Source organism: Sphingobium sp. CECT 9361, assembly GCF_918741285.1.
GTDB lineage: Bacteria > Pseudomonadota > Alphaproteobacteria > Sphingomonadales > Sphingomonadaceae > Sphingobium.
In genome coordinates this window covers 1-108,851 of the sequence record NZ_CAKKNC010000008.1, presented here as the reverse complement: position 1 = coordinate 108,851, position 108,851 = coordinate 1, and the positions used below count along the sequence as shown (strand labels likewise).

The window sequence follows — 108,851 nt, the reverse complement described above, 5'->3', positions numbered from 1 at the left end:
GCCAGATTCTTGACGTCGGCCAGATGGCTACCCAGCGGAAAGACCATCCCGACATTCGCGCCGATGCCTTCGATCAGCCGCCGGATTTCGGCGAGATCGGATGGCATGTTGAACGTGCCGTACATCGGGCCGATGATGTTTACGATCGGCTTTTCGCCTTCGCGCAACGGACGCGGCGCAGGTGCTTTTTTCGGCCCGAACTGCGTCCACAGCCATGTCAGCGCACGGTCGCCCGCCTGCCACTGATCCTCGTCGATGGTGCGCGGCAGGAACCGCTGGATATTGGTGCCTTCCGGCGTCACGCCGCCGCCGATCATCTCGGCAATCGAACCGGTAACGACCACAGCGGGCAAATCACGGTCCAGCGTTTCCCACGCCCGCCGCATCGCCCCTTCGGTGCCATCGCGGCCCAATTCCTGCTCGCCAAGGCCAGTGACAACAATGGGCAGTTCATGCGGCGGCAGGCCATCGGTATAATGCAGCACCGATGTCACCGGCAGGTTTTCGCACCCGACCGGCCCGTCGATAATCACCTGCAATCCCTTGATCGCGGTGAACGCATAGACCGCCCCCCAATAGCCGCCCGCCCGGTCGTGATCGAGAACCAGCGTCATAACCCGCCCCCCTCCGCGCCAGCGGCACATCCTCTTTCTTCTCTCCGCGTCTCCGCGTCTCCGCGCGAACAACACAATGGGTTCGCGCGGAGACGCGGAGACGCGGAGAAGGAAGTGGATATGTTTGTCATACCCCGATGGCCTCCTCAGCCTTGGCAGCGGCGATGCGCTTGGCGGCGAACTTAGCTTTGAACTCGGGGCGGTCCTTGGGCGTGTTTTCCCAGACGCCCGCCGTCGGACCGGCACCTACGCCTTCGAAGAACGCCGTCATCTTGTCGAAGCGCCCCTGATTGGCGAGCGCAGCATTGACCACCATCGCCAGACTTCCCGCCCCCGCCGGCCCCATCAAAGGCCGCGCGGAAATCAGATTCGTGAAATAGAGCGCAGGGATCGACCGCTGCTTGGCGTGCTGCACGACCGGAGTAGTGCCAATGGCCAGATCGGGTCCGAACTCGGACACCGCCGCAATATCCTGCTCCAGGCTGGCGCGATACTGAACGCGCACGCCCTTCGCTTCCAGCCATTCACGATCCGGATCGGACCAGCGCGTGCGCGGGCAGGCGGTGCCCACATAAGGCACATCCGCCCCGCTTTCGATCAACAACCGCGCGACCAGCAATTCGGAACCTTCATAGCCCGAAACGGTAATCCGGCCCTTGATCGGCTTGGCAGCGAGCGCGCCTGCAATGGCGGGGAGGAAGCGGTTCTTCGACGCGTCGATCTTGTCCTGCGCAATCCCGCACGCGGCACCGATGGCGTCGAGCCACGCGGCAGTCCCGTCGCGCCCCACAGGCGCAGAACCGACCACCGATCGACCGGCCGCTTCAAACTCGCGGACGCTGGCGGTGTAGAAAGGATGTATCGCCGCCACGACCGCGCAATCGAGCGCCGAATACAGCTCCCGCCATTCGCGGGTCGGCACGACAGGGCCAGCGGAAAGACCCAGCGGTTCGAGCATTAAGCCGATGCCCGGAGGGTCCGCGGGGAACATCTCGCCCAGCAACGTCACCGATGGGCGATCCGAACGCTCCGTTGGTGCAGCGACCGGACCTTGCTCAGCTTCCTTGCGCGCATAATTGAGCATCGCGCCCGCCAGCACATCCTTGGCTTCGGCATGGGTCGGCACGCCGAAACCGGGCACGTCGATGCCGATGATGCGCACGCCGTTTATCTCGTCCGGCAACAATTGCAGCGGCACGCCCGACGCGGTCGGTACGCACAGATTGGTGACGATCACCGTGTCGTACAGCGCCGGATCTGCAATCTGATACACCGCGTCACGAATATCCTCGAACAGCTTGCCGGTGACGAGCGTTTCGGAATTGAACGGCACATAACCCACCGTCCGCCGCGCGCCATAGAAATGCGAGGTGAACGTCAGGCCATAAACGCAACAGGCCGATCCGGAGAGGATCGTCGCCGTGCGCCGCATCCTTAAGCCGACACGCAAAGAGCCGAACGCCGGGCACATCGACTGCGGCTGGTCATGCGGTCCCTTGGGATAATCGGCAGCATAGCGGTCAAGGATTTCAGTCTTGCCCGCCGCGCGCGCCGCCTCGTCCATGGTAGACGTGCTGCTGCATCCCCCTTCCGCGCCCAGATCGAGCCGGTCGGGTGTGCGCGGGGCCAAAGGCGCGACCTCGCTCATACGGTGTCGTACACGACTTCGAGGGAGACTTTGGGCAGATAGGCTGCCCCGCGCATGTCCGCTTGCGATGCAGGACGCAGGGTAACATCGCCACCCGTTTGGTCCGGACTAAACAGCCCCAGCAACCCATCCTGATCCAGCGGCGTCGGGCGAACTGGTGGCGCTTCGGCGACGTTGATGGCCAAATCCTCGAACAAGGAGGCCCACTCGCCCCCCGGCACGCCGATAATCTGATAATTGGCCGACTTGCGCCGAATATCCTCGTTCGCCGGGATCGCGCAAAGCGTCGGGATGCCGACCGCCTTGGCAAAAGCCGATGCCTCCCCGGTGCCATCATCCTTGTTGATGATCATGCCCGCCACGCCGACATTGCCGCCCATCTTGCGGAAATATTCGACTGCCTTGCAGACGTTGTTGGCGACATAAAGCGACTGAAGGTCGTTCGATCCGACGACGATCACCTTCTGGCACATGTCGCGCGCAATCGGCAGGCCGAAGCCGCCGCAGACCACATCGCCCAGGAAGTCGAGCAGGACATAATCGAACCCCCATTCATGGAAGCCCAGCTTTTCGAGCAATTCAAAGCCGTGGATAATCCCGCGCCCGCCGCAGCCGCGCCCGACTTCCGGCCCGCCCAGTTCCATCGCGAACACGCCGTCACGCTGAAAGCAGACATCCTCGATGCTGACTTCTTCGCCTGCCAGTTTCTTCGCCGCGCTGGTCTCGATGATCGTGGGGCAGCTCTTGCCGCCGAACAGCAGGCTGGTGGTGTCCGACTTGGGATCGCAACCGATCAGGAGCACCCGCTTGCCCTGCTGCGCCATCATGTAGCTCAGGTTCGACAGCGCGAAGGATTTGCCCGACCCACCCTTGCCGTAGATCGCAATGATCTGCGTTTCCTTGGTCACCGGGCCGCTGTGAACGGGATCAGGCTCCTCGTTCGCCTCATGGCGCAGGCTGTCGTAATCGAGCATGGTCATTGATGTCTCCAATCGAGTACCATCTTGAGGCAGTCGGGATCGCCAAACGCCGCCGGATAGGCGTCCTCTGCCTCCCCCGCATCGCGTTCATGGCTGATGAGTCCGTCCAGACGCAGCGTCCCGCCAGCGATCAGCGCCATCACGGTGGCGATGTCGTCAGGGGTAAATTCGGCGGAAATGCGAAAGCGCGCTTCCCGCATGAAAGCCGGAGGAAAGGCAAAAGACAGCCGGTCGTAAAACCCGGCCAGCACGACTTCCCCGCCTTTGGTCAGGCGACCCACCGCCGTGTCGAGAATATCGGGTGCGCCGCTCGCATCATAGATGGTGCGATAATCCCGGCGCGTATCGGCTTCGGGGTCGATGGCGTCATAGCCCAAGCCGTCGCGGCGATCGGGGTTCGTTTCCCAAACGGTCGGCGCAGGCGTGCCCGATGCGATGGCGATGCGCGTGATAAGCCGACCCAATATGCCGTGACCGATCACCAGATCGGGCGCAGCACCGCCGACGAATGCATGACAGGCCGTGGCCGCCAGCGCCATCAATATCCCGTCACGTCCCAGTCCTTCATCGACTGGAATGGCACGCGCGGCGGGAAGGTTCACGGTCCGCGCCGTCCCGCCGAACAGCCCACGCGCATCGCGGTAACAATTGGCACCGGGAACGAAGACCCAATCGCCGATCCGCGCCCGTGCATGGATACCGGCGTCAACGACGCGGCCAATCGATTCGTAACCGGGAACCAGCGGATAGCCCATGCCGGGGAAGGACGGCATCCGTCCCGTCCACAGCAGCTTTTCGGTGCCGGTGCTGATCCCGCTCCACTCGATGGCCACTTGCACATCGCTGTCGCCCAGAGGGTTAAGGGCAATGGAGCGCAAGCCGAGTTTCTCAGGCGCCTCCAATATGACCGCGAGCGTATTCATGCGCTCTTCCCTCTTGTGTCAGAGGTGTCGGATGGACCCCTCTCCTTGAAGTGTCATCTTAACTTGACGCTTTTTATTGTCAACTTTGCTTGATAGTTTTGTTCATCTTGTCGCAAGGATAATTCGGGTGGTCAGCGGCATGGCGGTTTTGATGAGCCGGGAGCGGCTAAAACCTGCGGCTTTCAGCATGTGCCTGATCTCGGTTGGGCTGCGCGGTCGTCCCGATCCCATCGCCAGCAGATACAGGCCGAAATAGGCGTCACCCGCCGGTTCCGCGCCCGGCGTCTCAGCCATCGGCTCAGAGATCAGCAGCTTTCCACCCGGAGGCAGCGCCGCATAGATCGCGCGCAGGATCGTCATGGCGGGGGCGTCGTCATGGTCGTGCAGAACCCGGATCAGCGTAATCAGATCATGCCCTTGCGGCAGAGCATCGGCCAGAAAACTCCCGCCAAAGATCGTCGTGCGATTGCCATAGCCCGCCGAGTCGAACCGCGCCCTTGCCCGCTCCCCCACAGCAGCCAGATCGAACAGCGACAGCTCGGCACGCAGCGCACTGCCTGCCACGGCACACAGAAACGCGCCCTCTCCACCGCCAACATCCAGAATTTTCTGATGCTTGTGAAAGGGATAGGCGTCGATAACCTGCTGCGCGATCAGCGGCTGCGATGCCGCCATCAGCGCGGAGTAGGGCGCGACCTGCGCCCCGTCGCCCTGCCCCGAATCCTCGGCATAATGCCAGTAGCGGGCCAGCGCACCGCCGCCACCGCCCCGCCGCAACAAAGCCACCGGATCCGCCAAATCGGCATAGAGCAAGTGATGGTGCGCCACCATTTCAGCGATGCCGCCATTACCGCGCAGCGCCGCGCCATCGGCCCCCAGCGCCCAACGATCCGGCCCCAATCGTTCCACAAGACGCAAGGCCGTCGCCGCGCATAACAGCCGATCCGCACCCTCAACCGGCAGATCCGCCTTCGCCGCAACATCGCGAGTCGCACATGGCCCTGATGCCAGCAACTCCAGCACACCCGTCTGGATGCACGCCGCCAACGTCTGCGAATAAGTGAACCCGGCCACCAGATCGAACAGCCCCCGCGCCCGCCTGCGGGCCACGGGTCGCATCAACGGAAACCGCGCCGCAAAGCGCTGAAACCCCGGATCGCCCAATATCCCGTTCCGCCAACCGATCCATTTTTCGCGCAATGTCATTTTGTCACCCTAATGCGATCATTTGGTGTGTCCAGTTGATTGGACAGGTGATAGTGTAAGGCCATGAAGAACGATCGGGTCATCGTGATAGGCGCAGGCGTGGGCGGTCTGGTGACCGCCGCACTGCTCGCCGCGCGCGGCCAGAACGTCATGGTGCTGGAGGCCGCCGCCGAACCGGGAGGCAAAATGCGCCGCGTGATGGTCGACGGAGACGCCATCGACGGCGGTCCGACCGTCTTCACCATGCGTCACGTTTTCGACGAAATCTTCGCGGCCTGCGGTGGCGCGCTCGACAATGCAGTCACCATGCGCCCCGCACACATCCTCGCCCGACACGCATGGGGCAATGACCGGCTCGACCTCTTCGCTGACCCCACGGAAAGCGAAGCCGCCATCGGCGCATTCGCCGGCGCGCGCGAAGCGCAAGGCTATCGCGCCTTCCGCGCCGAGGCCAAGCGCATCTTCGAAACGCTCGACAAACCCTTCCTCCGCCGCGGACAGACCAACCCGCTGGGCCTCACCTGGCGGATGGGCCTGCGCGGCTTTGCCGATCTGTGCGCGATCCGCCCCTATGAAAGCTTATGGTCGGCGCTCGGCGAGCATTTTCGCGATCCCCGGCTGCGGCAATTGTTCGGGCGCTATGCCACATATTGCGGCTCCTCCCCCTTCCGCTGTCCCGCCACCCTGATGCTGATCGCCCATGTAGAGGCCAGCGGCGTATGGCTGATCGACGGCGGGATGCACGCCCTCGCCCGCGCGCTGGAGGAACTGGCGCAGAACAATGGCGCACGCTTCCGATACAACGCGCCCGTGCGCGAAATCCTGACCGAGCGTGGCCGCGCCTCTGGCGTCATTCTGGCAACGGGCGAACATATCGCCGCGCACGCGGTCATCTGCAACGCCGATCCCGCCGCCCTCGCCGCAGGCCGCTTCGGCCCCACCGCGCGCAAGGCCGTCCCCGCCGTGCCACCCGCCCGCCGCTCGCTCGGCGCACTGGTCTGGACCGCCCGCGCAAGGGCCAAAGGCTTCCCCCTCAGCCGCCACAACGTCTTCTTCTCGAACGACTACCCTGCCGAGTTCGCCGCACTCACATCCGGCACGCTCGCCCAAAGCCCCAGCGTCTATGTCTGCGCGCAGGATCGCGACGACGCAGGCCACATCGCCACCACCGACGGGCGCGAGCGCGTCCAGATCATCGTCAACGCCCCACCCACCGGGGACAGCCAACGCCTTACGCCAGCGGAGATCGACACATGCACACAGCAGATGCAGGCCAGCCTGTCCCGCGCGGGGCTTATTCTGGACTTGCCGCCGGGTTCGACACAGCTCTCCACCCCGGCGGATTTCGAGGCGATGTTTCCCTCGACGGGTGGAGCCCTTTATGGACAGGCCTCGCACGGGTGGGCGGCATCCTTCCGCCGGCCGGGCGCGCGGACGCGGATCCCTGGGCTCTATTGCGCGGGCGGGAGCACCCACCCCGGCGCGGGCGTCCCGATGGCGGCGCGCTCCGCGTTCCAAGCCGTCGAATGCCTGCTCAGGGACCGCGCTTCGATGTCGCCGTCGCGCCAAACGGCTATGCCTGGTGGTATATCGACGCCTTCAGCGAAGACCGCCGCTTCGGCCTGACGATAATAGCCTTCATCGGCAGCGTCTTTTCGCCTTATTACAAGCTGAGCGGGCGCGGACGCCCCGACAATCATTGCGCCATCAATGTCGCGCTGAACGGACCGGGCAGCGGACGCTGGGCCATGACCGAGCGCCCCGCCCATCGTGTGAACCGTGGTGCCGATCATTTCGTAGTCGGGCCGAGTTCCCTGCGCTGGGATGGCGACACGCTGGTCATCGACGTGAACGAGATTTCCGCGCCGCTGCCTTATCCCGTGCGCGGACAAATCCGCGTCTCGCCAGAAATGATCGGCACCACCGCTTTCTCCCTCGATCCGGCAGGGCGGCATCGCTGGCACCCGGTCGCACCGCGCGCACGGGTGGAGGTCGATATGGTGCATCCGGGCGTGCGCTGGTCAGGCGAAGGCTATTTCGATTCCAACTTCGGCGATGAACCGCTGGAGGATGGCTTCGTCGACTGGCACTGGTCGCGCGCGCACATGAAGAAGGACGTCGCCGTGCTCTATGAAGGCACCCGCCGCGATGGAACCCCGTTCGATCTGGCGCTGAAGTTCGACAAGCAAGGCCGCTGGCATGATGTTACCCCCCCGCCGACCGCAGCCCTGCCGCGCACAGGCTGGCTGGTGAAACGCGCCACCCGCGCCGATGCGGGGACCGACCCCCGCGTCGTGAAAACATGGATCGACGCGCCCTTCTACGCACGCTCGGCCCTATCGGCGCGGATGTTCGGGGAAGATGTGCAGGCAGTCCACGAAAGCCTCTCCCTCGACCGCTTCCGCTCGCCGATCATCCGGTCGATGCTGCCCTACCGAATGCCACGGGCGTTCTGGTGAGCGTTCCCCGGCGCAGGCCGGGGTCCAGGGTCACTTCCCCTCATCATCCTTCTTCGCCCGATCCTTGGCGATGTCCCGATTGACCGACCATAATTGCCACAGGCCAAAAGCCAATCCGATCCCCCCGACGAAAGACAGTTCGATCAGACCATAATAATCCGGGTTCATCGCACCTCTCCTTTCAGGCACACAGGCCGTGCGTCCTCGCAAAATCGGCGATCAGTGCCGCCACCATCTCCGGCTGCTCCTCATGCGCCAGATGACCCAGATCGGGCAGCAAGCGCGCCTCCGCATCCGGCATCAGCTTCGCAGCGGCCTCTGCGTCAGACGGCGGGATGGCAGCATCCTTCGCGCCATGCAGCAACAGGACCGGCACAGACACTGTCGGCAACAGCGCCTTGAGCGACGGCAAATCCCATTCCGCCATCATCGTGATCGCGCCCGAACAATGGCCGGACGTGGCAAACAGCCGCGCATAATAGTCCACCCCCGCCGCATCAATCCGCGATCCCGTAGCGCGCGGCAGGAAGCGCCCAACTTCGCCGGGCGTTCGGGCAATGCGCGAGAAGATCGTCGGCGCAAACGGATTGACGAACAGCAACTTCGCCAGCGTCGGAAATATCCGCGCGGCAAGGCCGGGAAAAGGCAGCACGGCAGCATTTAAGCCGATCAGTGCAGAAGGTGTTGCAAGCCCATCGCCGACCATGCGCAAAGCTATCGCAGCCCCCGCCGAATGACCGACGATCAGGCGCGGCGACATATCCAGCGCTGCGATCAACTCCGCCAATGCCAGCGCCATCGACACCATCGAAAGCCCACGGGAAGGCCGCCCGGTGGTAAAGCCATGTCCCGGCAGATCGGGCGCTACGACAGTGAAATGCTGCGCCAGCCGGGGTGCAACATCGCGCCAGCTATGCGTCGCCGCGCCTGTGCCGTGCAGCAGCAACACAACCGGCCCCTCGCCCATCACCTGCACATGCCAGCGGATACGACCGACATCGACAAAGCGGCTATGCGCGCGGTTCGGCCAGTCGCGCCCTTCCACATCCCAGCGGGGCGCGCTCATCCCTTTTGCGCCGCCACGACCGCCGCGTGCATCTTGGCAGCGTCGGCGCGGGGGAGCGGCAAGTAGCGCGCCCCCATCAATGCCGCCAGCTCGGCCCCTTCGGATCGCGGGCGCGGCGAAATATCGACAAAGGCGCTGGCGAAACCCGACTGGCCGATAATCCGCGCGGCGGCTTCGGCATCGTTCTGCGCAACCTCCCGCACCATGCTGCCATCGGCGGCAATATTGGCGCGACCGTCGGTCAGCACGACGATAAACGGCGTGCGCCCGCGCGCCTTTGTCGCCTGTGCCAGATCGTGCGCTGCCGTCAGCCCCGCCGCCAACGGTGTGCCGCCGCCGCCCGGCAAATCTCCCAGCGACCGCCGCGCCCGCGCCAGCGACCGCGTCGGAGCCAGCAATATCTCGGCGCCCGTCCCCCGAAACGCCACCAGCGCAACTTGCGCGCGCTTCACATAGGCTTCGGTCAGCAGCAGTTCGACAGCGCCCTTGGCCTCCGCCAGCCGCGCCACGGCGGACGAACCCGACGCGTCCACCGCAAAGATCGTCGTCGCTTCCGCCCGCGTCTCGAAACGACGGATGCGCAGATCGTCGCGGCGGATGCGGACCTGACCGACGCCCCCGCCGCGCAATTTCTGCCACGGCGCAGCCGCGCGCAAAGTGTCGATCAGGCTCAGCCGCAGCCCGCCGCCCGGTGTCCCGGCTCTTGCTCCCAAAGGCCGCCCCCGTTGCGAGGACCGCCGCCGCTCCCCTGCCCCGCGCGCACGATTGACGGCAGTGCGTCGCCCGCCCCCCGACGCGATCTTCGCCAGCACATCCTTGGGAAGACTCGCCAGCACAGCCTCCAGCACGACATCCTCCATCGGCCCCGGCTCTTTCTGCTCCTCGCCCGCCCCTTCCGTTTCAGGCGGCGGCGGAGGCGGTTCCTCGGCGGGCTGCTCCTCTGGCGCGGCCTGCGGAAAGCGCGTCGCGCGCGGCCCCAGCACCAGCCGCGCGGCAATGATAACGTCGTCCTCGATTATGGTTTCGCGCCCCGCCAGCATCGCCGAAGCCCGCGCCGCCCTCAGCGCGAAGATAGGCGCGCGCGCCGACTCGATCCCCAGTGCTTCCGCCGTGCCGACCAGCGCCGACAACACCGATTCAGAAGGTGGCGCGACCTCTGTTGGAAATGTTGGATCGCCCAGCGGTGTAGGCTCATACGCGCGACCTTCGAGTAGTTTGACATGAAACGCCAACCGCTCCGCGAGTCCCACCGGCGGTCGCTCGTCCGCCTCGATGCCATCATCCAGCAGCACCAAAGCGAACTGCGCCGCCGCCCCCTCGACCGCTCCATTGTCCAGCACCGCAGTGATCCGCGAGGCAATCCCGTCCGCCATCCGCTCCGCCATCGGCACCACGACCAACCCACCATCGGCCTCCACCAGCACCCCAGCGCGCGAGACTGTCCGCCCCGTCGCCAGCGTCGCCGTCAGGTCCAGCCCGCCGAGCAACCGCTCATCGTCGATATGCGTCGGCAACCGCCGCTCCGGCGATCCTTCTGGCATGGAAGCGCGCAGAACATCAAGGACAGCATCCCGCGCTTCTCCCCGTCCGCGAAGAATGATGCCACCCAGCCCCACCGGATCAATGGCCAGCAACCGCACCGCGAGATACGCATCATCGAGCGCACCCGCTTCGCTCATGCCGCCAGCAGCTCCGCCACCGCCCGCTCGATCCGCACCGTCGATCCCGTCTCATCCAGCACGTTGCGGCGCAACCGATGCCGCAACGCCATTGGCGCAACCCGCGCCAGATGCTTCGGGCCAACGACATCGTCACCCTCCAGTGCCGCCAGCGCACGGCTCGACCGCATCAATGTCAGTTCGCCGCGCAAGCCATCGGCCCCCACCGCAATGCACAGTTGCGAGGCCAGCGACAGCACCGCGTCCGGCACAGTCACCGAAGGCAGCGCCTCCCGCCCGCGCGCGATCTTCTTCAGCGTCTTGCGCTCCGCCTTATGCCAGCCATCGACGAAGCGCTCCGGCTCTCGCTCGAACGCATCGCAGCGTTTCAGTATCTCGATCCGCTGCGCCAGATCCTGCGGCGTGCGCACCTCGACCGACAGGCCGAAGCGGTCGAGCAATTGCGGCCGCAATTCGCCTTCCTCCGGATTGCCGCTCCCCACCAGCACGAACCGCGCAGCATGGCGCACGCTCAGCCCCTCGCGCTCCACGACATTCTCCCCCGACGCCGCTACATCTAGGAGCAGATCGACGATATGATCCTCCAGCAAGTTCACTTCGTCGATATACAGAAACCCGCGATTGGCCCGCGCCAGCAATCCCGGTTCGAACGCCTTCTCGCCATGCCCAAGCGCCCGCTCCAGATCGAGCGCGCCAACCACACGATCCTCGGTAGCGCCCAGCGGCAGGTCCACGAACGGCACCGGCATCGTCACCTTGCCGGGGCGATGCGCTTCAGGCGCGGGGCATGTCGCGCTGCCACCGGGCGCACAATTGTACCGGCATCCATCCACAACGGGTATTGGCGGCAACAACCCAGCCAGCGCGCGCACTGCGGTCGACTTACCCGTGCCGCGGTCCCCGAAGACCATCACCCCGCCTATTCGCGCATCAATAGCCGCGATCAGCAACGCGAGTTTCATTTCGTCCTGGCCGACGATAGCGGAAAAGGGGAAAGACAGTTTCATGCGCAAGGTGTAACATGCACTGGACACTCCACAAGCCGGTCAGGACATAAATTGTCAAACTCTCTTGTCGTCTCGTTAGGCGCGGCGATCCTCCTATTAGCGTTCGGCGGTCTCGCGACAACCATAGGCCCGTGGTATCGCAATCTGCGTAAGCCAAAGCTGCAACCGCCTGACTGGCTGTTCGGTCCGGCGTGGACAGTCATCCTGGGCTTGGCAGGGTGGTCGGCGTCCATTGCGTGGGAAGCCACCAACGCGCCCGAAGCGCGCCGGTCGATCATCATCCTCTTTGCAACGAACGCCGTCTTTCACGCACTTTGGAGCCCGCTGTTTTTCAACAAGCGGCGCCCGGACTGGGCATTGGTCGAGGTGGTGTTTTTATGGGTTTCTGTAGCAGCGCTGGTGATTGGACTCTGGCCGATTTCCCATTCGGCAGCGTTGATGAACGTCCCATATCTCTTGTGGGTCAGCTTCGCGAGCTGGCTGAACTGGACCATCGTGAGACTGAACGCGCCCTTCGGGGGCGCAAAGGCGTGATCCGTCCTTATGCCCGGCTCCCAATAGGCGTGCCCGTCGCGAGCATCGGTTTTTATGCTATTTTCATGGCTGGAGGCACAAACCCCAGTCGATAATTCATGTAAGCCGCGCCCATCTTGGGCTCCGACAAAAAGGAGTCTGTGATGACGTTCGACTTTGCCCTTGCCGGTCTGGTAGCGTTGGGCCTGCTGGGATATCTGACCGCCGTGCTGATCAGGCCGGAGCGTTTCTGATGGCGAGCACTTCGCTATTCGAGCGCGCGCTGGTGCTTCCTGCGATGCGCGATGCATTTATCAAGCTCGATCCCCGGACGCTGGTGCGCAATCCAGTGATGTTCACCACGGCGTCTGTAGCGATGGTGGCGACCGTTATTCTGCTGCGGCATATCATCGCAGGTACGGGCGATTGGGCGTTTGAAGCGCAATTGATATTCTGGCTATGGCTTACGGTGCTGTTCGGCAATTTCGCCGAGGCGTTGGCGGAGGGACGCGGCAAGGCACAGGCACAAAGCTTGCGCGCGACCAAAGATCAACTCGTCGCGTTGCGCGTCGGAAAGAATGGCGCAATCGAAGAGGTTCCGGCCGCACAATTACGCCGTGACGATGTGGTGCTGGTGACGCAGGGAAAGCAGATCCCCGCAGACGGCGAAGTCATTGCCGGGGTCGCGTCCGTGAACGAAGCCGCAATCACGGGAGAAAGTGCGCCCGTCATCCGGGAGGCAGGCGGAGATCGCTCCGCCGTCACCGCCGGTACAACGGTCCTGTCGGATGAAATCCGCGTGCGGGTGACGGCTGAACCCGGCAGCGGCTTTCTGGACCGAATGATCGCTCTTGTGGAGGGCGCAAGCCGTCAAAAGACGCCCAACGAGATTGCGTTGACGATCTTGCTCACCGGGCTGACGCTGATCTTTCTCGTGGCGGTGGGGACGCTGCCGGCCTTTGCGCTTTATGCTGGTGGCGTGATCTCTGTGCCTGTGCTGATCGCACTGTTCGTGGCGTTGATCCCCACCACTATATCGGGGCTGCTGTCCGCAATCGGCATAGCGGGCATGGACCGGTTGATCCGTTTCAACGTCCTGGCCAAATCGGGTCGGGCAGTCGAGGCGGCAGGCGATATCGGCACATTGCTCCTCGACAAGACCGGCACGATTACCATCGGCGACCGGCAGGCAAGCGAGTTTGTACCATTGCCCGGCGTAGCCGAGGCAGACCTGATCGCAGCGGCGCGGCTTTCCAGCCTTTCCGACACGACGCCCGAGGGTCGGTCGATCGTGGCGCTGGCAGGTCAGGGCGGCCCCCTTCCGACCGATGCAGTAGCTGTGGCCTTCACCGCGCAGACGCGGGTGAGTGGGATCGACATGCCGGGACGGAGCATTCGGAAGGGCGCAGTGGATGCGGTACTCAAGCTGGGCGATTTTCCCGAGGATGTCGTGCGCGCGCTCAGGAAGATCACCGATCGCATCGCGCAGGCGGGCGGCACGCCGTTGGCGGTCGTGGAGAATCACCGTTTGCTGGGTGCGGTGCATCTAAAGGATGTGATCAAGGCGGGAATCCGCGAACGCTTCGGCGAGCTGCGTCGCATGGGCATCCGCACTGTCATGATCACGGGCGACAATCCACTGACAGCCGCCGCCATCGCAGCGGAAGCAGGGGTCGACGATTTCCTGGCGGAAGCGACGCCGGAGGACAAGCTGGCCTATATCCGCAAGGAGCAGGCGGAAGGCAAGCTGGTCGCCATGTGCGGCGACGGCACCAACGATGCGCCAGCGCTGGCGCAGTCCGATGTGGGTGTCGCCATGAATACCGGTACACAGGCTGCCCGTGAGGCTGGGAATATGGTGGATCTGGACAGCGATCCGACCAAGTTGATCGAAGTCGTGGGCATCGGAAAGCAATTGCTCATGACCCGCGGTGCTCTCACGACCTTTTCAATAGCCAACGATATCGCCAAATATTTCGCGATCCTCCCAGCGATCTTCGTCGTGCTCTACCCCTCGTTGGGTGTGCTCAACCTGATGGGGCTGGCCAGTCCGTCGAGCGCAATCCTGTCGGCGATCATCTTCAATGCGCTGATCATTCCGCTTTTAGTGCCGCTGGCGCTCAAGGGCGTGACGTATCGCCCCATGCCTGCAGCCAGTCAGTTACTGCATAATCTGGGCATCTACGGCGCGGGCGGCGTGATCGCACCTTTTATCGGCATCAAGCTCATCGACCTCGCGGTTGCCGGCCTCGGCCTGGCCTGAGCGGGAAAGGACCATCATGTTCACAGCCATTCTTACCATAGTTTTGATCGTAGGCAGTGCGGCGCTACTGTCCTGGCCCCTCGGTCACTACATGGCCGCTCTCTTTTCGGGCCGGTTCACACGGACCGATAACCTGTTGATCCGCGTTGCAGGACGCACGCCCGATCAGGACTGGAAGCAATATTCTGTTGCGCTTCTGACCTTCAATGCCCTGATGTTTGCGTTTGTCTTCCTGCTGCTGACGGTCCAACATCGGCTACCGCTCAACCCAGATGGCCAGAATGCTGCGTCGCTCGACCTGGTGTTCAATACAGCGGCGTCCTTCACCACCAACACCAATTTGCAGCATTATTCCGGCGAAAGCACCTGGAGCTATCTGGCCCAGCTTGGCGGGCTGATGTGGCTGCAGTTCGTGTCGGCTGCCACAGGCATCGCGGCGCTGGCTGCGGTTGCCCGCGGGATCGGTGGACAGGCCAGCATGGGGAATTTCTTCCTCGACCTTCAACGTGCAACCTTTTGCCTGCTGCTGCCGCTCGCGATCATCGTCGCGCTGGTTCTGGCGATGAGCGGTGTGCCCATGACCTTTGAGGGCGCGGCCCACGCGATTACTCTGGAAGGCGTGGGGCAGACCATTGCGCGCGGGCCTGTCGCAGCCTTCGTCGCGATCAAACAACTGGGCACCAACGGGGGCGGCTTCTTCGGCCCCAATTCAACGCATCCGTTTGAAAACCCAACCTTCTGGTCCAACGGCTTTTCGATGATCGCGATCATCATCGTTCCGATGGCCTGTGTATGGATGTTCGGTCGGATCATTGGGCGGATGAAGCATGCGGGCGTGATCTTCGCTGTAATGCTGGCATTTCTGCTGTTGAAAATCGGTGGAGCAGTGGCCTTTGAGGCCGCACCGACCCACGCCTTCGTCCATCTTCCGGTGATGCAAACCATCGGCAACCTGGAGGGCAAGGAACTGCGCCTCGGTGCCACGACCGGCCCGCTTTGGGCAGTGCTCACCACATCCACCAGCAATGGATCGGTTGCCGCCATGCACGACAGCCTCAACCCCCTGACCGGACTAATGCCGATGGTCGGCATGTGGCTCAACGCCACTTTTGGCGGGGTTGGCGTGGGCATGATCAACATGTTCCTTTATGTCGTCGTGGCCGTCTTCATTGCCGGGATGATGGTCGGCCGAACGCCCGAATATCTGGGCCACAAGGTCGAGGGCGGGGAAATGCGGCTCGCCGTGCTGGCGGTGTTCAGTCACGCCCTGCTCACTCTGGGCGGCACTGCCCTGTTCGCTGCGACCGCCTGGGGGCAGGCGACACTGAACAATGTCGGGGCGCATGGCTTCTCTGAAATCCTCTATGAATTCAGCTCGGCGGCCGCGAACAACGGTTCTGGCTTCGAAGGGTTGGGAGACAATACCGTCCCTTGGAACATTGCCACCGGCTTGGTCATGTTGATCGGACGCTATTTACCGATCGTCCTTCCGCTGGCGATTGTCGGATCGCTGATGGCCAAAACGCGCAGCGCGGAAAGCGCAGGAACTTTAAGCGTGGAAGGGGGAAGCTTTGGCATCATGCTGGTGATCACCATCCTGATCTTCGGTGCGCTGACCTTCTTTCCCGCGGCCGCGCTCGGCCCCATCGCCGAACATGTGACATTGATGCGCTAAGTGACCCATCCGACAAAAGGTTCAAAAACAATGACCTACCTCATCCCCGCAATGCGCTTATGGCTGGTCACGCTGCTTGTCTGCGTGATCGGATATTCCTTGCTTGTCTTCGTGTTCGCGCAGACATTCGTCCCGTTCCGTGCCAATGGATCGCTCATTACGGTCAACGGACGCACGATCGGCAGTGAGCTGATTGCGCAGAATTTTACGTCGGCCCGCTATTTCTGGCCACGCCCTTCCGTCGCCAAATTCGATGGCATGCATGCAGCGGGCAGCAACCTTTCACCAACCAGCGAGAAATTGACCGAGCGTGCAGCCGAAACCGTCGCGCGTTACGGAGCCACACCGGCCAATCCCCTTCCGGCCGATCTGGTCGCCGCTTCTGGCGGCGGGCTGGACCCGCACATCTCAGTTGCAGGGGCGCTCTATCAGGTCCAACGGATAGCGCGCTCCCGCAACATCGCCGCCGCCACGGTTCGGCGGCTCATCGACGACAGGGCAGTCGTGCCGGGCGGCCCCTTTGCGCCCGATCCAATCGTGAACGTGCTGCAACTCAATCTGGCGCTGGATCGTCTGAAGCCATAGAGCAGATAAACAATGACCCTGCCCACTCCCGACAATGATGCCGAACATTATTTACGGCTTGCTCGCCAGGAGCAGAGAGGGCGGTTAACTGTCTATCTGGGTGCTGCGCCGGGCGTCGGCAAAACCTATCGCATGTTGCAGGACGCCGCGCGGCGGCAGGCCGAGGGTGTAGATGTCGTCGTAGGGGTGGCCGAAACGCATGGTCGCAGCGAGACAGCCTTGCTTCTGGAACCGCTGGACGTTCTGCCGCGCCATCGCATGAATCATCAAGGTCACATGCTTGATGAGTTCGACATCGATCGCGCGATAGAGCGCCACCCGGCGCTGATCCTGGTCGATGAACTGGCGCACAGCAACGCACCGGGCAGTCGACATCCCAAGCGTTGGCAAGATGTCGAGGAATTGCTCGCAGCGGGGATCGATGTCGCCACCACGATCAATATCCAGCACATAGAAAGCCTCAACGATGTCGTGGCGGGCTTCACCTATGTCCGCGTGCGGGAGACGGTGCCCGACAATATCCTCGACGATGCCGAGCTGATCGTCGTCGACTTACCACCCGATGCACTGATCGAACGACTGGCGGCAGGCAAGATATACATGCCGGACACCGCCGGGCGGGCCCTGTCCAATTTCTTCACGCCCAATAAACTTGCGGCACTACGCGAACTGGCATTGCGTTTTGCGGCCAGCAGCGTCGACAGGCGCCTATCCGATCAGCTTCGCACGACTGGCAAGGAGAGCGACTTTGTCGCAGGCGAACGTCTGATGGTCGCAGTCAGCCCCGGCAAGGGCGGTGCGCAGGTTATCCGCCATGCCAAACGGATGGCGGACATGTTCAACGCGCCTTGGACCGCCGTGGTAGTAGAAAGCGGCAGGGCACGCGCGATCATCGGTGCGCAGCGTGAACAGCTTGCAGACAATCTGGCACTCGCAGCTTCGCTTGGCGCATCGTTGATGACGGTGGCCGCGGATCGCGTAGGCGAAGCGCTGGTCGATCAGGCAAGGCAGTTGCGGGCAAGCCAGATCGTTATCGGCAAGAGCCGCCGGTCGCGTTGGTTCGAATGGGTGCATGGCTCGGTTGCTCAAGCAGTCATCCGCAAGGCGCAGGGCGTTGCGGTACATGTCGTGCCCCTTACCGATGCCGACGAAAAACCCGACAAACCGCGTGAGGCATTGTTGGCACGCGACGATATGATAGCCCTTGCAATTGTCGCGGCAATGGTCGGCCTGCTGCACCTGGCCCAGCCTTGGCTTCCCTTTGGCGCAATCGACTTGCTGCTGCTCGTCCCCGTCATCTTGTCTGCCACAGTCCTCAGGTTGCGCGCCGGTTTATGGTCTGCGCTGTGGGCCGCGCTCTGCTATAATTTCTTCTTCATTCCGCCCCTCCATACCTTCACCATCGACGATCCCCAGAATGTCATTACGTTCCTGGTACTGGCGCTGGTGGCGACGGTCGTCGGCTGGCTGGCTGGGCGTATCCGTAGGCAAGCCGAAACGAGTGCGGGCGTCGCACGCCTTAATGCTTCGCTGGCGCGCTTTGCCGGCTTGATGGGCGGATTGTCCCAGAAGGAGGAGACAGCGCAGGTCGCCTGTCGCGAAATAGGCAGCTTGCTCGACGTGGAGGCGATCATCGTCACTATTGAAGATGGCGATATTGTCGTTCGCGGCAATGACGCCTATCGGGCGCTTGACATAGTCGGCGAAGCTGCAGTCCGCTGGGCGCTGGATCGGGGTGTGCCCACCGGGCGCGATACCGGCACGTTGAACGCCTCCGACTGGCAATTCCACCCGCTCAAAACTTCGCTCGGTACCATGGGCGCTTTGGGACTCGCGCGCCCCTCGCAGGAGCGCATTATCCGGCCTGACGACGCTATCATGCTTGCATCGCTAGTCGATCAGACTGCGCTTGCACATGAGCGCATCGTGTTGGAAGGTCAGGCGCGACAGGTGGACACGTTGCGCGAGCGCGACCGCCTTCGCGGGGCCTTGCTTAGCAGCATCGCGCATGATTTGCGCACGCCGCTTACGGCAGTGATCGCCGCGGCGGAAGCTATTCCCGTGGAGGGCGCATTTGCCGAAGAGGTCAGCATTGCACGATCCGAATCCCGGCGGCTTCAACGCTTTCTCAACGATCTACTGGAGGCCTCCAGGATCGAACATGGAACTATCGAACCCAGATGGGAAAGCGTTGACCTTACTGACATTATCGCGGACGTGTTGCATGCGCTTCGGCAGGACCATGCCGATGCGCGGGTTACCACCCGCATCGACAGCGATTGTCCGTTCGTCTCCAGCGACGCCTTGCTGCTGCGCCATGTGTTGATCAATCTTATCGACAACGCGCTTAAATTCTCCCCCGCGACGGCGAAGGTCGAAGTCGAATTGCTCTGCCGCGGGCAGGAGGTCGTGTGCCGCGTGTCAGATGAAGGGCCAGGTTTGCCGACCAATACGGACTCGCTGTTCGATCGCTTCCATCGCCTTGAAGGGAGCGATCGGGTCGGTGGCTCCGGCCTGGGATTATGGATCGCCAAGAATTTCACCGAAGCCGTCGGCGGGACGATCACGGCCGGAAACCGGGCTGGCCAAGGCGCGGTTTTCGAGGTCATATTGCCTGTGTTCCGCAAGGACGAAGCGGAAGGAAGGGCTGCGGATGCATAAAGATGTCCTGATCGTCGAAGATGAACCGGCCATCAGGCGATTGCTGGTCGCCGCACTTGCACGAAGCGCAATGACCTATGTCGAAGCGGGCAATGCATCCGACGCACTACGCTTGGCAGCCGTGCAGCCCGCACCGCTGGTGGCCCTTCTGGATCTTGGCTTGCCTGATCGCGATGGGTTAGAAATCATCCCCCAGCTTGTTGGATATGGACTGGCCGTCATCGTGTTGACGGCCCGCGATGCCACCGACGAGAAGGTGACGGCTCTCGACCTGGGCGCGGATGATTTCGTGACCAAACCTTTCGACAGTGCGGAACTATTAGCCCGCGTGCGTTCGGCCCTTCGACGCAAGACAGGCAGCCGCACGCACCCACAGCGGCGTGATTTTGAGGGCGGCTCCATCGACCGCGAAGCGCATAGCACGACCATCGAGGGCGCAACTGTTGCCCTAACACCGCGCGAGTTCGACCTGTTATGGGCGCTGTGCGAAAAGCCCGGACGAGTCCTTACACATACATCGCTGCTGGAAACGGTTTGGGGTCCGGCGCACCGTCAGGACGTAGACTATCTGCGTGTCGCGATACGCGCATTGCGCAAGAAAATTGAAGCCGACCCATCCCGACCGAAACTGATAATGAACGAACCTGGTGTCGGCTACCGCCTCGCTGGATCGGCGCGCATGGCCGAGTGAAATACATCTGCGCAGATAACTGGGCGAAATGTCAGCAGCCCGAGTCTAGTATGGGCAGGTCGACGTAGTGTCGACCGGCAAATGTATGACGAACTTGCCGCTATGTTCCAACTTTGGATAATAGGCGGCCATGGCGGCGGCGACGGGTGGGTTGTAGCGCCGGTCAAACATCGGCGTTCCGGCATTGCCATCCGTCACGAAGAAACCGAAGCAGTGCGCACGGATCAGGCGGACAAAACCAGGCTGGTCGTATAGGCCCGCTGCGCCGAGTTCGGCGGTAATGGCGGATTCGAATTGCACCTTTTTCCCCGCACGGATGATCATCGCCATGTCATCGGAAATGACTGGACGGAGCGAGGCCGCGATCCTTCGTACAAGCGCAGCATGGGTGGCCGCGGCGCGGTGCGCCTGCTCCACTGTGGGCAGGTCCATTTGGGTAGTTGCCAGTTGCATACTAAGGGCACCGAGCATGATTGCGGCGCTGACAGTGCCCAGCGGACCAAGCGGCCTGCCGCTGGCGAGCTGAAACGCAGGACGCAGTCCGATGGCGGCCAGAATGGCAATGCCGGAGAACCATTCGATCATATAATTGAAGCTGGAGCCCGATTTCAGCATACCGAGCAACATCACCGTCTTGAGCCCGACGAAGAAGAGGAGCATTGCCGCCGCCGGTTCGGTGCGCAAGCCCTTGCGACGAATGCTGCGCCAGCTAGTGAATGCTCCTATGGTGGCGATCAGGATCAGCGCGGCGTACTGGCGCAACTGCGGCAACATCACGTCTACTAGGATATCAGGCGCTAGGCGGTTGACATTGTAGAACAGGATATGGGTCAGGAAGCGACCGTCGGTCAGCCAGAGCAGCAGAGCAAGCGCGCCGAACGCCATGGTGAGGCCCGAAGCGATCCCTCGCAGGGCAGTCTTCGGCACGACAAGGAGCAAGATGGCGAAGGTTGCAATCGGGGCAGCGAACGAGATCTGCTTGGTGAATATGGACAGGGTAAATAGCAGCGCTGCCAAATGGATCAACCGTGGGCGGCTGATGGCCTGAAGCGCGACGAGCATCCCGGCAAGGCCGAGTGCACCAGTCAACATATCGACCCGCATCAGTGGGCCCCAGACGATTACCGGATAACAGTTGAGGAAAAGCAGACCCGCCATGATCGCGCCCACAATCCCGATTCGCCGATCGTCTGGAACGATGCGCATCGTCATCAGTCCTGCGAAGATCGCGGTGGCGATGGTGGAGAATAGTGATACGATACGACCAGCCACAAGTTGGTCGAGACCTAGGGCGGCTGACACTGCGGCGCTCGTCAGGTGATAGACCGGTGGGTAATGGTAGACGACCGCGGGATAGACGCGGAGGGGCGCATAAGCGGAGCCGGCGAGCATGTCGCGCATCTGCTGCCACACGATGCCTTCGCCAAAATCGATCTGATAGGGATAGAACAGGACTGCCCGGGCATAGCCGATGAACTCCACGATGTGCCAGAGCAGGACGGCGATGAGTGCTGCGAGCCCCAGACGGAAGAGTATTGAGCGTTTGTCGGTATGAAGCGCACTGTCGGGCATGACGGTCACCGGATTGGTCGAGCAGTGATCAACATCTGTTTGCCCAGGGGTTTCACCGGGGCCTTCAGATAGGCTGCGATCAGAATAGGCCAAGTGGGGAGACGGGACTTGACGCTAAGGGGCAGGAAGCGGGGGCAGACGTCCGTTACTTCCCATCCATGGGCTTGGAGAAAATCTGGAAGGCTCTCGTGCGACCAAGCGGTGACGTGAGTGTAGTCGTCCCAATATTCCCGATAGGCATAGCGGTAATTAGGCTGGAGCAGGGTGAGTTGGCCGCGATCCGAAAGGACGCGATTGAGCGAAACGAGAACCTTTGCGACACTTTCCTGGGTCAGATGTTCGAAAAGATTCGACGAGAACGCATAGTCAACCGTTCCATCAGCTATGCTGTCCAATGCGTCTGCAGAACCGACGAGGGCCTCCACCCCAGGATCGAGATGATGGGTCATGTCAGGCCACAGATCGACGGCGATGCGGCGGGCGGCCGTCACGTTGTTGATAAAATCGCCATAGCCAGCACCCAAGTCCAACACGCAGTCGGATGGTGCGATTCGGTGGCGGAAATGATGCTGCCACAGGGTGCGCCAGACCGTGCTGCGGCGGGCATCTTCGGCAAGGCGAGTAGCATGATAGCCGGCACTCATGCGTAACGCTTCCAGTCGTCCAGCAGGCCAGCGATCATGCGCAGCCCGACCACCAGGCCGCGCCAATTATTGACGTTGCCGCCCTTGCTGACGCCTATGCGCGGATGGAAGGTAATGGGGCATTCCAGCAGGACCAGATCATGGGCCAAGGCGGTGTCGAGAAAATGCGCATTGAATTCGAGGTTTACCGTCGGCTTTAGTTCCTGCAGCAGAGGGACAAGCGCATCGCGGCGGCACAGCTTGTAGGTGGTGCCGACGTCGGTGATGGTGCCGCGGCCCAGATGCTTGGCCTCCAGCAGCTTGCCGACGAAGATGTTACCGTAATACATGAAGGTCGAAAGCTGGGTCAGATATTGGCGCAGCGGTTCGACCGTGCGGGTGCCATTTACGATGTCGGCATGAGGGGCATAAGCCAGCAGCTTTTCGATGTCATAGGCGCGAAAAGTGCTGTCGCCTTCGCACAGGACGACAAACTCGGTGTCGGCGAATTCCACGGCCTCTGACAGACACCGAAAGACGCAACGTCCGTAACCGGGCGCAAGCTCGTTGAAGACAATGGCGCCAGCAGCTTCCGCCCGCTCCATCGTGCGGTCGGCGCTGTTATTTGAGACGACGATGACACGCTCGACCAGCGGGTGGTCGAGGAAATCGCGGACGGCACCACCGATGCTGTCCTCGTCATTATAGGCGGTGAGCGTCACGGTGACACGGCGGCGCTTGACTGGCACGAAACGCACAGGACGGTCCGGCTTCTTGTGGCCGAATAGATAAAGCAGGTCGAACAGGGCCAAAGCGAGCCCGAGCATGATGGGCATGCCGCTATACCAGACGAGCCAGAGCGAAACCGGATCAAGCAGGGCATGGAGGTCGAGCAGATAGCGTGGGATCACCAACAGCACCCCGACGAGGTAGATGGCGATGCCAAGGCAGAACAGCAGTATGCCGTAAAGGAGGAACGGTGTGTGCCTGGTTGTGCCTTCCTTCATCGCGGACCCCCGGCAGCGGCGTGCTGCTCTTCTTTTCGCGTTAAGCGCTTTTGGTTAACGAAGGCTCAAGGCGGGCCGTCGCCGCCGAACACCCAATGGCGGGCGGCGAGGAAGGTCATCACCGGGGTCAGCGCAATCATCGGGAGGATGGGCGTCCACGCCGGAAGATGAACGGCGACCGTAAGGAGCCAAATCCAAAGGGTGTTAAGCAGGAACGCACCTATGGAGAGCGCAGTGTATCGGGCTACGCTGGAGCGAGTCATGGGTGCGTTGGCGAAGCTGAAGAGCCGGTGGACCTGATAGCCCACGGCGAGCTGAGTCACATAGGCGAGCAGATTGGCCGTCAGTGGCGAGAGATCAAGCCATGCGACCCCTGCGCAATATGTCCCGATCGCGACAAGGGCGATGCCGGCTCCATTTGCGGCGAAGCGTACGAAGGCGGCCAGAACAACGGAGAGCACCATAGGTTGCTCGGTAACGGGATGGCGTTAAAATAGTCTGATGGATTACAGTCTCTCGCCTGCCGATTAGACAGTAATCCAAGCCGAAGGAGGCTGTGCCGTTCGTATCGAACATTTTCGCATTACATACTCGACTGGCGAGCTGCCAAAAGTGTCTACTTTTGAAAACAAAGACAAATCTCAGGAATTTGACGAAATGTCGCTTTTAGCGACACTCGATGAAGGGCCGCTGTGGCGCTGGGCCCCATCGGCAGGAAAAGCATGAAAAGCGGACAGACCTAGGACAGGAAACCTTCTATTTCCTCAAGAAATTGATCATGACGATCATGATGAACCCAGTGCCCGGCGTTGTCATAAAGAGATAGCCGGGCATTCTGGAAGTGCTGCGCGCGGCCGTCTTCTACCGGGTTCGAAGCCCAGCTTTGCGCCCCATATACCAGCAAGGTCGGGCAGGTGATGCGCTGCCACAGAGCGTGCTTGTCTGCCTGCGACAGATCAATCGGGGACTGAACGCGCAAATAATTGTCGAACTTCCAGCTATATGTGCCGTCTTCATTCTGGCTCATGCCATGGACCGTAAGATGTCTGGCGCGGGCGGGCGTAAGGTGCGGGTTTTCCTGCATCATGCGATGCAGCGCGTCTTCAATGCTATCATAGCGACGCGATTGACGACTGCTGAGCGCGCGCTGTTCGGCAATCCAGCCACGCAATTGTTCATATATCGGGGTTTTCATCCGCTCGGTATAAACGGTCGGAGCGTCGCCAAGTCCTTCTATCGCCACCAAACGCCGCACATTTTCTGGATACAGGCCAGTGTAGCGCAGGGCGATGTTGCCGCCTAGCGAGTGGGCTACGATATTAAGCGGCGCCAATCCCTGTTGATGAATGAGTTGCGCCAAATCATACACATAGGCATCCATTGTGTAGCGACCATCGGGTGAATGCGCGCTGTCGCCATGGCCGCGCAGGTCAGGCGCAATAATGTGCCATTTCTTGCACATCTCCTGCGCTATCCAATCCCAGTTGCGGCAATGGTCGCGACCGCCATGCAGCAACAAGAGTGGTGGAGCGTCGGGATTGCCCCAATCGACATAGTGGAGACGCAGTCTCTGCGATATATAGGTATGGGAGGCCGGACTGGATAAGAAGTCGCTCATACGTGCTGCTTAGACAAACTGGCCATGGCGCGCCAGACGGTTGTACGACGACCTATTCGGACGCGCGTCTGCGATGTTGTTGAGCCCTTGCAATCCGCTCTTAGGGCAGAAACGGTGGAGTCGGCCGATCTGGGTGAGAACTGAGGACCGGTCCAGGCCGCCAGAATCTGGGTCATTCCTGGTCCATTGCATGCCGTCCGAAAGCGTCCGCCCATTGGCGCGGAGAGCAATAGGTTTTGTTTTTCGGTATGTCCGCGCATAGATGAACTGATGACCGATCAATTTATCGACCGCGTAGCCAGGTTGGGCGACTTGGAAACGTTGCGTCAAGTTATGAACCGATCGATTGCCCAGCTTCAGTCCGAATTCCTTACACCCGAGCAAGTGGCTGCCAGTCACGAGGTGATGGGGCTCGATAGCCAGCTCTTGCGCGATGGCACATATTTCCTGGTAGAATGTGGCGATCGCGTCGCCGGGTGTGGTGGCTGGAGCTTCCGGGAGACTCTCTATGGGGGCGATGAAAGCATCGTTACGCGCGAGCCATCAATCGTCGATCCGGCGATTGGCGCAGCGAAGATACGCGCCATGTACACGGATCCCGACTTCACGCGACGCGGGATCGGCGGACGCATCATCAAACTGTGCGAAGAGGCTGCTCGCACAGCAGGCTACCGTCAGGTCGAGCTGATGGCGACCGCTGCCGGTGTGCCACTATATGAGAGTTGCGGATACACGCCCAAGGCGACCCTGCAATTCGCACAGGTTGATGGCGTGCAAGTGCCCCTGCTGCAGATGGGAAAGGCGCTCTGACGCGCCGATAAGCTGGTCAAATTCGCGAACCGGGCAGCCGTTCACGTCTCTGCATGCGCCATCTAAACCCTTTCATTCGTTCATGCTGTTCGTTATCGCCGCGCGATGAGCATTACCGCGACAATAATGAACACGAAGACCGGTCAACCACTTCAGAAAGTGACGTTCGGACGGATGCCCAAGCCTTGGGCCAGTTTCAATCTGGCCAGCGGCGAACTTGTCACTGCTGAGCGAGTGAACATTGGCAAGCCTGCGCCGGGCAAATTCTCTGCTACGGTAGAAATATGGGTATCGCCCAAGGACTGATGGTCAACGCGGTGCGAGCCTTTTCCTGAAAGCTATCATAGTGACCAACTCCCCCGACCTTGCCATCCGGTTGCGCCGTGCCGCTTTCAACCATGCGCTGGCCAAAGCGGATCTGGGCGCGATAGGGGCCATTCTCGCGCCTACCGCCATTCTCGTTGCGGGGACCGACAGTGCCATCCTGAACGGTCGCAAGGCCCAGATTGTGGCATGGAAAAAGGAATTTACGGCAGCCGAGCGTACTATCTACACACGAACGCCCGACAGTATCCATGCCTCGGCAGTCGCTCCCGTGGCGATTGAACATGGTCATTGGGAGGGTGTTTCCGCAGCGACAGGCCTCCCGTTTGCAAGTGGTATCTACACGGCCAAGTGGCGTCGCTCGGGCGCGGACTGGGTGATCGAGGCCGAGATATTCCTCACTCTTGCCTAACCTGTGGGGGAAATCGTCCGTTCAAGAGAAAGGGTGACGATGAAGTATGCACGGCTGAGCATCTGCACGACAGGCGCCGCTTTGCTAACGAGTATGATGCGCTGATAATTGCGCGCATATCGCTGCGATCGGTGTCATCCTTCAGCGACAGCGCGACTTTGCCGGATTGCGTGCAATCTGCGATCCCGAGGTGGTCCTTGAATTTCCCTTTTATCCGGCTGGTCCCGCTGCCTTTCAGGGGGTCGGTGCCATGCTCAAGAGCTCTATGAACTGAAGCAGTGGTGGGCCCGGCAGGAATCGAACCCGCAACCTAGCCGTTATGAGCGGCCAGCTCTAACCGTTGAGCTACAGGCCCACACTGCGTTTGGCCGATAGCCGAGGGTCAGGCCGCTTGGCAAGCAGATTGCCGCATTTCATGCGTCCGCGGCGGCACAGCGGCCAGAAATTCGTCGATCGACGCCGCCGCGATACCCCGCTTGGCCAGATGGTGGAACACCGCGCCCCACCAGCGGTAGAACATCTCCAGATCATCCGCACTGCGCACATAAGGCGTGTGTCCCGCTTCCAGCGTCGGCGAATGAAAGCTGAAATTGAGTACCCGCGCCCCATCCTCGATCAGCGCGTCGATGGCGGCTATCGTATCGCCAATGCCGATCCCTTCGGGCGTCAGCGGTATGCGCGAAAGCAATCCTGCGCGCGAAAGCCCACCGGCGATCCGGCCCAGCCCTTCCGTCGCGCGAAACAACTGCCCCCCTACCCCGCGCAGCCGCCCGACAAAGGCGGTCGAGAGCGGCAGTTCGACCAGCGCGCGCGTCGGCCCCGCCCAGTAAGGCTCTACCGGCAGTCCATGAAAGTTGGGACCATGCTGCCCCGAATAATCGAAATGGCTGCGCACCGAACTGTCGAGCCGAAACCCTGCCTGCTCCAGCAATCGCGCACTATTGGGGCCGACCCCATAACGCCCCGCCCGATAGACAGTCGGCCGCATCCCGAACGCGCCCTCGAAACGCGCGCACAGCGCCTCCAGCTTGGCCTTCTCCAGCGCTTCGGGCAGGAAGCCGACATAGCTGTTGGCCGCATTCACTTCCTCGACATGCGGCGGATTAACCCACGGATGCAGATGCGCACCGATGTCCGCCGCGCCATCCCCCAGCCATTGCGCCATCATCGCCGCAGCCGCCGGATCATCGATCACCGGATAATCGGTAACGTAGCAAGGCTTCACCCCCGCCTGCGCGAAAAAGGCCTGTCCCCGCGCCATCCCGGCCAGCGCCGTGACGCCATGCCCGGTGCGGCTGAACGGCGCATCCCAGTCAAACTCTTCTTCCGTATCCACAAACAGCATGAACCGCGTGCCGAACGCCGGGTCGAGGGCTATGAAATCCTCGGTCAACGGCGCATGCAGCAGGCCGCCGTCATGGGGAGGATGGAGACTGGAGGGATCGGTCATGTCCCGCATTTTACGGGCAAATGGTTGCCAGAGCGTTGTCAGGTCGCGCCTGTCTCGCGGTCCGCCTTGCCCGCCGCTGGCAAGGTAAGACGAAAGCGCTCCGCTTCGACGTCCAACGCACCACCGCTGCTCATAGCGAGGCTACGGATCAGCCGAAGCGAGAAGCCCAGCCCTAGCAAAGGCGCATCGGGCCAATTCTGATCCTCGGCGGCGAAACCGGGGTCCAGCAACGTGGCTTCGTCCATGCCGGCGAGTGCCGCAGGACGGTCCATCGCCAGCACGATCTGTCCGCCATCCGCCGCGGGCCGGAACCAGCATGCTCCCGTGACTGCTTCGTCCGGGCGCGCCACGGACAGCAGCATCCGCAGCAGGTGCTGGATCATGCGTTCGCCCTGCACTGCATCGACTCGCACAGGCGGCACGCTGCGCGCCACGGCGATATCGATCCGCCGCCCTTCCTCGCCCGCGCCATAGTGCGTTGCGATCTTGGCGATGAGCAGCGCGGTATCCACCGGCTCGGGCGTGCCGCCAATGTCGTCGCGTGCGACTCGCGCCGCCAGATCGAGATCGTCGAACGCGGTCAGCAAATGCCGTGCATCCGCAACGATCTGCCCCGCCATATCGCGATATTCCACCGGCGCGGGGCCGAACAACTGCTGCTCGATAATCTCGGCAAAACCCAAAATCGCATTCAGCGGCGTGCGTAATTCGTGCACGAGCTGCCGCACCGAATCCCCCGAAAGCCCGGCCAGCGGCGACATCGCATCCCCATGCGAAGACAGCGCCGATACTTCGTGCAGATGCGGTCGCCGCGCCTGCCCGCGATAGCCCTGAAACCGCCCCGACTGCGGATCGAAGAACGGAATGGCGGACAATCGCCACTCGCCGTCCATGTCGCCGCCGACGATGGTAAAGCGCCCGTTCTGGAACCCGCCACGCTTGGCGAACGCGCCCCACACATGCGCGTCCGGCCCGCTGCCACCGCTCAGCGCAGGCGCGCCGATGCCCAGCCCGATCAGTGCTGCGCGTGGCCCCTTGTCCACCCAGATGACCGTGCCTTGCGCATCTGTCTCAAACGCGAAGGCGCGCACGGGATCGCTGGCCGACGCGACATCCTCGACGGGCTTGGGCTTGTGGCTGCTCGTGAACTGCTCGATCCGGTCGACCAGGCGGCGAATCTGGCTCTTGTCCTCTGCCGTTTCCGCAAGATCCGGCTCGGTCCGATACAATGCGCTAAGCGACGTTTCGACCGACGCAACGGGTGCTTCCTCCACCATCTCCGGCGTCAGCAGCATCGCGTGATTGTCGTCGCCGATCACCAGATCGCTCTTGCCGAAGCTGTCGAGCGCCCGCCGCGTCACCGGACCGACGTCGCGCCGTCCGCGCAGCACGCCGCGCGCCGTCGGCCCCAGATGCGGCAGTAATTCGGGCCACAGCGCATCGGGCAATCGCGCCCGCGCCATCGCAGCGGCACAGATGGAGGGGCGATCCTGCGCAAAAAACCGGATCAATGTCGGCGAAGACAGTCTGGTCCCCAGCTCGACCACCGAAGCGATTCGCTGGGTCTCGCTCACGGCACTGCGCAACTGCTCCATGCGCGCGACCAAGGTATCGCGTTCCTCGACGTTCAGCCCCTTGCGGTCGGCGCGGTCCCGCTGCGCCAGCAAATCGACGCATTGCCGCCATAGCGTCACGGCTCCGCTGCCTTGCCCGTCGGCGGCCAGCACCGTCTGCATCAGATCGTTGAAACGCACATTGCTCCCCGTCGGCTCAGGCCGCGTCATACTATGAGCGCAAAGGATTAATGCTCCGACACCGAAAGGAAAAGGGGGCGGCGGCCATTCATTTGCTGTCGTCGCATAGTGGGACAATTGCATTGCGCTGAAATATAATTATTATATGACGCACGAACCGGAAAGGAAATTAGCAGCACATGGCTGGCGTGAACATCGACGACATCGACATGCAGATTCTTGCGGAGTTGCAGGATGATGGCCGTATGACCAATGTCGAACTGGCGCGCAAGGTCGGGCTGACCGCCCCGCCATGCCTGCGCCGCGTCCGCGCACTCGAAGATGATGGCGCTATCAAATCCTATCACGCCGTCGTCGATCCTGCGACCCTTGGCTACACCATCACGGTGTTCGCGATGGTCAGCCTGAAGAGTCAGGCCGAAGCGGACCTGAAAGCGTTCGAGGATCACGTCGCCGCGCTCCCCGAAGTGCGCGAATGCCATATGCTGAACGGAGAGATCGACTTCATCCTGAAGGTCGTCTCGCGCGATCTGCAGTCGTTCCAGCAGTTCCTGACGTCGAAGCTGACGCCCGCGCCCAATGTGGTGAGCGTCAAGACCTCGCTCACCATCCGCACGTCGAAGAACGCGCCGGGCGTCCCGCTCCGTTAATCCACTTCCTCCGGCAGCAGCTCGGTGTCGATCTGCGCCTGCATCGCGGGGGCATAGCGCGCGCCTGCCACCGCCCCCGGCGTAAAGATCGCATCGACCGCCGCCAGCGTTTCCGGCGCGAAGGTCATCGTCGCGGTTGCCAGATTCTCGTCCAGATGCGCGATGCTGCGTGTGCCGGGGATAGGCACGATATGCGGCGCGCGGGACAGCACCCATCCCATCGCCAATTGCGCGGGCGTAACCCCGGCCTCTTGCGCCACCGCATTGAACCGCGCCGCCAGCGTCAGATTATGCGCCAGATTGGGCGCGACAAAGCGCGGCATCCCCAACCGTATATCCCCCTCGACATAATCGTCCGACGTAATCGCCGCCGCCAGCATCCCGCGCGCCACCGGAGAGAATGCCACGAAGCCGATGCCCAGTTCCCGGCACGTCTCCAGCACCGCGATTTCGGGATTGCGGACGCAGGGCGAATATTCCGCCTGCACTGCCGCTATCGGATGCACGCCATGCGCCCGCCGGATCGTCGCCGCCGACATTTCGGACAGGCCAATCGCCCCGATCTTCCCCGCTTCCTTCGCTCGCACCAGCGCACCGACCGACTCCTCGACCGGCACGTCCTTATCCAGCCGATGCATGTAATACAGATCGATATGCTCGGTCCCCAGCCGCGCCAGCGCCTGATCCAGCGTCTTCGCAATCGCCTCAGGTCGCCCGTCCAGCCCACGCTTGCCATCGTACAGATCGAGCACGCATTTGCTCGACAGCGTGAACGCCGCGCGGCGATGCATCACTGCCTTGCCCAGCAGTCGCTCATTATTCCCCCCGCCATATAAAGCGGCGGTGTCGAGCAACGTCACGCCCGCGTCCAGCGCATGATTGAGCAGCCGCACACCGTCCTCCTCGGACGGCGGCACGCCATAGGCATGGCTCAAATTCATGCAGCCAAGGCCGACGGCCGAAACGGTGAAGGGTCCAATCGTCCGGGTGGGGAGTGTCATGCCAATCCTTATGTCCGCGTGCTTCCCCGGCCAGATACGCCCTGCCCTGCCGCGTTCAAGCCCTTTTCGCCGATCCGAACCGATATGGCCTTCGCCCGCCGCATCCGCTACTGCCGCGCGCACAACATTGGGAGCAAGGATGAGCATGGCCGGACGCTATTTCGATCAATGGCAGGTGGGCGACACCCTCACCCACGATATCCGCCGCACGGTTACGGAGACGGACAATCTCCTCTTCTCCACCATGACGCACAATCCGCAGCCGCTTCACCTCGATGCAGAGGCCGCCCGCGCGTCGGAATTCGGCCAGATCCTCGTCAACGGCACTTTCACCTTCGCGCTGATGGTGGGCCTGTCGGTGGGCGACACCACGCTTGGCACACTGGTCGCCAATCTGGGCTATGACAAGCTCGTCCACCCAAAGCCCGTCTTCCTCGGCGATACCCTCCGCGCCGAAACCGAAGTGACAGAACTCAAGGAAAGCCGCTCCCGCCCGGATGCAGGCATCGTCACCTTCACCCACCGCCTCCGCAATCAGCGGGACGAGATCGTCTGCCAGTGCCTGCGCATGGCGCTGCTCAAGAAAGCGTCCGCCGCATGAGGCTCCGCGCGCTTCTCTTCGTCCCCGGCGACCGCCCGGAACGCTTCGCCAAGGCAGCGGCCAGCGGCGCCGACGCCCTGATCCTCGATCTGGAGGACTCGGTCTCCGCCGCGAACAAGGCCACCGCCCGCGACGCCATCGCCAGTTGGCTCTCCACCCCGCGCACGATCACCACCTTCGTCCGCATCAACCCCCTCGACACGGACATGGCGCAGGCAGACCTCGACGCCGTCCTAAGCGCCCGCCCGGACGGCATCATGCTGCCCAAGGCGGAGGGCGCAGACAGCGTCCGGCATCTGCTGACCCTGATGGGGGACAAGGCCGTCCCCATCCTCCCCATCGCCACAGAGACTGCCGCCGCCGTCTTCACGCTGGGCACCTATCGCGACGTGTCCGCGCATCTCGCGGGGCTTACATGGGGCGCGGAGGATCTGCCCGCCGCCATCGGTGCCGCCACCTCCCGCGAAGCCGACGGCAGCTACACCGATCCCTATCGCATGGTGCGCAGCCTCACTTTGTTCGGCGCCCATGCCGCCGGGGTCGCCGCCATAGAGACGGTGTTCCCCAACATAAAGGATCTCGACGCCCTCGCCGCCTACGCCGCCCGCGGCCGCCGCGACGGCTTCACCGGCATGATGGCCATCCACCCCGCCCAAGTCCCCATCATCAACACTGCCTTCACCCCCAGCGAAGCCGACCTGGCCCACGCCCGCGCCATAGTCGCCGCGTTCGAAGCCAACCCCGGCGCAGGCGCACTGCAACTGGACGGCAAGATGATCGACGCCCCACATTTGAAGCAGGCGATGGCGGTGTTGGCGGGGGTTTGAGGGGGTGGAGTTTAGCCCCCTTTGCGAATGGCAGTTTTAAGCGGCAGTTTCTGAAGGCTACCGTTCTTGATAGCCACAGGCACATATCGCAGTTCAACCCAGTGCTCTTCCTTCCCGATCAATTTGCTTGGTATCTTCGGAGATTGCTCGTGCCGTGGTGTAACGTGCTGTGGTAAGTTTCAGAAATACTATGCTAGCTACAAATCAACCGATCACAGGGGGATGGTTTGAGACGGCCTAATCTAAATACATGGACGCGCACGACCATGGTCGAGCTTCAGCACCTTGCCAACGGTTTGGGCAACGCGGCTCTGAAGACCATCAAATTTTGGCCGGAGAACGGAGAAGGTCGGAACGTCAAGGCAGGGGCTGAGCGCATGTCTTCCATGCTGGATGCTACTCATGATCGCTCGGGCTTGGAATTTCACATCGACCATCTCGAATTGGTGGTGAGCGAATTGAGAGTGCTGCAATCAAACGCATTTTTTCAAAAACACGTTGCTCCACAGTTCTATGTTGACCGCAAAGGGAGAAAGTCACCGTTTGGCCAAGTGTTGTCCGACAAAGTAGCCGATTTCGACAACTTTGTGTCTATAAATCGTCCGCTATTTAAATCGCCCCGCGAGGCTACCGCATATTCCCTCACACCTCTTCCGGTGCAGAGAGATCCGAACGAGGATTTGCCCAATGCACTTAAGGATCTTACTCCCGGCCAGCAACCCGGTCCCTTGCAGTTCGAATTTCGCGGCGGCCTGCTCAGGCTAAAACAGCAGCTCGCGACACCCTCGGATGCTGATGCAAAAAATGTAGCTAGCGCCAGATCGGCGCTTAATGCTGACGTAGCTACTTTGCTAGCATGCCTTTTCGAAACGAATTGCGATCCAAGGCTCGTTTCGGCCGTTGAGGAAATCCAGTCGGTACTCTCTTCGGATGCAGACATCATTCGGATTGGTTTGATGAGCTTGACGTGTGATCATCTCTTCGTCCGTTTTTCAGAGGAACTGTCGGAAATTGCCGCTGCCCGGTTTGCCGGCTTCAGCATGGGAATCAATTTGTATATTGGCCAGTTTCCAGAATGGCATCAATTCACCGAGAACGCCGCAAGAACGGAATACACGAGCACCGATATCAAACGAACATATGAGATTGGAAAGGAGCTTGTTTCCGAATTGCAGGTGAACAGCCTAGTCGACCCTGAAGTTCCTCGCTCAATCGAACTGATTTTGGAAGCTCTTCATCATCCAATGAAATCGGGCCAGAGAGCATTATTTGGGGTAGTGAGAAGCCTCGAAAACCTATTCGCAAAGATTTTCTCCGAGATAGTCGCCACGTATGTCGCTATGGCAGATGGAGCACGATCCGGCTTGAAAACGGCTGCTAAGGTTTTAGTTTTTACCAGCCTGCTCACATTGGCCGTGAATGGAGCCACCCAACTTTCTCCGACCGCAGAGCGAGTGCTCAAAACATCGTGGCTTAAGACCGCTGCCGACTTAGTGAAAGATGGTCTGAATAAAGTGGAGTGAAATACTCTAGAAGTTCTACGATCGGCAGCGTTAGATTTAACGGTTATCGAAGTGAACGACCAAATTGGCGCAACGTCCCTAGCGTCAGCTTTTGTCCTATGATCTCCCACTTTCCCCTGTCCTACACACCCTGCCCTCCGCTAAACCCCCACCAGTGCTTAGCCCGTTGCCCTGCACGAAGTCCTTATCGCGTATCCCCTCTCCCCCGTGCGCTCATGACGCACAAGGCGAGACAGCCAGGCGGCAATTGGCTTCACTATGTGCACCCGCGACAGTCTTGCGGCACAACAACCGGGACCGCAGCGCCCTGAAGCTGCCACAACATTTACGTCTCTCAGGCGGGGAGCCTGTGGCTGGCCTGAGCTTATACGGCGAGGGAGAAATGCGATGACTGTATGGGCGCGTATCACCGACACGGCATCTTACCTACCCCCACAATCCACCGTGTTCCTGCGAAGGCAGGAACCCAGTAAGAGTGCAACCTCAGCGCATGGAGAGATTACTGGGTTCCTGCCTTCGCAGGAACACGGCAGCGCGCGTGTCGGGCGTCGACACATTCCATCCCCCACCCACCCCGGCACAGCCCAATGCCCGGTAACGTAGTGTCACCTTTGTCACCTTCCGCGCCATTCCCCGCCCAAAACCCGCCTCCGTCAGAGGGAACGCTCGCGGGTCAGGATCGTCTATAGCGATCAGGCAAGGATGGGCGGCGAATGACATGATAAGCGACGCGGACAAAGCGTGGATGCGGCAGGCCATCGATCTGGCGACCAGCAAAGGCAGCGCGCCGGAGGATACGCCGATTGCCGCCATCATCGTGCTGGACGGACGGGTTCTCGCCCGCGCTGTGAACCAGACGGAGGAGCTCTGCGACGCAACCGCCCATGCGGAGATGATGGCCTTCCGCAGCGCGGGCAAAGTGCATGGCGACATGGATCTGCGCGGTGCCACGCTCTATTCCACGCTCCAGCCATGCGGCATGTGCACCATGGCGTCGATCTGGGCCAAGGTCGGCCGCATCGTCTACGGCGCGGGCCGCGACGACGTCCACCGCATGTATTTTGAGGATCACCATCTCGACACGATGGACTTCATCAGAGACGCCTGGCGCGACGATCTGGAACTCGACGGCGGTTGCCTGCGGGAAGACTGCGCCGCGCTGTACTTCGGGCCGGACGATGACGTGCCGATAGAGATGCAGGGCAATGTGTGAGGGGGAATTGCGATGCGTGCGACTCAAAGCAACAGTTTCGACGTTCCCCGGCGAAGGCCGGGGCCCAGTCCCACGCTCCGAACTGGACCCCGGCGTTCGCCGGGGAACAGGTTCCTCTCAATGCGGGAACTGCGCCGCCCCCACGCCCACGAAAAAGGGCGCCGGAGTTGCCCCCGGCGCCCTTCCCTATCGCATAAGGCGAAAGCCTTAGCCGTCGTTGCGAGTGTCGCGACGTTCGGCGATACGTGCGCGCTTGCCGGTGCGGCCGCGCAGGTAATACAGCTTCGCACGACGCACCACGCCCTTGCGGACCACGGTGATCGAATCGATGTTCGGCGAATAGAGCGGGAAGACGCGTTCCACGCCTTCGCCAAAGCTCATCTTGCGCACGGTGAAATTGCTGCCCATGCCCTTATTCGAACGCGCGATGCACACGCCTTCATAGTTCTGGACACGGCTACGTTCGCCTTCGACAACCTTCACGCCAACGCGCAGGGTGTCACCGGGGCGGAAATCCGGAATGTCTTTGCCAAGAGCCGCAATGCTTTCGGCCTCGATCTGCTGCAGGAGGTTCATGCCCTCTTTTCCTTCGTCTGTCGTTGCGCGCCAGAGGGCGACTGGTCCCGAACGTCACTGTGACGTTCCCAAAGGTCCGGCCGCCTTAACCGTGTATGATCCTCGGCCATGGCTTGTCGCCATGCCGCGATCTTCGCATGATCCCCCGATCGCAACACTTGCGGGATCGTGCGCCCTTCCCAATCATTGGGTCGGGTATAGTGCGGATATTCAAGAAGGCCGCTTTCGAAGCTCTCCTCATCCCCACTGGAAGCCGCGCCCATTACACCGGGAAGCAAGCGGATGCAAGCGTCCAGCAGCACGATTGCCGCCGTCTCTCCACCGGACAGAATATAGTCCCCGATCGACACTTCGCGGATGGGTCGCGCCTCGAACAGGCGCTCGTCCATCCCCTCGAACCGGCCGCACAGGATCGTGACGCCGGGACCAGTGGCGATCTCCCGCACCAGCGCCTGCGTCAGCGGCTCTCCGCGCGGCGTCATGGCCAGCACGGGCGCGTCCGGTTGCCGCGTCATCGCATCGTCCACCGCCCGCGCCAGCACGTCCGCGCGCATCACCATGCCCGCCCCGCCACCCGCCGGGGTATCGTCCACGGACTTGTGCTTGTCGGTGGCAAAGTCGCGGATCTGGATCGGGTCGCACGACCACGTGCCTTCGCCCAGCGCCCTGCCCGCCAGCGACGTGCCGAGCGGTCCGGGGAACATCTCCGGATACAGCGTCAATATCTGCGCGGCGAATGTCACGACGATTTACGCGGACGCGCGCGCAGCCATCCGGCCAGCACCCCGCCGCCCATGCACAGCGCACCCGCCACCAGCATCCCGATCCCCATCGCCAGCAGCCACCCGGCAAAGTTCCCCTGCGGGTTGCGCAACGCAGGCAACAGGAACAAGAGCGGCGGCGCAATCACCATCGCCGCACCCGAAGCCGCCTTCAAGCGCCAGTCCCACCGAATGACATACAACCGCCACCCGATAACGACGAATATCGCCATATAGAGATACGGCATTGCCTGACCGAAGCTGCTCATAACGTCCAATTCTCTGTACGAAGGCCGGGGATATCCGCGAAATCGTCTTCGTTGTTAGTGACAAGGGTAAGATCGAGCGACAATGCGTGCGCCGCGATCAGGCGGTCGTAACTGCCGCGCTTGAACGGGAGAGTAGCATAAGTCCGCGCCGCTGCCTCATCGAAGGGCAGCAACACCACTTCTTCCAGAAAGGCGTCCAGCACTGCAAGCGACGGTGTCTTGCCTCGCGCAGTGCCAAGCGCCACCTCCGCAAAGACGATGGCCGACACGCCGAGCGTTCCTTCGTCACACTGCGAAAGACGGTGCAACAGGCGCGGATGGCCGGAGAGCGCGAGGATGACGCTGTTCGCATCGAGCAGAAACTGCATTCAGTTCTGTCCTACTCGTCCGACCTGTGCCAACCCGGCCACGCGGGATCATCCCAGACACGCGGAGACTCATCCAGCACGCGATCTTCGGGCGTCAAAGGTGCAAGTCCGGGTGCCTTGCCGGCGAATTTGCTGATATCGATTTTGCGTTTGGGCGCATCGATCGGTTCGAACGTGAACTTGCCCCGTTCCTCGCGCAAACGCATTTCTGCGCCTTCGGTCAAACCCAGCCCTTTGGGTAGACGCAAAGCCAGGCTGTTGCCCGATTTGAAAACTTTCGCCTTATACTCTTCGCCCATCACGGCCTCCGTATATACACAAAGTATATACTAGACGATGAAAAGCGCGTCAATGACCGCCTTGTCCTCACCAATCTCCACGGCCTTGATCGGCACCATGAAGCGTTTGGCAGGCTTGCTGTCCAGCGGCGGGCGGGGTCGCTCGACTTCGATGATGTCGCCAGCGCCGAAATTCTCGACCGCGACGATCCGCCCCAATTCTTCGCCTTCGGTCGATATGCATGGCAAATCGATCAGGTCGACATGATAATATTCGCCCTCCGGCAACGGCGGCAAGGCGGATCGTGCCACTGTCAGCGCCGTACCGCGCAACGCTTCGGCTGCCGTACGGTCGCCGATTTCGGCAAAACGCGCAACAGCGCCATTGGGACCGGGACGGATCGTCTTCAACGTCAGCACCCGGTCGCCAATCGCAAAACTCTTATATTGCTTGAGGCTATCGACCCCTTGCGCAAACAGCTTCAGGCGCACCTCGCCCGTCACGCCATGCGCACCGATGATGGCAGCAAGGGTGACGGGACGATCGGACAAGGCTTAGCCTTCCGCCGTTTCTTCGGTCGCTTCAGCAGCAGGCGCTTCTTCAGCGGCAGCTTCTTCTACCGGTGCAGGTGCCTTGGCGGCTTCCTCGGCGGCCTTCTTGGCTTCTTCAGCTTCGGCCAACTTGGTGGCGCGTTCTTCGGCGCGTTCCGTGGCCTTCTCGCCCGGCTTCGCCTTGTTGGGGTTGTTGCGTGCAGCGCGTTCCAGGACACCAGCGGCATCGAGGAAACGAGCGACGCGATCGCTGGGCTGCGCACCGACCGAGATCCAGTGCTTCGCACGATCTGCGTCGAGAACAACGCGCTTCTCATCGTCCTTGGAAAGCAGCGGGTTGTAGCTGCCGATACGCTCGATGAACTTGCCATCGCGCGACGAGCGGCTGTCGGTCACGACGATCTTGTAATAGGGACGCTTCTTGGAGCCGCCACGCGACAGACGAATTGCAGTTGCCATAAAATTCTACCTTACCTTTCTTGCATTCAAATCAGTGTATTAAAGTCATTTCTTCATGAACTTGTCGAAACCGGGGGGCAGCTTCGGCATGTCGCCACCCGGCAAACCGGGCATGGCGCCCATTCCGCCGCCTGCTCCGCCCATGCCGCCGGCACCGCCGCCGCCGAGCAAACCGCCCATGCCGCCCCCAGCGAACATCTTGCCCAGCCCCTTCAATCCGCCCATCTTGCGAATCTTCTTCATCGCCGTTTCCATCTCCTGATGCATTTTCAGGACACGGTTGACTTCCTGCACCGTGGTGCCGGACCCCTTGGCAATGCGGATCTTGCGCTTTGCGTTGATCAGCGCGGGGCGCGATCTTTCCTTCGGCGTCATGGACGTCAGAATGGCATCCATGTGCACCAGCGTCTTGTCGCTGGCGCCGCTCTGCGCCATCGCCATCTGCGCTTTCTTAAGGCCTGGGATCATGCCCGCCAGCGCGCCCAGCCCGCCCATGCGCCGCATCTGGCCCAGTTGCGCGCGCAGATCGTCGAGATCGAACTGCCCCTTGGCCATCTTCTTGGCGAGCTTGTCGGCTTCGTCTGCATCGATACTTTCCGCAGCGCGCTCGACCAGACTGACCACATCGCCCATGCCAAGGATACGGCTGGCAACGCGACCGGGGTGAAACACCTCGATTGCATCGAGCTTTTCGCCGACACCGGCAAATTTGATCGGCTGACCTGTGACGGCACGCATCGAGAGCGCCGCACCACCGCGCGCATCGCCGTCCATGCGGGTGAGCACCACGCCGGTCAACGGCACCTGTTCGGTGAAGTTCTTCGCGACGTTGACGGCGTCCTGACCCGTCAGCGAATCCACCACCAGCAAGATTTCATGCGGCGTTGCGATGTCCGCAACCGCCTTCATCTCGTCCATCAGCGCCTGATCGACATGCAGGCGGCCAGCGGTGTCGAGCATGACGACGTCGAAGCCCTGCAGCTTTGCGGACTGGAGCGCGCGGCGAGCGATATCGACCGGCTGTTGCCCTGCAATGATCGGCAACGTCGCCACGCCGCACTGCTCACCCAGCACTGCCAACTGCTCCTGCGCCGCAGGACGCTGAACGTCGAGCGACGCCATCATGACCTTCTTGCGGTCTTTTTCCTTCAACCGCTTGGCAAGCTTGGCCGTTGTCGTGGTCTTGCCCGATCCCTGCAGACCGACCATCATGATGACAGCGGGCGGGGTCACGTCGATCATCAGGTCGACCGTGTCGGACCCGAGCATCGCGGTCAGCGCATCGCTAACAATCTTGACGACCTGCTGCCCCGGCGTAACCGACCGCAGCACATTCTGGCCGACAGCTTCTTCGGTAACCTTATCGACAAAATCGCGAACCACCGGAAGCGCGACGTCCGCCTCCAGCAGCGCGATACGCACTTCGCGCATGGCGCCACGCACATCCGATTCGGTCAGGGCGCCACGGCCCTTCAGCTTGTCGAATACGCCGCCTAAACGATCGCTCAGTGAATCGAACATGCAAACCTCACATTCGGGGGAAAGCCCCGAAAACCGACATTATCCCAAACGACAAATACGCCGGTGGGCGAAACCTCGCCAACCAGCGTTATCCTTCGGGCCGTTCACGCGGAACATCATGGCTCATCGGATTTGTCAGGATATCGACAGGACTAGCCTGCCAATGTTGAGCCGCCTGTACCCCAGCAGGCCCCTAGTTGCAAGCCGATCCCATACGGCCTCCCGCAATTGCGAAAGAGTTTACCCCTTCTCAATGCATTTCGCGCACACTCCGCCGCAAAGGGGATCAGCAGCATTATGGACGCGCCGCAGCCGGGAAATATGACAGGCTCAAAAGACAAGACGCAACAGGATTTGCTCACGGGCGGAATCCTCTTTGCGGCGGCGCTGCTGTTCGTATTCAATGGCAGCGAAGCGATCGGTCAGGTGATCGCGGCCTTTGCCGGCTTGGGCGCCGGCGTAGAAGAAGTGCTGACGATCGCTGTGTTGCTGAACGTCGCGCTGATACTGTTCGGTTATCGCCGGTATCGCGATCTTCAGAAAGAGGTGTCCCATCGCGCAGCCGCCGAGCAACGCGCGAGCACGCTTGCGTCCATCGATCCGCTTACCAATTTCTTCAATCGGCGCTCCTTTCAGGAAAAATGCACGGCGATGATCCGCGATGCCGGTCGCAGCGGTAAGACCGTTGCGATAATGCTGCTTGATCTCGACCACTTCAAAACGATCAATGACATCCATGGACATGAAGCAGGGGATGTCGTGCTGAAGATCGTGGCAGAGCGGATGTCCAAAATCCTCCCGCCCAGTTCCATCGCCGCCAGGCTCGGTGGCGACGAGTTCACCTGCGCATGTACATTCGACGATGGTCAGGGCGAGATGATCGAGAGGATCGCCGAAGACATTGTCGCTGCCATGACACTGCCGATTAGCCATGATAACCGCGAGTTGGCGATCAGCACCTCTCTGGGCATTGCACGGTCCGATACCGATGGCGACACCATCGACGTTTTGATCCGCCGTGCCGATATCGCCATGTACGCCGCCAAGAATGCGGGACGCAACCGCCACAGTTGGTTTGAGCCTGCGATGGAAGAGGTACTGCAACATCGCAACATGATCGAAGGCGGTATGCGCGGCGGCATAGCCGCTGGAGAATTCGTCCCTTATTACGAACCGCAGGTTGAACTGACATCGGGCAAACTGCTCGGTTTCGAGATGCTGGCCCGATGGGAAAGCCCTAGCTTGGGCATTGTTCAACCGGACATGTTCATTCCGATTGCCGAAGAAAGCGGCATGATCGGCGAATTGTCTTTCGCTGTGATGCGGCGCGCCTTTACCGATGCGCGCAACTGGGACCCCTCTCTGACTCTGTCCGTCAACATCTCCCCTTCCCAATTACGCGACCCGTGGTTCAGTCAGAAAATCCTCAAACTCCTTCTGGAGACCGGATATCCCGCCAACCGGCTGGAAGTCGAAATTACCGAAAGCTGCCTGTTCGAGAATCTGGAACTCGCCAAGGCCATCGTCCAAAGCCTCAAAAACCAGGGCATTCGCGTTGCGCTTGACGATTTCGGAACGGGATACAGTTCGCTTGCACATTTGCGCGCCTTGCCGTTCGATCGGATCAAGATCGATCGCAGCTTCGTAACTGCAATGGGCGACAATGGCGAGAATGCGGCTATCGTGACTGCGATAGCCCGGCTGGGCGAAAGTCTGGGCCTGCCTGTTACAGCTGAAGGCGTCGAAACGCTCGCGATTGAAACGCAACTGCGCGGCCTGGGTTTAGCCAAGGGGCAAGGCTGGCATTTTGGAAAGCCGATGACCGTAGAACAGACTCGACGCATGCTGGCTGACCGCAACATGCTTCCTGCCCACGAAGCGCATTTACCCCGGACAGAAATATCTGCCGACGAGCAAAATCGCCTGGCTGGATAACAGACTTCAAACGACGTTCGATGGACAGCCCTGCTCATCATCCCTACATGGCGGGGATGAACGGTCGTTTCTCCAAAATGCATGGTCTGGGCAATGATTTCGTCGTGATCGACGCACGAGATGCGCCTGTTGCCATGCCAGCAAGCCGCGCCCGCGCCATTGCCGATCGCCATGCGGGGATAGGATGCGATCAGCTCATCGTTATCGAACCGTCGGATGCTGCCGATGTGAAGATGCGGATATTCAATGCAGACGGAAGCGAAGTCGAAGCCTGCGGCAATGCGACGCGCTGCGTCCCCCTGTTCTTGGGCAAGGACGTTTCCATCGAAACCAAGGGCGGCTTGCTCGACGCGCGCCTGATCGAAGGCGGCGCTATCGTCGACATGGGCGTCCCGCGCTTCGATTGGGACCAAATTCCACTCGCCTACCCAATGGACACGCGCGACATGCCTGTCGGATGGGAATATCTTGCTGACCCGAGCGCGGCAAATGTGGGTAATCCGCACATTGTCTTTTTCCGGCCCGGCATGGATATGGCCGAAGCGGCGCGGCTCGGCGCTGTGATAGAGACCGACCCACTTTTCCCTGCGCGCATCAACGTCAACTTCGCTGAAGTCGAAAGCCCCGACCGTATCCGCCTGATCGTCTGGGAGCGCGGTGCGGGCATCACGCGCGCGTGCGGCACCGGCGCCTGCGCCACAGCGGTAGCCGCCATACGGCGCGGCCTTGCAAAAGGTCCGGTGACGGTGGCGCTACCTGGCGGTGAACTGACCATCGACTGGCAACCTGGCGGCAGCATATCGATGCGCGGCCCCGCGACGCATGTATTCGACGGAGAAGCCGACTGGAGCCGCTTTTGAGGAGCGCGGGACCGCAGCTCATTACATTGGGTTGTCGCCTCAACATTGCCGAGAGCGAAACGATGCGGCAGCTTGCGGGACCGCAGGACGATCTCGTCATCGTCAATAGTTGCGCCGTAACCGGCGAAGCTGTGCGGCAGACGCGCCAGGCCATACGTCGCGCCCGCCGCGACCGGCCGGATGCGCGGATCGTGGTCACAGGCTGCGCAGCGCAAACCGATCCTGCCATGTTCGCCGCCATGCCGGAAGTCGATCGGGTGATCGGCAACAAGGAGAAGTTTGAAGCAGAGAGCTTCGTTACGTCCGCCACAGATTTTATCGGAGAGGCGGAAGACCCCAAAATCCACGTCTCCGACATCATGGCCCTGCGCGAAACAACACCGCATATGGTGAGCGGCTTTGCCGACCGGGTGCGCGGTTTCATCGAAGTGCAAAATGGCTGCGACCATCGCTGCACCTTCTGCATTATCCCCTACGGACGCGGCAACAGCCGGTCCGTGCCGGCCGGCGCAGTCATCGACAAGATAAAGGCGCTGGTGGATAGCGGTTATCGCGAGATAGTGCTGACCGGCGTGGACGTGACGAGCTATGGTCCGGACCTCCCCGGCAATCCAACGCTAGGCCTGTTGGTTGAGCGCATCCTGAAGCACGTTCCCAATCTGCCCCGCCTTCGCCTTTCGTCGCTGGATAGCGTCGAAATCGACGACTGCCTGTTCGACCTTATCGTCGGTGAACCGCGATTGATGCCGCACCTACATCTTTCGTTGCAGGCCGGTGACGATATGATCCTGAAGCGTATGAAGCGCCGCCATACGCGTGCACAGGCTATCGCACTCGTCGATCGTATAAAAAGTCGACGCCCGGACATTGCTATCGGGGCGGACATCATTGCAGGATTTCCCACCGAAACCGACGCGATGTTCGCCAACAGCCTAGCGCTGGTTGAGAACTGCCAAATCGTCCACGGTCATATCTTCCCTTACTCTCCCCGCAGCGGCACCCCAGCCGCCCGAATGCCCCAGGTCAACGCCACAATCGTCAAGTCCCGCGCTGCCAGGCTGCGCAGCGCTTGCGAGGATCAGCGTCGGTCATGGCTGCGCAGCTTAATAGGCACACGTCAGGACGTGCTGGTCGAACGCAGCGGCATGGCCGGTCATGCAGAAAGCTTCGCGCCTGTTGCGCTGACCCGGCCCGCCACACCGGGTGAAATCCTTCCCGTCTACGTTACAGCGCTTGAGAATGGACGCCTGATCGCGCAAGAGGCTCCCCATGAGTGAAACGAGCTGGCGCGACCGTCTTTTTGGCGGCCTGAAACGCACATCCGATCGCCTTGGCGACAATCTGACCGGGCTGTTCAGCCGCGCCGCCCTCGACGAGCAGACGCTCGACGAGATCGAGGAAGCGCTGATCATGTCCGACCTCGGCCCTGCCATGGCCGGTCGCATCCGGGAGCGTCTTTCCGAAGGACGGTTCAACAAGGAACTGACCGAGGAATATCTGCGCGAGATTATTGCGGAGGAAATCGAAAAGGTGCTGGCCCCCGTCGCCCGCCCGCTGGAGATCGAAGCCTTTCCTCGGCCGCAGGTGATCCTCGTCATCGGCGTCAACGGATCGGGCAAGACCACCACCATTGCCAAGCTGGCCAACCTGTTCATCGAGCAGGATTATGGCGTGATGCTGGCGGCAGGCGACACGTTCCGCGCCGCTGCCATCGGCCAGCTTCGCGTATGGGCCGACCGTCTTGGCATCCCTATCGTATCGGGCAAAGAAGGGGGCGACGCGGCCGGGATCGTGTTCGAGGCGGTGAAGCAGGCCACCGAAACCGGCATCGACGTATTGATCGTCGATACGGCAGGGCGTTTGCAGAACAAGCGCGAGTTGATGGACGAGCTAGCCAAAATCCGCCGCGTCCTGGGCCGTATCAATCCTGCGTCTCCGCACGATGTCGTCCTCGTCCTCGACGCCACCACGGGCCAGAACGCCTTGAGCCAGATCGAAGTGTTTCAGGACGTCGCGGCTGTCACCGGCCTGGTCATGACCAAGCTGGATGGCACCGCCCGCGGCGGTGTGCTTGTTGCCGCTGCAGAGAAATATCGCCTGCCTATTCACGCCATTGGCGTTGGTGAGAAGATCGAAGACCTGCGCCCCTTCGATGCTGCCGACATGGCGCGCGCCATCGCAGGAACCGCTTATGCCCGCTGACAATTCCGCTCCGGCAACCAAGCCAGCGCATAACGGCACGCTTAGCCTACTACTGGATTTTGGGCCGCTCCTCGTTTTTTTTCTGGGCTATCGAATGTTCGGCGTCATTATGGGGACAGCCATATTCATGGCTGCCATTGTCATTGCCGTAATCGTGTCAAAGTGGCAACTAGGCCGAATTTCCCCAATGCTGTGGTTGTCAGCAATTCTTGTTCTTTTTTTTGGTTCGCTGACAATTTATTTTGATGACATGACCTTCATCAAAATAAAACCGACAATTATATATAGTTTTTTTGCTTTGATGTTGTTCGCAGGACTACTGAGGGGCAAACCCCTTCTTAAATATCTGCTTCAAGCCGCTTACGATGGTTTAACTGAAGAGGGCTGGCGCAAGTTATCTCGTAATTGGGCTTTCTTTTTCGTTTTTTTAGCCGTTACCAATGAAACAGCACGGAAACTGTTAAGCGACGAACAATGGCTGCTTTTTAAAGCTCTTGGGGTCACAACAGCCTCTTTCCTCTTCGCGGCGGCCAATATTCCGATGCTCATGCGGCACGGACTGTCCGTCGGTGATAAGGTCGACAGCGACGAAATCGGCGAGACTACTCCGCCCCAAGGATAGCAAGGAATCGTCAGATAGCTGGGCATAGCAAAGGGGGAGCAGCCGAATAAATGTTCCAACCTGGAGGGGCCAGCGGATAAAGCTGCGCGTTTTCCTGCGCCACCCGCCGTTCGAGCGCAGCCAGTATGTCCTGGGTCGTCGTACAGAACTTCGGCCAGTCCTTGCCGATCTGCACATCCGTCCATGCAGCCATATATTGGCTGAATGCAGACGAGAGCTTGCCCATCTCCTTCTGAAACCGGTCCGCTTTTTCCTGAGCCGCGCGGTCGCTATGGCACAGCATGGATGGATAGAAATGGCCGTCCTCTATGGCCAGATGCGCCAGCAAAAGCCGGGCCAAGCGCCAGCGTATGGCTGACACCGGTTTGGGCGTGGAAACATCGCCGACTGCAATGCGAAGCTCATTCGCAACGGCCATGATGCTGTCGTGCTGGTCTCGTAGCTCGGCGATATTCATAAACTATCCAACCCCCCAAGCCTGTTTTTAGAAACAACGGCCTGGACAATTCATCGCATTGAATAGATTACAAAAAAGTAAAGACGCCACCGTAATGAACGGCAGCGTCTTTTTACATCAAACGTAAAATGTAAGGAGCTGGATCAACCTTGCTGATCAGCCCGCGAAGCACCCTCGCCATCAAGGTTCTGAGCAACGAATTCCCAGTTTACTGCATTCTTCAAAATGGCGCCGGCATAGTCCGGACGCGCGTTGCGATAATCGATGTAATAGGCATGTTCCCACACATCCAGAATGAACAACGGCGTATCGCCATGTGCGATCGGACAATCGGCGTCATGGTAGGACGTCACTGCCAGCTTGCCATCCTTGAGGATGAGTGCCGCCCAACCGCTGGCAAAATGCCCCACCGCTTCAGCCTTCAGCTTGTCGAGCAATGCATCGACCGAGCCGAAGCCATCGTTGATGAGCGTAAGCAATTCACCGGTCGGCTCCTGCTTTTCCGGGCTGAGGCCCAGCCAGTAAAAGCTGTGGTTCCAGATTTGACCGACCTGATTGAATAATCCGCCCTTCGACGATTTGATGAGGTCGACCAGCGACTTGCCCTGCAATGCAGGATCGGCTGCTACCAGTTCGTTTGCCTTGGTCACGTAAGCGTTGTGATGCTTGCCGTGATGATAGTCGAAAGTTTCGGCAGAAATCAGATCGCCAAAAGCGTCCTTGGCATAAGGAAGTTCGGGAAGTGCAAAAGCCATAAGAGTCTCCTTGGAATTTCTGAATGTCACCCGACCAACGCTAAAAACGTGATAGGCCCACAGTGGTAATCGGTATGGAGGGAAGGTATTTCAAGCGAAATAAAGTATTGAGAATCGTTCTCAAAAGTTGCCGAAAAGAATATCTGCGGTCAGGCTTCGATATTCGCAAGCGCACCGAGCAATCCGTGCTTTTTCAAACAGTGCCGCAATTGATCGTAACTCAGGCCCAGCCCCTTGGCCGTCGCACGCTGATTGAAACGATAACGCGATAAAGCGCCCTGCAAAATTGCGACTTCATGCGCGTCCATAGCGGCTTTCAGATCGGTCACTTCATAAGCCGCGACCTGCGGCGCGGCTTCTGGAGTCGGGGCATCCTCCGATACCTGCGCGACTTTCTTTACCGACTGGCGCGATATGTTGGGCATCGCCACCGGTCTCCATGGCGATCCGAAGGGATCGAACACGATGCGGTCGATAGAGCGTGTGGGTTCGTCCCATCGATACACAGCGCGCTCCACCACGTTGCGCAGTTCGCGCACGTTACCGGGCCAGCGATAAGCCTCCAGCTCCGCCATCGCGGGCGCCGCGAAGCCGGGCCATTGCGGCCACCCCAATTCTGCCGCCATCTTCCGTCCGAAATGATCGGTCAGCACCCGCACATCCCCCTCCCGGGCGCGCAGCGGCGGCAGCGTGATGACTTCGAACGACAGCCGGTCGAGCAGATCCGCGCGAAAACGTCCCTCCTCCGCGGCGACAGGCAAATCCTCGTTGGTCGCCGCCACGATCCGCACGTCGACCCGGATCGGCCGCGAAGCTCCGATGCGCGTCACCTCACCATATTCGACGACGCGCAAAAGGCGCTCCTGCGCCGCCATGGAAAGCGTTCCCAACTCATCGAGGAACAGCGTGCCGCCATCGGCTTCCTCAAACCGTCCCTGCCGCGTCCGCGTCGCCCCGGTGAACGCGCCTGCCTCATGCCCGAACAGCTCCGCCTCGATCAGCGTTTCGGGAAGCGCCGCGCAGTTCATGACAATCAACGGCTCACCCCAGCGCAAGGACAGGCGATGCAGACGCTCGGCAATCAGTTCCTTGCCGGTGCCTCGCTCCCCAATCACCAACACCGGGCGATTGAGTTCCGCTGCCCGTTCCGCCTGTTCCACGGAATCGAGAAACGCGAAGGACTGGCCGATGAATTGGGTGTTTTGCTCCATGCACTAAACTATGGCGAAAAATCCCAATGTTTCGCAAGTGAAATATGCCAACCGAGTGTGCCAACAGGTGAAATTCCGCAGAAATCCGCCATTTCTGAAAACTGGCACGGCCTCTGCAGTACTATTGGCAACCCGCCAAACAAACGGCGGATCGACATGAAGGCCAAGTTTCAGGGAGAACCCCAATGTTCAATATCAAGCAAATCAGCCAGCACCTTTCCGTTGCCATCTGCGCCGTCCTGTTCGGGTCCACCATGGTCCTGAGCGCCGTCGGCCCCGCCCGCGCCAATGAAACCGGCGCAGCGGTCCACAGCCTGGCTTCGGAACAAACCCCCGGAACCGTCCGCTATCTGGCGTAAGCGGTTCCAACACCCCGCCGGGGTGGGCATCGCCCCCACCCTACCCACCCCGGCACTTTTCGAATAATCATCAGGAGTAGATCACGATGGGCATTTTTTCCCGAACCCGCGACATCATCGCTGCCAACGTCACCGACTTGCTCGACAAGGCAGAAGATCCCGCAAAGATGATCCGCATGATCATCATGGAAATGCAGGAAACGCTCGTCGAAGTCCGCGCCGGCGCAGCCCGCACCATCGCGGACCAGAAGGAAATGCGTCGCCACATCAGCAAGCTGGAAGCGCTGCAGGAAAGCTGGACGGAAAAGGCACAGCTTGCCTTGTCCAAGGATCGCGAAGATCTCGCCAAGGCCGCTCTGGTTGAAAAGCAGAAGGCCGTCGACATGGCCGATCAGCTTAAGTCGGAAATCGTCGTGCTCGACGATGCCCTGCGTGCTTCGGAAGAAGACATCGCCAAACTGCAGGCCAAGTTGCGCGAAGCCCGCGCCCGCCAGAACAGCCTCGCCACCCGCATGGAAAGCGCAGAAACCCGCCTGAAGGTCCGCGAAATGTATGCTGGGGAAAAGGTGCAGGATGCCTTTGCGCGCTTCGACATTCTCGAACAGCGTGTCGATTTCGCCGAAGGTCGCGCCGACGCGATGAACCTGGGCGGCACACCGCCGACGCTGGAAGAAGAAATTGCCGCGCTCAAGTCGAACGACAAGATCGACGCCGAACTGGCTGCCATGAAGGCCGCGCAGCAGAACGCTTCTGGCACCGGGGAAGGCTGATCCAATGGAAGACATACTTGTCCCCATCGTGGTCGTCGGCATCCTCTTCCTGGGCCTGCCGTGGGTGATCTTCCACTACATCACCAAGTGGAAGACCTCCGCAACGCTCACCAACGAAGATGAAGCGATGCTCGACCAGATGCACGAAACCGCCCGTCGCCTCGATGATCGCCTTTCGACTATCGAACGGATCATCGCCGCCGACAATCCCGATTTCCGTCCGGCGCGCCCTGCGGCCGCCGATGACGACTACAGCTTCGACCGGAGGAACTGACATGACCGCTCGCCGCACGAAATTCTACCTCGACAAGCAGAACGCCAAATGGAGCGGCGTCTGCGCCGGGATCGCCGACTATACTGGGATCGACGTCATTTGGGTCCGCATCGGCGCAGTGCTGGTGACCCTGATGGGTGCCTTCCCCTGGACCCTCATCGCTTACGGTATCGCCGTATGGCTGGCCGAGAAGAAGCCGCAAGGCCTCTATCAGGATAAGGAAGACGCCAAGTTCTGGCAGGGGGTCCGCAGCAATCCAGCGCGCAGCACTCGCGACGTGCGGTCCAAGTTCCGCGACATTGACCGTCGCCTCGCCGACATCGAGGTATACTACACCAGTCGCAATCAGCGCCTGTCCGATGAGATCGAAAGCCTGCGCTAAGCCGCGGCGACTAACAGGGGAGTTGAGACGATGAGCTTTGCAGGACCATCCTTCATAATCGCCATCATCGCGATATCGACGCTGGGCTGGATGTTCACCACATGGGTACGTGCCCGCCATGGCTATCCGGTTGAAAATGAATGGGCTGGCACCGTTCATCGAAACGACCCCGACGCCGATCGAAAAATCGCGCTGCTGACCGGAGAAAATGAAAAGCTGCACGGTCGCATCGGCCACCTTGAGGAACGCATCGCCGTGCTGGAACGGATCGCCACTGATCCTGCCACCCGCACCGCCCGCGAAATCGAAGCGCTGCGCTGAAGCGAAGCAAGGGAGACGAAAATGTATGAGGACAAGATAGCTCTTTTGGGAGCGGTGTTTCCGATAATAGCCATCGCTGTGACCGTGGGTGTCGGCGGGTGGGTAATTACCACCTGGATGCGAGTGAAGCACGGCTACCCTCTCGACGGTGCCTGGGGCCAAGCAGTCTACCCCAAGACCAGCGACGAATCGATGGAGCGGATCAAGCTCCTGAGCCAGGAAAACGCTCAACTCCGCGCTGAACTGGGATCGATCAAGGATCGCCTCGCGGTGGTGGAACGGATCGTGACAGATGGATCGCACAGCCTGACTCGTGAGATCGAGCAACTGCGCGGTCCGGCGAACTAACCCAAGCAAGAGGAGGTTATCATGGCCGCAACGTGGATCTGGGTACTCATTCCCTTGGGTGCATTCGCCGTAAAGGGGTTCAAAAGCTGGCTGAGCCTGAAGGAACGGCAACTCGAAATGCAGTCGCATGAAACTGCAGAAAAAACCGCACAATATGCGGCGCAAACCGAACGGCTGGAACAGCGTGTCCGCGTTCTGGAACGGATCGTCACCGACAAGGGCGTCGATCTATCCGACGAAATTGAAAGACTGCGTGACGCGCCGCTGAACTGAGCGCCGCTCACGGGATATCAACGCGCCCATCCGCCCCTGCACATCAGGTGGATGGACCGAGCAAAAGGGAAAAGCACAATGCAGGACCCAGTTTTCTATCTGACCATGGCCATGGCGGCGTTGTCCGCCGTCGCAATCGTCGCCATGACGTTGCTGCGCGGCTGGAATGGCTGGCTCGACCTCAAAAGAGCCGAGTTGCAACACCATCCTATCGAACCCGCGACGCCATCTGTCGGCAATCGCATCGAAGTTGCCGACCTCAAGGAACGCATCCGCAAGCTGGAAGCCATTGCTGCCGGGGTGGATCTATAGCCGACGCAGTGTTTATATAATCGGCTAACGCGCCTTTCCCGCGCGTGATTTTCCCCTATATCGGCGGGCATGACACAGCCCCCCGCCCCGCTTGCCGATCTGCTCGAAGAATATGAATTTCTCGATGCCGACGACCGCTATCGATTGCTCATCGATCTGGGCAAGGGTCTGGAAGACATGCCCGACCCGCTCAAGACCGACGCCACCCTTGTGAGGGGTTGCTCGGCCGCCGTGTGGGTCTATCCCATCGCCCGTGATGACGGAACGCTGCACTTTCTGGCGGACAGCAATGCGGCGATCACCAAGGGCATTATCGCACTGGTCCTTACGACCGTGCAGGACAGGCCGGCAGCGGAAATAGCGGGGACGGACATTGCACAGTCCCTTGCTCCGTTCGACTTGCGTAACCAGCTCAGTTCCAACCGGACACAAGGCATTCCCAACATGATCGCGTTGATCCGCGAAACGGCTATGCGATACGCGCAAGCCTGACGAATCCTCTCCATTTCCGTTAGGGCAGCGGTAAAATGAGCGCTTGCGCCTTTTACGACGCTATGTGATCCTCTCTCGACTAAACGTCTCACAAGAAGGCGCTGGATGAGGATGTGCCGATGCGCTTACCAATGCTTGCCCTGGCCCTGCTCTGCGCTACTCCTGCGATTGCGCAGCAGCCAGCATCTGAAACCTGGACAACGACCTCTGACACCGTGCGCGCGCAAGCTGCCGGGATCGCTTTGCCGCAACAGGCAGGAGCGTTGGCACTGGTGAAGACCGGAGAGATTTCGGACTATGGCTCAGGCATCAACAGTTATGCGCAATATGCCTCGGCGGATAATGTCGTTCAGGCGACCGCGTTCATCTACAAGCCGGGCTTCGCAGACACCGCGTTGGCAGCCGTCGCCACGGAACGCGCCATTTTCGAACGTTTCGGTCCGACGATCCGTCGCGCCTCTCAACAGGTCACGGACGCTGGCGGCCATGCAAATAGCGCACTGCGCACCCTTTATACCGGTGCCGCCGATGGTCAGCTCGTCCTTGCCGCGGCGTTCGTGCATGCCGGTGGCTGGATCGTCAAATTGCGCGTCACTGCAACCAGCGATCGGCAAGCCGACGTGGAGGCCGGCGTCAATGCCATGCTCAAAGGCCTGTCGTTCGACACGCCGTCGGCATTGCAGCGCGCATCGGCTGTTGATCTCAAAGCCTGCACAGCCGACAGCACGGCACTCTGTCGGCTTGGGACAATCAAAGTTGACGACGCGACATTCGATGTTCTGCAAGTTGCGGATGCGAACGCCAATGGATCGGTGGTTATCCCCATCGATGACGCTGGCGCATTACTCCGCTTCGATCGAGTTTCAGGCAGCCAAGGCTATGCTTTGACTCGCTATGGACTGGACAGCAGCACTGCTGTGGGACGTTACCCCGCTTTGCCGGATTCGAGGCAAATGGCGGCAATAATCGACGGTAGCGATCAAAAACTGGCGAAGGGCGACGAACCCTCTACCACCACCGTGCTGCGCGAATCCGTGCGCTAGATCTGCTCGACCTAAATCAGATAGCCTAGCTCAAATATTCCCCACCGACGTCCGTTCACGACCAACGGGACCATAACGCTCCGCAACGCGCGATACTGTCCATCGCCCAGATCCTGCCGGTAGGTGAACAGGAAGAAATCGCCTTCGCTATCGAGAGCCCGACGTGTCTGGTTGTCCATGAAAATCTGCCGATTTCGCGCGTTTTTGAGATTCCACTGACGCTCCCCCGTTTTTTGCGGCAGGCTTCTGCGGCTGATATGCGTGGGCAAATGGCCATTCATGTCCGTCAGGCAGCACCCCACTATCGTGGTATCCTTTGCCGTCCACGCATCCAGGATCGGCCGGATATGCCGATCCGCGAAATCGACGAAGCCGCTATGATATTGAACGGGGTCCGTACCAGCTATCGGCTTATAAGCCGTATCGAACAGGTCGGCAGTACGCAGGCTCCCACTCTCCAAAGCACTGGATATCCGTTGCAACACCTCGGCCGCCGCGTCTTCGGCCATTGCGATGTACGCGCTGTTTCGAGTGGGTGCCTTACCATGGGCGACCTTGTTGAGCATGTCGTTCGCCCTATGCTCCAGATCGTCCAGGCGTAACCGCGCAGTATCCGCGCCCGATGCGTTACTGTGCGCCGACTGCGCAAAATGCGCCAATTCATCCCGCAACATGGCCGCATCCACCCCAGCGGCGTCCGTGCAGTGAACGATGGCATGGGACCGCTCCTGAAACTGTACCACCAGTCCCGAAAAATCCGCCATTACGATGCGCAGATCGTCAATATGATCCCCCGCATCATGTCCGAGGGCGATGTTCGATTCCACGCCCGAGATCAGCATCCGCGCGTCATTGTCCAGTTGGCGCAGCGTTTTCCCGACCGAGTGCGAAGAATCCCCCGCCTTGGTCGCCAACTTGCGTATTTCGTCGGCTACCACTGCGAAGCCCTGCGTCGCGGCTCCACCGCGCGCAGCCTCGATTGCGGCATTGACCCCCAAAAGCCGCGTCTGGCGGGCTATCGCCGACAACTCGTCGGACACGCTGCCGACCATCTCGATGGTGTTCAGGAAGCTGCGGAGTTTCCCTTCCAACCCCGTCACATGCGCGATCAGGGCGGATACTTCATCAAGGGAGCGGGATGCCGCCTTGTGACCATCTGCCACGATCTTTTCCGCACGATGCGCTGTGGTCCGCAATTGCTGCGCCGCCACACCGGATTCCTCATGTGCCGCTGCAAGGGAGGCCATCGTCTTTTCGAGATCGGCGAGGCGACCGATGTCATCCTGAATCGATCGGTTTAGCTGATTGAGAAACCCCGCGGTCTCGCTGCACTGCAGCGCGATATCGCCCGATCGCTCCCCTAAATCGGCCAGCAAAACGTCTTCTTGCAAATCAAAGCCCCCGCTTTGCAGGTCCGACGTTGGAATCGTGGACGAAACTGAATAGTGCGTCATTCATCATGCAATGCAATACTTAATGTTGCGTTTGCGAAATGCACCCGCCTGTTCAATGCATGCGTGGTGTATTAGGGTCACCGATATGTTTTTCTCCTTTCTCGACGAACTGCGCGCCGCGGGCATTCCAGCAGGCGTAAAAGAGCATCTGGTGCTGCTCGATGCTCTGCAACGCGATGTGATCGCGCGGCGGCCCGAAGAGTTCTACTATCTGGCCCGCGCGACCTTCGTGAAGGATGAGGCCCTGTTTGATCGCTTCGATCAGGTCTTCTCCCGCGTCTTCAAGGGGCTGGAGAGCGACTATGGCGTTGCCCAAGCCGACATTCCGGAGGAATGGCTGCGCGCCATTGCGGAGAAGTATCTCAGCCCCGAAGAGATGGAGAAGATCAAGTCGCTGGGCGACTGGGACGAGATCATGGAGACGCTGAAGAAGCGTCTGGAGGAACAGCATGGTCGCCATCAGGGCGGCAGCAAGTGGATCGGCACCGGCGGCACATCGCCCTATGGCAATGGCGGATATAATCCCGAAGGCGTGCGGATCGGCGGCGAAAGCAAGCACAAGCGCGCGCTGAAAGTGTGGGAGCAGCGCGAGTTCCGCAACCTCGACAGCACCAAGGAATTGGGCACCCGCAATATCAAGGTCGCGTTGCGCCGCCTGCGCCGTTTCGCGCGCGAAGGGGCCGCCGACGAGCTGGACATGGACGCCACCATTCGCGGCACCGCACGGCAAGGCTGGCTCGATATCCAGATGCGCGCCGAGCGCCGCAATGCGGTCAAGCTGCTGCTGTTCCTCGACGTCGGCGGATCGATGGACCCGTTCATCACGCTGGTCGAGGAACTGTTTTCTGCCGCCACCGCCGAGTTCAAGAACCTCGAATTCTTCTACTTCCACAACTGCCTGTACGAAGGCGTGTGGAAGGACAACCGCCGCCGCTTTGCCGAGCGCACCCCGACATGGGATATCCTCCACAAATATGGCCATGATTATAAAGTCGTGTTCGTCGGCGACGCGGCCATGAGCCCTTATGAGATCACCCAGCCCGGCGGCAGCGTGGAGCATTTCAACGAAGAACCGGGCGCAACCTGGCTCCAGCGCATGACCAACACATACCCGGCCAGCGTCTGGATCAACCCCACGACGCAGCAGCATTGGGGCTATAGCCAGTCCACGCAAGTCATCCGCCAACTGATGCACGACCGCATGTATCCGCTCACGCTGGCGGGACTGGACGATGCCATGCGCGAGCTGACCCGCAAGCGGTGATGACGCCGCGTTTTTCGCGGAAAGCCTCAAAGGCCTCACTACGTCACCCCCCAGTTGCATCCTTTGGCTCAGTCGATGGACGCTACAACGGGGTGAGGAAAGTGCGCGCAGAGTAACCTGAACATACGGGCCAGCCGGTCCCCCGTGGTCGCGTGCAGCTTTGGGGCGCTGCCATCCCCGCGTTCTCATACCCGCTGCGTAATAACCTCAGCATCAATGCCGCCCTATGCCACCCGGCTGGTCGACCCGAAGGGCCGAGGGGTTTCAAGGCATGGACGGGCCTGCAGGGCGTTGGCCTGGAGTATGGGCCGGGTGTAGCGGAGACGGTTGCGTGTAGGACAGGGGAAATTGGTGGGGATGGTAGCCTCCTTCTCCATCGTCACCCCAGACCTGATCCGGGGTCTCGCTTTACTTGAGATGCTAAGGAAGAAAGCGGGATCCCGGGTCAAGCCCGGGATGACGGGGGTGATGGGTGGTTAGCGACCAGACTTTGTCATTCGGCGGAACGATGACGATGCCTGACAGCGGACATAGTGACCCAACTCTGTTATCATGCCAGAATGACGCCGTTCGACGCTTTGATGCACGAGGTCTGCGTGGAACGCGGCTGGTGTGGTGCGATTGTGAATGACCGCCCGATGCACGTCACGGATTTTTTGCCCGAGAGTGGCACCGTGACAGCCGATCAGTTCGTAGGCTGGCTGTTCGATGCAGATGGAGTCAACCCGGATGTGGATCGAGAAAAGTGGCAGAAGCACATCGACGGGCTTCGCAATGCTTTCATACGCCACATGGGCGGGTGTTCGGTTGATGTTCAGATGCTTGTTTGGTCCGACAGCTAACGGCGAAAATCTGACGGCTATGGTTTGGGTGTGTCTTTCGGTCGCGCTTTTGCAATCTTTGCGCTCTCTGCTTTGAGCGGCCTCGAAACGGGACATACTTCCTGCACATAGGCGTTGAGCGTATTAGCCAAGCTGTCGGGCACAAGCCGATAATATACAAACTGGCCACGCTTCTCACTGGCGATCAGCCCGGCATTCTCCAGCACGGCCAGATGCTGCGAGACAGCAGGTTTCGACATTTCGAACCGCGACGCAATGTCACCCGCGTTTAGTTCGGCATGCGCGAGATAGGCGAGTATCTTGCGGCGCGGCACCGAGGCGAGGGCTTCGAATATCTTCTGCATTATCCTTATTTAAGGAATGAGCTAACGGCTTGACAAGGGGCGTGCAATATTTAAGGAATAAGCTAATTACCTAGGAGGCTGTCATGAGAGTCGCGACCGACCGCTGCAGCGTGAATAGCTTGATTGAAACGCCGGGATGCAGCCCCGTCGAGGGCATAGTGCGATGGGATCCGGTGCACTCCGTCTGGAACGGGGGCATGCTGTTGACCTCGCTGGTTCTGGCACCGTGGCTGTTCAGCCGGAGCGCGCTGCTAATTTTCGTTCTCCTCACCGGCGCTTCGCTACTGCTCGGCCATAGCGTTGGTTTTCATCGCCGCCTGATCCACCGCAGCTTCGATTGCCCGAAATGGGTGGAGCGCGCACTCGTCTGGATCGGCACATGCGTCGGCATGAGCGGACCGCTCTGGATGATCCGTACCCATGACATGCGCGACTGGGCGCAACGTCAGCGCGATTGCCATGATTATCTCGCCCACCGCCAGTCGATGTTGAGGGATGCCTACTGGCAACTCCACTGTCGGCTGGATCTTCAGCGGCCACCAGCCTTTGATTATGGCGATGCCGGCGGGGACCGTTTCTACCGCTTTCTGGAAGCCACATGGATGGCGCAACAAATCCCTATAGCGGTCCTGCTGTTCCTGGGCGGTGGATGGAGCTGGGTAGTCTGGGGCATCTGCGTCCGGGTCAGCATCTCCGTAACAGGGCACTGGTTTGTGGGGCATTTGGCGCATCGCCGGGGACCGCAAAGCTGGCTGGTCAAGGACGCCGGGGTGCAGGCGCATGATGTCCCATGGGCGGCGATCCCGACCATGGGCGAGGCATGGCATAATAACCATCATGCTTTTCCGGGATCGGCGCGGATCGGCCTGCACCCGGGCCAGAGCGACTGGGGTTATGCTTTTATCAAGCTGCTCGAAACACTGGGCTTGGCATGGAATATCGTTCTTCCCCAACATCTGGACCGAGCCGCAGCCGTGATGCAGATTTCGAGAGAAAGCACGCCTGACCCCGCCAGCCCCATATCCCTGACTCAGGTGTAAGCCCATGCGCTACCCCTTATCCTTCCAAGGCGAACTCTCGCCCTTCGCTTATGTTTTGCTGGCTCCAACCCTACTTCTGTCCCAGCATGCCGCAGTAGCGGCGGCTTTCGTCAGGGAAGGGTTCCCGATCCCCCTCAGCCCGAGCTTCTGGCTGCTGCCGCTGCGCAGCCTGACCCTGCTGCCCAATCTGGACATGACGACGGCGGCTGTGTCTTTCGCCATCAGCCTCGTTGTGGCCTGGGGACTGGCGCTGCTGTCATTCCGCCGCGCGTCGTGGTCGGGAGGAGGCTATTTTCTCGCCGCACTGGCGATCGTGCCCATGGTCCAGATCGCCGCTGTCACACTGCTCCTGATCCTTCCACACCTGTCGACTGAGATCGGAGACGAGCCCGAAGCGGGTGTCGATGTCAGGGATATGATGCAGGGGGTTCTCGCAGGCGTTGCGATAATTATTCTGGCCGTGCTGATATCTGCCGTTAGTTTCGGTGCCTATGGCTGGGGCCTGTTCGTGATGACGCCCTTTCTGGTCGGTATGACCACTGGCTTTCTCGCCAATCGGCGGAGGTCCATAAGTTTTGGCCAAACGAGCATGTTGGTCATGGGGGCCGCCGGCATCGGGTCGCTTGCGCTGATCCTGCTGGCACTGGAGGGTATGCTATGCATTCTGATGGCTGCACCGCTTGGCGGAATCGTGGCAATTGTCGGCGGCGGTCTGGGCCGTGCCGCTGCGCGTTTCGGTAGGAAAAAGGACCAGCCGCTAATGAGCCTTGCCTTCTTGCCCGCTCTGTTTGCGCTGGAGGCTGCCATGCCACCCGTCGCGCCGATTGCCACGCATGAAGCCGTCGACATTGCGGCGCCTCCCTCAGCTGTATGGCACGCACTGACGGACAGCAGCCCCATAGCATCCGGACCGGGGATCGTCGGCGTCTCAGGGCTTGCTTATCCAATCCGTGGACGCCTGGTGGGCGCAGGCGTGGGAGCGGTGCGTCTGGGCGAATTCTCGACCGGTGTTGCTCGGGAGAGGGTGACCCAGTGGCAACCCGAACGGCGCCTTGCCTTTACTGTGGTCGAGCAGCCTCCCGCCATGGAGGAGATGAGTCCCTATCGGAAAGTCCATGCACCCCACGTGCGCGGCTATTTCGATACGGGGGAAACCCGCTTCGACCTCGAACCGCTCGCCAATGGTGGCACCCGGCTTACGGCGCGTGCTACCCACATATTGAAGATGGACCCGGTGCTCTATTGGGAACCCGTAGCACGATGGGCGATCCATCTGAATGTGATGCGGGTTTTGCGCGACATTCAGGCAAAGGCCGTTGCGGAAGACAGTGATCACCACCGTTCGGGAGTTTGATGGTCGATGGCACCTGCACGCTCTTTGCTAACCGGCTTTCTACGCCGCGCTCTGGTCGACCGGGTCCGGGCTGTGTTCAATGATCGCGCCAACGGTGAAAAGCCGGTCGTCCGCTCGTCCAATGCGCTTTTCCCTTGCGATTCCGTAATCTGGCGCGTGCATGGCGATGTTACCACGATGATGGTGGGTGGCGTTTCCGCGCTGCTTATGCAGATGCTCCATCCTGCGGCGCTGGCGGGGATCTGGGACCATTCGACGTTCCGGGATGATATGTTGGGCAGGCTGAGGCGAACCGCGCGCTTTATCGCCGTGACCACCTACGCCGACCAGGCCGATGCTCTGGCCGCCGTAAAGCGGGTTAAGGACGTCCATTCGCAGGTCACCGGAACACTGCCGGACGGCACACCCTATTCCGCCAATGAACCGCATCTGCTCGCATGGGTTCATGTCACGGAAGCTCTGTGCTTTCTCGACGCCTGGATCCGCTATGGCGAGCCCGGCATGAGCGAAGCCGACCAGGACAGCTATTTCGCGCAATTCGCCCTGATCGCACAAATGCTCGGCGCAGATCCCGTGCCGCAAACTCGCGCCAAGGCCGAAGCACGGGTAGAGACCATGCGTCCAGCCTTGAGTGCAGACGCAAGGACAAAAGAGATCGCAAGACTGGTCCTGCGTCAGAAGGCGCCTGCACCGGCAGCGGCTCCTGTACAGGCCATGATAATGGATGCAGCAGTCGATCTGCTCCCGCCATGGGCGAGCGGCTTGCACGGAATTGTTGGACCGCGCCTCAGCACACCTGCTGCCCGCTTCTCAACGGCCCTGATCGCACGCACCATCCGATGGGCATTTGCCGGCGAGATCCGCAGAGGTCCCTCGCAAACGTGATCCGCATTCCCACTTCGCGACCACTTCGGGGTCGACCATTTGTTGCCGTCGTCATTCGGCGTTAGGTTATCTAGGGGCGGACATATGGCGCGCCTGTGAATGTCTGATCGTGCCCTTCTGTAATATCCGACCAGAACGGAATGTGTCGCACAGGGCCGATATTATAGGTGCCGCCAAACTCGTTGACGAAATACTGCGATAGGTTCGCACCGTAATATACCGTATCAAAACCGTGCATTGAGAAGACGGGGTTACCACTATCGCAAGGAGTTTCGGGAAGGAACCTGTGGCTCAGTATAGGAATAAGTCGGGGCGCTTGCGCCAGCGCCTCACCTACAATCCCATGCCGGAGCGATAGGTCGTTTGGGCGCTCGCCCCAATCTGGCCACCAAAGGCCGTGATCGACATCGAACAGCAAGGCCTCCAAAGGCCGTGCTAGCATCTTCCGAATACGGCTATCTTCGGCGTTCCAACGGTACCCCCCGCTTGGCTGCTTTTCCAAGAACAGAGCTATCAAATCTGGGGGGAAGTTGATGCCATAGCGTTCTTGCGCTTCATCTAGCTCCGATTGAGTGTAACCCGGCGCCCATCTATCCATGAGATTAATCTGCACGATTCCAAGTCCGCTTTCTACCCTTCTAAATGACAGACCGGACTGTCGCCTATCCACCCATATTCACCAATCCGCGCCCTACCCCACCCGCCGCCCCGTCCACACCACGCGGCCGACAATATCCACCAGCGCGGGGTCGATATCGGTCCAGTCGGGATAATGCGAGTTGTCGCTGAGGACGGAGAAGCGGCCTCGCTTTGGCCCCATTGCCACCCGTTTTACCATCAGCATGTCGTCGAGGCGCAGGACGTAGATGCCGTCGCGCAGGCGGGGGGCGGCGTCGGCGCGGTCGACCATGATGTCGTCGCCATCGTTGAGCGTGGGGGCCATCGATTCGCCATCGACGCGAATGATCGACAGCCCCTCCCCCTTTACGCCCATCGTCCGCAGCCATGCGGCATCGAAGGCGAAGGCGCCCGACGCGCGTTCATCGTCGTCCAGTGACCCTGCGCCCGCCGACGCGCCGAGCGCCAGCCGCGGCACCACGACGACGGCAGGGGTTGCGCGCTTCCGGCTGAGGCTGACGACCGGCGTCTCCTCGGGCCCGCCCAACAGGCGCTCTTCCACGCCGAAATAGCGCGCGAGCACACGGCGGTCGGCTTCATCCAGCTTCCGGGGCGTCCCGCGTTTGATATATTGCTGAATATAGGCAGGGTTGCGACCGATTAGGCGGGACAGCGCCTCGTAGCGTTCATGCCGTTCGGCAATCAGGCGGTCGAGCGCAGCGCGGGCAGCAACATTATCCATATTTTGCATATAGCGGCAGGATTTTTCCTAGACAAGTAGGAATTTGCCAATGAAATAGGAAAAACCCTATCCGGTTTCGACTCGCTCGCGAGTGGGTGCCGGGGCAATGATGGAAGGAGATTGTCGCCATGCACCTGCTACGCCGCGTCGAAAAATTCTTGAGGGAGCATGACATCCCGCCGACCCGCTTCGGGCGCGAAGCCGCGCGCGATCCGCGCCTCGTCCTCGACATGCGCAGAGGACGCGAACCGGGCGCCCGGATGACGAGACGCCTAGAACATTTCATGAACATATATGCAGGAGGGCAACCGCAATGAGCCAGTGCCTTCCCGCTTTTCCGGGGCCACGCGACCCGTCCCGCCGCTTGCTTCGCAGCCTTATCGAAATGGCCGACCCCGACACGACAGGCATTTGCAGCGAAATCATCCCCTGGGCCAGTGCGCTTTATGACGGGACGGTATGTTGTATGACGCTTGAATTTGCAGGCGCGGATGCAACGGCGCGAGCAGACGATATGGCCCGTCGATTACCCGAGGCGGAATTTCACATCAGCGGGTACATCGTCTGCGAAGTAGCGGTCGAAGGCAGCGTGGCTGGGGCTGGGGCTGGGGATGCGCAAACGCATTTCCTCAACCTTGCCGTACTGATTATTACCGACAGCGGCGATTAGCGCCCCGTCATCTGCTGCAGCGTGCCAAGGGCATCGCGCAGCGCCTGATCGACTTCCGCATCGACATCGCCACGCACCGCAACACGCGGAACAGGCGGGATATCGGCAAGGACGCGCGGTTCGTTTGCGACCTGCGTCGTCGATATTCCGGCGGTTTCTGCCCGGATCGTTTCGATCTTTTGCGCGGCGGCGGCAGCCTGCGCCAATGCCCGGCGGCGAGCGATGCCGCGCTCGAAGCGATCGGCGAGTTCCGCAATGCTGAGCGTGTCGAGCGGCACACGAGCGATGATCGGCTGTGCTTCCACTGCTGCGTCCTGCGGCAAGGCGTTGATGGCTTCGGTCAGGATCGCTCGGTCGTCCAGCGGTTCGGGCGCGTTGGGCATCACGAGACCGTCTGGCGCATCGAACTTTGCGGCGGCGGGTTCGGGTTGAGCCACGATGGCTTCGGCCACATCGTCGACGAACATACCGGACGACATATCAAGAGCGTCATGGACATCGGCAACCGCCGCCGTTTCCCTGGCGGGCGAGAGGGCGAAGATGTCCGCGCCTTCGAAATCACGGCTGGCGAAGATCGGGCGACGGGCGGGTGCATCGGGGTGCGAATCCGCGCGGCGCAGGACCGGCAACGGATCCGCCAGATCGGAGCCAGCGCGTTCGCGGTCCACGGCACGGCCACGTCCGCGCGTAAAGCTGGTCAGTTTCGACAATGCAAAGCCCATCTTGCTTTCCTTCGTTTCGGATTCGGTATTCAGCCAGTCGTTGAGGCCCGCTTGCTCGGCCTCTTCTTCATCGTCCTGTGCGGCCACGCGCGGGTTGAGCGCGAGCGACACGCCCATGCCCAGCAATGCCGCAAAGCCCGCCATTGCGACGCGCGCGGTGAAGCCCAGCGGTGGGGCTGCGGCGGGGATCGTTTCGGATAGGCCGGTGGATGCCACGACCAGTTCGATCAGCGGGATCGGCACCGACAGCATGGCGAGCGCAGCCGCGCACCCTGCGAACAGCGTCATCAGGCGACGCTTGCGCGTGGCGCGCACGATGTCCCGGCGGGTGCTCATGCGGCCCGCGCTGCGCGGTTGTCCGACAACAGCCGGTGATAGACAGGCTCGTAGCGCATGACGTTGGATGCCCAGTTGCGTTCGCGCTCGACGAAGCGGCGGGCGACGGCGCGGCGGGCGTCCCAGTTGCCTCGGTCGGCGAACATGCGATCGAGTGCATCGGCGATGCCTTTTGGATCGTCGGGCGGGAACAAGGTGCCGGTGACACCGTCCTCGATCAGTTCGCGGTGACCGCCGACGCAGGACGCGGCGACCAGTCGCCCCTGCGCCATCGCTTCGAGCGGTTTCAAGGGTGTCACCAGTTCGGTGAGGCGCATCGCTTTGCGGGGATAGGCAAGGACATCGACGAGGCTGTAGTAATTTTCGACCTGATCGTGCGGCACCCGGCCGACGAAAACGATGTGATCGGCAACGGGAGATGCCGCCGCCTGCGCGCGCAAGGCTTCTTCGCGCGGTCCGCCGCCGACGAGCAGCAGCTTTGCCGTGGGGCGAAGCGCGAGGAGCATGGGCATCGCGGCGATCAGATCGTCCAGCCCCTCATAATCGTAGAAGCTGCCGATGAAGCCGACGACATCTGCATTGTCGAGGCCAAGGCTATGGCGCAGCGCAGGATCAGGTGGAACGGGCGTGCCAAACATGTCCATGTCGACGCCATTGGGCGATACAGTGATCTTGGCCGGATCGACACCGCGGGAAATGAGGTCGTCCTTCAACCCCTGACAGATGACGATGACAGCGTCGGACGCGCGCACCGCGCGGCTTTCGAGCTGTTTGGTCAGCCAGTATTTCGTGCTGCTTTCGGTGCCAGTGCCGTTGCCCACGGCGGCATCTTCCCAGAAAGCGCGAATTTCATAGACGAACGGCAATCCATGCCGCCGCGCGACGCGCAAGGCTGCGATGGCGTTCAGCACCGGCGAATGGGCGTGGATGAGGTGCGGTTTCCATTCGCGGGTCACGGCATCGGTCGCATCGGCCAGCGCGCCGATTTCGCGCCACTCGCGGATGATCCCCTGCCCCGGCGTAATGTCGCCCGGTGTGCGGTGAAAGGTGAGGCCGTCGATAGTCTCGACATCCGGCCCTTCCGCCAGATGCCGGCGCCCGGTGACGCCGCGCACATTCCACCCCTGCGCCATCTGCGCCCGGAGAATGGCGCGCGTGCGGAAGGTGTAGCCGCTGTGCAACGGCAAGCTGTGATCGAGAACGTGAAGAATCCGTGTCATTGCGCATTGGATTTGCCGTAAAAGGATTAACGTCGCGTCAACCCCGATCGGCTAGTCCGGTTCGCGATATGCAACGGACGATGCACGCGCAGTGATCGACACTTTTTCCCTACTGGTCAGTCATGGGCTGATCCTGCTGGCGTTGTGGCGTCTCCTGTCGCGCAAGGATCTGGATCGCGAATCGCCCCAATCCAGCAGCCCGGAGAAAGGCGCGCCCGATGCGTGACCTGTTCTTCGTCATTTACCTCGCCGGGTTCTTCGCACTGGGGCTGAAGCGACCGTTTCTGCTGGTGCTGGCCTATGCCTATATCGACATCGTTTCGCCGCAGCGTCTGTCCTATTTCCTGCTGAACAGCATCCCCATTTCAGCGATTGCGTTCGGGCTTGCCGTGCTTGGCTGGCTGATCGCGGATGACAAGGCGGAGTTGCGGCCTTCGGTGCGGCAGATACTGATGCTCACCTTGTTGAGCTGGTGCGCCTATACCACCATGAACGCAGACTTTCCGCTGGAGGCGATGACCAAGTGGGACTGGGTGTGGAAAGCGCTGATCTTTGCGATATTCCTGCCGCTGACCTTGCGCACCCGGTTGCGGATGGAGGCGCTGGCGGTCGTGCTGGTGCTGTGCGCGAGTTCGATCATCATCACCGGCGGTATGAAGACATTGTTGTCGGGCGGCGGCTATGGCGTGCTGAACCTGATGGTGGCGGACAATAGCGGCCTGTATGAAGGCAGCACCATTTCCACGGTCGCCATCGCGATCATTCCGCTGATCCTGTGGCTGACGCAATATGGCACGATCTTTCCGCCTGACCGCTTCACCAAGCTTTTCGGCTGGGCGCTGTGCGGGGCGTGCCTGCTGATACCCATCGGCACCGAGACGCGTACCGGACTGCTGTGTATCCTCCTGTTGGGCGGATTGATGCTGATGCGGACGCAGCGACGGTTCCTGTATGGCGGGATGCTGGGAATCGCGGCGGTGGCCGCCGTGCCGTTCCTGCCGTCCACCTTCACGTCGCGCATGGACACCATCGAGAATTATCAGGCCGACGAGAGCGCCTCGACGCGTGTCGCGGTGTGGCAGTGGACCTGGGGTTATGTGAAGGACCATCCGGCAGGCGGCGGGTTTGACGCCTATCTGGGCAACAGCTTCCGCTATGAAAAGACGCAGATGGTGGGGCCACCGGGCGCACAGACGCTGGAACGCAACATAGTCGTCGACAAGGGCCGCGCCTATCATAGTGCCTATTTCGAGATGCTGGGTGAGCAGGGTTTTCCGGGCTTCCTATTGTGGGCGATGATCCATGGCCTGTCGCTGGCGCGGACCGAATGGATAAGGCGGCATTACCGGCGGCGTGACGACCCGACCAAGGCATGGGTCGCACCGCTGGCATTGGCGTTGCAGCAGGGGCATCTGGTCTATCTGCTGGGCGCACTATTCATCGGCATTGCCTATCAGCCGTTCATCTTCATGCTGCTGGCGTTGCAGATCGGGCTTTCGACCTATCTGGCACGTCAGCGCAGGCATGAAGAAGCCGTACCGATCTTTGCGCCCCGCGCCGCAAAAGGCGTGACGGCATGAAAGGCGAGTTGCGCAGCCTGACCGCCGCGAGAGGCATCGCGGCCTGGCTCGTGGTAGTCTACCACATTCGCAGCGGGGCAAGCTGGGCACCTGCGTGGCTGATGGATTTTGCGCACAAAGGCTATCTGGCGGTCGACTTCTTTTTCCTGCTGTCGGGGTTCGTCATCTATCTGTCGGCACATCGTGCGATGCTGCGCGATGGAACGGCGGCAATCGGCCCGTTCCTTTCCCGTCGTTTTGCGCGCATCTATCCGCTTTATGCCTTCATGCTGGCGCTGACCATATTGTTCGTGTTGGCCGTGCAAGAAACGGGCGGCAGTGCGGACGGCTATCCGTGGCGCGAATTGCCTTTGCATATCGCGATGATCCAGAATTGGGGGCTGACCGACACGCTGACGTGGAACCATCCGGCATGGTCGATCAGCGCAGAGACCGCCGCCTATCTTCTGTTCCCCCTGCTCGTGCTGGGGACACCGATTGCAAAAGCGTCTCGCCCGCATCTGCTGACAGGCATGATCCTGTCGCTGGGCCTGCTGGCCCTGATCCTGCATCTGGCGGGTGAGACCACATTGGGACATGACATTCCCCGCTTCGGCCTGATCCGTTGCCTCACCGAATTTGCGTGCGGCGCGATGCTCTGTGCGTTCTGGATGCGCGGGCCGGATGGGGAGCCATATGCGTTCGTCCTGTCGCTGGCGGGGGTAGCGATGTTCTGGGGGCTATGGGCGACAGGCCTGTCGCGTGAGATATGGGCGTTTCCAGCGGGAGCCGCCTGCCTGATCCTCAGCCTTGCGCACGCATCGGCTTTTACGCGCAATCCGCTCCACTGGAAGGGGTTCCAGATCCTCGGCGAGATCAGCTATGCGACCTATCTGTCGCATTTCATGCTGTATATCTGGTTCAAGATTGCCTTTGTCAGCGATCCGCGCGCTGTGCCGCCGATGCTGATGCTGTCTTTCCTTGGCTTTACATTGGCAGCGTCCTTCCTTCTGCATCACTGGATCGAGAAACCGGGGCGGCAATGGTTCGTGATCCGTAACAATCGGCGCCAGCCGCTGGGTACCGTGCGGAACGAAGCCCGCTGAGGGCCGTTCGTCTCGCGGGGACTGGTCGCTGCCGCCAAAGCGCGGTAGGCGATCAGGCATCCGACAGAGACTGAACATGTCGCACAGAGGAACCGCATGACTGCCGCCGCCAAATCCACGCCCAAGGAACCTTTGGTCGAAATCAACGCGCAGCCGCCGGACATCGACCATGTGGTCCGCAGCACGTCGCACTGGTTCGAGCTGCACGGTATGGAGATATTGATTGCGGCCGGCGCGGGCTTTCTAATCTATCTGGCGCTGGGCGGCATCAAGCGGCTGGCGCAGAAGCTGCGCGACCGGGAAGGCGACGCTACCAGCCTGATGAGTGTGATGGGCCGGGCATTCTCCCGCACCACGCATTTCTTCATGATCATGGTCTCCGCGCGGTTGGTGGCGGGATACGCCAATCCGCCCGACATGCTGCTGCGCACGATCCAGTTCCTGTTCACTGTCGCAACGGTGTTTCAGGGCGCGATCTGGCTGCGCGAAATCATCCTTGGCCTGATCGAGCGCAAGACCGGCGACGATAATGGCAGCGATACGCTGAGCAACGCGATGGGCATCATCCGGTTGCTGGTGACCGTGGCGCTGTTTTCCATCGCGATCATCGTGGTGCTGGACAATCTGGGCGTCAACGTGACCGGGCTGGTCGCGGGTCTGGGCGTTGGCGGCATAGCCATCGGTCTGGCGGCACAGGGCATCTTCTCCGATCTGTTCGCGGCGCTGTCGATCATCTTCGACAAGCCGTTTCGCCGGGGTGAGACGATCAATTACGATCAGACGACGGCCACGGTCGAGCGCATTGGCCTGAAAAGCACGCGCCTGCGCGCTGTGACCGGCGAGAAGAAAGTGATTTCCAACGCCAATTTGTTGCAGAAGGAAATCACCAATTATCAGCATCTCGACCATCGGCGGATCAAGTTTGCGCTGGGCCTGATCTACCAGACCGATCCCGATCTGGCGGAGCGCGTGCCGGATATCCTCCGCGAAATTGTGGAGCAACTGGACGGTGTTTTCGTCCGTTGCGGCATGATCGCCTTTGGCGCGAGCAGCATCGACTATGAAGTCGAGTTCGACGTGTATCTGCCGGATTGGGACGCGATCTACAAAGTGCGGCACAAGGTCGCGATCGCGATATTGAAGCGGTTTCAGCAGGAAGGTCTGGAATTTGCCTATCCGACGCAGACCAGCTTTACTGCCGATCCGAACGGGAAATTCGTCATGCCTTATCCCAAGGTCATGCCCGTGAGTGACGTGAACGGATAGAGACTTGGCGGTTTACGCCATGCGTATGCTGAGCAACCACTGGTAGCTGAGCGTACGGATCGCGCCGCGCAGCATCTTGGTTAGCTCCCGCCCTTCAACGCCGGGGCGACGCAAGGCAGCCTGTAACTTGTGCAAGGCAACCAGCAGGGCTTCGGTGCGGAGGATGGCATCCGGTGATGCGCCTTCACGGCGCAGCTTTTCCAGCGTGCGCCAAAGGGATGGGATCGTGCCGGGTGAGACATTACCGGGACCGGTCGCTGCGTTGTCCAATGCTTCGAACACAGGCGCAAGCCAGTGTTCGTCCATCGGCGCAATTATCGCCTCACCATCGGCTTCAAATCTGGAACAGATAAACACGCACTGGTCCTCCCCCACTACGGTCTATGCATTCGTTATGGTAAACAGAGTGTTAAGCTGATTTCTTTCAAAAATCGCTGAACGATACGCCGTTCATCCACGCTTTGGATGTCCGTAGCAGCTCCGCAGCGCGCGCGTTGAGATCGGGGAAAGTGTCGCGCAACGCCTTCGAGCGTTCCTCGATGGCAATCGGCAGATCGGGGGCAAGCAGATCGGCGATGGCGGCGAGCGGCAGCCCGCCCTTCCCCATTGCAACCCGCCCGTCGAGGGCTTCTTCGAGGATCGCGGCGGCATCGGCCGGGTCCGCGCCTGGATCGGGCGCATCGCACAGTTGCGCGTAGCTTATCCATTCGCGGGGGACGGCGGCGATATCCGCCAGCCTGCCGCCGGAGCGCCGCCAGTGCAGGCTGTCGATCAGCAGGCCACCCACCGGCGAACCGATCTGGCGCAGGATGTCGCTCGCCTGATGGATGGTCTTCACTTCGGTGAAAATGCCGAACTCCAGGTTGATGCGGATGTCGCCGCCCCCCGTGGCATGATCCATCAGCACCGCCAGCTTGTCGCGCGTTGCCCCGGCATCGGGGTCGCTGCTGACGCACAGGACGTTGCGTGCGCCGAGGTCCATGCCGATCTCGACGATGCGCAGATGGTTGGGGTCCAGCGGGCCAGGTTGTATCCAGACAACCTCGACATCGAGCAGCTTTAAGCCCGTGTCCGAAAGAGCGGCGCGCACGTCGCGCGTGGTCTGCGGCGTCCATTGGTCCGCTTCGATCCACATGCCACCATAATCGAAGCCCGCCTTTGCGGCGGCCTCGACCAGTTGCAACGGCGTGGCTTCGGGCATAATCCCCGCCGCCATCGAAAGAGGATGGTGGCGGGCCATCGGGATCAGCCTTGCTGGGTCATTGCGGCGGCGACCGATGCTTCGATGGCGTCCTTGGTCGGGTTGCCGCGCAGCGTGAGGCCGCCGTTTACCTGCATCGTCTCGCCGGTCATGAAGCATTCGTCGCTGGCCAGCCAGACGCATCCCGCCGCAATATCCTGAGACGTGCCATAGCGGCCCAGCGGATAGCCCTTGGCAAAGGCATCCATCAGGCCGGGAACGGCGGCAGCCTCCGCCGTCATCGGGGTTTCGGTGACGCCGGGGGAAATGCTGTTCACGCGAATGCCCAGATGCCCGAACTCATTGGCGATGGTGCGCAGCATGTGATCGGTGCCGGCCTTCGTCGCCATATAGGCGCTGTGGTCGTGGAACATGATCGATGCCGTCGCCGACGTCACCTGAATGATCGATCCGCCCTTGTCCTGCATGACCGGGATCAGCGCCTGCGCAAACTGAAACGGGCCACGGAGCTGGAGCGCATACATCCGGTCGAAATCGTCGTCCGTGGTTTCGAGGAAGGGTTTCAGCAGACCCCACCCGGTTGCGTTGACGGCAATATCGATACCGCCCAATGCCTCGCGCGTCGTTTCCACCATCGCGAAGATGCTGACACGGTCGGTAAAATCGCATTCGACCGCGATCCCGCCGATTTCCTCGGCCAGCGTGTCGAGGATCGCGCGGTTGCGGCCCGCGACAACGACCTTTGCGCCCTCCGCGGCAAAGCGTCGGGCGATAACCTGCGCCATATTATCCTTGCCCGCCGCGCCGACAACCAGCGCGGCTTTCCCCGCAAGACGTCCGCTCATACGAATTCATCCGCGCGGGGGGTGCGGCGGAGCGCCTGACCTGCGGTGACGTCGATGCGCTGGCCGGTGACGAAGGCTTCGTCGCTGGCGAGCCAGAGGGCGGTGTTGGCGACGTCCTCGACCGTTGGAAAACGGCCCAAAGGCATTTCTTTGAGGAAGGCGTTTGTGACTGCTTCGATGCCGAAATAATCCTCAGTCATCGCGCTTTTCGTAAAACCGGGGGCGATGCTGTTAACGCGAATGCCCCGTGCCCCAAGCTCATTGGCAGCAACACGTACATAGACATCAGCGCCGCCTTTCGACCCGGCATAGGCACCCAGATCGGGTGCCTGCACTAACACGGTCAGCGACGACGCCGTGATGATCGAGCCGCCGCCGGTCATCGCCTTCGCCATATGCTTGATGAACAAGGCAGTGCCGACGAAATGAATGTCCGACTGGCTGCGCAGGCTTTCGGCGGTGACGTCCAGCACAGATGCCTGTGCGCTTTGCCCGGCGTAATTCACGGCAATATCGAGATGGCCGTAATGCTCCAGCGCCGTCTGTGCGAGCGCGGCGAGCGATGCCTCGTCGGCAATGTCACAGGCAACGCCGATGCCGCCAAGTTCCGCAGCGATCTCTTCCACTGCTTCCTTGCGCCGCGCCGCCAGAACGACTTGCGCGCCTTCCTCGACGAAGCGTCGCGCCGTTGCCGCGCCCATGCTGCGCGCGTCGGACGCGCCAAGAATGACGGCGACCTTTCCTGTCAAACGTCCCATTTAATATCTGCCTTTCTGTCGCGACCCTCTCCGGCCGTCAGCATTCTTCGGTGTCGAGCATGGTGAAGCGGCGATAGGAGAAGGCCCAGACGCCATCGCGCTTGCGATAGCGGTCGTCATATTGCCCCATCACGCGCAACCGCTGTCCGTCAACGGTACGCGCAAGCTCGCTGCTGTAGGACCGCCCCGTGGCGGTATCGCCATCGACCACGACATCGCCCTGCGTGCCATGCATCACAACGAACGGAAAGCCCGCCATCGCGTCCAGCCATGCGGCCACAATGGCATCGCGACCGACGACAGTGTCAGGGCCGAAGAGATACCATTCGGCATCCCTGTCCCACGATGTCGACCACAGATCGGCGTCCCGCTGATTCACGCCATCGATATAGCGGGCAAGCGCGCGGTTGATTCCGACGATATCCTTTGCTTCGCTCATTCCTTGTCATCCAGTTCGCCGTGGATGCCGCAGGCGTCGTTGAGCAATTCGTGGAAACGCTGAATGCGCTTTTCCTGACCCGAAATATATCCGCCGCGATAGCCCATCGAGTGCAGCCCCTGTTGCTGCCCCACGGCGATGGTCATGTCCTGATCGGCGACATAGCCCAAAGTTTCCGCGCCATAGATCACTGTCTCGCGTTCGCAGGACTTGAACGGGCGCATCCCCACCGGCGTTACGACCTCGGTGCGTCCCTTGACCGGCGGCATCATGTACCAATGGTCGAAAATGCACTTTTCCGGATCGGTCGGATGCGGTTCAGAGCGCAGGATCTGGAAGCCGTCCGGGCTCATCGTGATCGTGGTGTTCGGCCACAGCGTATAGTGGTGGTAATCGGTCAGTTCGCTGTCGCTCATCGTTTCGAAATGCACGAAGCCGCGTTCAGGACCGAGGCGACGCTTCGCCTGCTGGATCGCAGCGCGCGCTTCGGTGGCGCGGTCCGTAAAGTCAGCCGGGTCCAGTTCCCATTCGCGCAGGCTGTCCTCGACCAGCGGCTGCATCGCATCGGGATAATCGAGGCGCTTGGACGGATGGCAGCCCTTTTGCACCATGCGGTTATGGCCGCTGGGGTACATTTCAAAACTGGTGTCGGTATATTCGTCGTCGATGAAGCTGGCCAGTTCCGGGTGGAGCGTGGGCAGGTGGTAGCTTTCGTTGAAATTGTCGCGAATGATCTTCCAGTTGCAGGGAATCTCGCACCGTACATCCAGCACGCGCACCATCTTTTCCATCTGATAGCCTGCCAACTGCTCCGGCAGCGGCGCAAGCCAGTCATGCAAAGGCTGCGCATTGCGATCCATGTTGAACCACACGAACGGTCCCCAGGTATCGACGGCTATTTCGGTCAGATGCGCCTTGCCACAGGGATTGCCCGCCGGAAAATCCTCCGCATCCTGCGCGAAGAGCAGCGTGCCATCCTTGCCGAACTGCCAGCCATGATAGGAGCAGGTGATCCGCTCATTGCTGCCCATGTCCGACCAGAGCAGCCGGTTGCCGCGATGGACGCAGGCGTTGAAGAAGGCGCGGATCGACCCGTCGTCCTGCCGCATCATAATGACGCTGTCGCGCATCAGGTTGTGCGTGATCCAGTCGCCCGGCTCCTCCAGATCGGCCAGCAGACCGCCGATATGCCAGACCTTCGCAAAGACATGCTTCCATTCGGCACGCGCCCACGCCTTGCTGTAATAGCGTTCGCCCGTAATGGGATCGCCACGCACCGGCGGGTCATAAGCTTCCAGCGTCCGGCCCAGAAAATGCTCTTTCGTCACGCTTCTCTCCATAAGATCACGACTTTAGAACAGCGTAGCAGGTCAAGTGACAATGCAAACTCGGCTTTATGCTAGGCGGTGAGGGGTGTCAGGCGATGGTGGGCGACCTAGTGGAAACACAAGTCGCCACCTTTGCCCAGCCTATCTACCTTGCGCCCAACGCTAAGCCGACAGGAGAGGCAATTGCAGGATATTGAACGCGAAATACGCGATTTGACCGCGCGTCGGGATATTACGCAGGCGATTCAGAATTATATGCGTGGGCAGGACCGGCTGGACCGCGACCTGCAGCTGCGTTCCTTCCACCCCGATGCCGATGTCGACTGCGGCCTGCTGCGCGGCGGACCGGAAGCCTATACCGATTTTGCACAGGGGTTTCTGGCCGACCTCGTCTCCAGCCAGCATTTGCTGGGCCAGATCGACCTTTCCATCGATCTGGATGCAGGCACCGCGACCGGCGAAGTCTATTTCTTTGCGTGGCACCGCACCAATGAGAATGACGAGCCGAAAGACCTGTTCATGGCGGGGCGCTATATCGACGAATATAGCTGCAAGGATGGCAAATGGGCGATCCAGCGGCGACGTGAACTGATCGACTGGGCCCGGCACGATGCCGCCAGCGACGGCATATTGAACGAGATGCCCGCCATTCACCTGTCCGGCCGCAAGGGCACGGATTTCAGCCAGACGCGCGATTGGGCGTCCGGCACTTCGGGACGATAAGAACCATGACCGACACCAACCGCCGTTTCCTGCTGACTGCCCGTCCCGACGGGATGCCCAAGGACAGCGACTTCGCGCTGGTCGATGCGCCGCTTCCGGAGTTGCAGGCGGGGGAGTTCCTGATCCGCAACCATTATGCCTCGCTCGATCCGGCGATCCGGGGTTGGCTGGACGATGTGCCGAGCTATCTGCCGCCAGTAGCCTTGGGCGATCCGGTGCGCGCCACGACGGTGGGTATCGTTGAAGAGAGCAAGGCCGAGGGCTTCAAGCCCGGCGACTGGGTGATGGGCCTGAACGGCATCGAGCGCTATTCGGTCGGCAAGCTGGGCGGGTTTACGCAGCCCATCGACGTCAGCCTCGTTCCTTCGCCAACCAACTTCCTGTCGGTCATGGGTGCGGTGGGCCTGACGGCCTATTTCGGCGTGACCGAGATATTGCAGCCCAAGAGCGGCCAGACCTTGCTGGTCAGCGGCGCGGCGGGTGCGGTGGGTTCGCTCGTTGGTCAGTTGGGCAAGCGGGCGGGATGCCGGGTGATTGGTATTGCGGGCGGTCCGGCAAAATGCGCACGGCTGATCGACGATTACGGGTTTGACGCTGCCATCGATTATCGGGGCAAGGACGCAGCGGCGCTGAGCGCGGACATCGGCGCGGCGGCACCCGATGGCATCGATCTGGTGTTCGAAAATGTCGGCGGCGTTGGCCTCGACGCGACGCTCGACCATCTGAACCAGTTTGCAAAGGTCGCGCTCTGCGGGCTGATCTCCGAATATAATTCGGAGCATTATGGCACGCGCAACCTATGGCAACTGATCGTCCACAGCGCGACGATCCGGGGGTTCCTGATCAGCGAATTTCTCGACCGGTTCGTGGAAGGCGGCACAGCCATGGCGAAGATGGCCGCCGAAGGCACGCTGCGCTTCGACGAGCATATCGAGGAAGGCATCGACAATGCCCTCCCCGCCTTCCTGCGCCTGTTCGAAGGGTCCAATCAGGGCAAGATGATCCTGAAACTGATCTAAGGGAAGAACGCCATTTTGTTCCCCTGCTTGCCACACTGATCTAGTCACCTGAATCGTAAGTTCGCTACATTGATGTCGTCATCCCAGGCTTGACCCGGGATCCCGCTTTTCTTCAGGCAGTGCGCGAAAGGAAGCGGGACCCCGGGTCAAGCCCGGGGTCCCGCTAATCAAACGAACTTTGATTCCACCACAGCGCCCAGATGTGCCAGCGACTGCCGCGCGGCCTCCGCGGGCGTCATGGCGCGGAAGGCGTGGGACAGGATTTCCACGCCGAAGGGGCCTTCGTAGCTGCATTTATCCAGCGCCTGTAGGAAATCGGCGATGGGAAACGCCCCCGCGCCGGGTGGCAGGCGGTCGTTGATCGTTTCCTCCAGAAAATCGCCTTGCTGCGATAACGGGCCATCGTCCAGTTCGACATGGGTAACGATTCCCGGCGGCAGCGCGGCGACGGCCTCCATCGTGATCCCGCCGCGAACCATGTGCCAGACATCGAGCAGCAGACCGCCATTGCTGCGCCCCGCCCCTTCCACAATGGCGCGCCCGGTTTCCAGCGTTGCGATGCTGGACGGCGGGAACAGTTCGATGGTGACGGCGGTGCCGACCTCCGCTGCTTCATCGCACAGGATGGCGAACGCTTCGATGGTGGCGTCGCGCGAAACATAGGGCAGCGTCAGATCGCCCGCGACCTTGATGTGGCGCGCGCCGATGGCTGCGGCGGCGTGCAACATTTCACGGCGCTGACGGTCGGACGCTGCGCGACGGTCGCCGCTTGCGAACCAGTCCGTCAGCACTTCGACTTCCCGGACGGCCAGTCCGTTGTCGTTCAGGATCGCATTCACCTCCGCCGCGCCAATGGTCGCAAGCAGATGGGCAATATCCTGATGTCCGAAGCCAAAGCCGCCATATCCCGCCTGCGCCGCTGCACAGGCGCGTTCAGCGAGCGAATGCGGGCTGATCGTTATGGCGTCGAACGGACCGATATTGCCCGCCAGCGTGAAATGGTCGGTATGAGAAGCGGTCGCGCCCTCACGCCGCTCGATCTTCCGTGAGTATTTGAGCCGCCCGCCAGCCGAGCGCCATCGCAGGCGCATTGGTGTTCCCCGAAATCGTGCCGGGCATGACGGAGCAATCCGCGACGCGCAGCCCTTCCACCCCGCGCACCTTCAGCCGCGCGTCGAGAACGGCAGTCTCCCCGCCGCCCATGCGGCAGGTGCCGACGCCGTGCAGGCCGCTGGTGGACAAGGCGCGGAAACTGTCGAGCAGCGCTTCATCGCTTTGCACCTGCGCGCCGGGGATGCACTCCTCGCCGACATCTTGCGCCAAGGCAGGCTGCGCGACATAGTCCCGCATCATGCGGATCGATGCGATGGCGGCAGTGCGATCTTCCGGCGTCGAGAGCCAGTTGGGATGGATGGATGCCGCGTTCTCCGGCTCAGGCCCGGTGATCTGGATGCTGCCCTGGCTCGTCATGCGCAGGAGGGTGCCGGACACCGTCATCCCCGGCGTCTTGGCGACCGCGCCCAGAGGCACCGGATGATTGTCGTCCGCCAGCGCGAACATATAGCCGCTCAGATACAGTTGCAGATCGGTGCGCTGGCCGATGCCCATCGTGCTCAGGAACGCGCCGATTTCGAACGGCCCGGTCGCCATCGGCCCGCCGCGCGTCAGATAATAGCGGGCGACCGATGCCAGCAGCCCCTTGCCGTAATAATGCCCGGCGATGCCGCTGTCGCGCTTGAGGCGGAAGGGCATGGTGAAGGACAAATGCTCCAGCATCCGGCGACCCACGTCCGGGCTGTGAAACCGGGTTTCGACGCCCGCCGCCTGCAGCACGGCGCCATCGCCAATGCCCGACCGTTGCAGCAGGCGCGGGCTTTCCAACGTACCCGCGCTCAGGATGATTTCCCCCGCGCAGTTGACCGAAAAGTCGCCCCGTTCGGGATTGCGCAGCGCCAGCCCTACCGCACGCCCGTTTGAGATACGCACATTGCGCGCGAGCGTGTCGGTAACGATGTGCAGGTTGCTGCGCTTTGCCGCCTTGCGCAGGAAGGCAACGGCCCCGCTTTGGCGGCGACCCTTGTGGATATTGTGGCTGTAATAGCCGACACGTCCGCCGCCGCGACTGTTGAGGTCATCGGTGCGCGCAAGGCCCATCGTCTCCCCCGCCGCGATCATCCGTTCGGCCAGCGGATAGCGATAGGTGTCGGGTGTGACATGCACCGGGCCGCCCTGCCCGCGCGTCTCGCTGCCACCCATGCCGTGATCTTCTATGGCGCGATAGGCATCCAGCATCGAACCGGCGTTCCAGCCGGTGCACCCCGCCGCTTCCCAATCGTCATAGTCCGCCGCTTCGCCCCGGCTCCAGATCATGCCGTTGATGGAGGAGGAACCGCCCAGCCCCTTGCCCCTGATCCACACTTCATGCGGGTCGGCATCGGGCGTCCTTGGCTGATCGACCTGATAGGCCCAGATATGCGACGGGCTGGTGACGAGCTTGGCGATCCCCTTGGGCATCGTGATCCAGGGCGAACGGTCCGGCCCGCCCGCCTCCACCAGCAGCACGCGATTGCGCGGATCGGCGGACAGGCGCTCGGCCAGCACACAGCCGGACGAGCCTGCACCGATGATGATGTAATCGTAACTGTCCGCCAGTGCGCCCTGCATATCCGCTCCCTATGTTTGGAGCGAGGATCGACGGGCGAGCGCCCGCCGACTACTGGCGTTTACGTCAGGCGGTCTTGTGGGCGCGCTTGATCTTCTTGGCGAGCGACCATTTGTGCACTTCGGTCGGGCCGTCATAGATGCGGAATGCGCGGATTTCGCGGAACACTTGCTCGACGATGGTATCCTGCGTCACGCCGGTGCCGCCCATCACCTGAACGCAGCGATCGGCGATACGAAACAGCGCTTCGGACACGGCGACTTTCGCCATGGAGCTTTCGGTCGTGCCCAGTTCACCGCTGTCCAGCACCCCGGCGCACCAATCGATGATGAGTTCGCATTGCTTCAGGTCGATCATGTTTTCGGCAAGCGGAAAGCCGACGCCTTCGTGATCGATCAGCGGCTTGCCGAAGGCGTGACGGCGGCAGGCGTAATCGGTCGCGATTTCCTGGGCGCGGGTGCATGCACCCAGCCAGCGCATACAGTGCGTGAGGCGCGCGGGACTGAGGCGGATCTGGGCATAATCGAAGCCTTTGTGGAGTTCGCCCAATATCTGATCGGCAGGAATGCGCAGGTTTTCAATGGCGATGATTGCATGGCCGCCGGGCATCGAATTGTCGATGGTGTCCAGCACCCGCTCGATCCGGATCGCCGGATCGGGCAAGTCGACAAGGAACATGGTGGCAGCGAGCTTATCCTCGGTTCCGCTGTTCGCCATGACGATGCCGACCTTTGCCCCGTCGGCACCCGTGATGAACGCCTTGCGTCCGTTGATGACCCAGTGGTTCCCGTCCAGCACCGCGCGCGTTTTCAGCATCGAAGGGTCCGAACCCGCGCCGCCATCGGCTGCCGGCTCGGTCATGAAGAAAGCGGAACGCGCATCGCCCGCAATCATCGGCGCGAGGAAGCGTTCCTTCTGCTCTGCACTGCCGACCTTTCCAAGCAGATACATATTGCCTTCGTCGGGCGCGGCTGTGTTAAGCGCCAACGGACCGAGCGGCGACAGGCCCGATTTGCGCAGGACCAGCGCGACTTCGCTGTGCATCAGGTGACTGCCGTCGGGCAGGATGTGCGGCGTCATCAACCCGGCATCGCGCGCCTTCTGCTTGAGTTCGGCGGCAAGTTCTTCACTGGGTCCATGCGAGGTGCGGCGCGTATCCTTTTCATAAGGGATGACGACCGTGCGGACGAAATCCTCGACACGGGCAGCAATTTCAAGGGCGCGTTCTGTGTAAGCCATTACGGGCATTCCTTCGTTTGAATATCAGCGATTGGCCATGGCGCGCGCAATGGCGGCAAGTTCGGGCAACACGGTCACCAGACTGGCCGCTTCGGGCGACGAGGCTGTGCCACGCACCATCCGCCCCTTGATCCCGTGGATGATCGCGGCAAAGCGGAACATGTTGAACGCCAGATAGAAATTAAGGTTGTCGATCCCGTCCCGCCCGGTGCGCTGGCAATAAGCCGCGACATAGTCCGCTTCGGTCGGGATGCCCAGTGCACCAAGGTCCGCGCCCTTGAACCCGCCAATGATGTGCGGCGGCAAATGATACATCATGAGATGATAAGTAAAGTCGCCCAGCGGATGCCCCAGCGTGGACAATTCCCAGTCCAGCACCGCAAGGATGCGCGGCTCCGTGGCGTGCCAGATCATGTTGTCGGCCCGGAAATCGCCATGGACGACAGCGCTTTCGTCCCCCGGCGGAATATGCGCAGGCAACCATTCCGCCAGCCAGTCCATATCGTCCAGCCGCCCTGCCTCGACATCCTGCGCGTACTGCCCGGACCAGCGGGTAATCTGCCGGGAGAAATAATTGCCGGGACGGCCATAGTCGGCCAGGTCCGCTGCAACCGGATCGATGGCGTGAAGCTGGGCGATGGTGGCGTTCATCGCATCGAAATGGCGGGCGCGGTCGGCGGGATCGAGACCGGGGAGCGTCGAATCCCAGAAGATGCGCCCTTCCACCATATCCATGACATAGAAGGCCGTGCCGATGACGTCAGCATCCTCGCACAGGGCATAGGCTTTCGCGACCGGGAACCCCGCTGCCCCCAGCGCGCGGATCACGCGATATTCGCGTTCTATGGCATGTGCGCCCTTGAGCAATTGGCCCGGTGGCTTGCGACGCATGACATAGCTGCGCGCGGGGGTGATGAGTTTGTAGGTCGGGTTGGACTGGCCGCCCTTGAACTGCTCAACGGTTAGCGGGCCTGCGAAATCCGCGACATTCTGTTCGAGCCATTCAGTAAGGCGCGCCGCATCGAACCCGTGGCCGTCTCGGATGGCGCCGGACCCGGCAAAACGCTGTTCGCGATCAGTGCTGCTCATATGCTGCCTTCCGGCTCCCGTCCTGCGATCGTTTGTGGTCTGGCGATATTTGTACTGGGCATAGCCTATCGCTGCCACCCGTGCTTTGCGATTCTCGTCGTGCAAAGTCCCCTCTTGTATGTGACAGGTGCACGGTCTCCGCTTTCCGGCACCATGGCATGATGGACATATTGCACAAGGCTCCGCCGCTTCCGCCCTTTCCCCATCGGCTGGAAGGCCGCATCGCGCTGGTGACCGGTGCGGCGTCCGGGCTGGGCGCAGCGATTGCAGCGCGACTGGCAGGCGAAGGCGCGATAGTCTGGGTCGCCGACATCGACGAGCAAGGTGCTCTGGCACATGCGGCAACGCTTGCAGGCGCACAGGCGATGACATTGGACGTCACATCGAAAGAGCAATGGCATAGCGCGATAGCCCGGATCGAAGCGGCGCATGGGCGGCTGGACATACTCGTCAACAATGCCGGGATTACGACCATGGGGTCCATCGAAACGCTGGATGTCGAGGCGCTCCGGCATGAACTGGAGATCGACGTCATCGGCGTGTTCCTGGGATGCCAGAGCGCCCTGCCGCTTATGAAGAAAACCGGCGGATCGATCGTCAACATGGCGTCGGCGGCGGGCCTGAAGGCCGATCCCGGCCTTGTCGGCTATAACGCGGCAAAGGCGGCCGTGACGCTGATGACCAAATCCATCGCGCTCCATTGCGCAAAGGAAAAATACGGCATCCGCTGCAACAGCGTCCATCCCGGCGCGATCCACACGCCCATCATCGACAAGGTGTTGGCGCAAGTGCCCAATCCGGAGGAAACGCTGGCGGGGTTCCTGTCGGTTCACCCCATCGGCCATCTGGGCCATCCCGACGATATCGCATCTATTGTTGCATTTCTCGCGTCGGACGAAGCGCGCTTTGCGATAGGTGCGGCGTTCAGCATCGATGGTGGCATGACGGCGCTATAGCCCGATAGCCAAACGCAACGGCGATGCGGGTGCACAGCCCCTCTTTTAACGACTGCATAATTACGCCATATCCTGTGCATGTCATCGACCCTGGTATCTATCGAACCCGCCACCGGCGCCCATTTATGGGAAAAGCCGATCAGCGATGTCTCCGCCGAAGTCGCGCGCGCCCGCGAAGCCTGGCCCCTCTGGGCGGCCAAGCCACTCGCCATTCGCGTCGAAACGATGCGGCGCTTCGCCAACGCCGTGCGGGCGAAGGAAGAGGCGCTGGCCGACCTGATCTCACGCGAGACCGGCAAGCCGCTTTGGGATGCGCGCACCGAAGTCGCCGCCGTGATCGGCAAGGTGGATATTTCCATCGCCGCCTATTCCGAGCGCACCGGCATGAAACGGCTGGAAGGTGCGATGGGCATGAAGCAGGCTGTCCGGCACAAGCCGCATGGCGTGATGGCGGTGCTGGGGCCGTATAACTTCCCGGCGCATCTGCCCAACGGTCACATCGTTCCGGCGCTGATCGCGGGCAACGCGATTGTGTTCAAGCCATCGGAAAAGACGCCTGCCGTGGGCGAGATGCTCGTCGATCTTTATTATCAAGCTGGGGTTCCCGAAGGACTGGTGCGCCTGATCGTCGGCGGCCCGGACGAAGGCCGCGCGCTGACGGCCAATCCCGACGTCAATGGCATATTGTTCACCGGCTCCGCCAACACCGGCATCGCCATTAACAAGGCGTTTGCCGGTCAGCCGGATAAGATCCTGGCGCTGGAAATGGGCGGCAACAACCCCATCGTCGTGTGGGACACGCCCGACATTGCCAGCGCGGCTTCGCTCGTCGCGCAATCGGCGTTCCTGTCCGCGGGCCAGCGCTGCACGGCGGCCAAGCGCCTGATCGTGCGCGACAGTCTGGCCAGCCTGCTGATCGCCGAAGTGAAGAAGATCGCCGACCGGATGATCGTCGATCATCCCCATGCCAATCCGCAGCCTTATATGGGGCCGGTGATCGACAATCAGGCTGCCGATGGCCTGACCGAAAGTTTCCTGATCCTGATGAGCAATGGCGGGCGGCCGATCAAGCATATGGTGCGGCCGCATAAGGACTTGCCCTTCGTCTCGCCTGCCATGATCGACGTCACCGATATGCCCGAACGCCCCGACATCGAATTGTTCGGGCCGCTGTTGCAGGTGATCCGCGTTCCCGATTTCGATTCCGCCATCGCTGAAGCCAACAACACCCGCTACGGCCTGTCCGCCTCGCTGATCGGCGGCACGCCGGAGCATTACGACCAGTTCTGGTCCAATGTGCGCGCGGGCATCATTAACTGGAACCGCCCGACCAACGGCGCATCATCCGCCGCACCGTTCGGTGGCGTCGGCCTGTCAGGCAATCACCGCGCCAGTGCTTATTATGCTGCCGATTATTGCGCATTCCCGGTGGTATCGTCGGAATCCGACCAGCCCCGCGCCAGCATCGCCGTGGGTCTGAAAGACGTCGACGTTTCTGCCATGGGCGATTGAGGGCCAAACATTTCCTACATGCGTCGCAATCCATTCTCGGTTGCGATGCAGCAGGCGGGTCGCCATTTGCGGATCATGGAAATCAATAGCTCTGGAACAGTCTATCTGGTCGGCGCCGGTCCCGGCGACCCCGATCTGCTGACGCTCCGCGCGGCGCGGCTGATCGCGGCCGCGGAACTGATCGTGCATGACGGGCTGGTCGATGACGCGATACTGGCGATGGCGCGCCCCGATGCGCGCTTGATCAGCGTGGCCAAGAGCCGCAGCCGTCATTCGATGCCGCAGGACCAGATCAACGCGCTGCTGGTGCAGGAAGCGCTGGCCGGACGCGATGTCGTGCGGCTGAAAGGCGGCGATCCATTCATATTCGGACGCGGCGGCGAAGAGGCGGAGGATTGCCGCGCCGCCGGTGTCCGCGTCGAGATCGTGCCGGGTATCAGCGCGGCCATCGGCTGCGCAGCGCAGGCGCAAATCCCGCTGACTCATCGCGATGCGTCCAGTGCGGTCACCTTCGTCGCGGGCCAGTGCAAGGGGCTGACCGATCAGGACTGGTCGGGCCTCGCAGGCGTAGGTCGCACATTGGTGATCTACATGGGCGTGGCCACCGCAAACGACATAGCCGATAAGCTGATCGCCGATGGCGTATCGCCCGGCACGCCTGTCGCGGTGCTGGAGAAAGGCACCCGACATGACGCGCGCGCGATGCGGACATTGCTGGCCGATCTGGGCGGCATGATCGCGCGCGAGCAGGTGCAAAGCCCTGCGCTGATCGTCGTGGGCGATGTAGTATTGCGCGGCAATGCGGAAGACAGGCTGGCGGCGTTCGCTGCGCAAATGGAGAGCTTTTCGTGAAAATTTTGACGGGCAATGACTTGCCGACGGGCGATGTCATCTGGTGGGCGGGCGATGGCTGGTCGCGCCTTGTCGCCGATGCAGTGGACGTTGGCGAAACCGGAGACGACCTTGCCCGGCGCGAGGAAGCCGCGCGGCATGTCGTGGGCGCCTATGTGATCGACGCTACGCCGTCGGACGATGGCCCCCGCCCCGCCCATATCAAGGATCGCATCCGGGCGCTCGGCCCCACGGTGCGCCCCGACCTCACGCTGAAACCGGCGGACCCCAACGCCGGACAGTGGGTAATTTAAGGGCCAATCTGACATGTATCGTTACGACCAATATGACCAGTCGATCGTCGAGGCCCGCGTTGAGGAGTTTCGCGACCAGACCAATCGCCGCCTTGCCGGTGCGCTGACCGAGGACCAGTTCAAGCCGCTGCGGCTGATGAACGGCCTCTATCTGCAACTCCACGCCTATATGCTGCGCGTGGCCATTCCCTATGGCACGCTGTCGGGCAAGCAGATGCGAATGCTGGGCCATATCGCGCGCAAATATGATCGCGATTACGCGCATTTCACGACGCGCCAGAACCTGCAGTATAACTGGATCAAGCTGGAGGATGCGCCGGACATCCTAGCCGAGCTGGCCACGGTCGAGATGCACGCCATCCAGACCAGCGGCAATTGCATCCGCAATATCTCATCGGACCAATATGCCGGTGTCGCAGCGGACGAAATCGTCGATCCGCGCCCCTGGGCCGAGCTGCTGCGTCAATGGTCGAGCTTCCACCCCGAATTCACCTATCTGCCGCGCAAGTTCAAGATCGCCGTGATCGCGTCTCAGGAAGATCGCGCCGCGATGCGCCTCCACGATATCGGTATCGAGCTGGTAAAGCGCGATGGTGTCGTCGGTGCGCGGATTTTCGCGGGTGGCGGCATGGGCCGCACGCCGATGGTCGCGCCTGAAATCAGAGACTTTGTCGGCGAAGACGAGATCATTTCTTATATCGAGGCCTGCCTGCGCGTCTACAATCGCTACGGTCGCCGCGACAACAAGTACAAGGCGCGGATCAAGATCCTCGTCCATGAAATCGGTAGGGACGAATATAAGCGGCAGGTCGAGGAAGAATTTTTCGCGATGAAGCAGCTTGGCCTCAATCCGCCAACTGCAGAGCTGGACCGCATTCGCGGCTACTTCGCCGATCCTGCATACGAGACCGGACTGTCGGACGACATCGATCGCTCCGACCCTGCTTTTGCGCTGTGGATCGACCAGAATGTGAAAGCGCACAAGCAGCCCGGCTATGCCATCGTCAACATCAGCCTGAAGCCAATTGGCGGCATCCCCGGTGACGCTTCGTCGGCGCAGATCGACCTGATGGCGGACCTTGCCGAGCGCTTCTCGCTGGACGAATTGCGCGTCACCCATGCGCAGAACATCGTGCTGCCCTTCGTGAAAAAGGCTGACCTGTATGCGATCTGGCAGGAACTGGATGCAGTAGGACTGGCCGAAGCCAATCTGGACTTGATCAGCGACATCATCGCCTGCCCTGGCCTCGATTATTGCAGTCTGGCCAATGCACGCTCGATCACCGTCGCGCAAAAGATCGCCGAACGCTTCGCCGATCCGGTGCGGCAGCGTGATCTGGGCGAACTGAAACTGAAGATTTCCGGCTGCATCAATGCCTGCGGTCATCATCATGCCGGGCATATCGGCATATTGGGCGTCGACCGGCGCGGCATCGAAAACTATCAGCTCTCACTTGGTGGATCGGGCGCGGAGGACGCGAGCGTCGGCAGCATCACTGGTCCCGGCTTCGATGAGAACGGGATCGTCGATGCCGTTGAAAAAGTCACCGACCTTTACGTCCGCGAACGCACCGAAGGCGAACGCTTCCTCGACACCTATCGCCGTCTGGGCATGAAGCCGTTCAAGGAGGCCCTCTATGGTTGATTTCCTGTCTTTCCGCGATGACGAGCCGGGCCAGGAACCGACCGTGACCGTCGAGGCCTTTGCGGGCCAGACCAACGCCACCGCCGTCCGGATCGAACCGAGCGACGACGCGCGTCAGTTGCTGGGGACGCTGGATCGGATTTCGCTAGTCGAAGTGAACTTCCCGGTCTTCGGCGACGGGCGCGGCTATTCCGCCGCACGTATCCTGCGCGAAGCAGGCTATACGGGCGAACTACGTGCGGTGGGCGATGTGCTGGTCGATCAGTTGATGGCGATGCGCCGTTGCGGCTTCGACAGCTTCCAGCCCGATCATCCGTTCGATCAGGCTGTCGTCGATACCACGCTCGCTCGCTATAAGGACGTATATCAAAAGTCCGTCGATGGCCGCGTGCCCGTTTGGGCCAAGCGCCATCCCGAGGCCGCGAATGGCTGAGGCAGCACGCAAGCTGGACATTATCGATAGCCGTCCTGCCTTTACGCAGGCGGATGCCGATGCGCTCAACGCTCGCTTCGCGGGTGTCGATACGCTACCCATGCTGCGCACCCTGTTCGCCGAAAAGACGCTGGGACGGATCGCCACTGTCTCCTCCTTCGGCACTGAAAGCGCTGTGCTGCTGCATCTGGTGGCGCAGGCGGACCCCGATGTGCCGGTGATTTTCGTCGATACGCTCAAGATGTTTCCTGAGACGCTTGCCTATCGCGATCTGCTCGTCGCGCGCTTCGGCATTCGCGACAGTCAGACGGTCACGCCCAATCTGGAAGTGCTGGCAAAGAAGGATGAGACGGGCCTGCGCTGGTCCTACGATCCCGACGGTTGCTGCGAAATCCGCAAGGTCGAACCTTTGGCACGCGCCAAGGACGGGCTGGATGCGTGGATATCCGGTCGCAAGGCGTTTCAGGCCGCCACCCGCCAGAACATCCCCCGTTTCGAAGTGGCGAACGGCCAGATGAAACTGAACCCGCTGGGGGACTGGACCAAGGACGATCTGGAGGCCTATTTCGAGACGCACGATCTGCCGCGCCATCCGCTGGAAGCGGAAGGCTATCCCTCTATCGGTTGCGAGCCGTGCACATCGAAAGTCCAGCCCGGCGAAGACCCGCGTGCGGGCCGGTGGCGCGGATGGGACAAGGTCGAATGCGGCATCCATTCGCCGGTCTCGCCGCTCGACCCGAACGACCCGGCAAACCTGCCGTCTTTTTGACCTTCATGCCGGCGGAACCCGTAAGCGGCCCAGGCCGATCGAGTCGTGCCTGAGCAGGGCGCGAACATCGGCCGCGTCGTTCACGTCCCAGAGGTTTCTCTCCTCAACGAACCTCATAGCGACACTTCAGCTCGGTCGTGATCGCGCCGATCGCGCCATAGGATCCTGACCAGCTCTCCCAAACCGCCGCGGCCCAGTCGCGCACCGCCCGCACGTAATCCGACGACCCGACCTTCAGCGCGACATCGAAGATCGTGACGCCCGTCCGGCGTTCGGGAGAGGGGAGCTCAGGATAATCCCGCGTGGTATCGACGAGGAACTTGAGCCGATCCCGTGCCTCGAAGCCGGTCATCCCGTCGACGAGCTGAAGATGGAGGGAGACGAGATGCGAGACGAGCGATTTGGCCGGGTGGTTCACCGCATGTTGAACGGCGTAGCAATCGACCGTCAGTTGATGCACGGCCGAGTAGATGACGACGTTCTCGTACTCACTCGCGAGCACCTCGGAGAAAAGAGACCAACATTCAGGCGAGGCAGGGATATAACGGTGCCCGGCCACCGTCGCCTGACGTGGCAGGATCAGACCACAGCCGGGACATTCCACATCATGCTCAACTGTCAAGATACCCCGCTCCACGCGTTACGCGCCACTTGATACTGCTTTTCATGAAGGCAAGAGCCATGGTACGCAAGGCGTTGCGCGACGGGAAGGTGACATGCGCTACTGTTCATCCGGGCGGTGTTGGCTTAAGGGCCACCGCGAATAAACAAAACGGAGCGGTCGCATGCCCGACATATTTCAACTGACCTACACCAGCACTGCGTCTCACCCGCCCGGGGCACAAGACTGCAGCGAAATCCTCGCCAAGTCGCGGCGGAACAACAGTAAGTTCGATGTCACTGGGGTGCTCGTCCACAACACCACCCATTTTTTACAGACAATCGAAGGACCGGAACTGATCGTGCGAATTCTGTACGACAGAATATCGAAAGATCCGCTGCACCATACGCTCAGTATCGTGGATGCGTGCATGCTGGAGCGTCGGCAATTTGGCGGGTGGGCGATGGCCTATGACGATGGCAACAGCGGCCCCGTCCTGCGCGGTAAGATCGAAACATTGCTCGAACGCTGCGGGCCGCCGGTAAAGGCGCAATTTTGGGTGCCATCCACGCATACAGGGCATACAGGTTCGATCGCCCACTAATCTCCCGTTTTGACGGTTGCATCCTGATAATACGGGACCCGCCAATGGGGCGCATCGGGGTTGCGGACAACGGCGTGCTGGGGCGTTGCGATATCCGCCCGCGCCAGCACGACACGGTCGACCTTCAATTTGGGCGGCGGTGCAGTGGGAACGTCGCGCGGTGCCGATGCAATTGCCGCCTTCACCGGGGGAAGAGCCGCTACGCGCACAGGTGGCGGGGGCGCTGCCTGTGTCGCAAGCTGAATGTCTCGCACCCTGCCGTCCCATGCCGGGGCAATGTCCACTGACAAGCTGGCAACGTCCACCTCGATTCGCAAAAACGGCCCGCTTTGGCCATCGGATACGCTGACCACTCCGCCCATATCGGTGGCGGCAAACAGCTTTTTGGCGAACGCGAGCGGTACGCGGATGCAGCCATGCGACGCCGGATAGCCCGGCAGTTGCCCGCCATGAATGGCGATCCCGCCCCATGTCAGCCGCTGCATATAGGGCATCGGCGCATTGCTGTAGATATTCGAACGGTGATGAACGTTCTTTTGCAGGATGCGAAATTCGCCCAGTGGCGTGTCTTTCCCCGGCTTACCGGTGGACACAGTCGACACGCCGATCAGTGCGCCATCGCGATAAACGTAGAGATGCTGCCGGTCGATGCTGACCATGATAGCGACCGGCCCGGTACCGCTATCGGTCTCGTCCCACAAGAACTGACCGGGCAGCAGCGACGAAGAGGCACTTTTGGCCAATGTCGGCGACAAAGCGGCCATTGCGCTGAACGGCAAAGCGAACGCCGCCAGCGCCAGCAGCACCCTATTCGTAGGCAATCGCGCCATAGCTATCCTCGGCAAGGTCGCTGAACTTGGTGATCTTCGCATCGAATTTCATGCGGATGCGCCCCGTGGAACCATGGCGCTGTTTTGCGACGATCAGTTCGGCGAGGCCATAGACCTTCTCCATCTCCTCGGCCCAGACGCGATGCTCTTCGCTTTCCACATCGCGCGGCTGCTTGGCGGAAACGTAATAGTCCTCGCGGAAGACGAACCAGACCATGTCCGCGTCCTGCTCGATCGACCCCGACTCGCGAAGGTCGGACAGTTGAGGGCGCTTGTCTTCGCGCTGTTCGACGGCGCGGCTGAGCTGCGAGAGTGCCAGCACCGGGACATGAAGTTCCTTCGCCAACGTCTTCAAACCACGGGAAATTTCGGAAATTTCCTGCACGCGATTGTCGCCGCCCTTGCCGGTGCCCTGCAACAATTGAAGATAATCGATGACGATGAAGCCAATGTCGTGCCGCCGCTTCAATCGGCGCGCACGGGTGCGCAGCGCAGCGATGGTGAGGCCCGGCGTATCGTCGATGAACAGCGGCAGATCCTGTAGCTCACGGGCAGCGCGCGACAGGTTCTGGAAATCGGCATGGCTGATCTTGCCCATGCGCAATGCTTCGCCGCTGATCCCCGATTGTTCGGCCAGCACGCGCGTAGCCAACTGATCGGCGGACATTTCGAGCGAAAAGAACGCCGTCTTTGCACCCATATTCTTGGCCGCATCGATCCCCTCGGCATCGTCGCGCACCCAGCGCGAGGCGGCGTTATAGGCGATGTTGGTCGCGAGCGATGTCTTACCCATGCCCGGACGTCCCGCCAGGATCATCAAGTCGGAATTGTGCAGGCCGCCGATTTTCTCGTTCAGTGAATTCAGCCCGGTGGTGATCCCCGACAGATGCCCGCCGCTATTGAGCGCACGCTCCGCCTGCTTCACGGCCAGCGTACTGGCGGTCAGGAAGCTCTTGACCGACCCGGTCTCGCCTTCGCCTTCGGACACCTTGTACAGCGCGACTTCCGCCGCTTCGATCTGCGCGCGCGGATCGACATCTTCGCTGGTGTCGAGCGCGTTTTCAACGAGTTCGCGGCCGACCCCGACAAGTTCTCGTAACAAGGCAAGATCGTAAATCTGCGTCGCGAAATCGCGCGCGCCGATCAGCGCCGCGCCATTGCCCGTCAGTTGCGCAAGATAGGCCGCACCGCCCAGCTCCTTGAGCGCGGGATCCTGCTCCACCATCGGCTTCAACGTTACCGGATTGGCGACCATGTTCTTTTCTAACAGCCGCATGATCGCGTCGTAGATGCGCCCGTGCAGCGGCTCAAAGAAATGTTCGGCGCGCAGCTTCATCTGCACGTCTTCGGCAATGCGATTGTCGATCATCAGCGCGCCCAGCAACGCGGCTTCCGCCTCCACATTGCGCGGCAGTTCCTGCGGCGCCGCATCTCCCGCGGGCATCAACTTCATCACTTCGGCCATGGCTCTATCATCGGCCTGTTCGCCGTCAGGAGCAAGTCCGGCGCGACAAGGCGCTGTGGATGACCTGTGGACGAAGCTGTGGATAACTTGATTCCTTCCCGTTCCGGCGAAAGGGAGGTACTTATGGCCTCTTGCATTTCCCGGCTCATCGCCGCACTGACAACACAGCAATATGGCCGATCCCCGCATCATAGATATCGAGCTGGACCAGCGTACGATCATCTGGCGCAATGCCGATGTCGAGCAGGAGCGCCGGATTGCGATCTTCGACCTGCTCGAAGAAAACCATTTCGCGCCGCAGCGGGAGCATCCCGACAAGTACGCCGGCCCCTACAAAGTGCGGCTGGGTGTCGAGGAAGGGCGGCTGGTCATAGAGATTCGGAGGGAGGACGACAGCCCGCTGGAAACGATCATCCTCGGTCTTGCGCGGTTTCGCCGTGCGATCAAAGACTATTTCGCGATTTGCGACAGCTATTATCAAGCGATCCGTGCTGCCACGCCGCAGCAGATCGAGACGATCGACATGGCCCGCCGGGGCATCCACAACGAGGCTGCGGATATCCTGAAGGAACGGCTGGACGGGAAGATCGACGTCGATTTCGACACCGCCCGCCGCCTGTTCACGTTGCTCTGCGTTCTGCATATCAAGGGATAAGCAGTTGCGCGTACAACGAAATGGTGGCCGCAATTATCGCGGCACGCTCGGTCGAATCGGGCTGATCCTTATCGTCATGGCGATTTTGGCGGCGACAGGCTGGGCCTATGCGATCCGCTGGGCACCGCCGCGCGACACCTATCCGATGCAGGGGCTTTCAGTCAGCGAAGCCGACGGCCCAATCGACTGGCGCACTGTCCGCGCCCGCCATGCCGACTTCGCTTATGTGCTGGCCTCTTCTGGCGCGCACCATCGCGATCCGGCTTTCGCCGCCAATTGGGCAGGTGCGCGAGCGGCTGGGCTGCGGTACGGCGCGGCGCATCGGTACAGCCTGTGCGACCGGGCAGTGGATCAGGCGACCTTGTTCATGGCAACTGTGCCGCGCGACAATGCTGCCTTGCCCCCCGTCGTCCGGCTCGATTTCGACCCGCGATGCGCCCGCCGCCCCGGTCGCGATATCGTGCTGTCGGACCTCAACACTTTCCTGAACCTGATTGAAGCGCATTCCGGCAAGCCTGCACTGGTCCGCGTGTCGAAGGCCTTCGATGCACAGTACGACATCGGCGCAGGCATCAACCGCACGCTGTGGCTGGAGGGGAACTTCATCGCCCCCGATTATGCCAGCCGCCCTTGGGTGATGTGGACCGCATCCGACATGCGGCGGCTTGACGGCGTCGACGCCCCGGTGGAATGGGATGTCGTAGCGCAATGACAGACAGCCCCGCCCTTCCCCCCGCAGACATCACCGCGTTGATCGCATCGGCGCGCGGCGCGATGGCTCATGCTCATGCGCCCTACAGCCGCTTTGCCGTTGGCGCAGCCGTACGGCTGACTGACGGAACGGTCGTGACCGGCAGCAATTTCGAAAACGCAAGCTATGGCCTGTCGCTCTGCGCTGAGACGGTGGCGATTGCCACGGTCAGCGCGCAGGGACGTCTCGCCGATATTACCGCCATTGCCGTCAGCGGCGGCCCGATGGACGCCGCCGCCGATCCTGCCGCCGTCATCACCCCCTGCGGTCGCTGCCGTCAGGTGATGAACGAAGCCGAGCAGATGGCAGGCCGCACCCTTGCCATCTATTGCGTCGCGCCGGTGGGCGATGCGATCCACGAACATCGGGTGGCCGATCTGCTGCCCCACGCCTTTGGTCCCGCCAATCTGGGCATCGCACCCCTGAAGGACGCTTGAGACATGAGCATACTTTCCGACAAATGGATCCGCAAACAGGCGCAGGAAAACGGCATGATCGAGCCGTTCGTCGAGAGCCAGCGCCGCGATGGCTGCATCAGCTACGGCCTGTCCTCCTATGGCTATGACGCGCGCGTCGCGGACGAGTTCAAGATCTTCACCAATATCGACAGCGTCATCGTGGACCCGAAGGATTTCGCCGCGAACAGCTTCGTCGATCGGCAGACCGACTGCTGCATCATCCCGCCCAACAGCTTTGCGCTGGCCCGCACGGTCGAATATTTCCGTGTGCCGCGTGACGTGCTGGTGATCTGCCTTGGCAAATCGACTTATGCGCGGTGCGGCATCATCGTGAACGTCACCCCGCTGGAACCGGGTTGGGAGGGCCATGTGACGCTGGAATTTTCCAACACAACGCCGCTTCCCGCCAAGATTTACGCCAATGAAGGCGCGTGCCAGTTCCTGTTCCTGGAAGGCAATGAACCCTGCGAAACGAGCTATGCCGACCGCGCCGGCAAATATATGGGACAAAAGGGCGTGACGCTGCCCCGGCTTTGAGTTAGCCCTTTGTAACAGCGGACTTAGGGCCTGTCCGCCAAGGGTAGCGCCTATGCTGGGTTTCTTTCGCAAGTCCCCCTCCCCAGACCCCGACAGCGTCGATGAAGACGCCATCGAAACGCGCGCAGCCAGCATCGGCGATGACAAGCGCGTCTATGCCATCGGCGATATCCACGGGCGCGCCGACCTGCTGATCGATCTGTTGCGTCGGATCGACGACAACGACGCCGATTGCATCCCCTGTCCCACCGAACTCATCCTGCTGGGCGACCTGATAGACCGGGGGCCGCAATCCTGTCAGGTGGTGGACCATGCGCTCAAGCTGGCGAGAGCAGGGGTGCCGATCCGCTTCATCAAAGGCAATCACGAGGAAATCTTCGTCGAGGCGGCGCGTGGCGATGTGGCATCGGTGCGCTTCTTTTGCCGTATCGGCGGCGAGCAGACGCTGCTCAGCTATGGTCTGAGCGCAGCGGACTATGCCAAGATGAAGGCAGAGGACATAGGCCAGTGGATGCTCGCCAATATCCCCCGCGCTCATGTCGATTTTCTCGATAGCTTTTCCGACATGATCGAAATGGGCGACTATGTCTTCGTCCATGCCGGTGTACGTCCGGGCGTGGCACTGAACGCGCAGAACAGCCAGGATTTACACTGGATACGCGGCGATTTCCTCAAATGCCCCGACCCTTTCGACAAGGTCGTCATTCATGGCCACACCATTACGCAGGACGTGGACGAACATCCCAACCGCATCGGCATCGACACCGGCGCGTATCTTAGCGGACGGCTGACTGCCATCGGCCTTCAGGGCGACGAACACTGGTTTCTTTCCACAGCAGATTGAACGACTTGCGGACAGCGCAGAGGCATTGCACAACAGCGCGCATGAAAACCGCTCCCTTGCTCGCCGCGACTGCGCTCGCCCTCTTCGCCCCCGCCAGCTTTGCCCAGACCAAGGCGCCCGACCCTGCGCGATTGAAGACGACCGTCGAAAAGCTCGTCAGCTTCGGCACGCGCCACACGCTGTCCTCCGCCACCGATCCCAAACGCGGTATCGGCGCAGCGCGCAAATGGGGGGCGGCGGAGTTCGAGAAGATTTCCAAAGGCTGCGGCGGCTGTCTGAAGGTGGAGATGGTCGAGGATCGCTTCACCGGCCCGCGCGCGCCGGACGGCGTGAACGTCGTCGATGTGCTGGCAATCCAGCGCGGCACGGGCGATCCCAATCAGGTCGTGATCGTCGCGGGGCATATCGACAGCCGCGTGAGCGACGTCATGGATATCAACAGCGACGCGCCGGGTGCGAATGATGACGGTTCCGGCACGGCGCTCGTCATCGAGGCCGCACGCGTGCTGGCAGGCGAGAAATTCGATGGCACCATCGTCTATGCGCTGCTCTCCGGCGAGGAACAGGGGCTATGGGGCGGCAAGCTGCTCGCCGCGACGGCCAAGGCACGCGGCTGGCAAGTGCGCGCCATGCTCAACAACGACATCGTCGGCAACACGCTGGGCCAGAATGGCACCATCGTCGATCAGCGCGTGCGGGTATTTTCAGAAGGCGCACGCTCTGCCGAGGACATCAAGGCGGCGATGACCCGGCGCGGTATCGGCGGCGAGGATGACAGCCCCTCGCGCGCCCTCGCCAAGAAGATCGACGGCATTGCGGCGGGCAACCCCGCCATTGGTCTGGACGTATTCGCGGTACGCCGCCCGGACCGCTTCGGGCGCGGCGGCGATCATACTCCGCTGCTGGAGGCTGGCTATCCGGCGGTGCGCTTTTCCGTGGGCGTCGAGAATTACGACCGCCAGCATCAGGATCTGCGCACTGAAAACGGCCGCGAATATGGCGACACCGTCGCAGCGATGGACTTCCCCTATCTCGCCAAGGTCACCGCGCTGAACGTCGCGGCCCTCCGCGATCTGGCCAGCGCCCCTGCGGCCCCGGCGACGGTCAGTCTGGATGGCGCCGTTTCCTCCGACACGAAAGTCATGTGGGACGCCGTGCCCGGTGCCGTCGCCTACCGCGTCCGCTGGCGCAAGGCCGACGCGCAGGACTGGACCGACAGCCGCATCGTTAAAGACGCCACCGAAACGCTGCTGAAGGACGTCATCGTGGATGACACCTTCATCGGCGTCGCGGCAGTCAGCGCGAACGGCGCGGAAAGTATCGTGACGTTCGGCGGGATGGCCCCGCGGAAGTAGAACTACCTCCAAACCGTTCGCCCTGAGCTTGTCGAAGGGCCCTTCCTTTGAAGAAAGGGAAGGCTTCGACAGGCTCAGCCCGAACGGATTTGTTGAAAGCGAAGAATTACCGCGTCAGCTTCTTATACGCCAATCGTGTAGGCCGATCGGCCGCATCGCCCAGACGGCGGCGCTTGTCGGCTTCATAGGCTTCGAAGTTCCCCTCGAACCATTCCACATGGCTGTCGCCCTCAAACGCCAAGATATGCGTGGCGAGGCGATCGAGGAAGAAGCGGTCATGGCTGATGACCACGGCGCATCCGGCGAAATTCTCCAGTGCCTCTTCCAGCGCGCGCAGCGTTTCGACGTCGAGATCGTTGGTCGGTTCGTCGAGCAGGAGGACGTTGCCACCCTCCTTGAGCATCTTGGCCAGATGGACGCGGTTGCGCTCACCACCCGATAGCTGACCGACCTTTTTCTGCTGGTCCGGCCCCTTGAAGTTGAAGGCACCGACATAAGCGCGCGTCTGGATTTCATGCTTGCCGATGGTCATCAGGTCGTGACCGCCGGAGATTTCTTCCCAGACATTGTGGTTCGCATCGAGCGAATCGCGGCTCTGATCGACATAACCAAGCTGGACGGTGTCGCCGACCTGGATTTCGCCTTCGTCGGGCGTCTCCTGCCCGGTGATGAGGCGGAACAGCGTGGATTTACCCGCGCCGTTCGGGCCGATCACGCCAACGATGCCACCGGGCGGCAGCAGGAAATCGAGATTTTCGAACAACAGCTTGTCGCCATAGGATTTGGTCAGGCCGTGCGCTTCGATCACCTTGCCGCCCAGACGCTTGGGCGTCTGGATTACGATCTGCGCCTTGCCGGGTGCGCGGTTTTCCTGCTTTTCGACCAGTTCATCGAACGCCCGGATACGGGCCTTGGACTTGGTCTGGCGAGCCTTGGGGGACTGGCGAATCCATTCCAGCTCTTCCTTGATCGCCTTCTGACGACCGGCGTCTTCGCGCTCTTCCAACTCCATCCGCTTGCCCTTGGCTTCGAGCCATGCGGAATAATTGCCTTCATACGGAATGCCGCGCCCACGATCGAGTTCGAGCACCCAGCCCACGACATTGTCGAGGAAGTAGCGGTCATGGGTGACGAGAATGACGTTGCCGGTGTAGTTGATCAGATGCTGTTCGAGCCACTGAACGCTTTCGGCGTCGAGATGGTTGGTCGGTTCGTCGAGCAGCAGAATGTCAGGCTTTTCAAGCAACAGACGGCACAGCGCGATACGACGCTTTTCACCGCCCGAAAGGCTTTCCACGCCCCAGTCACCCGGAGGGCAACGCAACGCTTCCATCGCGATTTCAAGCTGATTGTCGAGCGTCCAGCCATCGACGGCGTCGATCTTTTCCTGAAGCGTGCCCATTTCTTCCATCAGCGCGTCGAAATCGGCGTCTTCTGGCGGATCGCCCATGATCTCGCTGATCTTGTTGAACCGGTCGAGCATGTCGGCGACGGGGCGCACACCATCCTTGACGTTCTCCATCACCGTCTTGCTGTTGTCGAGCTGCGGCTCCTGCGCCAGATAGCCCACGCGCAAGCCTTCAGCCGACCATGCTTCGCCGGTGAAGTCCTTGTCGTAACCCGCCATGACTTTCATCAGCGTCGATTTACCCGCGCCGTTGACGCCGATGATCGCGATCTTCGTACCCGGCAGGAATTGCAGGTGGATGTTGTTGAACAGCGGCTTGTTCGCGCCGGGGAAGGTCTTGGTCAGGCCCTTCATGACGTAGCTGTATTGGACGGCCATGTAAGAAGTCTCTCCACACTGGAATAGAGATAGAAACGGGATCGGGATATAAATGGGTTGGCGCCCGGTTAGCGGACAGCGCGGATATTGGCAAATGGGCAGATGCCCGCTACCCCTCAAACCATGCATAAAATCGGACTGACCCCGCTCGCCCTCCCCTTCCTCCTGCTTGCCGCGACTGCCAACGCACAATCGCCCGCCGTTGACGTGGCCGCGTTGCGCGATGCTGCGTTGAAAGACGATATCGCCATGGACATCGTGGAAGGCCTGACCACCGAAGTCGGCCCCCGCCCCGCCGCGACCGAGCGGGAAGCCAAGGCCCGCGATTGGGCCGTAGTGAAGCTGAAGGCACTGGGGTTCAGCAATGTGCGCATCGAACCTTATACGATGCCCGCATGGGTGCGCGGCGAGGAAACCGCCACGCTCGTCTCGCCCTTCCCGCAGAGCCTGACGATCACGGCGCTCGGCAACAGCGGCACGACCGGCAAAAAGGGACTGACGGCGGAGGTCGTGTATTTTCCGACACTCGCCGATCTGCAGGCGGCTCCCGATGGTAGGCTGAAAGGCAAGATCGCTTTCGTCAGCCATGCGATGAAGGCGACGCAGGATGGCTCCAGCTATGGCGCATTCGGTGCGGCTCGCTTTGCCGGTCCCGGCATCGCCGCGCAAAAGGGCGCAGCGGCGATCCTCATCAAATCCATCGGCACCGACAATCACCGCGTTCCGCACACCGGCGTCACGCGCTTTCCCGAAGGCGTAACGCCGATTCCCGCCGCAGCCCTTTCCGTACCCGATGCCGATCAGCTTGAGCGCGTGTTCAAGCGCGGCAAGCCCGTAACGCTGTCCCTGCTGCTCACCCCTCGCTTCAACGGCACCCAGCAGTCGGGCAACGTCATCGCCGAAGTGCCGGGCAGCGATCCGGACGCCGGGATCATCATGGTGACGGGGCATCTGGATAGCTGGGATCTGGGCACCGGCGCGATTGACGATGCTTCCGGCGTCGCCATCGTCACGGCGGCGGCCAAGCGGATCATGGACGCAGGCACGCCGCGCCGTACCATACGCATCCTGCTGGCAGGCGCCGAGGAAGTCGGCTCCTATGGTGGCAACGCCTATTACGAGGCCCACAAAAGCGAACCGCACGTCCTGACATCCGAGTCCGATTTCGGCGCCGACCGCATCTGGCGCGTCGATTTCGCCTTCCCCACAGCGGCCAAACCCGTTGCCACGCGGATCGCATCGGCCCTTGCGCCGCTGGGTATCAGCGCCGGTGCACAGCGCGCGGGCGGTGGCGCGGACAATGCCAAATTCGCCGATGCGGGTATCGCGACCATCGATCTGCAACAGGACGGCACCCGTTATTTCGATCTGCACCACACCGCGGATGATACGCTGGACAAGATCGATCCCCAGCAACTGCGGCAGAATGTCGCGGCCTGGACGACTGTTTTGGCCATCGCTGCCAATGCACAAGAAAGTTTGCGATAAAAGTGAACTTATGTAGTAGAGAACACGTCGTCGCGTGATTCCATCGGTTCACCGGCGCAAAAAAACGTTGATTTGTGGACCGCACACACTAAAGCGGGTCGCTCGCGTAAGGCCATATAAAACCTGCCGCGTGCTAATGCTATGGGAGCCATACAAGATGAAGAAGATCGCTGTAGTTTTCGCTTCGGCCAGCCTGATGGCGCTTGCCGCTTGCGGCGAAAAGCCCGCCAACGAAACTGCGAACGCTTCGAACGCAGTTGTCGAAAACGTCGTTGAAAACGCCGCTAACGCGATGGACAACGCTGCCGACAACACGATGAACGCTGCGAACGCTGTGGAAAACGCTGCGGGCAACGCAATGTAATCCACGCTTATTGCGTGAAATTAAAAGAGGCGGGTCGCATCAGCGGGCCGCCTCTTTTTTCGTCTGCCGTCTGGCATCTGGAACTGCGGCTTGCGGTTCAATTCCCCGTCATGCTGAACTTGTTTCAGCATCCATCCCGCCATTTGGAGCGGAGGTGCGGGGTGAGAAATGGACCCTGAAACACGCCTGTCCTGAGCACGTCGAAGGGTTCAGGCTGACGGCTTTTCCATGCTGAAAACTTTGATGTTCGCTTTAGCTTCTGATGCCACCGGCTTGTATCCCTGCCGTGCAAAGTCTTTTCGCCACAGGCCACCGCATCAAAACGGTATCGCCGCCCCATCCCACGCGAACAGGCCGCCGCTATCGGCAGGGGACAAGCGATCCAGCACGCCCAGCAGATATTCTGCGCTTTGGTCGGGCGTAAAAAGATCGTCCGCATCGCGGCCCCGCGTAAACGGCTGCGACAAATCGCTGGTCACAGTGCCGGGATGCAGCGCTACGCACAACGCCTCCGGTCTGTTGCGCCCCAGTTCGATCGCCAGCGTCCGCACCATCTGATTGAGCGCAGCCTTCGACGCGCGATAGCCATACCAGCCGCCCAGCCGATTATCACCGATACTCCCGACGCGCGCCGACAACGCCGCGAACACGGCCCGCCCCTCACGCGGGAGGAGCGGAAGGAAGTGCTTGGCTACCAATGCCGGACCAATCGCATTGACGGCAAAACTATTGGCAAGCCGCTCCGCATCCAGCACGCGCCAGCTTTTCTCCGGCTGCTGCGCGCCATCGTGCAACATGCCGGTGGCGACAAACACCAGCCGCACCGCCCCTAACGCGCCAGCCCGATCCGCCGCCGCAGCGATACTGCCCTCATCGCGCAAGTCGATGGCACCGCAGACAACCCCGTCGACCGTCTCCACCGGACGACGACTGAGCGCCAGAACCGCGCCAAAGCGATCATCCCGCGCAAGACGTCGCACCACCGCATCGCCAATCGCGCCTGACGCGCCGATCACGACTGCGACATCGGGCATCACCGCGCGCCAGCACCTGGCGCGTCCCGCCATTCGCCCGGCGGCACATCGTCCAGCGTCCAGTCCCCGATGCGCCAGCGCACCAGCCGCAGCGTCGGATGCCCGACCGCTGCGGTCATCCGTCGCACCTGCCGGTTGCGCCCTTCCCGGATCGTCACGCGCAGCCAGCAATCCGGCACGCTCTTGCGGAACCGCACCGGCGGGTCGCGGGGCCACAATGCCGGATCGTCGATCCGCTCCACTTCGGCCGGCAATGTCCGCCCGTCTTTCAGATCGACTCCGCGCCGCAGCCGGTCGATCTCCGTATCCTGCGCATCGCCTTCGACCTGCACCAGATAGGTCTTGGGCGTCTTGAACTTTGGGTCGGCGATCCGCGCCTGCAACCGCCCGTCGTCGGTCAGCAGCAACAGCCCTTCGCTATCCAGGTCGAGCCGACCTGCCGGATACACGCCCGGCACCTTGATATGATCGGCCAGCGTCGGGCGCGGCGGCCCGGTGCGTTCGTCGGTGAACTGGCACAGCACGCCATAGGGCTTGTTGAACAGGATCAATCGCGCCATGCCGTCACTCCTCATCGTCGAAAGCGACGCTGCCCTGATCGACGAGCTTGCCGATCAGCGCGAGGATATCCTGAGATACGCCCGGATCGACTGCAAACTGATCCTGTGCACAAAGTTGCTCCACAAAAGCAACGCCGTCCGCGCCAAATTCGAACCCCGTGCCATCGACGAACAGCGACACGCCTACAGCTCGCCGAATGAAGGAAAAGCGGCTGGCCGGGTTGCGGGACAGAGGAACGCCCTCACCAATCAACGCCTCCACCTCGGCCACCGAAACGCTCTCGTCGGGCTGCCACTCGGTATCGGGATATTTACGGCGGCTGTTATACGCGCCGAACCAGCGCGCAAAGGCATCGGCATCGCCCATGACATCGGTGATCATCGCGTGCAGCCGTGCCAGCGCTTCGGGCGATATCTCCCCCGGATGCGCTGTAGGATCGAGATCGCGATCCTCATATCGGTCGTCGTCGGGCAGGGCGTCGACGATATCGTCGCTCCAATCCGTGATCAGCTCGCTGCGCGCCGGTGCCCGAAAACCAACCGAATAGGTCATGCAATCGCCGCCCACCGCAACGCCATTATGCGCCATACGTGGCGGCACATACAGAATATCGCCCGGATCGAGCAGCCATTCGTCGGTGGCCTCGAACTCCGCCAGCAAGCGCACATCCTCATGCGGCAGCAAGGGCGTGTCGGCGTCACACATTCCGCCCACTTGCCACCGGCGCTGCCCCAGCCCCTGTATCAGAAACACGTCATATTGATCGAAATGCGGACCCACCCCGCCCCCGTCGGTGGCATAGCTGACCATAACATCGTCGATCCGCCAGTTGGGGATGAAGCGAAACGGTTCGATCAGCGCAGCAACGTCCGGCACATGATGATCGACTGCCTGCACCAGCAGCGTCCAGGGCGCCGGATCGTCCCGCGCAAAGCGGCTTTCGGCGAAAACCCCATGATCGACCGCCCAGCCTTCACTGCGCCGAGCGATGATCCGCGATTCGATCCCTTCCTCGCAGGCGAGCCCCGCCAGTTCGTCCGGCTCCAGCGGGTTGGTCCAGGCGGCCCATGCGGCCTTGATGAGCAACGGCTTCTTCTGCCAATAATCGCGCAGGAAAATGTCGATATCGAAGTTATTGAGGGGCATGGCTACCGGCCGGGAGGACACTGTCACTCCTGCCGCAACTGCATAGCCAGATGGGCGATTTCCGTCGGTTCCAATATCCAGGTCCGGGTCTTGCGCCCTTCCCGCGCCACCGGTCGCGTGAGCAGGACGCGGGCTTCGGCCTGATGCTGGGGTTTCAACGCAGCAAAGTGTCGCGCGCATTCGCGCAGATTGGCGATCAACGGCGCTTTTCCATCCAGATCGATCAGCGTCGCGGCTTCATCCCAGGCGATATTGGTCACGTCGATATTCCTTGGCAGTGCTGTGATGCCCTGCCTCTAGGATGCTTGCCCCGCCGGGTCAAAAGCCGATATCGCCCGCCAATATTGTCAGCGTCGTTTCGTCGCGCGCCCCGTCGAACCAACGGTCCAACGCTGCCCCGAACAAAGGCCCACCGCCCGCCGCCTCGAACAGCGTTAGTGACGACCGGAACTTGACAGCGTCCACATCGCCCAGCACGGCGGCCGCGCTCTGTCCATGCGGCAAATCCTGCATTGCGCCCACGCTGTCGCGCAGACGCTGTCCCAAAATGGCGTGGGCGAGATAAGCCCGCGCTTCGTCCAAAGACGCAAGGGCATAATGCTGGGCAATCGGGCTGCGACCCAGCCCGCGTACTTGCGGAAAGATGAACCACATCCAGTGGCTGGTCTTCCGGCCGCGACGCAGTTCGGACAGCGCCGTGGCATAGCTGTCTTTCTGAGCAGCCAGAAACCGCTGAAGATCGTAGGGGTCGATCTGGTCCGATCCCTGTGTCGCTATATCCTCTTGGCGCACGCGGTGTTCCTCGCGGTTGGACTATGCGGTTCGCAGACTATTTCCCGTCGAACTCACTGAATACCGATTCGACGGTTTGCGCCATGGACTCATCTTCAAGATCGATGGACACGACGATCCGGCTTTCCATGGCCGCGTCATCGCGTTCGTCTTCGGCTATTGTCGCCCGATCCGCGCCGCCTACATCCTCGCCAGCGCTATTTTCCTGCCCTTCAGGCGCAACGAAGATATCCGTCCGCTCAAAGCCATGTTCCTGCACCAGATGCTCTATAGCCAGTTCGGCCTGCCGTCGCGTGGCAAAGGTTCGTTCAATGGTCGTGCTCATGCGATCGCTCCTCGATTATGGCGATGTTCACGTCGTTTCACCGGGTGGATCGACGCACGATAGCGGCGCGCCGATCCACTTCCGGATGAAGGCGTCAAATCGACGAAGGATAATCCGGGGTACGCTGCACCGATGCTTCGGAGCTTAGCGGACCGCCAGCCAGACGAAGGTCCGGGGCGCTTCGCTCCGGGGTCTTGGCCTTGAGATATTTGTAACCGGCATAACCAACGGCGCCCAGCGCAGCTAATTTCAACAACATGGTCGTCTCCTTATACAGCATAAACTTCACCACCGGGGGGCCGCATCGCGCACGAACTCTACCCGGTAGCTGGGACAGGTAACGCCGCAGCTGCGCGAAAGTCGCATAGGTAAATCGCTAATCTGGATCAGGGCGGCCCTGTCGGCATGTCACGGGAAAGGGATGGGAACATTCAACCGGCCTCTCCATTACCTGCCCGACGTTGCGCCGCGGAATGGCACATGCAATAGGGGCCGCCCCCCGAAACCGGACACTCCAGAAAGACACCAGGCGATGCCCACGACCGCACTTGGCCTCGACTTTGGCACGACCAACAGCGTCGTAGCGCTGGGCGATGGCGAAGGAGATTCGCACCTCGTCACCTTCGTCGGCAAGGAAGCAACCGGCGAAGTGTTTCGTTCGGCGTTGTGCTTCTGGGAAGAAGAGCGCGGCTGGAACGGCGTTGCCTATGACGCTGGCCCATGGGCTATCGCGGAATATCTCCAGTCCCCCCTCGACAGCCGGTTCGTTCAGTCGTTCAAGAGCGTCGCGGCCAGCCCCCTGTTCGAACGCGCCCAGATTTTCGGGCGGAATTTCCGGTTCGAGGATTTCGGCAGACTGTTCCTGCAAAAGCTGGTGGCCCATTCGGGTGGCGCCCTCGCCACCCGCCCCGATCGCGTCATCGTCGGCAGGCCCGTCGAATATGCAGGCGCGCGACCCGACCCGGAACTCGCGCGCAAACGCTACGATCTGATGCTCGAAGGATTCGGGGTCGATCTCCATTATGTCTACGAACCCCTCGGTGCCGCGTTCAGCTATGCCTCGCGCCTTACCGAACCGGCGACGGTGCTGGTCGCCGACTTCGGTGGCGGCACGACCGACTTTTCCGTGGTCCGCGTCGCAGAACCCGGCGCTAAGCGGCGATGCATCCCGCTATCCTCATCGGGCGTTGGCATCGCGGGAGACCGTTTCGACCGGCGCATCATGGACAGGCTGGTGTTGCCCTTGCTGGGCAAAGGGACACCCTACCGATCCTTCGGCAAGGAACTGGAGATACCCGGCGGCTACTTCGTGGATTTCTCCGACTGGTCCCGCCTCGCGCTCATGCGCAACCGGCGCACCCTCGACGAGCTACGCAAGCTGCAACGCCATTCCCTTGATCCAGAACCACTTGGCCGGATGATCGCGCTTATCGAGCATGAGCAGGGCTTTCCGCTCTACGACGCCATCGGCACGCTGAAGCGCAACCTGTCCCAGGCCGAGGAAGCGCAACTCGATTTCACCGGCGGCGGCGTAGACATCTCCGCGCGCGTCCTTCGCACGGATTTCGAACAGTGGATCGCCGAAGACCTGCGCCTGATCGAAACCGCAATGGACAGCGCCCTGACGCGGGCAGGCATAACCGCCGACCAGATCGACCGGGTTTTCCTGACCGGCGGCTCCTCCCTGATTCCCGCCATCCGTTCGCTGTTCTACAGGCGTTTCAGCACCGATCGCATCGCCACCGGCGGCGAACTCACCTCCATCGCCCACGGCCTCGCGCTGATTGGCAACGAACCGAGCTTGACCGAGTGGACGGTGTGACGGCCAGCCCCGTTCTCTTCAGTTTTCGCCGCTGCCCCTATGCCATGCGGGCGCGGCTGGCGTTGGCCATCAGCGAAACGCCGTACGACCTGCGCGAAGTCAAACTATCCGCCAAGCCGCCTGAAATGCTGGCCGCCTCGCCCAAGGGCACCGTCCCGGTGCTTGTCCTGCCCGATGGCCGGGTGATCGACCAAAGCCTCGACATCATGCGCTGGGCGCTCGCCTTCAACGACCCCGAAGGCTGGCTCACGCGGGACGACCCCGCGCTGATTGCTGCCAATGACGGCCCGTTCAAACATAATCTCGACCGCTATAAATATCCCGACCGCCACCAGTCCGACCCCATCGCGCATCGCAACGAAGCCCTGACATTTCTCCGCGAAATCGATTCCCGCCTGTCCGCCGCCGGTCAGCTATGCGGCTCGAGGCGCGGTATCGCCGATGCCGCGATCCTGCCATTCATCAGGCAATTTGCCGCCGTCGACCCGGTCTGGTTCGAAGCGCAGCCCCTCCCCCATCTCAAGGCCTGGCTTGCCAACCATATCGGCTCGGCGCTCTTCGTGAAAATAATGGCCCGTGGGACCATTTCCTGAAAGATCGGGAAATTTGGTGGAGGAGGGACCGGAATAGAATCTATCAAGTATTTGAATTGTTTTCCAAAATCCAGTTCGGACTTCGGGCGACGCCCCCAAAAAGGCCCTAAAAATTCTGGCCTGAAAAGGCACTCGAACCAAGTACGTTCAAGGTCGCTCGATGGTTGGGCCCAGGTGAATTTCTATCCCTTTTTGCAACATATCGCAATCGTCGCCATTGCGCCATTTGTCGCCGACCAACGGCTCACTTCTATTTCCGACAGCGGTCGTTCGTTCAGGTTCAGGCGGTCATCCGCCGATGGAAAAGCAGACGGACGGCCGTCGACCAAAGTTGGTCGTTCCAGATTGGCCCTGCCGATCCTGAAATCGGCCGTTCGTGATGCACAAATCAAAAGTTTTGCATCAAGCTGGAGAGTGCAAGCCACCAATGTGATCTCGCCCGATGGCGCACATTAAACCGGCATGGTATTTCAACGTGATGATTACAGCACTCGACGCCCCCGCTAACGTACTTGATGCAGACGAAAAGTCATTCATCGCCAAGATACGTCAGCACGGATGGTTCGACACCGCTGTGTCAGGGGACGATGAGGGGCCGGGGTTCTCCTACACTAGTGGGCTGTGGGTGAACGCTTGCCAACCCGAAGTTATCATGTTCAGCATGAAGCGCGAGATTGCGCATGATGTGTTCTGGGACCTGTTTCGCGATGCTCAAGCCGGCAAGGGCTTAGAGCAAGGGGTTCAAACGGATCAGGTGTTCGCCAACCTTCCAGCCTATGCCTTTCCCGTCGCTAAGAGATACTACCGGGAATACCTCGGATGGAACCGGTGGCTATATGCAGGAGACAATTTTCCCTGCATTCAGATTGTCTGGTCAGATCGCGAGGGTGTGTTCCCTTGGCAGGAGGGATTCGATCTAACATTTGCAAATGATCAACCCGACCTGACCGAAAGTGGGTGGGCGGCATCGGTCAGCGACTAAGACCGTATCCCCGCCGCTCTTTCCTGTTTTGATGCAAAAATCACGGCTTTTGCATCACTCCGGGAGCGACGTAATTCCTGGCGCTTCCACTATGCAGATATCCGATGCACGCGAACGCTGCTGCGCTCGCGGATAATCGACCACTTATTGCCATTGAGATCACAATGGCGCTGGCCCGGTTGCGGACATTCAACGGGCCGGTTATTCTGCTGATATGGGCAAGCGCAGCGGTGTCATCGATCATGAAGAGGGGTTGGCCAAATTGAGTTTGGCCGAACTCGACAACGAAATCGCAAGATGCAAAACGCGCTTGGGCATTGCCCCCAGCACTCAGCAGAAAAAGCAATTTGAAAGCCGCATACACTGGCTTGAGAGCTTCCGGCAAAGATATCACGCCGATGAGTGATGTGATGCTTTCGACCAGTTGTGGACGTTTAGGCCCGATTTTCCGAAAGCCCACAGCAGAAAGACCGGAATGATGGTCATCTCTCGCCAGCGGAATTCTTGCCCGCGTTGTGCCGTTCCGAATGCGCTGCTATCCTCAATCCAAGGGGGCCGAGAGCATGAACGTCTATCAAATTATCGTCGTAATATGCGGGCTGATCGTATCAGCGATAAGCATATTTGCCGTAATAGTGATCGCGCGATCGCCATATTTCACGCGGAAACCACTTTGGATTATCGGTTCGCTGGTTGGATTTTTAGGCCTTGGTATAAGCTGGACCTCTCCTGATGATTTGGTTTTGCTGTTTGGTATTTCGATCCCGGTCATAAGCGTGTTTAAAGTGCTTCCATCTGGCCCGGTGATAGTGAAAATCTTCTTCCCGTTTGTCGCGATAGTAGCCCTGATAAGGCATATGACCTTTGATGATGAAGCCGCTGGTTAGCTGCATTGTGCCTTTTGGCTGCCCAAAAGCAGCCGTTCCGCCATCCACCCCTCAAGGCCGCCCCAGCCCCGCAAGGTTATCTGCGCCACCGATTCGCAGATGGTCGCGTTCGGGGCGGGGGCAAGCTGCCCAGCGTCATGCGACCATTCCCTGACAGAAACGCGTAATTTCGCCTCTCCACAGCGGACCAGTTCTTGAACCTTGGCCTTGGCGCCACGGACCCGCCCGGCTAAGCAGGTTCGTCAACGGGGTGTATAAAGGGGGAACAAGCTCAATGACAAAGAAAGCGATCCTACTGATATTTCTGCTCGCATTGCCGCAGGCCGGTTGGGCAGGCGGATATCACTATACTTACAAGTCCGGCGTATCGAGGGAGGAGTGGGACGCGGACCAGAAGGTCTGCATCGAAGCTGGCAAGGCCGCTGGCAAAAATCCCAGCGCACCAAGCCCCTATAATCCGATTACGCAAAGCACTGCTGCAGGTGCCGCCGGTGCAGGTTTCGCCGAGGGCTTTATGCGGGGTATGACGCGGCGCAAGGCAATGTATGGCACTTATTACCGATGCCTCAAGGCGCATGGATATGTGGAGCGCGAGCTTCCCAAGGAGGAGGCCAAGGCCGTGCGAGCACTCAAAGGCAAAGCGAATGACGATAAGGTTTACGAGATGGGCACGGCACTCAGCCCGCCGCATCCGATCATGCCGGAAGACCAATACGACTGATTTTAAAGATCTATGGTCCCCTTTTCGTTGCGAAGAATGACTGGAGGCGACCATTTGTAACCTCGAAAGGGAACCAGATGGGGCGTCAGTTGCGGACGATAATTTATCGTGCGATGAGTGCGTCATGTTGTCGATCATCGCCATTCTATTGGCTGGCGCGTCGCCGACGACCTCCCAGCCCACGATAAACTGCAAGACGCTATGCAGCGTCACTCAGGGTAGATTTACTTTCCTGGTCGCCCCACGCTGGTTAGCGCTCGTCCATATTGATGGGATGACTGCTGACAGGTTCACCTTGAGGCTGACAAAATCCCAAAAGGATTTCGACATAGGCAGGGTGTTTTCGGGCGAGTTTAGCAAACCCATCGTTGTTGAGCGCAACCCTAGGAAGTTCAGAAAAATCCGTGGCCGCTTCGCCCTTGAGACACTTATGGCTGATCTTGAAAAGGCACCTGCGATCTACATCGACGATTGCGGTTATCATTTCCAATCGGACCCAAATGCCATCGTGACGAATAGTTTCTGTGCCGAAAATCTACATGGAATCGGCGCTGCCATTGCGTCTGCGCGGAAGCAGATGGTGGCATCCTCACGCGGGCGGCTTGATGCCGTCATCACAACCAAAGCGGACTGACCGCTACCCATCCATGGCGCTTGGAGGGGGCATCGGTCAGCGCAAGTCGCTCATTTAGTTGGCAACCGGCGGCGACGCTACATCTGCCGCCGCAGGCGTTGAAACAGGCACTGTCATAGACGACGACGGCGCCGCTTCGGCAAATTGTAACACCACGTCCTCACCAATGAACCCCTTAACCTGCGCGCCGACAGCAACTCGGGCGCTGGTGCCGGTTGTGAAGAATCCCACAACAGGGATCAGGACGGCAGCAGCAACAACGCCACCCGTGCCCGTGACGCCCTTGTCGTCGAAAGTCCCGGTCAATCGAATTTGTCGACCATTGACGCTGACATAAAGCAGGTTTGCGGTAAGGTGCCCAGACTTACCTCACATGCCCTTATTACGGACTTCGGTGATTTCACCGACGGCAGGGGAAGCGACTGGAATCACGACCTGGCCATTCACCATTACAGGCTCGACAACGGTCAGCTGGAAGTGCTGTCCGACACGCAATTTTTTACCTTCGGTCGTTAACTGCTCCTGGAGCTTGAGCTGTATCTCCGTGCCAGTGCGCAATACATTGGCTGGCGCAGGACCGACCGCTAACACAGGGGTCGTCGGTGCAGCCACTTGAGCACTTACGGATGGCGCAATGGAAGTCGCGCACAGCAGCGCAAGCATAAGAATTTTCATGATGTTTCCCCGTTTAGGTCTGTCCCCAGACCTGCCTTCTAGATGTCGGGTACGAAGTGCCAAGTCAAGTGAACTGTCGGGCCCCAGTTCGGCCTCTTGAAAAAATCGGGTCCATCTAACGGCAATCGACCAGTGCTTGCCATTCCAGATTTGGTGCGGCTTGCCTAAGAACGGTCCTTCATGCATCCTCATTTCATGCGGGATGAGCGACAATGTGTTTTCGAGACAATCGGCGCATTTCTGAGCGGCTCTGGCGGTAAATGGGACTGGGATGATTTTATATCCTGCTCGCTAATGAACCCTGAATTAGATAAGATCCGACGCCAAGCCGCTGCTATTGATTTGCCGCTCGATGCGGAAGGTGCGGACACATTAAAGGCTTTGCTCGTCCAAGTAGAGCAGTTCACCGGCGATGATCCAAAAAAACAGAAACCTTGGCGCGTGGAATTCGGCATGGCCTGCGGCTTGGCCGTGGGCGCAGTTCTATGGTGCGCAAGTTATCTAGATGGCGGCGGCCCATTTCAAAATCTCCAACTGATCCTGTTCCCAGCCGCCATCGGCATTACCGCTGTGGCGTTGCGTAATAAGCGAAAACAACTTGGCATCTACGACCCCGAAATCATCGCGCGGAATAAAGGCGGCAGGGTCTAAGTATGCACAATCGAACAACTAAAGACATTTAGCGCCGATAATGTTGACGTGCTCCCCTGAATTGTGACCATTTTTTGGTAGGGTCCGACGCCAAGGAGTCGGGCGATATGAAGCGAAGCAGGTTCAACGAAGAGCAGATCATAGCGATCTTGCAGGAGCAGGAGGGCGGCATGCCGACGGCGGAGGTTTGTCGCCGCCACGGGATCAGCTCTGCGACGTTCTACAAGTGGAAGTCGAAGTTTGGCGGGCTGGAGGTGTCCGAGGCCCGGCGGTTGCGAACGCTCGAGGAGGAGAACACCCGGCTGAAGAAGCTCTTGGCCGAGGCGATGCTCGACAATGCCGTGCTGAAG

Annotated in this window: 128 protein-coding genes and 1 tRNA gene (1 of these 129 running past the window's edge); 71 read left to right on the top strand and 58 right to left on the bottom strand. The window is 61.0% G+C overall.

Annotated elements, in window-relative coordinates:
- From bchZ to LQ220_RS13120, 5 genes are all read right to left on the bottom strand, one after another.
- On the bottom strand, positions 1-614 hold the beginning of the coding sequence (gene bchZ / locus LQ220_RS13140) for a chlorophyllide a reductase subunit Z (RefSeq protein WP_230188750.1). Its footprint begins 832 nt before the window's first position; only the first 614 of its 1,446 coding nucleotides appear in the window; it begins with the start codon at positions 612-614; its stop codon lies off the left edge, out of view.
- Between the two features lie 127 nt (positions 615-741).
- Entirely contained in the window at positions 742-2,262 is a 1,521-nt protein-coding gene (bchY, locus tag LQ220_RS13135) for a chlorophyllide a reductase subunit Y (protein ID WP_230188749.1), read from the bottom strand.
- Positions 2,259-3,242: a chlorophyllide a reductase iron protein subunit X gene (locus tag LQ220_RS13130; RefSeq protein WP_230188748.1), complete on the bottom strand. Its 984-nt coding sequence runs from the start codon at positions 3,240-3,242 to the stop codon at positions 2,259-2,261. The genes bchY and LQ220_RS13130 overlap by 4 nt, the downstream gene beginning before the upstream one ends.
- On the bottom strand, positions 3,239-4,165 hold the full coding sequence (gene bchC, locus LQ220_RS13125; protein ID WP_230188747.1) for a chlorophyll synthesis pathway protein BchC: 927 nt from the start codon (positions 4,163-4,165) through the stop codon (positions 3,239-3,241). Before bchC ends, LQ220_RS13130 begins: the two co-directional genes overlap by 4 nt.
- Before the next feature lie 102 nt (positions 4,166-4,267).
- Entirely contained in the window at positions 4,268-5,371 is a 1,104-nt protein-coding gene (locus LQ220_RS13120; RefSeq protein WP_230188746.1) for an acetylserotonin O-methyltransferase, read from the bottom strand.
- A 63-nt stretch (positions 5,372-5,434) separates the two neighbouring features.
- Here LQ220_RS13120 and crtD point away from each other — a divergent pair, with 63 nt between their 5' ends.
- Both crtD and LQ220_RS13110 read left to right on the top strand, forming a co-directional pair.
- The gene (gene crtD, locus LQ220_RS13115) at positions 5,435-6,997 is read left to right on the top strand and encodes a 1-hydroxycarotenoid 3,4-desaturase CrtD (protein WP_230188745.1); all 1,563 of its coding nucleotides are present in this window, start codon (positions 5,435-5,437) and stop codon (positions 6,995-6,997) included.
- On the top strand, positions 6,898-7,830 hold the full coding sequence (locus LQ220_RS13110) for a hydratase (RefSeq protein ID WP_230188744.1): 933 nt from the start codon (positions 6,898-6,900) through the stop codon (positions 7,828-7,830). Before crtD ends, LQ220_RS13110 begins: the two co-directional genes overlap by 100 nt.
- Positions 7,831-7,860: 30 nt before the next feature.
- Here LQ220_RS13110 and LQ220_RS13105 read toward each other — a convergent pair whose 3' ends face one another.
- The 4 genes from LQ220_RS13105 to bchI are packed head-to-tail and all read right to left on the bottom strand — an operon-like array spanning position 7,861 to position 11,582.
- The gene (locus tag LQ220_RS13105) at positions 7,861-7,998 is read right to left on the bottom strand and encodes a hypothetical protein (RefSeq protein ID WP_230188743.1); all 138 of its coding nucleotides are present in this window, start codon (positions 7,996-7,998) and stop codon (positions 7,861-7,863) included.
- Positions 7,999-8,011: 13 nt separating this feature from the next.
- Positions 8,012-8,896, bottom strand: coding sequence for an alpha/beta fold hydrolase BchO (gene bchO, locus LQ220_RS13100; RefSeq protein WP_230188742.1), 885 nt, complete (start codon positions 8,894-8,896; stop codon positions 8,012-8,014).
- Positions 8,893-10,575 carry a magnesium chelatase subunit D gene (locus tag LQ220_RS13095; RefSeq protein ID WP_230188741.1) on the bottom strand — a complete coding sequence of 561 codons (1,683 nt, stop codon included), beginning with the start codon at positions 10,573-10,575 and terminating at the stop codon, positions 8,893-8,895. The genes bchO and LQ220_RS13095 overlap by 4 nt, the downstream gene beginning before the upstream one ends.
- Complete coding sequence (gene bchI, locus LQ220_RS13090) at positions 10,572-11,582, bottom strand: magnesium chelatase ATPase subunit I (RefSeq protein WP_230188740.1); 1,011 nt, start codon at positions 11,580-11,582, stop codon at positions 10,572-10,574. Before bchI ends, LQ220_RS13095 begins: the two co-directional genes overlap by 4 nt.
- A 51-nt stretch (positions 11,583-11,633) precedes the next feature.
- Here bchI and LQ220_RS13085 point away from each other — a divergent pair, with 51 nt between their 5' ends.
- From LQ220_RS13085 to LQ220_RS13055, 7 genes are all read left to right on the top strand, one after another.
- Positions 11,634-12,116 (top strand): TspO/MBR family protein, encoded by a 483-nt coding sequence (locus tag LQ220_RS13085; protein ID WP_230188739.1) that lies wholly within the window; start codon positions 11,634-11,636, stop codon positions 12,114-12,116.
- 143 nt (positions 12,117-12,259) lie between these two features.
- The gene (kdpF, locus tag LQ220_RS13080; RefSeq protein ID WP_152542666.1) at positions 12,260-12,349 is read left to right on the top strand and encodes a K(+)-transporting ATPase subunit F; all 90 of its coding nucleotides are present in this window, start codon (positions 12,260-12,262) and stop codon (positions 12,347-12,349) included.
- Positions 12,349-14,358, top strand: coding sequence for a potassium-transporting ATPase subunit KdpB (gene kdpB, locus LQ220_RS13075; RefSeq protein ID WP_230188738.1), 2,010 nt, complete (start codon positions 12,349-12,351; stop codon positions 14,356-14,358). Before kdpF ends, kdpB begins: the two co-directional genes overlap by 1 nt.
- Before the next feature lie 16 nt (positions 14,359-14,374).
- Complete coding sequence (gene kdpA, locus LQ220_RS13070; RefSeq protein ID WP_230188737.1) at positions 14,375-16,033, top strand: potassium-transporting ATPase subunit KdpA; 1,659 nt, start codon at positions 14,375-14,377, stop codon at positions 16,031-16,033.
- 30 nt (positions 16,034-16,063) lie between these two features.
- The gene (kdpC, locus tag LQ220_RS13065; RefSeq protein ID WP_230188736.1) at positions 16,064-16,618 is read left to right on the top strand and encodes a potassium-transporting ATPase subunit KdpC; all 555 of its coding nucleotides are present in this window, start codon (positions 16,064-16,066) and stop codon (positions 16,616-16,618) included.
- Between the two features lie 12 nt (positions 16,619-16,630).
- On the top strand, positions 16,631-19,279 hold the full coding sequence (locus tag LQ220_RS13060; RefSeq protein ID WP_230188735.1) for a sensor histidine kinase KdpD: 2,649 nt from the start codon (positions 16,631-16,633) through the stop codon (positions 19,277-19,279).
- The gene (locus LQ220_RS13055; protein ID WP_230188734.1) at positions 19,272-19,970 is read left to right on the top strand and encodes a response regulator transcription factor; all 699 of its coding nucleotides are present in this window, start codon (positions 19,272-19,274) and stop codon (positions 19,968-19,970) included. Before LQ220_RS13060 ends, LQ220_RS13055 begins: the two co-directional genes overlap by 8 nt.
- A gap of 45 nt (positions 19,971-20,015) precedes the next feature.
- Here LQ220_RS13055 and LQ220_RS13050 read toward each other — a convergent pair whose 3' ends face one another.
- From LQ220_RS13050 to LQ220_RS13030, 5 genes are all read right to left on the bottom strand, one after another.
- Positions 20,016-21,542 (bottom strand): hypothetical protein, encoded by a 1,527-nt coding sequence (locus tag LQ220_RS13050; RefSeq protein WP_230188733.1) that lies wholly within the window; start codon positions 21,540-21,542, stop codon positions 20,016-20,018.
- Between the two features lie 5 nt (positions 21,543-21,547).
- Complete coding sequence (locus LQ220_RS13045; protein ID WP_230188732.1) at positions 21,548-22,186, bottom strand: class I SAM-dependent methyltransferase; 639 nt, start codon at positions 22,184-22,186, stop codon at positions 21,548-21,550.
- Positions 22,183-23,172, bottom strand: coding sequence for a glycosyltransferase (locus LQ220_RS13040; RefSeq protein ID WP_230188731.1), 990 nt, complete (start codon positions 23,170-23,172; stop codon positions 22,183-22,185). The genes LQ220_RS13045 and LQ220_RS13040 overlap by 4 nt, the downstream gene beginning before the upstream one ends.
- A 65-nt stretch (positions 23,173-23,237) precedes the next feature.
- Entirely contained in the window at positions 23,238-23,636 is a 399-nt protein-coding gene (locus LQ220_RS13035; protein WP_230188730.1) for a GtrA family protein, read from the bottom strand.
- A gap of 275 nt (positions 23,637-23,911) precedes the next feature.
- A complete protein-coding gene (locus tag LQ220_RS13030; RefSeq protein WP_230188729.1) occupies positions 23,912-24,790 on the bottom strand; it encodes an alpha/beta hydrolase in 879 nt (292 codons plus the stop codon).
- 270 nt (positions 24,791-25,060) lie between these two features.
- Between LQ220_RS13030 and LQ220_RS13025 the strand changes: the two genes are divergently transcribed.
- The 3 genes from LQ220_RS13025 (at position 25,061) to LQ220_RS13015 (ending at position 26,336) form a co-directional block, all read left to right on the top strand.
- The gene (locus tag LQ220_RS13025; RefSeq protein ID WP_230188728.1) at positions 25,061-25,600 is read left to right on the top strand and encodes a GNAT family N-acetyltransferase; all 540 of its coding nucleotides are present in this window, start codon (positions 25,061-25,063) and stop codon (positions 25,598-25,600) included.
- A 105-nt stretch (positions 25,601-25,705) separates the two neighbouring features.
- A complete protein-coding gene (locus LQ220_RS13020; protein ID WP_230188727.1) occupies positions 25,706-25,906 on the top strand; it encodes a hypothetical protein in 201 nt (66 codons plus the stop codon).
- Between the two features lie 40 nt (positions 25,907-25,946).
- Positions 25,947-26,336: a nuclear transport factor 2 family protein gene (locus LQ220_RS13015; RefSeq protein WP_230188726.1), complete on the top strand. Its 390-nt coding sequence runs from the start codon at positions 25,947-25,949 to the stop codon at positions 26,334-26,336.
- Positions 26,337-26,615: 279 nt separating this feature from the next.
- Here LQ220_RS13015 and LQ220_RS13010 read toward each other — a convergent pair.
- From LQ220_RS13010 to LQ220_RS13000, 3 genes are all read right to left on the bottom strand, one after another.
- Positions 26,616-26,691: transfer RNA gene (locus tag LQ220_RS13010), tRNA-Ile, on the bottom strand.
- A gap of 27 nt (positions 26,692-26,718) precedes the next feature.
- Positions 26,719-27,786, bottom strand: coding sequence for a polysaccharide deacetylase family protein (locus LQ220_RS13005; RefSeq protein ID WP_230188725.1), 1,068 nt, complete (start codon positions 27,784-27,786; stop codon positions 26,719-26,721).
- 38 nt (positions 27,787-27,824) lie between these two features.
- Positions 27,825-29,570 (bottom strand): HAMP domain-containing sensor histidine kinase, encoded by a 1,746-nt coding sequence (locus LQ220_RS13000; RefSeq protein ID WP_230188724.1) that lies wholly within the window; start codon positions 29,568-29,570, stop codon positions 27,825-27,827.
- Between the two features lie 149 nt (positions 29,571-29,719).
- On the opposite strand from LQ220_RS13000, the gene LQ220_RS12995 reads away from it, so the two are divergent.
- The gene (locus LQ220_RS12995; RefSeq protein WP_230188723.1) at positions 29,720-30,190 is read left to right on the top strand and encodes an Lrp/AsnC family transcriptional regulator; all 471 of its coding nucleotides are present in this window, start codon (positions 29,720-29,722) and stop codon (positions 30,188-30,190) included.
- Here the strand turns inward: LQ220_RS12995 and LQ220_RS12990 are convergent.
- The gene (locus tag LQ220_RS12990) at positions 30,187-31,191 is read right to left on the bottom strand and encodes an aldo/keto reductase (protein WP_230188722.1); all 1,005 of its coding nucleotides are present in this window, start codon (positions 31,189-31,191) and stop codon (positions 30,187-30,189) included. The genes LQ220_RS12995 and LQ220_RS12990 overlap by 4 nt on opposite strands.
- 145 nt (positions 31,192-31,336) lie before the next feature.
- Here LQ220_RS12990 and LQ220_RS12985 point away from each other — a divergent pair, with 145 nt between their 5' ends.
- The 4 genes from LQ220_RS12985 (at position 31,337) to LQ220_RS12970 (ending at position 35,355) form a co-directional block, all read left to right on the top strand.
- Complete coding sequence (locus tag LQ220_RS12985; protein ID WP_230188853.1) at positions 31,337-31,792, top strand: MaoC family dehydratase; 456 nt, start codon at positions 31,337-31,339, stop codon at positions 31,790-31,792.
- Positions 31,789-32,619 (top strand): CoA ester lyase, encoded by an 831-nt coding sequence (locus tag LQ220_RS12980; RefSeq protein WP_230188721.1) that lies wholly within the window; start codon positions 31,789-31,791, stop codon positions 32,617-32,619. Before LQ220_RS12985 ends, LQ220_RS12980 begins: the two co-directional genes overlap by 4 nt.
- 266 nt (positions 32,620-32,885) lie before the next feature.
- Positions 32,886-34,142, top strand: a complete 1,257-nt coding sequence (locus LQ220_RS12975) for a hypothetical protein (RefSeq protein WP_230188720.1) — start codon at positions 32,886-32,888, stop codon at positions 34,140-34,142.
- A 718-nt stretch (positions 34,143-34,860) separates the two neighbouring features.
- A complete protein-coding gene (locus LQ220_RS12970; protein ID WP_230188719.1) occupies positions 34,861-35,355 on the top strand; it encodes a nucleoside deaminase in 495 nt (164 codons plus the stop codon).
- 207 nt (positions 35,356-35,562) lie between these two features.
- Here the strand turns inward: LQ220_RS12970 and rplS are convergent, their stop codons facing one another.
- Genes rplS through ffh form a run of 8 tightly spaced genes read right to left on the bottom strand, consistent with a single transcriptional unit; the run spans position 35,563 to position 40,139 of the window.
- Entirely contained in the window at positions 35,563-35,931 is a 369-nt protein-coding gene (gene rplS / locus LQ220_RS12965; protein WP_230188718.1) for a 50S ribosomal protein L19, read from the bottom strand.
- Positions 35,928-36,674 (bottom strand): tRNA (guanosine(37)-N1)-methyltransferase TrmD, encoded by a 747-nt coding sequence (trmD, locus tag LQ220_RS12960; RefSeq protein ID WP_230188717.1) that lies wholly within the window; start codon positions 36,672-36,674, stop codon positions 35,928-35,930. Before trmD ends, rplS begins: the two co-directional genes overlap by 4 nt.
- Positions 36,671-36,961 carry a hypothetical protein gene (locus tag LQ220_RS12955; RefSeq protein WP_230188716.1) on the bottom strand — a complete coding sequence of 97 codons (291 nt, stop codon included), beginning with the start codon at positions 36,959-36,961 and terminating at the stop codon, positions 36,671-36,673. Before LQ220_RS12955 ends, trmD begins: the two co-directional genes overlap by 4 nt.
- Positions 36,958-37,329 carry a type II toxin-antitoxin system VapC family toxin gene (locus LQ220_RS12950; RefSeq protein WP_230188715.1) on the bottom strand — a complete coding sequence of 124 codons (372 nt, stop codon included), beginning with the start codon at positions 37,327-37,329 and terminating at the stop codon, positions 36,958-36,960. The genes LQ220_RS12955 and LQ220_RS12950 overlap by 4 nt, the downstream gene beginning before the upstream one ends.
- Positions 37,330-37,340: 11 nt before the next feature.
- Positions 37,341-37,628: an AbrB/MazE/SpoVT family DNA-binding domain-containing protein gene (locus tag LQ220_RS12945; protein ID WP_230188714.1), complete on the bottom strand. Its 288-nt coding sequence runs from the start codon at positions 37,626-37,628 to the stop codon at positions 37,341-37,343.
- Between the two features lie 30 nt (positions 37,629-37,658).
- Entirely contained in the window at positions 37,659-38,159 is a 501-nt protein-coding gene (gene rimM, locus LQ220_RS12940; protein WP_230188713.1) for a ribosome maturation factor RimM, read from the bottom strand.
- Positions 38,160-38,162: 3 nt separating this feature from the next.
- Positions 38,163-38,618 (bottom strand): 30S ribosomal protein S16, encoded by a 456-nt coding sequence (gene rpsP, locus LQ220_RS12935; RefSeq protein ID WP_230188712.1) that lies wholly within the window; start codon positions 38,616-38,618, stop codon positions 38,163-38,165.
- Between the two features lie 45 nt (positions 38,619-38,663).
- Positions 38,664-40,139, bottom strand: coding sequence for a signal recognition particle protein (gene ffh / locus LQ220_RS12930; protein WP_230188711.1), 1,476 nt, complete (start codon positions 40,137-40,139; stop codon positions 38,664-38,666).
- Positions 40,140-40,436: 297 nt separating this feature from the next.
- On the opposite strand from ffh, the gene LQ220_RS12925 reads away from it, so the two are divergent.
- The 5 genes from LQ220_RS12925 to ispZ are packed head-to-tail and all read left to right on the top strand — an operon-like array spanning position 40,437 to position 45,758.
- The gene (locus LQ220_RS12925; protein ID WP_354957724.1) at positions 40,437-42,074 is read left to right on the top strand and encodes an EAL domain-containing protein; all 1,638 of its coding nucleotides are present in this window, start codon (positions 40,437-40,439) and stop codon (positions 42,072-42,074) included.
- Positions 42,075-42,130: 56 nt separating this feature from the next.
- Positions 42,131-42,934, top strand: coding sequence for a diaminopimelate epimerase (dapF, locus tag LQ220_RS12920; protein WP_230188852.1), 804 nt, complete (start codon positions 42,131-42,133; stop codon positions 42,932-42,934).
- Positions 42,931-44,211, top strand: a complete 1,281-nt coding sequence (mtaB, locus tag LQ220_RS12915; protein ID WP_290369042.1) for a tRNA (N(6)-L-threonylcarbamoyladenosine(37)-C(2))-methylthiotransferase MtaB — start codon at positions 42,931-42,933, stop codon at positions 44,209-44,211. The genes dapF and mtaB overlap by 4 nt, the downstream gene beginning before the upstream one ends.
- Positions 44,204-45,136 (top strand): signal recognition particle-docking protein FtsY, encoded by a 933-nt coding sequence (gene ftsY / locus LQ220_RS12910; protein ID WP_230188709.1) that lies wholly within the window; start codon positions 44,204-44,206, stop codon positions 45,134-45,136. Before mtaB ends, ftsY begins: the two co-directional genes overlap by 8 nt.
- A complete protein-coding gene (ispZ, locus tag LQ220_RS12905) occupies positions 45,126-45,758 on the top strand; it encodes a septation protein IspZ (protein WP_230188708.1) in 633 nt (210 codons plus the stop codon). The genes ftsY and ispZ overlap by 11 nt, the downstream gene beginning before the upstream one ends.
- A 10-nt stretch (positions 45,759-45,768) precedes the next feature.
- Here ispZ and LQ220_RS12900 read toward each other — a convergent pair whose 3' ends face one another.
- The 3 genes from LQ220_RS12900 to pspF form a co-directional block, all read right to left on the bottom strand.
- The gene (locus tag LQ220_RS12900; protein WP_230188707.1) at positions 45,769-46,215 is read right to left on the bottom strand and encodes a hemerythrin domain-containing protein; all 447 of its coding nucleotides are present in this window, start codon (positions 46,213-46,215) and stop codon (positions 45,769-45,771) included.
- A 143-nt stretch (positions 46,216-46,358) separates the two neighbouring features.
- Positions 46,359-46,970, bottom strand: coding sequence for a superoxide dismutase (locus tag LQ220_RS12895; protein ID WP_230188706.1), 612 nt, complete (start codon positions 46,968-46,970; stop codon positions 46,359-46,361).
- A gap of 149 nt (positions 46,971-47,119) precedes the next feature.
- Positions 47,120-48,181, bottom strand: coding sequence for a phage shock protein operon transcriptional activator (pspF, locus tag LQ220_RS12890; RefSeq protein ID WP_230188705.1), 1,062 nt, complete (start codon positions 48,179-48,181; stop codon positions 47,120-47,122).
- 185 nt (positions 48,182-48,366) lie between these two features.
- Here pspF and LQ220_RS12885 point away from each other — a divergent pair, with 185 nt between their 5' ends.
- The 10 genes from LQ220_RS12885 to LQ220_RS12840 all read left to right on the top strand — a co-directional run bounded on the left by LQ220_RS12885 (position 48,367) and on the right by LQ220_RS12840 (position 52,755).
- On the top strand, positions 48,367-48,540 hold the full coding sequence (locus LQ220_RS12885; RefSeq protein ID WP_230188704.1) for a hypothetical protein: 174 nt from the start codon (positions 48,367-48,369) through the stop codon (positions 48,538-48,540).
- Between the two features lie 86 nt (positions 48,541-48,626).
- A complete protein-coding gene (pspA, locus tag LQ220_RS12880) occupies positions 48,627-49,310 on the top strand; it encodes a phage shock protein PspA (RefSeq protein WP_230188703.1) in 684 nt (227 codons plus the stop codon).
- Between the two features lie 4 nt (positions 49,311-49,314).
- A complete protein-coding gene (pspB, locus tag LQ220_RS12875; RefSeq protein ID WP_230188702.1) occupies positions 49,315-49,584 on the top strand; it encodes an envelope stress response membrane protein PspB in 270 nt (89 codons plus the stop codon).
- A 1-nt stretch (position 49,585) separates the two neighbouring features.
- Positions 49,586-49,966: an envelope stress response membrane protein PspC gene (gene pspC, locus LQ220_RS12870; RefSeq protein WP_230188701.1), complete on the top strand. Its 381-nt coding sequence runs from the start codon at positions 49,586-49,588 to the stop codon at positions 49,964-49,966.
- Between the two features lie 30 nt (positions 49,967-49,996).
- Positions 49,997-50,287 (top strand): hypothetical protein, encoded by a 291-nt coding sequence (locus LQ220_RS12865; protein WP_230188700.1) that lies wholly within the window; start codon positions 49,997-49,999, stop codon positions 50,285-50,287.
- 21 nt (positions 50,288-50,308) lie between these two features.
- On the top strand, positions 50,309-50,635 hold the full coding sequence (locus tag LQ220_RS12860; RefSeq protein ID WP_230188699.1) for a hypothetical protein: 327 nt from the start codon (positions 50,309-50,311) through the stop codon (positions 50,633-50,635).
- Between the two features lie 21 nt (positions 50,636-50,656).
- Complete coding sequence (locus LQ220_RS12855) at positions 50,657-50,908, top strand: hypothetical protein (protein WP_230188698.1); 252 nt, start codon at positions 50,657-50,659, stop codon at positions 50,906-50,908.
- Between the two features lie 78 nt (positions 50,909-50,986).
- On the top strand, positions 50,987-51,220 hold the full coding sequence (locus tag LQ220_RS12850) for a hypothetical protein (RefSeq protein ID WP_230188697.1): 234 nt from the start codon (positions 50,987-50,989) through the stop codon (positions 51,218-51,220).
- A gap of 69 nt (positions 51,221-51,289) precedes the next feature.
- Positions 51,290-51,712 carry a SufE family protein gene (locus tag LQ220_RS12845; RefSeq protein ID WP_230188696.1) on the top strand — a complete coding sequence of 141 codons (423 nt, stop codon included), beginning with the start codon at positions 51,290-51,292 and terminating at the stop codon, positions 51,710-51,712.
- 119 nt (positions 51,713-51,831) lie between these two features.
- Positions 51,832-52,755: a hypothetical protein gene (locus tag LQ220_RS12840; RefSeq protein WP_230188695.1), complete on the top strand. Its 924-nt coding sequence runs from the start codon at positions 51,832-51,834 to the stop codon at positions 52,753-52,755.
- A gap of 11 nt (positions 52,756-52,766) precedes the next feature.
- Here the strand turns inward: LQ220_RS12840 and LQ220_RS12835 are convergent, their stop codons facing one another.
- Positions 52,767-54,146 carry a methyl-accepting chemotaxis protein gene (locus LQ220_RS12835; RefSeq protein ID WP_230188694.1) on the bottom strand — a complete coding sequence of 460 codons (1,380 nt, stop codon included), beginning with the start codon at positions 54,144-54,146 and terminating at the stop codon, positions 52,767-52,769.
- A gap of 148 nt (positions 54,147-54,294) precedes the next feature.
- Between LQ220_RS12835 and LQ220_RS12830 the strand changes: the two genes are divergently transcribed.
- Both LQ220_RS12830 and LQ220_RS12825 read left to right on the top strand, forming a co-directional pair.
- Positions 54,295-55,473 carry a VWA domain-containing protein gene (locus LQ220_RS12830; RefSeq protein ID WP_230188693.1) on the top strand — a complete coding sequence of 393 codons (1,179 nt, stop codon included), beginning with the start codon at positions 54,295-54,297 and terminating at the stop codon, positions 55,471-55,473.
- Positions 55,474-56,033: 560 nt separating this feature from the next.
- On the top strand, positions 56,034-56,315 hold the full coding sequence (locus LQ220_RS12825) for a hypothetical protein (RefSeq protein ID WP_230188692.1): 282 nt from the start codon (positions 56,034-56,036) through the stop codon (positions 56,313-56,315).
- Positions 56,316-56,332: 17 nt separating this feature from the next.
- Here LQ220_RS12825 and LQ220_RS12820 read toward each other — a convergent pair whose 3' ends face one another.
- Complete coding sequence (locus tag LQ220_RS12820) at positions 56,333-56,659, bottom strand: metalloregulator ArsR/SmtB family transcription factor (protein WP_230188691.1); 327 nt, start codon at positions 56,657-56,659, stop codon at positions 56,333-56,335.
- Between the two features lie 197 nt (positions 56,660-56,856).
- Here LQ220_RS12820 and LQ220_RS12815 point away from each other — a divergent pair, with 197 nt between their 5' ends.
- Genes LQ220_RS12815 through LQ220_RS12805 form a run of 3 tightly spaced genes read left to right on the top strand, consistent with a single transcriptional unit; the run spans position 56,857 to position 59,938 of the window.
- On the top strand, positions 56,857-57,699 hold the full coding sequence (locus LQ220_RS12815; protein ID WP_230188690.1) for an acyl-CoA desaturase: 843 nt from the start codon (positions 56,857-56,859) through the stop codon (positions 57,697-57,699).
- 4 nt (positions 57,700-57,703) lie between these two features.
- Positions 57,704-59,053, top strand: a complete 1,350-nt coding sequence (locus tag LQ220_RS12810) for an SRPBCC family protein (RefSeq protein WP_230188689.1) — start codon at positions 57,704-57,706, stop codon at positions 59,051-59,053.
- A 6-nt stretch (positions 59,054-59,059) separates the two neighbouring features.
- Positions 59,060-59,938 carry an oxygenase MpaB family protein gene (locus tag LQ220_RS12805; protein WP_230188688.1) on the top strand — a complete coding sequence of 293 codons (879 nt, stop codon included), beginning with the start codon at positions 59,060-59,062 and terminating at the stop codon, positions 59,936-59,938.
- Positions 59,939-60,008: 70 nt separating this feature from the next.
- Here the strand turns inward: LQ220_RS12805 and LQ220_RS12800 are convergent, their stop codons facing one another.
- Positions 60,009-60,551 carry a hypothetical protein gene (locus LQ220_RS12800; protein WP_230188687.1) on the bottom strand — a complete coding sequence of 181 codons (543 nt, stop codon included), beginning with the start codon at positions 60,549-60,551 and terminating at the stop codon, positions 60,009-60,011.
- A 78-nt stretch (positions 60,552-60,629) separates the two neighbouring features.
- Positions 60,630-61,298: a S24/S26 family peptidase gene (locus LQ220_RS12795; protein WP_230188850.1), complete on the bottom strand. Its 669-nt coding sequence runs from the start codon at positions 61,296-61,298 to the stop codon at positions 60,630-60,632.
- Between the two features lie 128 nt (positions 61,299-61,426).
- Between LQ220_RS12795 and LQ220_RS12790 the strand changes: the two genes are divergently transcribed.
- A complete protein-coding gene (locus LQ220_RS12790) occupies positions 61,427-61,615 on the top strand; it encodes a hypothetical protein (protein ID WP_230188686.1) in 189 nt (62 codons plus the stop codon).
- Positions 61,612-61,968 (top strand): hypothetical protein, encoded by a 357-nt coding sequence (locus LQ220_RS12785; protein ID WP_230188685.1) that lies wholly within the window; start codon positions 61,612-61,614, stop codon positions 61,966-61,968. The genes LQ220_RS12790 and LQ220_RS12785 overlap by 4 nt, the downstream gene beginning before the upstream one ends.
- On the opposite strand, the gene LQ220_RS12780 is transcribed toward LQ220_RS12785, so the two are convergent.
- Both LQ220_RS12780 and LQ220_RS12775 read right to left on the bottom strand, forming a co-directional pair.
- Positions 61,965-63,026: a hypothetical protein gene (locus LQ220_RS12780; protein ID WP_230188684.1), complete on the bottom strand. Its 1,062-nt coding sequence runs from the start codon at positions 63,024-63,026 to the stop codon at positions 61,965-61,967. The genes LQ220_RS12785 and LQ220_RS12780 overlap by 4 nt on opposite strands.
- The gene (locus LQ220_RS12775; protein WP_230188683.1) at positions 63,023-64,246 is read right to left on the bottom strand and encodes a TIGR04063 family PEP-CTERM/XrtA system glycosyltransferase; all 1,224 of its coding nucleotides are present in this window, start codon (positions 64,244-64,246) and stop codon (positions 63,023-63,025) included. Before LQ220_RS12775 ends, LQ220_RS12780 begins: the two co-directional genes overlap by 4 nt.
- Before the next feature lie 91 nt (positions 64,247-64,337).
- Here LQ220_RS12775 and LQ220_RS24920 point away from each other — a divergent pair, with 91 nt between their 5' ends.
- The 4 genes from LQ220_RS24920 (at position 64,338) to LQ220_RS12760 (ending at position 68,177) form a co-directional block, all read left to right on the top strand.
- On the top strand, positions 64,338-64,472 hold the full coding sequence (locus LQ220_RS24920; protein ID WP_281821817.1) for a hypothetical protein: 135 nt from the start codon (positions 64,338-64,340) through the stop codon (positions 64,470-64,472).
- Positions 64,465-65,826 carry a putative O-glycosylation ligase, exosortase A system-associated gene (locus LQ220_RS12770; RefSeq protein WP_230188682.1) on the top strand — a complete coding sequence of 454 codons (1,362 nt, stop codon included), beginning with the start codon at positions 64,465-64,467 and terminating at the stop codon, positions 65,824-65,826. The genes LQ220_RS24920 and LQ220_RS12770 overlap by 8 nt, the downstream gene beginning before the upstream one ends.
- On the top strand, positions 65,823-66,911 hold the full coding sequence (locus LQ220_RS12765; protein WP_230188681.1) for an acyltransferase: 1,089 nt from the start codon (positions 65,823-65,825) through the stop codon (positions 66,909-66,911). Before LQ220_RS12770 ends, LQ220_RS12765 begins: the two co-directional genes overlap by 4 nt.
- Before the next feature lie 96 nt (positions 66,912-67,007).
- Positions 67,008-68,177 carry a mechanosensitive ion channel family protein gene (locus tag LQ220_RS12760; protein WP_230188680.1) on the top strand — a complete coding sequence of 390 codons (1,170 nt, stop codon included), beginning with the start codon at positions 67,008-67,010 and terminating at the stop codon, positions 68,175-68,177.
- 12 nt (positions 68,178-68,189) lie between these two features.
- Here the strand turns inward: LQ220_RS12760 and LQ220_RS12755 are convergent, their stop codons facing one another.
- From LQ220_RS12755 to LQ220_RS12730, 6 genes are all read right to left on the bottom strand, one after another.
- Positions 68,190-68,534 (bottom strand): hypothetical protein, encoded by a 345-nt coding sequence (locus LQ220_RS12755; protein WP_230188679.1) that lies wholly within the window; start codon positions 68,532-68,534, stop codon positions 68,190-68,192.
- A gap of 67 nt (positions 68,535-68,601) precedes the next feature.
- Positions 68,602-69,417, bottom strand: a complete 816-nt coding sequence (locus LQ220_RS12750) for a TIM barrel protein (protein ID WP_230188678.1) — start codon at positions 69,415-69,417, stop codon at positions 68,602-68,604.
- Positions 69,418-69,422: 5 nt separating this feature from the next.
- Positions 69,423-70,223 (bottom strand): SDR family oxidoreductase, encoded by an 801-nt coding sequence (locus tag LQ220_RS12745; RefSeq protein ID WP_230188677.1) that lies wholly within the window; start codon positions 70,221-70,223, stop codon positions 69,423-69,425.
- Entirely contained in the window at positions 70,220-70,981 is a 762-nt protein-coding gene (locus LQ220_RS12740; protein WP_230188676.1) for an SDR family oxidoreductase, read from the bottom strand. The genes LQ220_RS12745 and LQ220_RS12740 overlap by 4 nt, the downstream gene beginning before the upstream one ends.
- Before the next feature lie 37 nt (positions 70,982-71,018).
- Complete coding sequence (locus LQ220_RS12735; protein WP_230188675.1) at positions 71,019-71,420, bottom strand: nuclear transport factor 2 family protein; 402 nt, start codon at positions 71,418-71,420, stop codon at positions 71,019-71,021.
- The gene (locus LQ220_RS12730; protein WP_230188674.1) at positions 71,417-72,748 is read right to left on the bottom strand and encodes an aromatic ring-hydroxylating dioxygenase subunit alpha; all 1,332 of its coding nucleotides are present in this window, start codon (positions 72,746-72,748) and stop codon (positions 71,417-71,419) included. The genes LQ220_RS12735 and LQ220_RS12730 overlap by 4 nt, the downstream gene beginning before the upstream one ends.
- 183 nt (positions 72,749-72,931) lie before the next feature.
- On the opposite strand from LQ220_RS12730, the gene LQ220_RS12725 reads away from it, so the two are divergent.
- Both LQ220_RS12725 and LQ220_RS12720 read left to right on the top strand, forming a co-directional pair.
- A complete protein-coding gene (locus tag LQ220_RS12725) occupies positions 72,932-73,471 on the top strand; it encodes a nuclear transport factor 2 family protein (RefSeq protein WP_230188673.1) in 540 nt (179 codons plus the stop codon).
- A gap of 5 nt (positions 73,472-73,476) precedes the next feature.
- A complete protein-coding gene (locus LQ220_RS12720) occupies positions 73,477-74,490 on the top strand; it encodes an NADP-dependent oxidoreductase (protein WP_230188672.1) in 1,014 nt (337 codons plus the stop codon).
- Between the two features lie 167 nt (positions 74,491-74,657).
- On the opposite strand, the gene LQ220_RS12715 is transcribed toward LQ220_RS12720, so the two are convergent.
- From LQ220_RS12715 to LQ220_RS12700, 4 genes are all read right to left on the bottom strand, one after another.
- A complete protein-coding gene (locus LQ220_RS12715) occupies positions 74,658-75,581 on the bottom strand; it encodes a sugar phosphate isomerase/epimerase (protein WP_230188671.1) in 924 nt (307 codons plus the stop codon).
- The gene (locus tag LQ220_RS12710; protein WP_230188670.1) at positions 75,517-77,154 is read right to left on the bottom strand and encodes a GMC family oxidoreductase N-terminal domain-containing protein; all 1,638 of its coding nucleotides are present in this window, start codon (positions 77,152-77,154) and stop codon (positions 75,517-75,519) included. The genes LQ220_RS12715 and LQ220_RS12710 overlap by 65 nt, the downstream gene beginning before the upstream one ends.
- A gap of 64 nt (positions 77,155-77,218) precedes the next feature.
- Complete coding sequence (locus LQ220_RS12705; protein WP_230188669.1) at positions 77,219-78,391, bottom strand: acyl-CoA dehydrogenase family protein; 1,173 nt, start codon at positions 78,389-78,391, stop codon at positions 77,219-77,221.
- Positions 78,392-78,415: 24 nt separating this feature from the next.
- Entirely contained in the window at positions 78,416-79,480 is a 1,065-nt protein-coding gene (locus LQ220_RS12700) for a phosphotransferase (protein ID WP_230188668.1), read from the bottom strand.
- Positions 79,481-79,638: 158 nt separating this feature from the next.
- Between LQ220_RS12700 and LQ220_RS12695 the strand changes: the two genes are divergently transcribed.
- From LQ220_RS12695 to LQ220_RS12665, 7 genes are all read left to right on the top strand, one after another.
- Complete coding sequence (locus LQ220_RS12695; RefSeq protein ID WP_230188667.1) at positions 79,639-80,436, top strand: glucose 1-dehydrogenase; 798 nt, start codon at positions 79,639-79,641, stop codon at positions 80,434-80,436.
- A gap of 78 nt (positions 80,437-80,514) precedes the next feature.
- Complete coding sequence (gene astD / locus LQ220_RS12690; RefSeq protein WP_230188666.1) at positions 80,515-81,948, top strand: succinylglutamate-semialdehyde dehydrogenase; 1,434 nt, start codon at positions 80,515-80,517, stop codon at positions 81,946-81,948.
- A 75-nt stretch (positions 81,949-82,023) separates the two neighbouring features.
- Positions 82,024-82,800 (top strand): uroporphyrinogen-III C-methyltransferase, encoded by a 777-nt coding sequence (gene cobA, locus LQ220_RS12685; protein ID WP_230188849.1) that lies wholly within the window; start codon positions 82,024-82,026, stop codon positions 82,798-82,800.
- Positions 82,797-83,093, top strand: a complete 297-nt coding sequence (locus tag LQ220_RS12680; protein WP_230188665.1) for a DUF2849 domain-containing protein — start codon at positions 82,797-82,799, stop codon at positions 83,091-83,093. Before cobA ends, LQ220_RS12680 begins: the two co-directional genes overlap by 4 nt.
- 13 nt (positions 83,094-83,106) lie before the next feature.
- Entirely contained in the window at positions 83,107-84,738 is a 1,632-nt protein-coding gene (locus tag LQ220_RS12675) for a nitrite/sulfite reductase (RefSeq protein ID WP_230188664.1), read from the top strand.
- Positions 84,731-85,171, top strand: a complete 441-nt coding sequence (locus LQ220_RS12670) for a DUF934 domain-containing protein (protein ID WP_230188663.1) — start codon at positions 84,731-84,733, stop codon at positions 85,169-85,171. Before LQ220_RS12675 ends, LQ220_RS12670 begins: the two co-directional genes overlap by 8 nt.
- A complete protein-coding gene (locus LQ220_RS12665; RefSeq protein WP_230188662.1) occupies positions 85,164-85,940 on the top strand; it encodes a phosphoadenylyl-sulfate reductase in 777 nt (258 codons plus the stop codon). The genes LQ220_RS12670 and LQ220_RS12665 overlap by 8 nt, the downstream gene beginning before the upstream one ends.
- A gap of 103 nt (positions 85,941-86,043) precedes the next feature.
- Here the strand turns inward: LQ220_RS12665 and LQ220_RS12660 are convergent, their stop codons facing one another.
- A complete protein-coding gene (locus LQ220_RS12660; RefSeq protein WP_230188661.1) occupies positions 86,044-86,562 on the bottom strand; it encodes a DUF5946 family protein in 519 nt (172 codons plus the stop codon).
- A gap of 163 nt (positions 86,563-86,725) precedes the next feature.
- Here LQ220_RS12660 and LQ220_RS12655 point away from each other — a divergent pair, with 163 nt between their 5' ends.
- Positions 86,726-87,145, top strand: a complete 420-nt coding sequence (locus tag LQ220_RS12655) for a BLUF domain-containing protein (RefSeq protein ID WP_230188660.1) — start codon at positions 86,726-86,728, stop codon at positions 87,143-87,145.
- On the opposite strand, the gene LQ220_RS12650 is transcribed toward LQ220_RS12655, so the two are convergent.
- Both LQ220_RS12650 and LQ220_RS12645 read right to left on the bottom strand, forming a co-directional pair.
- Positions 87,142-87,975, bottom strand: coding sequence for a L,D-transpeptidase family protein (locus LQ220_RS12650; RefSeq protein WP_230188659.1), 834 nt, complete (start codon positions 87,973-87,975; stop codon positions 87,142-87,144). The two genes, LQ220_RS12655 and LQ220_RS12650, sit on opposite strands and share 4 nt — an antisense overlap.
- Positions 87,953-89,440, bottom strand: a complete 1,488-nt coding sequence (locus LQ220_RS12645) for a replicative DNA helicase (RefSeq protein WP_230188658.1) — start codon at positions 89,438-89,440, stop codon at positions 87,953-87,955. The genes LQ220_RS12650 and LQ220_RS12645 overlap by 23 nt, the downstream gene beginning before the upstream one ends.
- A 172-nt stretch (positions 89,441-89,612) precedes the next feature.
- Here LQ220_RS12645 and LQ220_RS12640 point away from each other — a divergent pair, with 172 nt between their 5' ends.
- The 6 genes from LQ220_RS12640 to LQ220_RS12615 all read left to right on the top strand — a co-directional run bounded on the left by LQ220_RS12640 (position 89,613) and on the right by LQ220_RS12615 (position 94,040).
- Positions 89,613-90,095 (top strand): UPF0262 family protein, encoded by a 483-nt coding sequence (locus tag LQ220_RS12640; protein WP_230188657.1) that lies wholly within the window; start codon positions 89,613-89,615, stop codon positions 90,093-90,095.
- 76 nt (positions 90,096-90,171) lie between these two features.
- A complete protein-coding gene (locus LQ220_RS12635) occupies positions 90,172-90,807 on the top strand; it encodes a GH25 family lysozyme (RefSeq protein WP_230188848.1) in 636 nt (211 codons plus the stop codon).
- Positions 90,804-91,283: a cytidine deaminase gene (locus LQ220_RS12630; protein WP_230188656.1), complete on the top strand. Its 480-nt coding sequence runs from the start codon at positions 90,804-90,806 to the stop codon at positions 91,281-91,283. The genes LQ220_RS12635 and LQ220_RS12630 overlap by 4 nt, the downstream gene beginning before the upstream one ends.
- A 3-nt stretch (positions 91,284-91,286) precedes the next feature.
- Positions 91,287-91,841, top strand: a complete 555-nt coding sequence (gene dcd, locus LQ220_RS12625; protein ID WP_230188655.1) for a dCTP deaminase — start codon at positions 91,287-91,289, stop codon at positions 91,839-91,841.
- Between the two features lie 52 nt (positions 91,842-91,893).
- Entirely contained in the window at positions 91,894-92,685 is a 792-nt protein-coding gene (locus LQ220_RS12620) for a metallophosphoesterase (protein ID WP_230188654.1), read from the top strand.
- Positions 92,686-92,726: 41 nt separating this feature from the next.
- Positions 92,727-94,040, top strand: a complete 1,314-nt coding sequence (locus tag LQ220_RS12615) for a M28 family peptidase (RefSeq protein ID WP_230188653.1) — start codon at positions 92,727-92,729, stop codon at positions 94,038-94,040.
- Between the two features lie 106 nt (positions 94,041-94,146).
- Here the strand turns inward: LQ220_RS12615 and ettA are convergent, their stop codons facing one another.
- Positions 94,147-95,826 (bottom strand): energy-dependent translational throttle protein EttA, encoded by a 1,680-nt coding sequence (gene ettA / locus LQ220_RS12610; protein ID WP_230188652.1) that lies wholly within the window; start codon positions 95,824-95,826, stop codon positions 94,147-94,149.
- Between the two features lie 102 nt (positions 95,827-95,928).
- Between ettA and LQ220_RS12605 the strand changes: the two genes are divergently transcribed.
- Complete coding sequence (locus tag LQ220_RS12605; RefSeq protein ID WP_230188651.1) at positions 95,929-97,314, top strand: M20/M25/M40 family metallo-hydrolase; 1,386 nt, start codon at positions 95,929-95,931, stop codon at positions 97,312-97,314.
- Between the two features lie 157 nt (positions 97,315-97,471).
- Positions 97,472-97,678 (top strand): hypothetical protein, encoded by a 207-nt coding sequence (locus LQ220_RS12600; protein ID WP_230188650.1) that lies wholly within the window; start codon positions 97,472-97,474, stop codon positions 97,676-97,678.
- 317 nt (positions 97,679-97,995) lie between these two features.
- On the opposite strand, the gene LQ220_RS12595 is transcribed toward LQ220_RS12600, so the two are convergent.
- From LQ220_RS12595 to LQ220_RS12565, 7 genes are all read right to left on the bottom strand, one after another.
- Positions 97,996-98,712, bottom strand: coding sequence for an SDR family NAD(P)-dependent oxidoreductase (locus tag LQ220_RS12595; protein ID WP_230188649.1), 717 nt, complete (start codon positions 98,710-98,712; stop codon positions 97,996-97,998).
- Positions 98,712-99,272 (bottom strand): pseudouridine synthase, encoded by a 561-nt coding sequence (locus LQ220_RS12590; RefSeq protein WP_230188648.1) that lies wholly within the window; start codon positions 99,270-99,272, stop codon positions 98,712-98,714. The genes LQ220_RS12595 and LQ220_RS12590 overlap by 1 nt, the downstream gene beginning before the upstream one ends.
- Positions 99,273-99,276: 4 nt before the next feature.
- Positions 99,277-100,419 (bottom strand): cupin domain-containing protein, encoded by a 1,143-nt coding sequence (locus LQ220_RS12585; RefSeq protein ID WP_230188847.1) that lies wholly within the window; start codon positions 100,417-100,419, stop codon positions 99,277-99,279.
- A 23-nt stretch (positions 100,420-100,442) separates the two neighbouring features.
- Entirely contained in the window at positions 100,443-100,679 is a 237-nt protein-coding gene (locus LQ220_RS12580; protein ID WP_230188647.1) for a hypothetical protein, read from the bottom strand.
- Positions 100,680-100,737: 58 nt separating this feature from the next.
- Entirely contained in the window at positions 100,738-101,211 is a 474-nt protein-coding gene (locus LQ220_RS12575) for a DUF1810 domain-containing protein (protein WP_230188646.1), read from the bottom strand.
- 37 nt (positions 101,212-101,248) lie between these two features.
- Positions 101,249-101,536, bottom strand: a complete 288-nt coding sequence (locus tag LQ220_RS12570) for a hypothetical protein (protein ID WP_230188645.1) — start codon at positions 101,534-101,536, stop codon at positions 101,249-101,251.
- Between the two features lie 94 nt (positions 101,537-101,630).
- The gene (locus LQ220_RS12565; RefSeq protein WP_230188644.1) at positions 101,631-101,795 is read right to left on the bottom strand and encodes a hypothetical protein; all 165 of its coding nucleotides are present in this window, start codon (positions 101,793-101,795) and stop codon (positions 101,631-101,633) included.
- A 273-nt stretch (positions 101,796-102,068) separates the two neighbouring features.
- On the opposite strand from LQ220_RS12565, the gene LQ220_RS12560 reads away from it, so the two are divergent.
- The 8 genes from LQ220_RS12560 to LQ220_RS12525 all read left to right on the top strand — a co-directional run bounded on the left by LQ220_RS12560 (position 102,069) and on the right by LQ220_RS12525 (position 107,175).
- A complete protein-coding gene (locus LQ220_RS12560; RefSeq protein WP_230188643.1) occupies positions 102,069-103,358 on the top strand; it encodes an Hsp70 family protein in 1,290 nt (429 codons plus the stop codon).
- Positions 103,355-103,951, top strand: coding sequence for a glutathione S-transferase (locus LQ220_RS12555; RefSeq protein ID WP_230188642.1), 597 nt, complete (start codon positions 103,355-103,357; stop codon positions 103,949-103,951). Before LQ220_RS12560 ends, LQ220_RS12555 begins: the two co-directional genes overlap by 4 nt.
- A gap of 174 nt (positions 103,952-104,125) precedes the next feature.
- Positions 104,126-104,407, top strand: a complete 282-nt coding sequence (locus LQ220_RS12550) for a hypothetical protein (protein WP_230188641.1) — start codon at positions 104,126-104,128, stop codon at positions 104,405-104,407.
- Positions 104,394-104,933: a DUF4262 domain-containing protein gene (locus tag LQ220_RS12545; RefSeq protein ID WP_230188640.1), complete on the top strand. Its 540-nt coding sequence runs from the start codon at positions 104,394-104,396 to the stop codon at positions 104,931-104,933. The genes LQ220_RS12550 and LQ220_RS12545 overlap by 14 nt, the downstream gene beginning before the upstream one ends.
- A 214-nt stretch (positions 104,934-105,147) precedes the next feature.
- Positions 105,148-105,339: a hypothetical protein gene (locus tag LQ220_RS12540; protein WP_230188639.1), complete on the top strand. Its 192-nt coding sequence runs from the start codon at positions 105,148-105,150 to the stop codon at positions 105,337-105,339.
- A gap of 157 nt (positions 105,340-105,496) precedes the next feature.
- A complete protein-coding gene (locus LQ220_RS12535) occupies positions 105,497-105,820 on the top strand; it encodes a hypothetical protein (protein WP_230188638.1) in 324 nt (107 codons plus the stop codon).
- Between the two features lie 274 nt (positions 105,821-106,094).
- Entirely contained in the window at positions 106,095-106,541 is a 447-nt protein-coding gene (locus tag LQ220_RS12530; RefSeq protein WP_230188637.1) for a hypothetical protein, read from the top strand.
- 124 nt (positions 106,542-106,665) lie between these two features.
- Positions 106,666-107,175 (top strand): hypothetical protein, encoded by a 510-nt coding sequence (locus tag LQ220_RS12525; RefSeq protein ID WP_230188636.1) that lies wholly within the window; start codon positions 106,666-106,668, stop codon positions 107,173-107,175.
- A gap of 54 nt (positions 107,176-107,229) precedes the next feature.
- Here LQ220_RS12525 and LQ220_RS12520 read toward each other — a convergent pair whose 3' ends face one another.
- On the bottom strand, positions 107,230-107,481 hold the full coding sequence (locus tag LQ220_RS12520; RefSeq protein ID WP_230188635.1) for a hypothetical protein: 252 nt from the start codon (positions 107,479-107,481) through the stop codon (positions 107,230-107,232).
- 63 nt (positions 107,482-107,544) lie between these two features.
- The gene (locus LQ220_RS12515) at positions 107,545-107,850 is read right to left on the bottom strand and encodes a hypothetical protein (RefSeq protein WP_230188634.1); all 306 of its coding nucleotides are present in this window, start codon (positions 107,848-107,850) and stop codon (positions 107,545-107,547) included.
- A 180-nt stretch (positions 107,851-108,030) separates the two neighbouring features.
- Here LQ220_RS12515 and LQ220_RS12510 point away from each other — a divergent pair, with 180 nt between their 5' ends.
- A complete protein-coding gene (locus LQ220_RS12510) occupies positions 108,031-108,501 on the top strand; it encodes a hypothetical protein (protein ID WP_230188633.1) in 471 nt (156 codons plus the stop codon).
- 107 nt (positions 108,502-108,608) lie between these two features.
- On the top strand, positions 108,609-108,851 hold a 243-nt coding region (locus tag LQ220_RS12505; RefSeq protein WP_230188632.1), incomplete at its 3' end, for a transposase.

Bases quoted from the DNA above. Each gene is read 5' to 3' on its own strand.
- LQ220_RS12645 (WP_230188658.1), bottom strand. From the start codon at position 89,440: ATGGCCGAAGTGATGAAGTTGATGCCCGCGGGAGATGCGGCGCCGCAG.
- cobA (WP_230188849.1), top strand. From the start codon at position 82,024: ATGGAAATCAATAGCTCTGGAACAGTCTATCTGGTCGGCGCCGGTCCC.
- LQ220_RS12695 (WP_230188667.1), top strand. From the start codon at position 79,639: ATGATGGACATATTGCACAAGGCTCCGCCGCTTCCGCCCTTTCCCCAT.
- rplS (WP_230188718.1), bottom strand. From the start codon at position 35,931: ATGAACCTCCTGCAGCAGATCGAGGCCGAAAGCATTGCGGCTCTTGGC.
- LQ220_RS12825 (WP_230188692.1), top strand. From the start codon at position 56,034: ATGACGCCGTTCGACGCTTTGATGCACGAGGTCTGCGTGGAACGCGGC.
- LQ220_RS13025 (WP_230188728.1), top strand. From the start codon at position 25,061: ATGACCGATCAATTTATCGACCGCGTAGCCAGGTTGGGCGACTTGGAA.
- LQ220_RS13045 (WP_230188732.1), bottom strand. From the start codon at position 22,186: ATGAGTGCCGGCTATCATGCTACTCGCCTTGCCGAAGATGCCCGCCGC.
- crtD (WP_230188745.1), top strand. From the start codon at position 5,435: ATGAAGAACGATCGGGTCATCGTGATAGGCGCAGGCGTGGGCGGTCTG.
- kdpA (WP_230188737.1), top strand. From the start codon at position 14,375: ATGTTCACAGCCATTCTTACCATAGTTTTGATCGTAGGCAGTGCGGCG.
- LQ220_RS12615 (WP_230188653.1), top strand. From the start codon at position 92,727: ATGAAAACCGCTCCCTTGCTCGCCGCGACTGCGCTCGCCCTCTTCGCC.
- kdpB (WP_230188738.1), top strand. From the start codon at position 12,349: ATGGCGAGCACTTCGCTATTCGAGCGCGCGCTGGTGCTTCCTGCGATG.
- LQ220_RS12540 (WP_230188639.1), top strand. From the start codon at position 105,148: ATGGGCAAGCGCAGCGGTGTCATCGATCATGAAGAGGGGTTGGCCAAA.
- pspC (WP_230188701.1), top strand. From the start codon at position 49,586: ATGACCGCTCGCCGCACGAAATTCTACCTCGACAAGCAGAACGCCAAA.
- LQ220_RS12515 (WP_230188634.1), bottom strand. From the start codon at position 107,850: ATGAAAATTCTTATGCTTGCGCTGCTGTGCGCGACTTCCATTGCGCCA.
- LQ220_RS12980 (WP_230188721.1), top strand. From the start codon at position 31,789: ATGAGGCTCCGCGCGCTTCTCTTCGTCCCCGGCGACCGCCCGGAACGC.
- LQ220_RS13050 (WP_230188733.1), bottom strand. From the start codon at position 21,542: ATGCCCGACAGTGCGCTTCATACCGACAAACGCTCAATACTCTTCCGT.
- LQ220_RS12630 (WP_230188656.1), top strand. From the start codon at position 90,804: ATGACAGACAGCCCCGCCCTTCCCCCCGCAGACATCACCGCGTTGATC.
- LQ220_RS12570 (WP_230188645.1), bottom strand. From the start codon at position 101,536: ATGAGCACGACCATTGAACGAACCTTTGCCACGCGACGGCAGGCCGAA.
- LQ220_RS12715 (WP_230188671.1), bottom strand. From the start codon at position 75,581: ATGCGCCTGCGATGGCGCTCGGCTGGCGGGCGGCTCAAATACTCACGG.
- LQ220_RS12735 (WP_230188675.1), bottom strand. From the start codon at position 71,420: ATGAGCGAAGCAAAGGATATCGTCGGAATCAACCGCGCGCTTGCCCGC.
- ftsY (WP_230188709.1), top strand. From the start codon at position 44,204: ATGAGTGAAACGAGCTGGCGCGACCGTCTTTTTGGCGGCCTGAAACGC.
- LQ220_RS12565 (WP_230188644.1), bottom strand. From the start codon at position 101,795: ATGTTGTTGAAATTAGCTGCGCTGGGCGCCGTTGGTTATGCCGGTTAC.
- ispZ (WP_230188708.1), top strand. From the start codon at position 45,126: ATGCCCGCTGACAATTCCGCTCCGGCAACCAAGCCAGCGCATAACGGC.
- LQ220_RS12900 (WP_230188707.1), bottom strand. From the start codon at position 46,215: ATGAATATCGCCGAGCTACGAGACCAGCACGACAGCATCATGGCCGTT.
- LQ220_RS12830 (WP_230188693.1), top strand. From the start codon at position 54,295: ATGTTTTTCTCCTTTCTCGACGAACTGCGCGCCGCGGGCATTCCAGCA.
- LQ220_RS12640 (WP_230188657.1), top strand. From the start codon at position 89,613: ATGGCCGATCCCCGCATCATAGATATCGAGCTGGACCAGCGTACGATC.
- LQ220_RS12790 (WP_230188686.1), top strand. From the start codon at position 61,427: ATGCACCTGCTACGCCGCGTCGAAAAATTCTTGAGGGAGCATGACATC.
- LQ220_RS12665 (WP_230188662.1), top strand. From the start codon at position 85,164: ATGGCTGAGGCAGCACGCAAGCTGGACATTATCGATAGCCGTCCTGCC.
- ettA (WP_230188652.1), bottom strand. From the start codon at position 95,826: ATGGCCGTCCAATACAGCTACGTCATGAAGGGCCTGACCAAGACCTTC.
- LQ220_RS12655 (WP_230188660.1), top strand. From the start codon at position 86,726: ATGCCCGACATATTTCAACTGACCTACACCAGCACTGCGTCTCACCCG.
- LQ220_RS12950 (WP_230188715.1), bottom strand. From the start codon at position 37,329: ATGCAGTTTCTGCTCGATGCGAACAGCGTCATCCTCGCGCTCTCCGGC.
- LQ220_RS12780 (WP_230188684.1), bottom strand. From the start codon at position 63,026: ATGAGCACCCGCCGGGACATCGTGCGCGCCACGCGCAAGCGTCGCCTG.
- LQ220_RS12760 (WP_230188680.1), top strand. From the start codon at position 67,008: ATGACTGCCGCCGCCAAATCCACGCCCAAGGAACCTTTGGTCGAAATC.
- LQ220_RS12945 (WP_230188714.1), bottom strand. From the start codon at position 37,628: ATGGGCGAAGAGTATAAGGCGAAAGTTTTCAAATCGGGCAACAGCCTG.
- LQ220_RS12770 (WP_230188682.1), top strand. From the start codon at position 64,465: ATGCGTGACCTGTTCTTCGTCATTTACCTCGCCGGGTTCTTCGCACTG.
- LQ220_RS12525 (WP_230188636.1), top strand. From the start codon at position 106,666: ATGTTGTCGATCATCGCCATTCTATTGGCTGGCGCGTCGCCGACGACC.
- rpsP (WP_230188712.1), bottom strand. From the start codon at position 38,618: ATGGCAACTGCAATTCGTCTGTCGCGTGGCGGCTCCAAGAAGCGTCCC.
- LQ220_RS12865 (WP_230188700.1), top strand. From the start codon at position 49,997: ATGAGCTTTGCAGGACCATCCTTCATAATCGCCATCATCGCGATATCG.
- LQ220_RS12995 (WP_230188723.1), top strand. From the start codon at position 29,720: ATGGCTGGCGTGAACATCGACGACATCGACATGCAGATTCTTGCGGAG.
- LQ220_RS12805 (WP_230188688.1), top strand. From the start codon at position 59,060: ATGGCACCTGCACGCTCTTTGCTAACCGGCTTTCTACGCCGCGCTCTG.
- LQ220_RS12810 (WP_230188689.1), top strand. From the start codon at position 57,704: ATGCGCTACCCCTTATCCTTCCAAGGCGAACTCTCGCCCTTCGCTTAT.
- LQ220_RS13130 (WP_230188748.1), bottom strand. From the start codon at position 3,242: ATGACCATGCTCGATTACGACAGCCTGCGCCATGAGGCGAACGAGGAG.
- LQ220_RS13105 (WP_230188743.1), bottom strand. From the start codon at position 7,998: ATGAACCCGGATTATTATGGTCTGATCGAACTGTCTTTCGTCGGGGGG.
- LQ220_RS12990 (WP_230188722.1), bottom strand. From the start codon at position 31,191: ATGACACTCCCCACCCGGACGATTGGACCCTTCACCGTTTCGGCCGTC.
- LQ220_RS12925 (WP_354957724.1), top strand. From the start codon at position 40,437: ATGGACGCGCCGCAGCCGGGAAATATGACAGGCTCAAAAGACAAGACG.
- kdpF (WP_152542666.1), top strand. From the start codon at position 12,260: ATGACGTTCGACTTTGCCCTTGCCGGTCTGGTAGCGTTGGGCCTGCTG.
- LQ220_RS12595 (WP_230188649.1), bottom strand. From the start codon at position 98,712: ATGCCCGATGTCGCAGTCGTGATCGGCGCGTCAGGCGCGATTGGCGAT.
- bchY (WP_230188749.1), bottom strand. From the start codon at position 2,262: ATGAGCGAGGTCGCGCCTTTGGCCCCGCGCACACCCGACCGGCTCGAT.
- LQ220_RS12750 (WP_230188678.1), bottom strand. From the start codon at position 69,417: ATGGCCCGCCACCATCCTCTTTCGATGGCGGCGGGGATTATGCCCGAA.
- LQ220_RS12740 (WP_230188676.1), bottom strand. From the start codon at position 70,981: ATGGGACGTTTGACAGGAAAGGTCGCCGTCATTCTTGGCGCGTCCGAC.
- LQ220_RS12840 (WP_230188695.1), top strand. From the start codon at position 51,832: ATGCGCTTACCAATGCTTGCCCTGGCCCTGCTCTGCGCTACTCCTGCG.
- ffh (WP_230188711.1), bottom strand. From the start codon at position 40,139: ATGTTCGATTCACTGAGCGATCGTTTAGGCGGCGTATTCGACAAGCTG.
- LQ220_RS12775 (WP_230188683.1), bottom strand. From the start codon at position 64,246: ATGACACGGATTCTTCACGTTCTCGATCACAGCTTGCCGTTGCACAGC.
- LQ220_RS12745 (WP_230188677.1), bottom strand. From the start codon at position 70,223: ATGAGCGGACGTCTTGCGGGGAAAGCCGCGCTGGTTGTCGGCGCGGCG.
- kdpC (WP_230188736.1), top strand. From the start codon at position 16,064: ATGACCTACCTCATCCCCGCAATGCGCTTATGGCTGGTCACGCTGCTT.
- LQ220_RS13030 (WP_230188729.1), bottom strand. From the start codon at position 24,790: ATGAGCGACTTCTTATCCAGTCCGGCCTCCCATACCTATATATCGCAG.
- dapF (WP_230188852.1), top strand. From the start codon at position 42,131: ATGAACGGTCGTTTCTCCAAAATGCATGGTCTGGGCAATGATTTCGTC.
- pspB (WP_230188702.1), top strand. From the start codon at position 49,315: ATGGAAGACATACTTGTCCCCATCGTGGTCGTCGGCATCCTCTTCCTG.
- bchO (WP_230188742.1), bottom strand. From the start codon at position 8,896: ATGAGCGCGCCCCGCTGGGATGTGGAAGGGCGCGACTGGCCGAACCGC.
- LQ220_RS12675 (WP_230188664.1), top strand. From the start codon at position 83,107: ATGTATCGTTACGACCAATATGACCAGTCGATCGTCGAGGCCCGCGTT.
- LQ220_RS13110 (WP_230188744.1), top strand. From the start codon at position 6,898: ATGCCTGCTCAGGGACCGCGCTTCGATGTCGCCGTCGCGCCAAACGGC.
- pspA (WP_230188703.1), top strand. From the start codon at position 48,627: ATGGGCATTTTTTCCCGAACCCGCGACATCATCGCTGCCAACGTCACC.
- astD (WP_230188666.1), top strand. From the start codon at position 80,515: ATGTCATCGACCCTGGTATCTATCGAACCCGCCACCGGCGCCCATTTA.
- LQ220_RS12590 (WP_230188648.1), bottom strand. From the start codon at position 99,272: ATGGCGCGATTGATCCTGTTCAACAAGCCCTATGGCGTGCTGTGCCAG.
- LQ220_RS12845 (WP_230188696.1), top strand. From the start codon at position 51,290: ATGACACAGCCCCCCGCCCCGCTTGCCGATCTGCTCGAAGAATATGAA.
- LQ220_RS12545 (WP_230188640.1), top strand. From the start codon at position 104,394: ATGGCGCACATTAAACCGGCATGGTATTTCAACGTGATGATTACAGCA.
- LQ220_RS12510 (WP_230188633.1), top strand. From the start codon at position 108,031: ATGCATCCTCATTTCATGCGGGATGAGCGACAATGTGTTTTCGAGACA.
- LQ220_RS12650 (WP_230188659.1), bottom strand. From the start codon at position 87,975: ATGGCGCGATTGCCTACGAATAGGGTGCTGCTGGCGCTGGCGGCGTTC.
- LQ220_RS13060 (WP_230188735.1), top strand. From the start codon at position 16,631: ATGACCCTGCCCACTCCCGACAATGATGCCGAACATTATTTACGGCTT.
- LQ220_RS13055 (WP_230188734.1), top strand. From the start codon at position 19,272: ATGCATAAAGATGTCCTGATCGTCGAAGATGAACCGGCCATCAGGCGA.
- LQ220_RS12795 (WP_230188850.1), bottom strand. From the start codon at position 61,298: ATGGATAATGTTGCTGCCCGCGCTGCGCTCGACCGCCTGATTGCCGAA.
- LQ220_RS12535 (WP_230188638.1), top strand. From the start codon at position 105,497: ATGAACGTCTATCAAATTATCGTCGTAATATGCGGGCTGATCGTATCA.
- bchC (WP_230188747.1), bottom strand. From the start codon at position 4,165: ATGAATACGCTCGCGGTCATATTGGAGGCGCCTGAGAAACTCGGCTTG.
- LQ220_RS13120 (WP_230188746.1), bottom strand. From the start codon at position 5,371: ATGACATTGCGCGAAAAATGGATCGGTTGGCGGAACGGGATATTGGGC.
- LQ220_RS12700 (WP_230188668.1), bottom strand. From the start codon at position 79,480: ATGAGCAGCACTGATCGCGAACAGCGTTTTGCCGGGTCCGGCGCCATC.
- LQ220_RS12820 (WP_230188691.1), bottom strand. From the start codon at position 56,659: ATGCAGAAGATATTCGAAGCCCTCGCCTCGGTGCCGCGCCGCAAGATA.
- LQ220_RS12885 (WP_230188704.1), top strand. From the start codon at position 48,367: ATGTTCAATATCAAGCAAATCAGCCAGCACCTTTCCGTTGCCATCTGC.
- LQ220_RS12765 (WP_230188681.1), top strand. From the start codon at position 65,823: ATGAAAGGCGAGTTGCGCAGCCTGACCGCCGCGAGAGGCATCGCGGCC.
- LQ220_RS12710 (WP_230188670.1), bottom strand. From the start codon at position 77,154: ATGCAGGGCGCACTGGCGGACAGTTACGATTACATCATCATCGGTGCA.
- bchI (WP_230188740.1), bottom strand. From the start codon at position 11,582: ATGAAACTGTCTTTCCCCTTTTCCGCTATCGTCGGCCAGGACGAAATG.
- LQ220_RS13020 (WP_230188727.1), top strand. From the start codon at position 25,706: ATGAGCATTACCGCGACAATAATGAACACGAAGACCGGTCAACCACTT.
- LQ220_RS12560 (WP_230188643.1), top strand. From the start codon at position 102,069: ATGCCCACGACCGCACTTGGCCTCGACTTTGGCACGACCAACAGCGTC.
- LQ220_RS12895 (WP_230188706.1), bottom strand. From the start codon at position 46,970: ATGGCTTTTGCACTTCCCGAACTTCCTTATGCCAAGGACGCTTTTGGC.
- pspF (WP_230188705.1), bottom strand. From the start codon at position 48,181: ATGGAGCAAAACACCCAATTCATCGGCCAGTCCTTCGCGTTTCTCGAT.
- LQ220_RS12670 (WP_230188663.1), top strand. From the start codon at position 84,731: ATGGTTGATTTCCTGTCTTTCCGCGATGACGAGCCGGGCCAGGAACCG.
- LQ220_RS12635 (WP_230188848.1), top strand. From the start codon at position 90,172: ATGGCGATTTTGGCGGCGACAGGCTGGGCCTATGCGATCCGCTGGGCA.
- LQ220_RS12850 (WP_230188697.1), top strand. From the start codon at position 50,987: ATGCAGGACCCAGTTTTCTATCTGACCATGGCCATGGCGGCGTTGTCC.
- LQ220_RS13035 (WP_230188730.1), bottom strand. From the start codon at position 23,636: ATGGTGCTCTCCGTTGTTCTGGCCGCCTTCGTACGCTTCGCCGCAAAT.
- LQ220_RS12975 (WP_230188720.1), top strand. From the start codon at position 32,886: ATGGTCGAGCTTCAGCACCTTGCCAACGGTTTGGGCAACGCGGCTCTG.
- dcd (WP_230188655.1), top strand. From the start codon at position 91,287: ATGAGCATACTTTCCGACAAATGGATCCGCAAACAGGCGCAGGAAAAC.
- LQ220_RS12530 (WP_230188637.1), top strand. From the start codon at position 106,095: ATGACAAAGAAAGCGATCCTACTGATATTTCTGCTCGCATTGCCGCAG.
- LQ220_RS12620 (WP_230188654.1), top strand. From the start codon at position 91,894: ATGCTGGGTTTCTTTCGCAAGTCCCCCTCCCCAGACCCCGACAGCGTC.
- LQ220_RS12720 (WP_230188672.1), top strand. From the start codon at position 73,477: ATGACCGACACCAACCGCCGTTTCCTGCTGACTGCCCGTCCCGACGGG.
- LQ220_RS12855 (WP_230188698.1), top strand. From the start codon at position 50,657: ATGGCCGCAACGTGGATCTGGGTACTCATTCCCTTGGGTGCATTCGCC.
- LQ220_RS12705 (WP_230188669.1), bottom strand. From the start codon at position 78,391: ATGGCTTACACAGAACGCGCCCTTGAAATTGCTGCCCGTGTCGAGGAT.
- LQ220_RS12860 (WP_230188699.1), top strand. From the start codon at position 50,309: ATGTATGAGGACAAGATAGCTCTTTTGGGAGCGGTGTTTCCGATAATA.
- LQ220_RS12955 (WP_230188716.1), bottom strand. From the start codon at position 36,961: ATGAGCAGCTTCGGTCAGGCAATGCCGTATCTCTATATGGCGATATTC.
- LQ220_RS12815 (WP_230188690.1), top strand. From the start codon at position 56,857: ATGCTGTTGACCTCGCTGGTTCTGGCACCGTGGCTGTTCAGCCGGAGC.
- LQ220_RS13040 (WP_230188731.1), bottom strand. From the start codon at position 23,172: ATGAAGGAAGGCACAACCAGGCACACACCGTTCCTCCTTTACGGCATA.
- LQ220_RS12600 (WP_230188650.1), top strand. From the start codon at position 97,472: ATGAAGAAGATCGCTGTAGTTTTCGCTTCGGCCAGCCTGATGGCGCTT.
- LQ220_RS12985 (WP_230188853.1), top strand. From the start codon at position 31,337: ATGGCCGGACGCTATTTCGATCAATGGCAGGTGGGCGACACCCTCACC.
- LQ220_RS12970 (WP_230188719.1), top strand. From the start codon at position 34,861: ATGATAAGCGACGCGGACAAAGCGTGGATGCGGCAGGCCATCGATCTG.
- LQ220_RS13000 (WP_230188724.1), bottom strand. From the start codon at position 29,570: ATGACGCGGCCTGAGCCGACGGGGAGCAATGTGCGTTTCAACGATCTG.
- LQ220_RS12605 (WP_230188651.1), top strand. From the start codon at position 95,929: ATGCCCGCTACCCCTCAAACCATGCATAAAATCGGACTGACCCCGCTC.
- LQ220_RS12785 (WP_230188685.1), top strand. From the start codon at position 61,612: ATGAGCCAGTGCCTTCCCGCTTTTCCGGGGCCACGCGACCCGTCCCGC.
- LQ220_RS12585 (WP_230188847.1), bottom strand. From the start codon at position 100,419: ATGCCCCTCAATAACTTCGATATCGACATTTTCCTGCGCGATTATTGG.
- LQ220_RS13005 (WP_230188725.1), bottom strand. From the start codon at position 27,786: ATGACCGATCCCTCCAGTCTCCATCCTCCCCATGACGGCGGCCTGCTG.
- LQ220_RS13095 (WP_230188741.1), bottom strand. From the start codon at position 10,575: ATGAGCGAAGCGGGTGCGCTCGATGATGCGTATCTCGCGGTGCGGTTG.